Origin of the sequence: Amycolatopsis sp. NPDC004169 (genome assembly GCF_040610315.1) — a bacterium.
Taxonomy (GTDB): Bacteria; Actinomycetota; Actinomycetes; order Mycobacteriales; family Pseudonocardiaceae; genus Amycolatopsis.
Window position 1 is genome coordinate 1 of record NZ_JBEXMD010000034.1, and the last position, 108,504, is coordinate 108,504.

Genomic DNA, 108,504 nt, shown 5'->3' on the forward strand with positions numbered 1-108,504 from the left:
CGCTGCGCCCGGTCAACTCCCTGGTTTTTCTGTGGCCTTTTGTGCCGCCCGCGCTTACGTAGTATTACCAGCTTAACTCCCCCCGGGGGGCCCCCCCCCCCCCCGCGGGGGGCCCCCCCCGCCTCGTCCTCCCGGTGGTCAGCGCAGGGGTGCCTCCAGGACGTACCGCTTCGCGAGCCCCGCGCCGCAGTCGACTTCGACGGTCCGCCGGACCACCGGGGCGCCGTCGTCGCCGCGCAGCGCGTAGCCGACCGCCGTCGAGTCCGGGATGGTGCGGACCTCGGCGGGCACGCGGCCGCCGGCGGTGAGCCGGCGCAGCAGCCGCTGCAGCGGCGCGTCCAGCGCCTCCTCCACAGTGGACGGATCGCGGGTGGCCTCCGCGGCCGGCGGCGGCGCGGCGGGCGCGCCTTCGCCCAGCCGCTCGACCTCGCGGGTGGCGTCGACGATCGTCGTCACCGTGCCGCTGCCGTCGATGCCGACGCGCACCTCGCCGAGGCCGGGCGTGACGACGGGGTGACCGTCGACCAGCTGCGTGAACACCACGTGGGTCTCGCGCACCCGCGGGTCGGCGACGTCGCCCGCGGTGCCGCCCGCGTGGTACTGGTGGCGCACCTTGTCGGCCACCAGGTCGACCCGGTCGGCCAGGCCGAAGGTCTCGACGGCGTCCTGGGCGATCCGGACGGCCTCGTCCGCGCTCGGGGCGTCCCGGCCGCTGCCGTCGGCATCGGCGAAGGTGATCTCGCGGACGCCGCGGTGATCGACGCTCAGCCGCGGCCCGCCCTGGTCGGCGCCCAGCACGACGCCGTGCGGGCCCATCGCGCCGTCCGGGACCCCGCCGCCGAGCCGGACCCCGTAGTGCCCGGCCAGCTCGGCCAGCCGGGCCGCGGACAGCCGCGTCGGCGCGAACCGGGCGGTCTGCGCCGATCCGGGCAGCTCCAGCCGCGCCGCCCGGATGCTCCGGGCGGCGTCGTACCAGGTCCACCACCACCAGTTCTTCGACGCGGCGGCGGTCTGGAAGGAGCCTTCGTTCCACAGCCGGTCCTGCGCCTCGGCCTGCGTCGCCCCGCACGCGACGACCGAGGGCGCCTGGTGGTGGTCGATGTCCCACGACGCGTCCAGCCACGCCTTGCTGAACTTGTGGCCGTTGCCGTTCCACTTGCCGAAGAAGGAGGAGCCGTAGTCCGGGCTGTCGACGCTGGTCGTCTCGAAGCCGAAGATCATCCGCAGGCCGAGGTTGGCCGCGTCCCAGGTGCGGATCGGGCTGTTGCCGTCGCCGATGCGCAGCGAGAGGCAGGTGGAGAAGAACAGGTAGCGCGCGACCTCGTTGCCCAGCCGCATGTCGGCCGAGCTGGCCCAGGCCGAGCCGCCCCAGGTGCCGCCCATGGGCATCCAGAAGACCCCGTTGCCGTCCATGGTCCCGTGTCCGGAGTGGTACTCGGCGACGCAGGCGTCGAAGCCGTAGGTGTCCTGCCAGTCGTCGTACTGCTCGCCGTAGATCCACGACAGCACGCCGCCGTCGCGGTACCAGAAGTTCGGCGCGGTGAACTGCTTGACGTAATTGTAGAAACCAGCGGCGTCGTCATGGGTGTATGAAAGGTCGTTCATGCCGGGCGGGAAGTCCTCGATGGAGCAGACACCGTACCGGTTGGCGCCCCGATCGGCGGCCACCCCGCTCCCGGACCCGAACGGATCGGCCGAGGTCAGCCCCCGCGCGGCCGCGGGTGCTCCCGGTGGAGCGGTGACCACGCCGTTCTTGAGCAAAGCCATGATTCCTCCCCGTGGGTGGCAGAATGCAGCGAACGGACGGTAGCCGCCGAAGCGGTGAAAACATTCGAATACATCTTTTTGCCACACCTTCAGCGGAATTTTTTCAGCGCTGCACCGATTCCGTGGAACGTTTTTGCGTGCGGCACGGAGCCGGCCAGCCGGCACCGGCCACTGTGGACAGCTCGGCGGGAGGCGCACACGTCGGTCCGGGCGCGCGACACTGACGGGATGAAACTGGGGCAGCTGGCCGCGACGGCACGGGAGTTGTTCTCCGCCCGGCTCGTCTACGGCGAACCGGTCGAGCGCGACGGTGCCACCGTCATCCCGGCCGCCGCGGTGTCCGGGGGCGGGGGAGGAGGCGGCGGCGACGCCCTCCCCGTGCGGGACGGCGCCGGGTTCGGGGTGTTCGCCCGGCCCGTCGGGGCCTTCGTCGTCCGGGACGGCCGGGTCACCTGGGTGCCCGCCGTCGACGTCACGCGGCTCGGGCTGGCCGCCGCCGTCACCCTTGTCACGCTCGGCAGGATCCTGGCCAAGCGCCGCTGAAGCTGCCGAAAGTTCACCGCCGGTTCGCGCGCGCGTTCGCGAGGAGCGCCTAGCGTCCGATGCGGAGGTGCGCATGAACGACTTCAGCCGGCGGACACTGCTGCGGGCCGGTGGGGTGGCCGCGGCGGCCGGGATGCTGCCCGGCGTGGCGTTCGCCGGTCAGCCGGGCGGTACCAGCCGGACGCAGACCGTCACCGGCACGCTGGCACCCGACGTGCCCGACTGGTACTACCTGCCCGTCGACGTCCCGCGCGGCGTGCGGCAGATCGACGTCGTCTACTCCTACGACAAGCCCGCGGTGCCGTCCGGCACCCGCGGGAACGCCTGCGACATCGGCATCTTCGGCCCCGAGGGCCACGAAGCCGGCAACGCCCGCGGCTTCGCGGCTGGTCCGGCGGCTTCCGCGACCGCTTCTCGATCAGCGCGTCCGAAGCCACTCCCGGCTACCTCGCCGGCCCGATCCGCCCGGGGCGGTGGCACGTCATCCTCGGCCCGTACACCGTGGCGCCGCAGGGGCTGAACTACCGCGTGGACATCACGCTCACCTTCGGCCCGGACGGCCCGGCCTTCGTCCCGCACCCGGCACCGCAGACCGCGCCGGCCCGCGAGCGCGGCCGCGCCTGGTACCGCGGCGACAGCCACCTGCACACCGTCCACTCCGACGGCCGTCGCACGCCTGAGCAGCTCGTCGCCGACGCGCGGGCCGCGGGCCTCGACTTCATCGTCTCCACCGACCACAACACCTCCAGCTCGCAGCTGATCTGGGGCGACCACGCCGTCGACGACCTGCTGATCCTCAACGGCGAGGAGGTGACGACCCGGTCCGGGCACTGGCCCGCGATCGGCCTGCCCGCCGGCACCTGGATCGACTGGCGCTACCGCGCGGCCGACCCGCGGGACTTCCGGCGCTTCACCGACCAGGTGCACCGCGCCGGCGGGCTGGTCACCGCGGCCCACCCGTTCGCCAACTGCTTCGGCTGCACCTACGAATTCGCCTACGAGCTCGCCGACCTGGTCGAGGTGTGGAACGGCCCGTGGACCCAGGACGACGAGGCGAGCGTCATCCACTGGGACGGCCTGCTGCGCGGCGGCCGGTTCATCCCGGCGATCGGCGACTCCGACGCGCACAACCCCGACCAGCGCGTGGCCCTGCCGCACACGGTCGTGCTGGCCGACCGGCTGCGCCGCCAGGAGCTGCTCGCCGGGCTGAAGGCGGGACGTTCGTGGCTGGCGGAATCGGCGTCGGTCCAGCTGGACTTCACCGCCTCCGGCGGCGGCGCGAGCGCGGGCATCGGCGAGCGGCTCGCTGCGGGGACCGGGACACCGGTGACGGTCAAGGCCGTGGTGGCCGGCGTGCCGGGGACGACGGTGACGTTCCTCGACCAGCTCGGCCCGGAACACACCGAGCCGATCGGGGACTCCGGCGCGGCCACGGTCACCTGGACGACCTACCCGCGGTACAGCCGGTGGGTGCGCGTCGAGGTCCGCCGCCCGTCCGGTGGCCCGAACACCACGGTGCCCAACGCGATGGTGGCGATGTCCAACCCGATCTTCCTCGGCGCCGGTGACTGAACCCGCACCCGGGGCTCCGCGTCCTCCGTTTGGCAGACTGGTGCGAACGGGTGATGGGGAGGCAGGGTGCGCGGTTGTGGCCTGAAGGTGGCCATGGTCCTGGGGGCGGTCATCGTGCTGGCCGCGGGGATCGTCGTGGTGGTGGCGCTGACGCGCGGCTCGGTGAAGACGCCGGGGTGCACGGTCGCGCTGCCGGGGGACAACGCGACCGCCTACACGTTCACCCCGGAGCAGATGAACAACGCGGCGACGATCTCGGCGGTCGGCGCCAAGATGGGCCTGCCACCGCACGCGGCGACGGTCGCGCTCGCCACGGCGTTGCAGGAGTCGAAGCTGCGCAACCTCGAGGGCGGTGACCGCGACTCGGTCGGGCTCTTCCAGCAGCGGCCCAGCCAGGGCTGGGGCACGATCGCCCAGCTGCGCGACCCGGTCTACGCGGCGACGGAGTTCTACGAGAAGCTCGGGAAGCTGCCGAACTGGGAGACGCTGCCGATCACCGAGGCCGCCCAGGCGGTCCAGCGCTCGGGCGTCCCGGACGCGTACGCGCAGTGGGAGCCGCAGTCCCGCGCGATGGCGGCCGCGTTCAACGGCCAGTTCCCGGCCGCGCTGACCTGCCGCAACCTGACCCTGGCGGCCCCGGCCGACCTCGCCGCGGCGGCGACGGAGGAACTGGGCACGTCCCGGCTGAGCGGCGCCCACCCGGCGGCACAGGGCTGGACGTACGCGAGCTGGCTGGTCGGCCGCGCGGAGGCGCTGGGCGTGGACAAGGTGAGCTTCGCCGGCCGCACCTGGACGGCGGAATCCGGCGCGTGGACCGACGATTCCGCCGCGGGCCAGGACCTCTCCCTGCACCAGACGGCGGCGGCGCAGGTCAGCGAGTAGCCGGCCGGGTGGCCGCGGCCCAGCGGACCGCCGGCCCCATCGCCCAGCCCGCAACCAGGAACACCGCTCCGAGCAGCAGCCAGCCCGCGAGGCCCCCGCCGATGACCACCGTGCCCAGCAGGACCGGGCCGACGGCGCGGGCGACCGACGTCCCGCTGCCGAAGAAGCCCTGGTACTCGCCCTGCTTGTCCGCCGGGGCCAGCTCGAAGCCGATCTCCCACGAGCCCGCCGACTGCAGCAGCTCGCCGAGCACCTGCACCAGCGCCCCGGCCACGAGCACGGCGAACGCCACCGCCGGCGACGTCCCCAGCGCCGAAAGCGCGAACGCGACACACGAAACCAGCAGCAGCACACCCGACCGGCGCACCATCCGCGCCGCCGAGCCGAGCGACGTCAGCCTCCCGGCGACGCGGACCTGGAGGCCCACCACCAGGACCGTGTTCAGCACGAACAACGCCGACACCGTCCAGCCCGGCGCCGCGGTGCGCTCGACGATCCACAGCGGAATCCCGACGCTCAGCAGCGGCATGCGCAGCAGCAGGACCGCGTTGAGCAGCGTCACCAGCGCGTACGGCCGGTCGCGCAGCACCGCGGACTTCCGCGCACCCGGGTGCCCCGAAGTCCGCGGGACGGCCGGGAGCGCGTGCAGCAGCGCCGCCGTCACCACGAACGCCGCCGCGTCGAGGACGAACACCGTCAGGTACGCCGGCGCGGTGTCGGCCGAAAGCGCGAGGCCGCCCAGCCCGGCGCCGACGGCGAGCCCCGCGTTGCCCGCGGACTGCAGCTGCGCCCGCAGGCGCGTCCGCCGCTCCGGTTCGGCGAGGGCGGCCAGCAGCGCCTGGCGGACCGCGGCCAGCCCGGTCTGGCAGCTGCCGTAGAGGCACGCGGCCAGCACGAACGCCACCGGCGAGCGGACGACCAGGAACGCGAGGATCGAGGTGGCCGTCGCCAGGGCCAGCAGCACCGCCGAACCGCGGGCCCCGTGCCGGTCGGCCAGCCGCCCGAGCGGCACGCCCGCGACCGAACCCACCGCCCAGCCCAGCGTGAGGCCGAGCCCGACCTGCGCCGGGCTCAGCTCGGCGATCCGTGTGAAGAACAGCACCGAGCAGGTCAGGAACGCGCCGTCGCCGAGCGAGCCCGCCAGCTGGGCGGCGGCGAGCAGGCGGCCGGCCGGGCGGGTCTTCGGACGTTCGAGGCGCTGTTCGGGGAGCACGGTCATGGGAAGAACGTTAGGGCCGGACTTGGCCTGATCCCAGATCCAATTCCGACTATTCGCGTTGGGCCAATATAGGCTCGCCGGATGGACTTCCACGTCAGCCTGGCCGGCCGTGGCGACCTCAGCGTCCGCATCTACCGCCAGCTGCGCGACGCGGTGCTGGACGGCCGGTTGCGCGCGGGGGAGCGGCTGCCGCCGACGCGGGAGCTGGCCCGGCGCCTGGCCGTCTCGCGCAACACCGTCGCGGTCGCCTACGACCGCCTCACCGCCGACGGCTTCCTGACCGGCCGCGTCGGCGCGGGCACGTACGTCTGCGCGGAACTCCCCGCGCCGAAGCCGCGCAAGGCCCCTTCGGCGCGGGGGCCGCAGCCGACGGCCGTGTGGCGATCGCTCCCGTCGTCGGCCACCGCGGTGCCCGCCGCCCCGGCGTTCGACTTCCGCGTCGGCATCCCCGACGCCACCCTGTTCCCCCTCGACACCTGGCGGCGGCTGCTCGCGCGGGAACTCCGGGACACCGCCGGGTTCGCGCACTACGCCGGGCCCGCCGGCCACCCGGGGCTGCGGGCGGCGATCGCCCGGCACGTCGGCGTCTCCCGCTCGGTGCGGGCCGACGCCGACGACGTGCTGGTCACCCAGGGCGCCCAGCAGGCGCTGGACCTGCTGTGCCGGGTGCTGCTCGAACCGGGCGACCGGGTCGCCGTCGAAGAACCGGGCTACCGGATGGCGACGCTGCTCTTCGCCTCGCACGGCGCCGAAGTCGTCGGAGTGCCGGTGGACGGCGAAGGTCTCGACGTCGCCGCGCTGCCTTCGCGCACGAAGCTGGTGTACGTGACGCCGTCGCACCAGTTCCCGCTCGGCACGCCGATGTCCCTGGCCCGGCGCACGGCGTTGCTGGCGTGGGCGAACCGCGTCGGCGCGGTCGTCGTCGAAGACGACTACGACAGCGAATTCCGGTTCTCCGACCGGCCGCTGGAACCCCTGCAGAGCCTCGACCGCGACGGCCGGGTGGCCTACGTCGGATCGTTCTCGAAGACGTTGCTTCCCATGCTGCGCTTGGGTTTCCTGATCGCCCCGCCATCCCTGCGCGACGCTCTGCACCACGCCCGGCAGCTGTCGGGCTGGCACGGCGACGTGCCCGCGCAGGCCGCACTGGCGGGGTTCATCGACGAAGGCCTGTTCGCCCGCCACCTCCGCCGCGCGACGAAGGTCTACGCGGACCGCCACGAGCGCCTCACGACAGGGCTGGACCGCATCTTCGCCGGCCGCTTGCACCCGGTCCCGTCGGCGGCGGGCCTGCACCTGTGCGCCCTGGCCGAGGACGGGACGGACCTGGAACCGATCGCGGCCCGCGCGGCCGCAGCCGGAGCGGCGATCCAGACCCTGTCCGACCTCTGCGGCGGCCGCCCGCACCAGGGCGTGGTGCTGGGCTACGGCTCGATCCCTTCGGCGAGCATCGACGCCGGCCTCGCGGTGCTGGACGCGGCCTGGGGCTCGGCGTAGTGGTCCGTCCGCCGCCGCAGGGTGATCAGGGTTCCGCCGGCGCACGTCAGTGCCGCCGTCGCCAGGATCACCAGCCAGCCGTGCCGGAAATCCTCCAGGTCCGGGGTGCCCGCGAAGACCGCGACCAGCACCGCCGTCCCCAGCACCGTGCCCACCTGCCGCGCCGTGTTCACCATCGACGAGCCCGCGCCCCAGCGGGCCGACGGCAGCACCGTGCCCACCACCCCCGACAGGCTCGGCAGGATCAGCCCGACGCCCAGTCCGGTCAGCAGCTGGCCCGGCAGCATCGACGCCACGTAGTCGGGCTCCGATCCCATGCGCAGCACCCAGATCAGCACACCCGCGCCGAACGAGACGCCGCCGAGGGTGACCACCGGGCCCGGGCCGAAGCGGTGGACGAACCGGCTGCCGAGGATCGAGACCGGGACCACCACCAGCGGGCCCGGTGCCAGTGACAGCCCGGCCACCAGGATCGAGTCGTGCCAGACCGAGGTCAGGAACAGCACGTTGCCGAACAGCATCGCCGCGAAGCCGGCCGCGAACACCGCCGTGGTCAGGCAGGCCAGCCACAACGTCGGGACGCGCAGCGCCGGCAGGTCCAGCACCGGGACCGGGTGCCGGGCCGAGCGCAGCGGGACCCAGGCCAGCGCGACGGCCGCCACCGCGAACGCCAGCAGCACCGGCCGCGCGCCCCAGCCCTGGTCGGACGCCTCCACCAGCGCGTAGGCCAGCGCGCCCACGCCCACCAGCAGCCCGGCCGCGCCCAGGACGTCCGGGACGCCGGTCGAGGTGTCCCGCGACTCGCGCAGCACCCGCGGCCCGGCCAGCAGCGTCAGTGCGCACACCGGCAGGTTCACCAGGAACACCCAGCGCCAGGACGCTTCGACGAGCAGACCGCCGACCGGCGGGCCCAGAGCCGCGGCGGCGGCGCCCACCGACGCCCAGACCCCGACCGCGACCGGACGCCGGTGCGGCGGGAACGCCGTCAGCAGCAGCGCCAGCGACGTCGGCATCACGAGCGCGGCGCCGATGGCCTGCACCGCGCGGAAGGCGATCAGCACGCCGATCGACGGCGCGGCCGCGCACGCCGCCGAAGCGAGGGTGAACACCGCGACACCGATGAGGAACAGCCGGCGGCGGCCGTAGCGGTCGGCCAGCCGCCCGGCCGGGGCGAGGCAGGCCGCGAACAGCACCGTGTAGCCGTTGAGCACCCACGACAACGTCGCCAGGTCGCCGGGGAACGCGGCCCGGATGCCGGGGAAGGCGATCGTGACGATGAACGTGTCCAGGCTCGCCAGGAACGCGGCCGTCGAGACGACGAGCAGCACGAGGCCGGGCTTCGGCGGGGCGTGGGTCATGGTCCTCCTAGGTTCAATAAGACAACCTAGCTGGACCCAGTGAGTTTCAACAAGAGACTCAGGCGGCAGCTCGCTCCTCGGCCCGCGTCTTCAGCGCGGCCAGGGTGTGTTCGATCGACCGGACGTTGTACCCGGGGCGGTCGGCGCGGCCGGTGACCCGCGGCCCCATGAACTTCCGCACCACCCAGCTGCCGATCCGGTACCAGTTCTCGGTGACGACGCAGCCGCCGGTGGCCGGCGCCAGCACGTACTCCCAGCGCGAGACCCGCGAGCCGAACGGCGTGCGCACGTCGAAGGCGAACCGGCGGCCCGGCTCGAACGCGACCACCCGCACCCGCGTCCACCACTGCAGCTCGCCGTTGCGGTTGCGGCCGCGGAACCGCGCGCCGAGGGCGGGCCCGGTGCCGTCGAGCCAGCGGCCGCCGACGTTCTCCGGGCTCAGCTCGCCCATCCGCGGCAGGTCGGTGACCCAGGACCACACCGTGCCGGGGTCGGCGGAGACGGTCACACTGCGCGAAATCGTCGGTTCCACGCTCCGACGGTGACAGCGGCCGCCGCGGCCGGGCAAGGCGCCGGAGCGGAGTCCGCACCCGAGAAGAGCCGCTCCGGGAAAACCGGGCCGCCGGATCGGGGTTGCGAAACCCCGGTAGTGGGTATTACGCGCGCGGAGCAGTCCCACGACACGGAGGGTGCGGTGGTCAGCGTGATCCCGATCGAAGTGGTGGGGATGGCCGTTCCGGTACCCGGTGAGGCGCCCCTGATGCTGCTGCGCGAGCCGGAAGGTGCGCGCCGGTGGCTGGCGATCATGATCGGGTACGGCGAAGCCGAAGCTCTCGTGCGCGCGCGGGAACAGATCGCGCAGCCGCGTCCCGGCACCATCGAACTGCTCGGAGACGTGCTCGCCGCGTTCGGCCAGGGGCTCGCCGCGGTCGAGCTGACCGAGGTCCGCGACGGCATCTTCTACGCCGACCTGGTGCTCGCCTCCGGCACCCGCGTCTCGGCCCGCCCGAGCGACGCGGTCGCACTGGGCCTGCGCCAGGGCGCGCCCATCCGCGTCGCCGAAGAGGTGCTGGACGTCGCGTCCGTGCAGCTGGAGGTCGAGCAGGAGACCGAAGGACCGGCCGCCGACGTGCTGGACACCGAGGCCGAGGTCGAGCGGTTCCGCGCCGAGCTCGACGGCCTGCGGCCGGAGGACTTCGACGACCTGTAGCAAGATTTTCTCCCGACGGCGATGAATTCCGGCGACGGCGCCGGTACACCCACCGCGGCCGCCGGCGACGGGAGAACGATGCAGGATTTCGCGACGCGCACCGAACCGCACCGGCGCGAGCTGCTGGCGCACTGCTACCGCATGCTCGGCTCGGTCCACGAGGCCGAGGACTTGGTGCAGGAGACGCTGGTCCGCGCGTGGAAGGCGTGGGACGGCTACGACCCCGCCCGCGCTTCGGTGCGCACCTGGCTCTACCGGATCGCCACCAACGCCTGCCTCACCGCGCTCGAAGGCCGCGCCCGGCGGCCGCTGCCGTCCGGGCTCGGCGGCCCGGGCGACGACCCGGGTGCCCCGCTGACACCGTCGTTCGACGTCCCCTGGCTGCAGCCGTTCCCGGACGCCCGCCTCGACGACCCCGGCCGCCGCCTCGCCCGCCGCGGCACGCTCCGGCTGGCCCTGCTGGCGGCGATGCAGACCCTGCCGCCCAAGCAGCGCGCGGTGCTGATCCTGCGGGACGTCCTGGAGTTCAGCGCGGCCGAGGTGGCCGGCTTCCTCGACACGACCCCGGCCGCGGTGAACAGCGCTCTGCAACGCGCCCGGGCGGGCCTCGGCGGCCTGTCGGCCGAAGCGGTGCCCGAGCCCGACGACGCCGCGGTCGAAGCGGTGCTGGACCGCTACGTGCGCGCGTTCGAGCGCGCCGACGTCGCCGGGCTGGTCGAGCTGCTCACCGACGACGTCGTCATGGAGATGCCGCCGGTGCCGCTGTGGTTCCGCGGCCGCGAGGACTACGGCCGGTTCATGGAGCGCCTGTTCGGCATGCGCGGCCCGGAGTGGTGCCTGACGCGCACGGCGGCCAACGGGCTGCCGGCGCTCGTGGCCTACTGCCGCGACGACACCGGCGTGTTCCGGCTGCACACCCTGCAGGTGTTCACCGTGCGGGGCGGACGGGTCGCGCACAACGTCGTGTTCGCCGATCCGGCCGTCCTGGCGCTGTTCGACCTGCCCGCGGCTCAGCCGGCGGCGCGCGCTTCCGACGGACGGCCGTAGGCGCCGCCGTCGTTGCTGCGCTGCAGCAGGCCTTCGTCGACGAGGTAGCGGCGCAGCGTCGCGTGGTCGTCGTGGACCATCGAGAGCTTCTCGCGGACGTCCTGCTCCGTGTAGAGCCGGCCCGGCTCGAAGCGCTCGGCCAGGTGCGCCAGCAGCAGCTGCCGCCGACGGCCCGAGTGCGGGATCGAGACGAGCCTGCCGTGGCGGAAGAGCGCGTCGAGCGGATCGACCGGGGCCTTGGCGAGCGCGTCGCGGAACACCGACGGCACGGCCCGGTAGCGGCCACCGGCTTCGGTGACGAGCCCGGCGTCGACGAGCCGCTTGGCGGGCTTGGCCGGGGCGGCGGCCGCCTCGAGCCCGTCGGGGGCGGTGCAGATGCGGGCGAAGAGCTGCAGCCGGTCTTCGTCCGCCAGGGCGGAGACCAGCGCTTCCGGTACGGCCATGGTCTGCGACCGTACCCGCGCTCGCCCCGGGGGTGAACCGGGTTTCCGGGGGCCGGTAGGTTGCCCGGCGTGCCCCGTCCGACCGCGCCGGTGACCGTGCCCGAGGCCGTGCTGCGCACCTCGATCGTCGAGCACCTGTTCGCCAGGGCCGGCGACGACCGGCCGCTGTTCACCCACCAGGACCACACCCGCGGCGCGGAACACACGCTGACGTGGGCGGAGTTCGCGGCCCGGGTCCGGGTGGTGGCGGGCGAGCTGCGCCGGGTGGCCGCGCCGGGGGAGCGCGTCGCGATCCTCGCGGGCCAGGAACTCGCCTACCCGCTGGCGTTCTTCGGCGCGCTGGCCGCCGGCCTGATCGCCGTCCCGCTGATGGTGCCCGGGAACCCGGCGCAGGCGGACCGGCTCGCCGGCGTGCTGGCCGACGCGGACGCGCGCGTGTGGCTGACGTCGGCGGCCGAGGTGGCGCGGCTGCCCGCGCACGAGCACGTCGTGGTGGTCGACGAGCTCACCGGCCCGGGCGCCGATCCGGTGCCGGTCACCCCGGACAGCCCGGCCTACCTGCAGTACACGTCCGGGTCGACGCGCGAGCCGGCGGGCGCGGTGATCCCGCACCGCGCGATCGTCGCCGCCTGCTGGCAGGGCAGCCTCGCCTACGACGTCGACGCCGGCACCACCTGCGCCGGCTGGATCCCCTTCTTCCACGACATGGGCCTGATCCAGCTGCTGTGCCTGCCGGTCTTCGCCGGCGGCCGGGCGGTGTTCATGGCCCCGGCCGAGTTCGTGCACCGGCCGCTGCGGTGGCTGCGGCAGCTGGCGGACCACCCGGCGGTCTTCACCGCCGCGCCGAACTTCGCCTACGACCTCGCCGCCGACAGCTACGCGGGCGAAGACCTCGACCTGTCCGGCGTCCGGGTCGCGCTCAACGGCAGCGAACCGGTCCGGCCGGGCACGATCGAGCGCTTCCACGAGGTGTTCGGGCCCCGCGGCTTCCCACGCGCGGCGCACCGGCCGTCCTACGGGCTCGCCGAAGCGACCGTGTACGTCGCGAGCGCGGGCGAGGAAGGGCCGCGCGGCGCGGTGTTCGACCGCGAAGCCCTCGCGCAGGGCCGGGCCGTGGAAACCGACGGCGGGCAGGAGCTCGTGTCGGTCGGCCGTCCGGTCGGGCAGCTGGTCCGGATCGTCCACGAGGGCCGGGAACAGCCCGAAGGCCTGGTCGGCGAGGTCTGGGTGCACGGCCCGAACGTCGCGGACGGCTACTGGGGCCGCGGCGACGCCACCGCGTTCGGGGCCACCCTCGACGGCCTCGGCGGCTGGCTGCGCACCGGCGACCTCGGCGTCGTGCACCGCGGCGACCTCTACATCACGGGACGGCTCAAGGACCTCATCGTCATCGACGGCCGCAACTTCCACCCGCAGGACATCGAAGCCTCGGCCGGGGAGGCCCACCCGGCGATCCGCCGCGACCGCGTCGCGGCGTTCGGCGTCACCGACTCCGGCGGCGAAGGCGCCGTGGTGGTGGCCGAGCGGGTCCGGGGCGCCGCGGCGGACGACCGCGAGGTGACCCGGGCGGTGCTGCGCGCGGTGTCGCGCGAACACGGGCTCACCCTCCGGGCGGTACGTCTGGTCCCTTCCGGTGGACTTCCGCGCACATCCAGCGGCAAGGTCGCCCGGTCGGCCGCGAAAGCACGTTATGGTGGCGACCGTGGGTGATCACCGCGCCGAGGTCACGAAGGTCGTCTGCGACACCTTCCGGCTCGACCCGGCTCTCGTCGAGCCCGACGCGCCCCTGGAGGAGCTGGGCATCGACTCGAAGGGCCGGATCAAGCTGCTGGCGGCGCTGGAGATCTATTACGGCGTGACGATCGACCTGGACCGGCTCGACCGGTTCACCGACGTGGGGTCCGTGGCCGAAGTGCTCGCGGACGCACTGAGAGGCAAGGGGCGCTGACATGAGCGGCGGGGGGTACACCGCGACGACCGAGGCGTTGTCGGCGGCGTCCAAGACCATCGGGGACCTGGCGGAACACCTGCTGGACGACAACCCGGACCTGCAGACACCGCAGGTGACGGCGGAGAAGTTCGGCCGCGCGCACGGCGCGCACGCCACCAAGTACACCGCCGGCGCGCAGGCACTGTGGGCCGCGGTCTCCGGCTACAGCAGCACCCTCGGCTCCTTCGGCACGAACCTCGGCACCGCCGGGTCGAGCTACAGCGCCAACGAGGACAACCAGTCCGGTGCGATCACCAACGCCGGGGGCTCGCTCTGATGGCCGAAAAGAAGAAGTGGTCCGACGTCAAGGCGATCCTGGACGACCCGAGCGTGCCGCCGCAGCAGAAGAGCGCGCTGATCAGCAGCTGGCTGCGGGAAAACCCGCCACCGCCGCCGTTCCTGGCCGACCAGGAGCCGGACGAGATCAAGCAGAAGCGGCAGGAAGCCGAGAAGTACGCGAACGCGTACAACGCCAACCCGCTGTTCGCCGGCCAGTCGGTCGACGAGGCCTACGATAAGGCGAAGCAGAGCGGCGACCAGAACAGCTACAACGAAGACCAGGAGAAGAAGGCCGTCGACGACGGCAAGAAGAAGCTCGACGAGACGAAGCCGCCCGCGGCCGACAGCAGCGGTGAAGGCGGCAGCGGGACGAAGACGTCGGACGAGATCTTCGACGCCGCCGCGCCCGCGCTCAAGCTGTTCGAGACCTTCGGCTCGCTCCTGGCGAAGATCCCGGCCGACTGCCGCGGCAACACCCGCGCGCTCGACCTCGACAAGGACATCCGCACGCCGTTCGACGAGCAGCGCGGGATCAGCTTCGCCGACTTCGTCGCCGACGCCGGGCACTTCAAGCGCGGTTCGGAGACCGTGGACCGGACGCTGGAGGACACCGGCTCCCAGCTGGGCACCCTGTACCAGAGCTGGAGCGGCGCGGGTGCGGACGCCGCGTCGGACGCCTACAACGACAAGATCCAGCCGAAGGCCGCGAAGCTGTCCCAGACGCTCGGCAACGCGAGCGAGGCGACGCTGAACACGGCGACGACGGTGTTCCAGCTCTGCAAGGGCAAGGCCGACGCGGTCATCGGGATGTACACCGACCTGGTCGGCAAGGCCGACTACACGATGGCGCAGAAGGTCGTCGCGGTCGCCAGCGGCGAGCACGGCAACGAGCAGGACCTGGCCCAGATCGCGGGCTGGATGGACCTCAACTTCGGCACCAACCTGGTCAAGACGCTCAACGACCAGGGCTGCTGCGACGGCGACGAGATCAAGAAGCACGGCCAGGACCTGGCCAAGCAGTGGATCCAGAACCAGTTCAACCCCGACATGTGGGACCGGCTGTACCAGGGCTTCGTGAAGACCTGCAAGGACACGAAGGACCTCGTCGACCAGGCCTACGACGCGCTCGACAAGGTGATGGGCGGGATCCGGAACGAGTTCGAGGGCGTTTCGCTGCCCGGCGGGCCGGGGTCGACCGGTGGTACCGGCGGCGGGACCGGCTCGGGCGGTTCGGGCTCGGGTACGGGTGGCTCGGGGACGGCCGGTGGCTCGGGCGGCGGTCCCGGTGGCTCGGGGACGGGTGGTTCCGGTTCGGGTGGTTCCGGCGGTGGGTCCGGCTCGGTGCCGCCGATCCCGGAGACGAGCGGGGGTTCCGGTGCCGGCGTGTCCGGTGGCGGCTCGGGGGCCGGTGGCGGCTCCGGAACGGACCTGCCCAGCGACGCCGGTGGCGGCAGCGGTTCCGGCTCGGGCAGCGGTTCGGGTGGCGGTGGCGGTTCGGTGCCGCCGATCCCGGAAACCTCGGGGGCGTCCGGTGGCGGCTCCGTGGGCGGCGGGTCCGGTGGCGGCTCCGGCGGGGGCTCCGACGCCCCGGGCGGCCAGGACGACGGCGCGGCCGCGGCCGAAGCGGCCAAGCAGCAGGCGGCGCAGGAAGCCGAGGCGGCCAAGCAGAAGGCCGCGGACGCGCTGAAGGAGTTCAGCGGGCCGGGCATCCAGACGGACTCCGGCGCCGGGCTCGGCTCGGGTGGCGGCTCCGGTTCCGGCGGCGGCTCGGGTACGGGCGGCCTTCCGGAGTCCGACGGCACGACACCGTCTTCGGTGCCGCCGCCGTCCGACAGCGGCCAGGACGCCGCGGCCGCGGCGGCCGAGGCGGCGAAGAAGAAGGCCGCGGACGCGTTGAAGGAGTTCAGCGGCCCGGGCATCCAGACCGACTCCGGCGACGGCGCGGGCAGCCTCGGCGGGGGATCCGGCGGCGGCTCGGGCCCGGGTGACGGCGAAGACGGCAAGGCCGACGCCGAACAGGCCGCGGAGGACGCGAAGAAGAAGGCCGCGGACGCGCTCAAGGAGTTCGGCGGCCCGGGCATCGAGACCGATCCCGGCGGCAAGCCCGACGGCCTGCTCGGCGAAGACGGCCAGGGCGCGGACGGCAAGGGTGACGACGACCCGGACGTCCTGAAGGTCAAGCAGGGCGACAAGACCTTCGAGATGACCGAGCCGGACCGCGACGGCAAGATGGACATCAAGGTCGGCGACGGAACGGGCGAGCCGAAGGACTTCAAGCTCGACTGGTCGGGCGACAAGCCCGCCGACGGTCCACAAGGGACGGACGCCGGCACCTACTGCCCCGGCCCGGACGGCAAGATCCACATCCGCGACGGCGAACTGCAGATCACCGCCGAGCGGCCCGACGGCCCGGACGGCCCCACGGTGGTCACGGTCGACGACGGCAAGGGCACCCCGACGACGTACACGCTGGGCGAGGACGACAAGCCGGGCAGCAGCGCCCTCGGCGACACGCCCGAGAAGCGGCTCGACGACCTGCCGACGCACCGGGGAACGCTCGCGGACCTGACGGCCCCCGACGGCGCCGACCCGACTTCGCCCGGCGGCGCCCACGACGGCTCGCACCACGGCGGCTCGAACGACCCCGGCGGCGCCCACTCCGGCGGTGCGGACGGTGCTTCGGGCGCGCACCACAGCGGCCTCAACGACCCGACTTCACCCGGCGGCGCCCACGGCGGCTCGCACTCCGGCGGCGCGGACGGTGCCCCCGGCGGCGGGGCCCACGGCGGCGGCGGTGGCGCCCACCCGGCCGGCATCGGCGGCGGCTCACACGGCGCTCCCGGCTTCTCCGGCGGCGGCTTCGAACCGTCCGGCGCCGGGCTCGGCGACTCACCCGTCTCCGGCGGGGCCCACACCGGGGCCGGCGCCATGCCGAGCCAGCCCGCTCCCGCCTTCGCCGCGGCGAGCGGCGCGCCCGGTGCCCCCGGCTCGTCGATGTCCGGGATGCCCGGCATGGGGGCCATGGGTGGTGCCCACGGCGGCGGCGGTGGCGGCGACACCGAGCGCCGCTCGTCCGCCTACCGGATCGACGGCGCCGTCTTCGACAACCTCGGTGAGCCGGGGCGGCGGATCATCGGCTCGCTCGACGACGAAGAACCGCCGTCCAAGCGGACCTGGTAGGAGGACCCGTGACCGACATCGCCGGGATGAAGGCCGAACTCGACGGCCTCGTCCGCGAACAGGCCGATCGCCGGGCCCTGCGCGAGCAGCAGGGCGAGGAGATCAAGGCCCGTTCCCAGGAGTACATGACCAAGCAGGTCCAGGCGGCCGAGCGGTACGTCCAGCACGTCCGCGAAATGGCGCAGCGCAAGACGAAGTCCGGCTGGAGCACCGACCGGTCGCACGCCGAACCGGCGTCGGCCTTCGACGCGGAGACCTACCCCGGGCCCGGCGGCTTCGAGCCGGCGCCGCCGCCGTCGTCGCCGCGGCCGGTGCGGGACGAGCCGCGGGCCGCCCGCCGTCCGCGGGCCGCCGTCGAAGACGACGAGGACTTCAACAACCCCTGGTGAACCACAGGTCGACGGCGATGTCGGGCAGCGGCACGGTGAACGTCTCCGCCGGCGCCAGCCGCCGCCGCAGTGCCGCCTCGAACTCCGCCCGCCGCTCGCCGAACAGGTGCGGTGCCGAGCTCGACAGCGAAAACACCCCGGCGACGACGTCGTCGACCGTCCGGGTCACCACCCGCCCCGGTACTTCGAACCGCCGCGGGCCGTGGAAGCCCGCCGCGCGGTAGACGTCCGCCTCGCCGCCTGCCGTCCCCTCCGGCAGCGCACCGCGTCCCGCCCGCCGCACCGGGCCGAGGTACTCGCGCACCAGCTCCGGGATCGCCGGGTGCACGATCTCGTGCGTCGACGCGTGCACGTGGGCGCAGACCCCGCCCGGCGCCAGCATGCCGCGCGCCGCGGCGGCGACGCGGGGCCGGTCGAACCAGTGGAACGACTGGGCGAAGGTGATCAGCCGGAACCGGCCCAGCCCGGCGGGCAGCTCCTCCGCGCGCCGTTGCACCCACCGGCAGTTCCCGAGGCCCGCCTCGGCCGCGCGCCGGCCCGCCTCGGTGAGCATGTCGCCGTCGGCGTCGACCCCGACCGCCTCCTCGAACGCGCCGGCCAGCAGCAGTGTCAGGGATCCCGGCCCGCAGCCGACGTCGAGCAGCCGTCCCGATCCGTCCAGCTCGAGCTCGGCGGCGAAGGCCGTGGCGAGCTCGGCGGGGTACGCCGCGCGTCCCCGGGCGTAGTACCGGGCGCTGCCCGAATAGAGGGACGGGTCCCATTCCCACGCGTCGGTCACCTCCCCAGCGTAGGGACCGGAAGCCCCGCCGAAGAGGGCTCGGCGGGAGTTGCCGGGGCACCACCCGGACGGGTTCGGTGGGGGTGTGAAACCCGGTGCGGCGGGGTACCCGGTCGCGTTGTTCCGCCGCCGACCGAGCCGGAGGTCCTCCGATGACCGTGCGCACCGCCACCCCGCCCGCCCATGACGTCGTCGGCCTGGCCCTGCAAGTCCTTGCCGCGCAAGGGCTCAGCCGGCCGGCCGCGCAGGCCGCCCTCGTCGCCATGGCCAAGGAACGAGGTCTGACCGTGGCGCGGTGCGCCGCGCTCGTCGTGGCCGCCGTCGACGGGCGGGTGGGCTGATGGCCTTCGCCGCCCGGGCCGGGGATCAGGACACCGCCTCCGTCGGCGGGAGCGTGCTGCTCGCCGTCGGGCTCGTCGTCGCCTTCTTCGGGTGGTGGTCCTGGTGGGCCGTCGCCGGGCTGGCCGTGGCCGCCGTGGGCGCGCTGTGGCTCACAGTCGCGCGCCGCGAGGAGTAACCCGCCCGCGACGGGGAACGCCGCTTCCGACCGAGCAACGAGCACGGAGGAGGCCGTTCCATGACGGAGCACGACGAGGACGTCATCGAGTTGCTGCAGCGCCAGCACCGGGAGATCCGCGAGTTGTTCGCCGCGCTGGACACCGCCGACGGTGACCGGCGGCAGGAGCTGTTCCACGACCTCGTGCGGCTGCTGGCCGTGCACGAGACGGCGGAGGAACTGGTCGTCCACCCGGAGATCCGCGATCTGGAGCCCGCGGCGCAGCCCGTCGTCGACGCCCGGCTGGGCGAGGAGCACCGCGCCAAGGAACTGCTGACCACCCTGCAGAAGATGGGCACGGAGGCCGACGGCTTCGACACCCTGCTCGTCCAGCTGCGGGAAGACGTGCTCGCGCACGCCGAGCACGAGGAGCGCGAGGAGTTCCCGCTGCTGCGGCAGCACCGCCCGCCGGAGCGGCTGCGGGCGATGGCCGCGACCGCGAAGGTGGCCGAAGCGGTCGGGCCGACCCGGCCGCACCCCGGCGTGGAGAGCGCGAAGGCGAACCTCCTGCTGGGCGCGCCGGCGGCGATCATGGACCGGGCGCGCGACCTGATCCGCGGCGCGCTGGGGAGCTGAGCATGACCGAGCCCGAAGTGACCGACCCGGAGGAGTTCGCGGAGGAGGCGGGCCTCGACCCGACCCCACAGGAAGTCGCCGAGTACGAAGAACTGGCGAAGCAGAATCCGCCCTGGTCGTCGCCGGACTGAGTGGGTACTCCCCGGGCATGGCAGCCGACCCGGCCCGCAGACTGCGGCGTTACCAGGAGATGCGCGACTTCGGGCGCACCGCGGAGCCGTCCGGGGGAACCGCCGCCGCGGCCGGCGGGCACCGGTTCGTCGTGCAGCGGCACCGGGCCCGCCGGCTGCACTACGACTTCCGCCTGGAGCTCGACGGCGTGCTGGTCAGCTGGGCGGTGCCGAAGGGACCCACGCTGGACCCCAAGGCCCGCCGGCTGGCCGTGCACGTCGAAGATCACCCGATCGAGTACGCCGGGTTCGAGGGCGTGATCCCGCGCGGCGAATACGGCGGCGGGGACGTCATCGTCTGGGACCGCGGCGTCTGGCGGCCGGTCGAAGCCGATCCGGCGCGCGCGATCGAGGCCGGCACCCTGCACTTCGACCTCGACGGGGAGAAGCTGGCCGGGCGGTTCGTCCTGGTCCGCTCCGGCCGCGGCGAGAAGGACCAGTGGTTCCTCCTGCACAAGCAGGACGAACACGCCCAGCCCGGCTGGGACGCCGAAGACCACCCGCGTTCGGTGAAGACCGGCCGCACCAACGAAGAAGTCGCCGCCGCGCCCGGCGCCCGGTGGCACGGGGACCGCCCGGCCGCCGAGGCCGAGGAGCCCGTCGGCGGCTGGGCCACTCCCACCGATGACGAGCTGGCCGCTCTCGACGCGCTGGGAGCGAAGGGCCGCTGGTCGGTCGCGGGGCGCGAGCTGGCCCTGACCAACCTGGACAAGGTGCTCTTCCCCGCGGCCGGCGACGACCGGGCCGTCACCAAGCGGGACCTCATCCGGTACTACGCCACCGTCGGGCCGGTCATGCTGCCGTACCTGGCCGGCCGCCCGCTCAACACCCACCGGTTCCCGCAGGGCGTCACCGAGCCGGGCTTCTGGCAGAAGGAGCTGCCACGGCACGCGCCGGACTGGCTGACCACCTGGCGCAACGAACGCGCCGAGCCGGGGGAGGCCCGGCGGTACGTCGTCGCGGACAGCGTCGCGACGCTGGCGTGGCTGGCGAACTACGGCGCGCTGGAGCTGCACGCCTGGACGTCCCGGGCCGCCGACGTCGACCACCCGACGTGGGTGTTGTTCGACATCGACCCCGGGCCGGAGACGACGTTCGAGGAGGTCCTGGAGCTCGCGCGGCTGCACCGCACCGCGCTCGAGCACCTCGGCCTCACCGGCCGGCCCAAGGTGACCGGGCAGCGCGGCGTCCAGGTGTGGGTGCCGATCGCCCCGCACTGCACCTTCGAGCAGACCCGCGCCTGGGCGGAGACGGTGTCCCGGACGATCGGGCGCGTGCTGCCCGACCTGGTCAGCTGGGCCTGGACGAAGGACAAGCGCCGCGGCCGCGCCCGGCTGGACTACACGCAGAACGTGCTCAACAAGACCCTCGTCGCGCCCTACAGCGTGCGGCCGCGGCCCGGGGCCCCGGTTTCGGTGCCGCTGGAGTGGGCCGAGCTGGACGACCCGCGGCTCACGCCCGACCGGTGGACCATCCGGGACGTCCCGGCTCGCCTGGCCGACCGCGGCGACCCGTTCGCGGTGCTGCTGGGGCTGGAGCAGAAGCTGCCGGGCCTGTAGCCCTCAGGCCCGGACGGTCTCCAGCTCGCGCGGCCGCAGCCGGTCGAGTTCCGCGCGGGACAGGTGCGGGCGCCCGCCCGCGTGCCCGGTCGTGGCCGCCGCGGCCGCGACGGCCATGCTCGCCGCCGCCTCCAGCGGGCGGCGGCGGGTCAGCGCCGCGGTCAGGGTGGCGACGAGCGCGTCACCGGCGCCGGTGGGGTCGACCACCTCCGTCTCGACGTCCGGCACGAACCAGGTGCCCTCCGGCCCGGCGAACAGGTTGCCCTGCCCGGACACCTCCAGCACGACCAGGGCCGGCCCGCGCCGCCGCAGCTCCGCGGCGGCGCGCGCGGCAGCGGCGACGTCGGTCACCGGCCGCCCGGTGAGGAGCTCGGCTTCCTGGCCGTCGGCGCGCACGACGTCGGCGAGGGCGAGCAGGTCGTCGGTCAGCGTGTCGGACTCCGGTGCCCCGTCGAGCACCACCCGGGTGCCCGCCGTGTGCGCCAGCCGGGCCGCGAGCAGGGCCACCGGCGCGGGTTGCTGCAGCTGCACGATGAGGGACGCGGCGGCCGAGATCGGCGCGGACGCGGCGAAGACGTCGTTCTCGGTGAGCAGTGTGCCCTCCGGGACGTGCTCGAGGTAGCGGCGGCGGCCGTGGTCGTCGACCACGTCGACCAGCAGCGCGGTCTCGGTGCCCGCCCGGCGGACCACGTGCGTGGTGCCGATGCGGTCGGCCCTGGCCTGGGCGAGCAGCGAGTCTCCGGTGCGGTCGGCGCCGACGACGCCGACCAGCGACACCGGCATCCCGAGCTGGCTCAGCGCCACGGCCTGGTTGGCGCCCTTCCCGCCGAGCAGCTCCTGCCGGTGCCGCACGGGCGCCGACGAGTCCGCGCCGGGCGCGTCCGGGACCTCGATCACCAGGTCGCGGGCGATCTGCCCGGCGACGACGACTTCGCTGAACATCATCGGGACCACCCGTGGGTCATGGCGCCTCCTCGGCTCACCGACCGGCTACCCGCGTTGCGCGGCAAGGTAAACCGCTCGTTCGGGTCAGTGGTCGCCCGCCGCGTCCCGGCCGCCAGGTAGTGAGACGAAGGTGGCCGAGCCGCGCCGGCCGGCCGCGGACCGTTTCGGCTGCGGTTCCTGACCCGGTCCGCGCCGCCGGAGGCCGAGCTGCGGGCGGTCGTGGAAGTGCTGCGCGTCAAAGCGGCGGTGCCGCGGCCGTCCGCGCGGCGGACCCGCACCCTCGGTCTGCTCGAGCGCCGTCCTCGGCCCGGCGCTCGCGGTGCCGGTGGTGTGGGAGCAGGACCTCCTGGAGCGCCGCCTGAGTGCGGCCGGGTGAGCACGTTGCCCCGGATGGACCTGTCACCTCGTCCGTCCGCGTGGCCGGTCCCACATCCACGCCGCCGCCGGGAAGCGGCGCACCGCGGCCTGCGGTAAATCAAAAGGACCACAACCGGTGGGAGGGTTCGGTGACCGAAACACTGATGAACGCGGCGGATCGCTGGAGACCGCTGGCCGAGCTGCTGCAGGCACTGCTCGAACGCATCGCGGGCGAGCTGCCCGGGTCGCTCGGCGCGGGCCTGACCGTCACGCGCGCCGGCCGGCCGCTGCGGGTGCTGGCCACGGCGGGCGTCGGCGCGAAACTGCTCCCCGCCCAGCTGGCGCACGGCGGCCCGGTCCCGGTCGCGGAGGCCACCGGCGAGCCGGTGACCACGGACCGCCTCTTCGGCGACGAGCGCTGGCCGGAGCTGACCCGCGAGACGGTGTTCGACGGCGGCCCGGAGGTCGAGGCGATCCGCGGGGCGGCCGCGCTGCCCGGGTTCTGGGACGAGGACGGCGCGTTCGTGCTGTCGGTCACCCTCGACCGGGTGCCGGACACCGGAACCCTGGCCGTGCTGGGGCGCTACGCCAAGCTCACCGAGATGACGCTGGTGGTCGCCGAGACCGCCACCGCGGGCGACCCCGCCCAGATGCTCGACCTGCTGGCCTCCCGGGCCGCGATCGAGCAGGCCAAGGGCGCGCTGGTGGCGGTCCGGCGGTGCCCGCCGGAGGAGGCCTGGCAGACCCTGCGCCGCGCCAGCCAGGAGTTCAACGTCAAGGTCCGCGAGCTGGCCGTCGCCCTCGTCGAGCACCTCGGCGGCCGCGCGGAGGCCCAGCCGGAGGGCACGACGCAGATCCGGCCCGAGGCTCCGGCCCGGCACGCCGCGGAACGGCTCTGGTCGGCCTTCACGAGCGTCTCACCGTGACGGAGAGCGTTTCCGGATCAGGCGTTTGGGTACTTGAACCCCGTCCTTGATCACCTCGTCGTGTCGCCGGCCCCTCACCGGCGCGGAAGGCCAACCGAACCCGTGTCCCCTGTCTTTCCGGTCCCCACCCGGTCCGCGCCGCTGGTCGCGCGCCGGACGGAGTACCGCCCCGGCTTCCTGGTGCTCACCCTCGCCGGCGAAATCGACGCGCTGACCCTGCCGATCCTCGAACGCGAGCTGGGTGCGGCGCCACCGGGGACGACCGTGGTGGACCTCAGCCAGGTGGCCTTCGTCGGCCTGGCCGGAGCCAGGGCGCTGGCCAGGGCGGCGGAGCGGGCCGGTGCGGCCGGCCGGAAGTTCGGCGTGGTGGCCAGCGGACGCACCCTGGCGCGGCTGTTCCGGATCACCGGCCTGGCGGCGGTGGTCCCGATGTTCGCGTCGCTGTCCGACGCCCTGCGCGAGCTGCTGGCGGCCGAGGTACAAGACGCGGTCTGCTGACGGGTATTGCCCTCGGCGCGGGATCGGCACGCCCGCGTCCTGCTGGAAGCCGCCGCCGGGGGACGTGCACTTCCCGGGAGCGTTGCGCGGGCGGCCGAAGTGCACGACCCGGCGTGCTGAGCGGCCCTGCCCTCAGCGCGGCACCCAGCGCGCGATCAGCACGCCCGCGTCCTGCCGGAACTCGCCGCCGCCGTGGGTGAGCACGGCCCGGGTGAGCCGGCGGGCGATCTCCGGCGACAGCTCACCCGCGTCGCGGCCGAGCTGCTCGGCGATCCGAGCCCGGCCGAACGGCGACCCGGCGCCGTCCGCGGTCTCGGCAACCCCCGGGGAGCACAGCGCGAGCAGGTCGCCCGGTTCGAGCCGGACCTCTGTGACCGGCGGCGGCCCGCCGTCCGGGGTGAACCGCGGGAGCGCGCCTCCGGTGGCCGGAAGCACCTCGCAGCCGCGGAAGACCAGCGGCTGCCCGGCGCCGACCAGGCGCAGGAGGCCCGTGGCCAGGTCCAGTTCGGCGAGCACGCCGCCGACGGCCGGGGTGTCCGGCCGTCCGGCGAGCTCGGCGGCGACCGCGGTGAACTGCCCGGTCAGGGAAGCGCCGTCGTGGCGGGCGGCCCGGTAGGCGGCGAGGGCCGTCACGACGGCGGTGGTCGCGCCGCGGCCGCGCACACCGGCGTCGAACATCGCCAGCTGCGCCCGGTGCTCGGAGAGGGCGTAGTCGAACGCGGTGCTGCAGAGCTCGTACGCCGGCTGGACGCTCACGCCCACGACCACGCTTTCGGTGGCCGCCGTCATCGGGGGCAGGTTCTGCCACAGCAGCTCGGCCGGGGAGCCGCGGTGCCGCTGCCGTCGACGGCAGTCGAGGCCGTCGCCGTACTGGGTCGTGATGGTGACCAGGTGCCCGAGCAGCGTGGCCAGCCAGCGGCACTGCTCCCGCAGCGCCGGGTCGTCCGGGTCGGCGTCGCCCGCCGGGACGATTTCCAGCACGCCCAGCCGTTCGACGCCGTCGAGGAGCACTGTCCACAGTGTCCCGTCGCGGGTCAGCGTGGTTCCGGCGCGGCGGAACACGTCCCCGGCGACCGTGCTGTCGATGTCGAGTTCCGCGGCGCCCGGTCGCAGCGGCACGAGCGTGCACTGGTCGTAGTCGGCGAGGTAGACGCCGATCGTCAGGTCGAGCGCGTGGCCCGCCTCGGCGACGACGGCCGGGAGCCGCTCGGGTGGCGCGCGGTGGGCGCCTTCGAGGAGGTCGACGAGGGCTTTCAGCGGGCCGTGCAGGGGTTTCGCGTCGGCGGTGGAGTGGCTGTAGGGCGCGCGGGCGGGGCCGGACACCTCGTCGAGCCGCTCGTTGACGGCGTGGGCGAGCATGTCCCGGTCGACGCGGGGGAGCGGGACCAGCCCGTTGAGGTAGGCGTCCAGGTCGAGCAGGCTCATGCTGCCGCCGAGCGCGAAGTACCGCATCCACAGCTCTTCCAGCGTCAGGTCGCTCCGGGCGAAGGTGGCGGCGATCAGCCGCCGCTGTTCTTCCTCGGGCAGGAAACGCACGTGCTCATCCCTCCCGTGCCGGTGTGCCGACGAGCCGGGCCGCGGCTTCGGCGGGGCTCGTGCCGTCGGCGCGGGCGAACGAGAGCAGGCGGTCGAACGCGGCGTCTTCGCCGAGCCCGTCCCGGCCCATGAGGAAGCCCTTCGCCAGCGCGATCAGGTCCCGGTCGCGGAGGGTCTCCTTGAACCGCTCGCTGAACCGGCCGGCCCGTTCGTGGGCCCGGGCGCTGGCGACCAGCGCCGCGGCGCGATCGGCGAAGGACAGCACCGCCCGCTCGTCGACGGGGCCGAAGGCGCCCGGCGTCGTCGCGTAGAGCTTGATGGCGCCGTGGCAGCCGTCGCCGGTGATCATCGGGGCGGAGAGGACCGAGCGCAGCCCGAAGCCGGCGACCGCGGCACACCACCGGGACCAGCGCCGTTCGGTGGCGACGTCGTCGATCCGCTCCGGCGCGCACCCGGCCAGCGCGGCCAGGCACGGGCCCTCGCCGAGCTCGTACTGCAGGGCGTCGGCCTCGCGCACCAGCGGGTCCGACGCGCTGGTCGTGACGAAGCCGCCGTCGGCGTCGACCAGGGTGACCCCCACGCCCGCCGCCGCGGTGATCGTGGTGTCCGCGAGCGAAACGATCAGTTCCAGCACCGAATCCACGGTTTCGCGGGACATCAGCAGCCCGGACATCCGGGCGGCGACCACGGCCAGCTCACCGTCCAGCGGCAGCTCGCCCGGTGAGGACAGTTCCGGCGACATGACCGGTGAGTACCAATCCGGGACGCCGGTAAACGCGTCAGCGGCGTTGCGGACATGGATCGGCGGCGAAACGGGTACCCGGGCTCCCTCGTGCCCACCGGGAGGAGCAGACATGGACCGGCCGGACCCGATGGCCCCGGTGTCACCGCTGTTCGACGACGTCACCGCGGCACTGGCGGCGCTCACCGAGGTGCTGCGAGAGGAGGACGACTTCCGGATCCTGCTGCGGCACGTGTGCCTGCAGGTGCGCCACGCCATCCCCGGCGTCGACGAGGCGTCGGTCACCCTGGTGACCGGGGAAACGCCGCACACGGCGACGGCCACGAGCGACTCCGTGGCCGAACTCGACGGCGAGCAGTACCGGATCGGCCGCGGCCCGTGCCTGGACGCGATGCGCGGCGGCAAGGTCGTCCGCACCTCGGTGTCCGACGCCCTCGAGCGCTGGCCCGACTTCGCCGACGGAGCCCGGAAAGCGGGCTTCGGCAGCTTCCTCGCCGCGCCGCTGGTGGCCGACGAGCGGTTCTCCGGCGCGATCAACTGCTACGGACGGCAGGACGACGGCTTCGCCGAAGTCGAAGCGCAGCTGCTGGAGCTCTACACGACCGCGGTGGAGGCGATCCTGCGCGTGTACCACCGTTACCTGCAAGCCCGCGAGACCGCCGAGAACCTCCGGACGGCGCTGGGCTCCCGCGCGGTCATCGACCAGGCCAAGGGCATGCTGATGGCGATCCGCCAGGTCGACGCCGACGACGCCTTCGCGCTCCTGGTGGACCAGTCGCAGCGGGAGAACGTCAAGCTGCGCGAAGTGGCGGAGCGGTTCGTCGCGCGGGTGGTCTCCGGGATGGTCCCGCCGCGGTAGGGTTGGCCCGTGGCGGGGAGCCGGATCACGGTACAGGTCGGCGGGCGGCAGCTGACGCTGTCCAACCTGGAGAAGGTGCTCTACCCGCGCAACGGCTTCACCAAGGGTGAGGTGCTCGACTACTACACGCGGATCGCGCCGGTGCTGCTGCCGCACGTGCGGGACCGGGCGATGACGTTCGTGCGCTTCCCCGAAGGCGTCACCGGCACCTCGTTCTTCGAGAAGGACGTCTCCCGGCACGCCCCGGACTGGGTCCGCACCGCGCGGCTGACCGTCGGCGGCCGCGGCAAGGATCCCGAGATCGTCGCGTACCCGCTGATCAACGACCTGCCCGAGCTGGTGTGGGCGGCCAACCTGGCCGCGCTGGAGCTGCACGTCCACCAGTGGACCGTCGAGGGCGGCGACGAGCGCAGCACGCCGGACCGGCTGGTCTTCGACCTCGACCCGGGCCCGGGCGCGACGGTCGTCGACTGCTGCCGGGTCGCCGAGCGCCTCTACGACGTCCTCGTCGGCGACGGGTTCACTCCGGTGGCGAAGACCAGCGGCTCCAAGGGCATGCAGCTCTACGCGGGGATCGTGACGACCGATGGCGGCGAGCCGTCGCGGTACGCGAAGGCGCTGGCCGAGCGGCTCGCCGCCGAGACGCCCGACCTCGTCGTGGCGCGGATGACGAAGACACTGCGCCCGGGCAAGGTCCTCATCGACTGGAGCCAGAACAACCCGTTCAAGACCACCGTGGCGCCGTACTCGCTGCGCGGGCGCGACGAGCCGACCGTCTCGGCCCCGGTCACCTGGGACGAGGTCCGCGCCTGCCGGCACGTCACGCACCTGCGGTTCACCGCGGGCGAAGTCCTGGAGCGCGTCGAAGACCTCGGAGATCTGTTCGCCGATCTGGAACGCACCCGGGTGCCGATTCCTGCGTTCGGCTGAACTTTCCGCGACCACTATTCCGCTCAGTGTGCCGGTGAGGTTTTTCCGGAATTGCGGAAAACGTCTTCACCTGCGGATTTGATCGTCCACAGTGGAAGCGTGCACGTGCAGACGGGCGTGTTGCTGCACGGATCGCGAACGCGGATGTCCGGCGGTGGGCCGAAGTCCGCGAAGTCGGTACGGTTTACGCACGAAGCGCGACAGCCGTCGCGGTGGCGAAAGACAATGATCTGGCGGGCGTTGCCGGTCTTGTCGAACGTGGCGAAAGGAAACGGGTGTCCGGCCTGATCGACACCGATCTCGAATTCTGGTTCCAGCGCGGGCTGCGCGCGTATCTGGGCGAGGTGGCCCGTGCGCTCGGCTTCGGCCTGGAATCCTGCACCGTGGACGTCGACGTCCCGGTGTCGGCGTACGTGGCGGTGGACTGGCGGCTGCGCCGGTTCCCCGAGCGCGACGTCGCGCTGCTCTGGGACGAGGTGCACGGCTGGGCGGTCGCGGTCGAGGCGGCGTGCGGCGAGGAGATGATCGTGCTGTCCTACCTCGGCGGCGCGGACATCCTCCCACCGCCGGGCGAAGTGGTGCGCTTCCTGACGGCGCTGCGGGCGGGCGCCCGGGAGCCGGCGGGCCCGGGCTCGCCGGTGCTCCGCCGGGCCGGCCGCCACCAGGAGCTCCTGCCACTGCTACGAGCCCGCTGAGTGTCCATAGTGGACGCCGGTCGTGGGTGTCGCCGCCCACGACCGGCGTTCTGGTCAGCCCGGCTTGGCGAAGGTCGGCAGGCTGGCTTCGGAGACGGTCAGGATGAACACGGCCCGCCCTGGGTCGGGAATCTCCAGCCAGGCGCGGTCCAGCGCCGAGGTGAACGCCGAGCCCGGATGCCGCGATTCCTCGGCGCGGTTGCGCAGCGTCCACAGGCGGGTGGCCGCCACGCCGTCGAGGGTCGTGCCGTCGATCGGTTCCTCCGTCATGCCGGGTCCGCGGCGAACGCAGTTCGGAGGAAGCCGGTGATCTCCGCCGCCGCGGGCTCGGCCTGGGGGACCAGCCCCGGCAGGCTGAGGAACGCGTGCCCGGCCCCGGCGTACTCGGACAGCCGGACCGGCGTGCCCGCCGCGGCCAGGCGTTCGGTGTAGCGGCGGCCGTGGTCGGCCAGCGGGTCGTGCGTCGGGACCACCACCAGCGCCGGGGCCAAGCCGCTCACCGACGAAGCGTGCAACGGGGACAACGCGCGGGCGTCGGTGCCGGGCGGGACGGCGAGCCGCTGGAACAGGCGCAGCACCGGCACGGTCAGCGTGGGCGTCTCGGCGTGCTCGGTGACCGAGGGGTGGCCGAACATCGCGTCGGTCGCGTCGGTCGCGGGGTTGACGAGCACCTGCGCGCGCAAGGGCAGCCCGGCCTCCCGGGCCCGGATCGCGGCCAGTGCGCTGATCAGCCCGCCGCAGCTTTCGCCGAACACGGCCACGCGGGCCGGGTCGATGCCCCACGCCCCGGCGTCGCGCACCAGGTGCCGGAGCGTGTCCCAGCCGTCGTCGACGGCGTCGGAGAGCGGGTGGTCCGGCGCGACGAGCCGGTGCTCGACCGAGACGACGACCGCGGGCAGCAGTGCGGCGAGCCGGCTGGTCACCCAGTCGCTCTGCACCGCCGTGCCGACGAACCCACCGCCGTGCACGTGGACCACGAGGGGGAGGGCCCCTTCGGGCGCGGCCGGCCGGTGGACCCGGACCGGCAGGTCACGGCCGGGCAGGGCCAGCTCCCGCCACTCGATCACGACGTCCGGGTGCGGTTCCCCGGTGACGGCCCGCGCGGCGGCGGACGCGCGGAAGCGGTTCTCGGCTTCGCGGTAGGCGAGCAGTTCCTCGGTGGTCATCGCGAGCCAGTCCGGCTCCGGCGGACGCTGCACGATCGGTTCGGCGGTCACGGTCACTCCCTAGTTTCGACACCTCAGGTATCGAAACCTACGGTAGCGAAAAACGATAGGCTCCCGCCATGGCTTCGTCCCCCTCCGCCCGGCCGCCGGGCCGGCCCCGCGCCGGCCTGCACGACGTGGTGTTCGCCGCGACGCTGAACACGGTCGCCGAACTCGGCTACGCCAAGGCCACCGTCGAACGCATCGCGGCGGCGGCCGGGGTCGCGAAGACGACGATCTACCGGCGCTGGCCGTCCAAGGGCGAGCTGATCGTGGACTGCCTGCTGGACGCGTTCGGCCCGGCGCCGCTGGCCGTCGGCGGCCGGGCGGAGCTGCTGGCCGGGGTCGTCCGCTGGGCGGCGGCGAAGATCGGTGAGCCGGGGGTCGGCGACGCGTTCGCCGGCGTGTTCAGCGACGCCGTCAGCGATCCGGCGCTGCGCGTGGTGCTGTCCTCGCGGTTGCAGGACCCGTACCGGCTGGCCCTGCAGGACGCGCTCGGCGAACCGGAGCAGCGGGTGCTGTTCTTCGTCGACGTCGTGGTCGGCGCGCTGCTGCACCGGATGGGCATGACCGGCGAGCCGATGGTCGAGACCGACGTCGCCGCGCTGGCCGAGATGGTCGTGGCGCACTTCGGGAAGTGACCGCCGTCACGCGCCGGGCTGTCACACCGGCCGGGACAGCGGAGTCGAGGGGGTGACGGACCCCGAGCCCCGGGGCCGCGAACCCGAGGAGTCCTGATGCACACCGCGCACCTGATCGTCACCATCGCCGCCGCCGCATGGGTCGGCTTCTCGGCCGTCTCGATGTTCGCCCGCGCGAAGTGGGTCGTCGAGCCGATCACCGAGTACGGCGTACCGCAGTCGTGGTGGAACCTGCTCGGCACGGCCAAGGCGGCCGGCGCGGCGGGCCTGCTCGCCGGGCTCTACTGGCCGCCGATCGGCATCGCGGCGGCGATCGGCCTGGTGCTGTACTTCGGCGGCGCGCTCATCACGGTGGCCCGCGCGCGGTCGTACGCGCACCTGGTGTTCCCGCTGCTCTACCTGGCGCCGGTGGTCGTTTCGGTGGCCCTGCTGCCTTGATCGGCGAGCCAGGTGAGCGCGGTGGCGGCGTGCTGCAGCACGGACAGGTGGCCGGCACCGGGCACGGGCCGGTACTCGGCGTGCGGGCACCGCCCGGCGAGCCACGCGCTGTGCGTGGCGGGGATCATCCGGTCCAGCTCGCCGTGCAGGAGGAGGACGGGCGCGGTGATCGACGCCGGATCGCCGCCCCACGGCCGGACGTAGGCGAGGTCGTCGTCGATCAGCCCGCCGGGCCCGCCGGCGAGGGCCGCGCGGACGACCTCGCCCAGCCACGACCACGACCCCTGCAGTACGGCCATGTCCTCGTCGGTGAAGACGTCGGGATCGAACTCGGCGGCGGCTTCGTGCTTTTCCTTGGCGTCCCGGCCCTCGCAGGCGGCCCGCAGCGAAGCCGCGCTCGCGGCGGCCATGCCCCCGAACCAGTCGAGCCCCTCGGCGTCGAACGGCGCAACGGCGGCCAAGCTCGCGACGGCTTCGACCCGCTCCGGCAGCAGGGCGGCGCACGCGAGGGCGTGGGAGCTGCCGCCGGAGTGCCCCATGAGGGCGAAGGTGGTGATCCCGAGCGCGTCGGCGACGGCTTCGACGCACTCGGCGGCGTTCCCGACCGTGCGCTCCGGAACCGGCGTCGAGCTGCCGTAGCCGGGCCGGTCGTAGGACACGAACCGCACGCCGAGCTCCGCGGCGAGCGGCAGCAACGGCCCGGGCGGGGCACCGGTGTTGGGGGTGCCGTGGTGCCAGAAGACGGTCAGCCGCGCGGGGCCACCGGTGTCGTGGACGTGGAGGGTGCGCCCGCCGGGCAGCGCCAGTTCGGTCTCGGTGACCATGGGCCCGAGCCTAGCGAAGGCTGTAACGAAACCCGCGTGACGGCCGTCGAGGACGACGACACCCTCGCCGGGGTTCCGCGTGCGCTTCAACGCCAATCCCGCTTCGGCCGACTACCACCCGGCGAACTTCAACCGCCTCGGGCGGTACCTGCGGCAGCAGGGCAAGACCGCCCCGGCCGAGGCGCCGGTGCACCCGCGGCACCTGGCCCAGCGCGACCAGGTCGCCGCCGAGCTGGCCGAGGGCAGCTGAGGCGGCGTCAGCGGGCCAGCCGTTCCGCCAGCCAGGCCAGCGAAAGCGGGTACCGGTAGTCGATCCCGCCGTGGCCGGCGTCGAACAGCTCGAAGTGGACGCGGTCGTCCGGGAGGCCCGCCGTGGCCAGCTCGGCGCGGAACGCCTCCGCGCCGATGTCCAGGAAGTACTCGTCGCTCGTTCCCGCGTCGATCCACACCGCGCGCAGGGAACGGACCGCCTCCTCGTGGCGGGCCACCATCCGGACCGGGTCCCAGTCCAGCCAGCGCTGCCACTGCTCCGGCCGCAGCGCCCCGGTCAGCGGGTCGAACGGCAGCTCCGGCGTCCCGTCCTCGCGCGCCGAGAAGCACGCCGAAACACCGAGCACCGTCAGCAGGGTCGCGTCCTCCGGCCTGGTGAACGCCGGACGGCTGCGGAAGTCCGCCCACCACGCCTGGATGTCCTGGCCGTACTCGCGCAGCGCGCGGACCGCCCGGCCGAAGTCCGGCACGTAACACAGCTCGTACCGCGTGTCGCCCGCGTGGGTCGCCAGTGCGCCGAACAGGTCCGGGCGCAGCATCGGCGTGATCATCGCGCCGAACCCGCCCGACGACTTGCCCGCGATCGCGCGGGACGCGCGGTCGGGGAGCGTGCGGTAGTGCTCGTCGACCCACGGGACGATCTCGTCGCACAGGTACGAGTGGTACCGGCCGGTGCCCGGCGAATCGACGAACTGCGAGCCGCCGTAAGCGGTCCACGCGTCGACGTACACGACGATGCAGCCCGGTGCGCCGTCGGCGAAGACCGCGTCGGCCGTCTCCACGAACGGCTGCCGGAACGGTGTCCGGTTGGCCCACATCGTCAGGTGCCCGGTGTAGCCCTGGATGACGTAGACCGCCGGGTAGCGCTCGTCGCCGTCGTCGTACCCGGGCGGGACGTACACCCACAGCGGGCGTTCGTGCGGGTCGCCGAGCGGATTGCCGCGCAGCAGCGCGGAAGTCACGGTGTGCCGGTCGAGCCGTCCGGCGAGTTCGCCGTCCCAGGGCAGCATGCGGCCAGTCAACCATGAACCACCCGGTTGCACGGGCTAAGCATTACCTCTTTTCCGCGCGTAGCGTTGAGCCGTTCCGGCCCGAGGTCCGTGTTGCTGAGAATCGGGGAAGACCGTGGAACGTCCGGGGCCGTTGTTCACGCTGCTCGCCGGGGTGCTGCTCGCCGGCGGGATCGCCGTCGCCGACCTGGCCACCGGGACCGGTGTGCCCTCGGTCGCCGCCGGCGTCGCGACCACCGCGCCGCCCACGACGTCACCGCCCGCCACGACACCGCCCGCCACGACACCGGAGCCACCGAGACCCGCCGCGCCCGCCCGCGCGGACTACGCCGGGCGGGTGACCGGCGGTGGTGTGTCGATCGCGGTGTCCACGCGCGACGGCCACGCCATCGCCTACGTCTGCGACGGCAAGAAGCTCGAAGCGTGGCTCCAGGGCGTGACCGTCGACGGCAAACTGGACTTGAAGGGCGCTCCGGACGGGACTCTGACGGGCCGCTTCGACCCCGCGTCGGCCACCGGGACCGTGACCGCGGCCGGCAAGACCTACCGGTTCACCGTGCCGGTCGTGAAGAAACCCGCGGGCCTCTACCGGGCGACGCCGAAGGTGAAGGGCCGGGCGGCGAAGGCCGGCTGGATCGTGCAGCCCGACGGCAGCCAGGTCGGCCTCCTCACCACCGACGCGGGCTCGACCGCCGCCCCGGCGCTCGACCCGGTGGCCGCCACCGCGGTCGTCGACGGCGCTCCGGTGACCGCCGAGCCGATCAGCGGCCTGACCGGGACCGGTGACTTCTGATGGCCGCCCCGGCGACGGGCCGCCGCGCCGCGGCGGCGCTCGTGGTGCCGCTGGTGGCCGGCGCCGCCGTCTCGGTCGCGCTCGGCGTCTACGGCGGCCTGCACACGCCGACCGGGGTCGCGGTGAACCTGGCGGGCTTCTCGAGCACGCAGTCGGTGAAGGCGTGGCTCGCCACGGTCGTCGTGCTGCTCGCCCTCGTCCAGCTCGGCTCGGCACTGGCGCTGTACGGCAAGCTCGGCGGCGCCGCACCCGCGTGGGTCGCCCCGGTGCACCGGTGGTCGGGACGGCTGGCCTTCCTCGTGTCGATCCCGGTCGCGATGCACTGCCTCTACGCACTCGGGTTCCAGGCGTTCGACGTGCGCGTCCTGCTGCACTCCCTGCTCGGGTGTTTCTTCTACGGTGTGTTCGTGGCGAAGATGCTGCTGCTGCGCAAGGACGGCGCGCCCGGCTGGTCGCTCCCGGTGCTCGGCGGCCTGGTCTTCACGGCGCTGGTCGGGCTCTGGCTGAGCGCGTCGTTGTGGTTCTTGACGCAGTCCGGCCTGACCTTCTAGCCCGCGGAGGACGAAAGTGCGGAACGACGACGTGGACCCGGTGCTGGCGCGCCGCACCGCCCTCGCGGTCTTCGGGGCCGGCCTGGTGGCCGGCTGCAGCACCTACGGCGGCAGCACGAACGGCACGTCGGCCGCCCCGGCAGCCGCGGGCACCGAACTCGGTGCGGCCGCCGACGTGCCGGTCGGCGGCGGCAAGGTGTTCGCGGACCGGAAAGTGGTGGTGACGCAACCGGCCGCCGGCACCTTCGCGGCCTTCTCGGCGATCTGCACCCACCAGGGCTGCACGGTCGACGCCGTCGCCGACGGCACCGTCCACTGCCCGTGCCACGGCAGCCGGTTCCGGATCGCCGACGGCTCGGTCGCGACCGGCCCGGCGGCCGAGCCGCTGGAGAAGAAGGCGATCACGGTCGCGGGCGGCCGGATCACGCTGGCTCAGGCGTAGGCCTTCGTGATGGTACGGGCCTCGATCGTCCACATCGGACCGGAGGTGTCCGGCTCGCCGTGCAGCACGGTCCGCCCGTCCGAACAGGCGTACTGGATTTCCGGTGCCGCGACGGCGGCGCACTGCACGCCGTCCGCCAGCACGAGCAGGAAGGGCGCGGCCGTCCCGCCGGTCTGCGGTGGCGACGGCAGCGGGCCCGAGTGGGTCAGCACGACGGCCTTGGCCGCCGGCGCCGGGCACCAGACCTGCGGCTGCGGTCCCGGCCCGGCGAAACACGGGTCGTAGGTGGTGCCGCCGGCCGTGCAGCGGTAGGCGTCGTGGCGCCCGGACACCGCGGACACCGTCGCGCAGGTGCCGTTCACCCGGGCCGTCACGGTGCCGGTCCGCGGGCGGTACTCGACGGTCTGCGTGAACCGCGGTGCGCGGCTGGTGGTCACCGGGACCTCGAACGCGGGGGCGGGGCCGGTGACGCCGCTCGTCACCGGGCCGATCCCGGCGGCGAGGAGCGCGCGGACGACCGCGCCGCCGTCCGGGTGGCAGGGTTCGAGCGCCGTCCACACGTCGGCGGCGACCTGTGCCGGCGGCTTGTCCGGGGTGTACCGCGCGGCGCCGGCGTCCGCGGCGCAGGTCAGCACGCCGGGTGCCGGCCCGGTGTCGCCGGCCAGGCCGAACAGCACGGCCGCGCGGTGGGCCGCCGCGGCGAGCGCCGTCCCGAGGGCCGGGCCCGGATCGGCCTGGCCGCGGATGGTGGACGGCAGCAGGCCGAACGGGACGTCGTAGGTGACGCCGCCGCCGGGCCAGAGCAGGTCGCGCTGCCGCGGCCCGCCGAGCAGCTGCCCGGGCGCCGCGGTCCGGGTGCCGGGTTCCGGCCAGCCCGGCGCCGGGAGGAGCCGGTAGGGCACCCGCGCGTTCGAGGTCAGCGTGACGCTCGCGCGGCCGTTCCCGGCCGTCACGCACACCCACACCGGCGCCTGCGGATCCGGCTTGCCGGCGTCGACGGTCACCCCGCCGGCACTCGAGGTGCGCCCGGCGCAGTCCGGCCGCGGGCCCGGCTCGGGAGCGCGGCCCAGTGCGGCGAGGTCGAGCAGCCCGCCCCAGACCCCGCCCGGGCGGGCGACCTGCGCGACGAGGCTCCGGGTGGCGCCGTCGTAGGCGGCGGGCAGGAGCCGGAGCCCGTTGTCCGTGACGACGACGGGAGCGAACCCCGCCGGCGGCGCGGCGGGCACCGGGATCCGCACCCGTGGCGGCGGGCCGCCGTCGAAGCCCACGTCGGCGCCGCCGCCGATCCGGCGGGTCAGCGGCGGGGTGACGGCCGGCTCCGGTGCCGGCCGCACCGAGACGCGGGTGCCGGCCGGGGCGACGACGTCGATCCCGGCGACGCCGGGAGCCGCGGCCGGCGGCACGGAGAAGTGGTGCCGCACCAGGACTCCGGAGGCACCCAGCAGGAGCGCGACCACGGCTGCCGTCAGCGCGAGCCGGGCCGGTCGGTCGTTCGTGGTCATCGGCACCTCCGCGGAACACCTGCTCTTCGCGAGTCACCGGACCCGCCGCGCTCGTTAACCGCCGTGGCCCAACCGTGACTCCGGGCCGGAAACGGATCGCCCGGCACCGGTTCGTCTGGCACGATCGGGCGGGTGCGCCCGGTCGAGATCGCCTGCGACGAGTCGGGTTCGGAGGGCGAGAACCTGCTCGGCGGCGAGACCGACGTCTTCGCCCACGCCGGCGTCCGGATGTCCTGGCCGGAGGCGACCGCGTGCGTGGCGGAGATCCGCGCTCGCATCGGCTCGCCCGCCGAGGAGTACAAGGCCAACCACCTGCTGCGCGCCAAGCACCGCGCGGTGCTCGAGTGGCTGCTCGCCGCGGACGGCCCGCTCGCCGGCCGCGGGCACGTGCACCTGACCGACAAGACGTTCTTCGCCGTGCGCGCCGCGGTCTCGCTGCTGGCCGGGACGGACACCGGCGCGCTCGCGCGCACTCTCCACCGCGCGGGGCCGGCCGCCTTCGGCGCCGCCCGCTGGCAGTTCTTCCTGACCGCCTTCACCAGCGTGGTGCGGCTGAAGCCCCGCCGCGGCGTGACGACGTCGCCGCCGGAGTTCTTCGCCTTGGTCGACGAGCTGGCCGGCGTGCCGGGCGAAGCGGGCGAAATCGTCGCCCGGTTCCGCGGCGGCGCCGAGCGCGTCGCCGCCTACCGCGCGCGGCTGGCGGGTGATCCGGGACTGGTGCCGGTCCTCGACCCGCTGGTGCCCGCGGTGAGCCACACGGTCCGCCACTGGAGTGCCGGCGGCACCCCGGTCGCCCTGGTGCACGACGAGCAGCTGGCCCTGACGGCCGAGCGGGTGCTGCAGCTCAAGGCCACCCTCGGCCCCCGGCTGGCGGACGTGCGGTTCGTCGACTCCCGCACCGACGCCCGGGTGCAGATCGCCGACTTCCTGGCCGGGGTGGCCCGCCGCATCGCCTCCGACGAGCTGAACGGCCGCGGCGATGCCGGGCTGACCACGCTGCTGAGGGCGTTCGTGGACGCCGAATCGGTGTGGCCGGACCGCATTCTCTGACTATAGTCAGAGAATGCACCGGGAACTGGTCGACGGTGTCCGGCGGTTCAACCGGACGGTGACGCAGCGGATCGGCGCCCTGGACGACGCCTTCCTGTCCCGCACGCGTCCGCTGGGCCAGGCCCGGGTGCTGTGGGAGATCGGCGAGACCGGGCGGGACGTCCGTGACCTGCGGCAACGGCTCGACCTGGACTCCGGCTACCTCAGCCGCCTGCTGCGAAGCCTGGAGCGCGACGGGCTGGTGCGCGTCGGGCCCAGCCCGGACGACGCACGCGTCCGGACCGCGTCGCTCACCGAGGCGGGGCTGGCCGAACGCGCCACGCTCGACCGGCTCTCCGACGACGCGGCCGCGACCCTGCTGGCTCCGCTGTCCGGCGGCCAGCGCACCCGGCTCGTCGCCGCGATGGCGGAGGTGGAACGACTGCTGACGGCGTCGGCGGTCGAGGTCGCCCCCTGCCCGCCGGGGCACCCCGACGCCCGGTTCTGCCTGCGTGCCTACTTCGCCGAGCTGGCCGAGCGGTTCGAGGACGGCTTCGACCCGGCACTCAGCACCTCCGCGGCCGACGCCGAGATGACGCCACCGGCCGGGGTGCTGCTGGTCGCCACCCTGCACGGCGAACCCGTCGGGTGCGGTGCACTGAAGCTGCCCGGCGCGGCGGTCGCCGAGGTCAAGCGGATGTGGGTCGCGCCGTCCGCGCGCGGCCTCGGGCTGGGGCGGCGGCTGCTGAGCGAGCTGGAGGCCTCCGCGTCCGACGCCGGCGTCCGCACGCTGCGGCTGGAGACGAACCGCGCGCTCGCCGAAGCGATCGGCCTGTACCGCGCCGCCGGGTTCCGGGAAGTCGCGCCGTTCAACGACGAGCACTACGCCGATCACTGGTTCGAGAAGATCCTTCCCGGCCCACGTACCCTGGCCTAGTGCGGACCCGCCCGACCCTCTCCTGGACATCACCGGACGCGCCGCTGCCGCGGACGTCCAGCCTCGACGAGCTGACGGACGTCGTCGCGCGCGGGCGCGTGGTCGTGCTCAGCGGGGCCGGGCTGTCCACCGAATCCGGCATCCCCGACTACCGCGGCGAGACCGGCAGCCTGCGCCGGCACACGCCGATGACCTACGACGAGTTCGTCGGCAGCGCCGAGGGGCGGCAGCGGTACTGGGCGCGCAGCCACCTCGGCTGGCGCACGATCGCCCGTGCCGATCCCAACGACGGCCACCGCGCGGTGACCACCCTGCGCGAGCGCGGGTACGTCGGGGGCGTCATCACGCAGAACGTCGACGGCCTGCACCAGGCGGCAGGCACCGCCGACGCGGTCGAGCTGCACGGCAGCCTGGACCGCGTGATCTGCCTGGACTGCCGCCGCACCAGCCCGCGCGCGGAGCTCGACCGCCGGCTGCGCGCGGCCAACCCCGGCTTCACCGGCGCGGCCACCCGGATCAACCCGGACGGCGACGTCGAGCTGCCCGCCGACGTCGTCCGCGGGTTCCGGCCGGTCCCGTGCGAGGCGTGCGAAGGCGTCCTCAAGCCGGACGTGGTGTTCTTCGGCGAGAACGTGCCGCGGCCGCGGGTCGAGCAGTGCTACCGGCTCGTCGACGACGCCGCGGCGCTGCTGGTCCTCGGCTCGTCCCTGACAGTGATGTCCGGGCTCCGGTTCGTCCGTCACGCGGCCAAGGCGGGCAAGCCGGTGGTGATCGTCAACCGCGGCGAAACCCGCGGGGATCGCTACGCGGCGGTGCGGGTCGACCGGCCGCTCGGGCCCGCGCTCACCGAACTGGTCGCCCGACTGGGTGCGGAGCGCGGCCGAACCGCGTGAGCAGCCGGTCCTGCCGGGACGCCCCGGGCGCGGCGGGCGGCGGTTCGGCGAAGACCCGCGGGCCCACGGCGAGCCCCGCGAAGATGCGGTCGTGGTGCTCGTCGATCCACGCGACCAGGCCGGGGTCGAGGGTCTCGTCCGCGCCGAGCGCGCGGGCGAGGTCCCAGGTGTGGATGGTGCTGTCCGTGGTGCGCACGGCCAGCACCCGCCGGCCGGTGAGCTCGCCGAGCGGGTAGTCGACGACGCGGTCCAGTGCGCCCTCCTCGGTGAAGGCGGCCGCGCAGGCCCGGACCGAGCTGGTGAACGCGGCGAGGGGATCGTCTCCGAGGGCGTCTTCGTCTCGGCGGGCCAAGAACTCTTCCCCGGATGCGCCGCGCAGCAGGGCGACGTAGCTGAGGTTGCCGCGGGCCATGTGGTTGACCAGCGCACGCACGTCCCACTCGGAGCACGGCGTCGGGGCGTGCCAGCCGTCCGGTGGCACCGCGCGCAAGTGGTGTTCGAAACCCCGGGAAGCGAGGAGGAACCGGTCGAGGAGCATGGTGGCCAGTCTGGCCCGGCGCGTGACCGGGCACTCGCGGATATCGGACGCGGTGGACGAGCCGGTCCGGGCGGGTGGGGGGAACCCGGCCCCGGACCGGCTCTGGCGACGGACCTCCACAGCCGGTCGTCGCCTGCAAGACGCGGGGGCCGCCCCGGTCGTTACACCGGCTGCAACCCGTTCCACGACCAGCGGGGCACCAGCAGGCCGGCGGGCACCCCGGCGGGCGGGCCCGGGTAGGTGAGCACCTCGGCCACCGCCCACTCCATGTAGGACTTCAGGGCGGCGCGGAACTCCGGGTCGGCCGGCAGGCCGGCGTCGTCCGCGGCCTGCGCGAAGCAGCGCACGAACCGGCGGCCGAGGTCGGTCATGTCACCGTTGCCCGCGTGCATCCGCAGCATCGCCGAGTGGTCGCTGCACTCGGCCGAGAACCGCGGCGGCCCGCCCATGACCTCGGCCCAGTACCAGGCGAGCCGCTCGACGTGCTGCGGGTGCTGGTCCTGCTTCGAGAACGGGTGGTTCAGCTCCGGGTCGGCCAGGCAGCGCTCGTGGTGGGCGGCGGCCAGCGCGCGGAACGCGGGGTCGCCGCCGGCGAATTCGTACAGCGTCGGACGCATTCGCCGAGCCTGGCACGCCGGGGCGCCGCAGGCTAGCGCGCTCCGGCGGCCGCGCGTTCCGCGGCGGGGGAGAAGCCGCCGAGCGCGCCGACCGCCCGTGCGACGTCCTCGGTGACGAGGTCGTGGTTGAGCGCCCCGGCGGCGGCCGCGCCCTGGGCGGCGGCGATGATCACCGTCGCCCGCGCGTCGACGACGTTCCCCGCGGCCCACACCCCGGGCACACCGGTCTTCCCGGACGCGTCGACGTTGCCCTCGACGTGGCCGAGGTCGCGCAGCAGCTGGTCGTGCGGGACGGTCCGGGTGCGGAGGAACAGCGCCGTGCGCGGCACGAACCGGGCCCCGAGCTCGACGCCGGTGAGATGGCCGCCTTCGCGCCGGACGGCCGTCACCACGCCCTCGGCGACGCGGATGCCCCGCGCGTCCAGCCGCTCGCGGTCCTCTTCGGACAGTGCCTCGGTGTGCGGGAAGTAGACGACGTCCGGCGACCACTGGCGGACCAGCAGCGCGTGCTCGACGCTCGCGGGCTCGGTGCCGAGGACGCCGAGTGGCTGGTCGCGGACCTCGTAGCCGTGGCAGTAGGGGCAGGTCACCGCGTCGGTGCCCCAGCTTTCCCGCAGGCCGGGCAGGTCCGGCAGGTCGTCGTGGACGCCGGTGGCGACCAGCACGCGCCGGGCGGTCAGCGCCCGCCCGCTCGCCAGCCGGGCGGTGAAGCCGTGGTCGAGCCGGGTGACGCGGTCTTCGAGGAGTTCCACGCCGTAGCCGCGGAGCTCTTCGCGGCCGATGCCCAGCAGTTCCGACGGCGGCAGGCCGTCGCGGGAGAGGAAGCCGTGCATGTGCGACGCCGGCGCGTTGCGCGGGGCACCGGCGTCGACGACCGCGACGCGCCGCCGCGCCCGGCCGAGCATCAGGGCGGCGCTGAGGCCCGCGGCGCCGCCACCCACCACCAGGACGTCGAAGCTGTTGTTTTCGGTCATGCCGCCACCATGACCCCGGCTTCGCGAATCCGACAACTTATGTTGCCGTTTCCGGGACAAGCGGGTTTCCTGGAGGCATGACGGACGCGATCACCCAGGCCCTCGCCGAGGTCGGCCCCCGGCTCAAGCGGGTCCGCACGCAGCGGCGGGTCACGCTGGCCGACCTGTCCGAGGCGACGGGCATCTCGAAGAGCACGCTGTCCCGCCTCGAATCCGGCCAGCGGAAGCCGAGCCTGGAGCTGCTGCTGCCGATCGCCCAGGCCCACCAGGTGCCGCTCGACGAGCTGGTGGGCGCGCCGGAGGTCGGGGACCCCCGGGTCCGGCTCACCGCCCGCCGCATCCCGCGCCACAACGGCGCGGCGATGACGGTGCTGCCGCTGACCCGCCAGCCGGGCGCGCCCCAGGCGTTCAAGATGATCCTGGAACCGGAGACGGGTGAACCGGATCCGCAGGTCCACGAGGGGTACGAGTGGCTCTACGTGCTCTCGGGCCGGCTGCGCCTGATCCTGGCCGACCGGGACCTGACGCTGGGCCCGGGTGAGGCGGCGGAGTTCGACACGCGCCTCCCGCACTGGTTCGGCGCGGTCGACGGCAGGCCCGCGGAGATCCTCAGCCTGTTCGGCAAGCAGGGGGAGCGGCTGCACCTGCGGGCGAAGTCGCGTTAGCCCAGCTCGCGCTGCATGAGCAGGGTGTCGAGCCAGCGGTCGTGCTTGAAGCCGACCCGGCGCAGCACGCCCGCGTCGGTGAACCCGGCCGCGGCGTGCAGCCGCCGTGACGCCGGGTTGCCGGAGTCGACGATGACCGCGATCGCCTGCCGGGCCCCGGCTTCCCCGCACCGCTTCAGCAGCGCGTCGAGCAGCCGCCGGCCGTGACCCCGGCCGGCGGCCCGGTGCGCTAGGTAGATCGTCGTCTCCACGGAGAACCGGTACGCCGGCTTCGGCCGCCACGGCGTCGCCAGCGCGTAGCCGAGGATTTCGCCTTCATCGGCGAGCACGAGGAACGGCCACGTGGTCTCGCGGATCTTGGTGCGCCACTGCTCCGGGGTCGGCGGTGTGGTCTCGAACGTGAAGACGGAGTCGGTGACGTACGGCGCGAACACGGCGGCGATGCCTTCGGCGTCGGCCTCGGTCGCTTCCGCTATAGTGGACATGGCCGCTATTATAGAGGAATGATCGATCCGGTGGCGCTCGGCCGCCACCTCCACGAGCTGCGCACCGGCCGCGGCCTCGCCCTGACGGCGCTGGCCCGGCAGGCCGACGTGAGCGTCAGCATGCTTTCGGCCATCGAGCGCGGCGAGAAGACGCCGACGGTCGTGGTGCTGTCCCGGATCGCCGACGGCCTCGGGCTGCCGGTCTCCCGGTTGCTGGCCGGCCTGGAGACCGACCGGGTGATCGTCCGCCGCGCGGCGGAGCAGGACCACATCGCCGAACCGGGCGGCTGGCACCGCACGGTGCTGACGCCGGTCGTCCCCGGCGTCAACTTCGAGTGGGTCCGCACGACCCTGCCACCCGGGTGTGACGCGGGTGCTTTTCCGGCGTACGCCCCGGGTTCCCACGAATTCGTCGCCGTCGAGTCGGGTGAGCTGTGCCTGGGTGTCGGCGAGGCGGAGTACGTGCTGGCGGCGGGGGATTCGGTCTACTTTCCCGCCGACGTCACGCATTCCTACGCGAACCGCGCGGGAAACCCTTGCGTGTACTCGGTTGCCGCGTTGATCATGCGGCCCCGGAAAACCGGGTGACACCGCGCCGCAGCACGTGACACCCTCCTGGGCATGTTCCCCGTGTCCGACAGCGCGACGCTCGCAGGCTTGTCCCTGCCGAGCGCCCTGTCGGCACGGCTGACCGGCGCTCGAAGCTGACCCTTCCCCGATTTCCCCCGCCCTGGGCGCGAAACCGCCGGGGGAGGGTCGATGCGCTCCGCCGGTTTCGCGCACATCCGTTCCAGCGCAGGGAAAACCCATGACCAAGCAACAGTACGTGCGGACCAAGCCGCACCTGAACATCGGCACGATGGGGCACGTCGACCACGGCAAGACCACCCTCACCGCCGCCATCACCAAGGTGCTCGCCGAGCGGGGCGGTGCCGACTTCGTCGCCTTCGACCGCATCGACCGCGCGCCGGAGGAGGTCGAGCGCGGCATCACCATCAACATCGCGCACGTCGAGTACGAGACGCCGACCCGGCACTACGCCCACGTCGACATGCCCGGCCACGCCGACTACGTCAAGAACATGATCACCGGCGCGGCCCAGCTGGACGGCGCCGTGCTCGTGGTCTCGGCGCAGGACGGCGCGATGCCGCAGACCCGCGAGCACGTCGTCCTGGCGCGCCGGATCGGGGTCGGGCACCTCGTGGTCGCGCTCAACAAGGCCGACCTCGCCGACGACGAGGAGCTGCTCGACCTGCTCGAACTCGAGGTGCGTGAGCTGCTGACCCGCTACGGGTTCGACGGCGACGCCGTGCCCGTGGTCCGGGTCTCCGGGCTGCGCGCGCTGGATGGCGACCCGAAGTGGACGCAGCGGATCCTCGACCTGCTCGCCGCCGTCGACGAGCACGTGCCGATCCCACCGCGGCGGCTGGACCTGCCGTTCCTGATGCCGATCGAGAACGTCCTGACCATCACCGGCCGCGGCACCGTCGTGACCGGCGCGGTGGAGCAGGGCACCCTCGCGGTCGGCGACGCCGTCGAGGTGATCGGCCTCGGCCCGGCGGTGACCAGCGTGGCCACCGGGCTCGAGACGTTCGGCAAGCCGATGGACCGCGCCGAGGCGGGCGACAACGCCGCGGTGCTGCTGCGCGGGGTGAAGCGCGGCGAGGTCCGGCGCGGCCAGGTGGTCTGCCTGCCCGGCAGCGTCCGGCCGCACCGGCGGTTCCGCGCGGACGTCCACGTGCTCTCGGCCGCCGAGGGCGGCAGGCGGACGCCGTTCGCGGCGAACTACCGCCCGCAGTTCCACTTCCGCACCAGTGACGTCGTCGGCGTGGTCGCCCTCGCCGAGGGCGTCCCGCTCGTCCGGCCGGGCGACACCGCGGAGCTGACGGTGGAGCTGGGCCAGCCGGTCGCGATGAGCCCGGGCCTCGGGTTCGCCATGCGCGAAGGCCGGCTGACGGTCGCCGCCGGCACGGTCCGCGAAGTGCTGGACTGAAGATCGGGCTCGTCCCCGCTCGCGGGCGGGGACGAGCTTGACTCATCCGATCTTTTGCTCTTAGCTGAAGAAGCATTCCCGATCCGCCGTCGGAAGCACCGTTCTGGGCTTCTGCCGTGGCGAGAAAGGGAGCTGGAGTGGGAAGAGCGTTGAGCCGCCGCCGTGTCGTCGCTTGGGGAGCCGCCGGTGCGGCCGGGGCCGCCCTGCCATTGGTCGGATCTCCGGCGGCCGAAGCCGAGGATTTCGGGAGCTCGCCGGGCCGTTTCTTCGACGTCACGAAGTTCGGCGCGAAGGGCGACGGCCGCACGATCGACACCGCCGCGATCAACCGCGCGATCGACGCGGCCGCCACCCGCGGTGGCACGGTGTACTTCCCGGCCGGGACGTACGCGAGCTACTCGATCCACCTCAAGAGCAACATCGCGCTGTACCTCGGCGCCAACGCGACGATCCTGGCCGCCGCGCCGGCCGGCGGCCAGGGCTACGACCCCGCCGAACCGGGCGCGGGCAACCCGTACCAGGACTTCGGGCACAGCCACTGGCACAACAGCCTGATCTGGGGCGAGAACCTCGAGAACGTCACCATCGAAGGGCCCGGCAAGATCGACGGCAAGGGCCTGGTCGCCGGCGGCAGCGCGGAATCTGCACCGCTCAACGGGAACAAGGCGATCGCGCTCAAGCTGTGCCGCAACGTCGCGATCCGCGACATCACCATCGTCAACGGCGGGCACTTCGGCATCCTGCCCACCGGCGTCGACAACTTCCGCATCGACGGCCTGGTGATCGACACCAACCGCGACGGCATCAACATCGACTGCTGCAAGAACGTGCGGATCGCCAACACCACGGTGAACTCGCCGAACGACGACGCCATCGTGCTCAAGAGTACGTACGCGCTGAACCAGGTGCGCGACACGGAAAACGTCACGATCGACAACTGCTTCGTCAGCGGCTACGACCTCGGCACGCTGGTCGCCGGCACGTTCAAGACCTCGTCGTCGTACGGGCGCACCGGCCGGGTCAAGTTCGGGACCGAGTCCAACGGCGGCTTCCGCAACATCGCGATCTCCAACGTGGTCTTCGAGCACTGCCGCGGCCTGGCGCTGGAGACGGTCGACGGCGGCCGGCTCGAGGACGTCACGATCAGCAACCTGACGATGCGCAACGTCCAGATGCCGCTGTTCCTGCGGCTCGGGGCCCGGCTGCGCGGGCCGTCCGGAATCCCGGCCGGGTTCCTGCGCCGGGTGAGCATCAGCGACGTCACCACGATCGACGCGGACCCGCGTTACCCGTCGTGCTTCGCCGGGATCCCAGGGCATCCGATCGAAGACGTCAAGCTGAGCAACATCCGTCACCACTTGGCCGGTGGCCTGACGCCGGGTGACGCGGTGCAGAACCCGCCGGAGCTGGAGACCGCGTACCCGGAACCGTCGATGTTCGGCACGCTCCCGGCCTACGGCTTCTTCGTGCGCCACGCGCGGGGAATCAGCTGGGACAACGTGGACGTGCGGTTCGGCAGGCCCGACACCCGCCCGGCGTTCGTCCTGCGGGACGTCGCCGACGCCGACGTGCACCACAGCCGTGCGGACCAGGTGGCGGGCACGCCGACGTTCGTCCTCGACGGGGTCGACGACTTCCGGGTGAGCGCAGGCCGTCCGGTGCCGGAGGCCCGGGTCGAGCACGCGGATCACCAGGAGCTGTGAGGGATTCCGGTCGGGTCCCGCCGCCGCAGCGGGACCCGGCCGGTCAGCGGCCGCGCAGTTTCGGGCGGACCAGGCCGACCACGGACATGCCGATCAGGGCCACCGCGGCCACCGCCGCGATCACCGTCAGGACGGGCGCCCGGCTGTCCGTGCCGGTCAGGCTGAGAATGCTCGACACGAGCAAAACCGCCCCCACGCCCAGGAAGATCCAGCACAGCGCAGCGGTTTCCGGGATGAAGTGCCAACGCCGTTCGGCCATCGAAACCTCCTCGATCGGGTGCTCTTGTCGCCAACTGCCCCGATCGCGAGTCGATCAAACCGGCGGGGAATCGGCCATGACTGGCACCTGGCGACCAAGGCGTCGCAAACCTGCCGGGTTCGTCGCCGCGGCGGTGGTGGTTCAGGGTGCGCGCCGCACCGGCGGTCCAGCCCGCAGGGCCCGCGGGATCTCGGCGACGTCGTCGACCACCGCGAGCAGCCGGTCGAGCTCTTCGGCGGTGGCCGCCGAGTCCAGCTCGACCGAGTAGGTGATGCCGGTCGACGCCCACGTCGTCGTGTCGAACCCGCCGGTGGCCGTCACCCGCACGCCGGCCAGCTCGATGCCGAGCCGGTCGGCCTCGCGGTACAGGTCGTTGAGGACGCACCCGGCCGCGGCGAGGTGCAGCAGGTGGCCGCCGGTGAACTCGGTGTCGACGCTGACCCCGGCGGAGGTCCAGCGGTGGGGGAACCGGACGCCGGTGCCGCTCAGCAGCGACCCGGCCCCGGCCACGACGTCGAAGGCCATGGGCCCAGTTTCGACGTTCCGCTGGTCGGAACACAAGCCTGGGCCGGGTGACGGGCGTGGTGCGACGGTCGGGGCATGGCTCCCGTGATGGCGGCGATCGTCGGCCCCGGCAACATCGGCACCGATTTGCTGGCGAAGCTGCGACGCAGTGAAGTGATCGAAGTCGGCTATGTCGTCGGCGTGGTCGAGTCGGACGGCCTCGAGCGGGCCCGCGCGCAGGGCATCGCGGCCTCGGCCGAGGGCGTCGACTGGCTGCTGCGCCAGGACCCGTTGCCGCAGCTGGTCTTCGAAGCGACGTCGGCGAAGGCGCACGCCGCCAACGCCCCGCGCTACGAAGAGGCCGGCATCCAGGCGATCGACCTGACTCCGGCGCACCTCGGCCCGATGGTGTGCCCGCCGGTGAACCTCGGCGCGCACCTCGAAGCCCCGAACGTCTCGATGATCACCTGCGGCGGCCAGGCCACGATCCCGATGGTGCACGCCGTTTCCCGGGTCACGACGGTGCCGTACGCCGAGATCGTCGCGTCGGTCGCTTCGCGGGGCGCGGGCCCGGGAACGCGGGCGAACATCGACGAGTTCACCCGCACGACGTCGCAGGCGGTGGCCGAGATCGGCGGCGCCGGGCGCGGCAAGGCGATCATCATCCTCAACCCGGTCGAGCCGCCGATGATCATGCGGGACACGGTGTTCTGCGCGATCCCGCTCGACGCCGACCGGGAGGCAATCACCGCGTCGATCCACGAGATGGTCGAGGAGGTCCGCAAGTACGTGCCGGGCTACACGCTGCGGGCGGACCCGCAGTTCGACGACGCCCGCGAGGACTGGGACGGCAACGCGCGCGTCGGCATCTTCCTGGAGGTCCGCGGCAACGGCGACTACCTGCCCGAGTACGCCGGGAACCTCGACATCATGACCGCCGCGGCCGCCCGGGTGGGCGAGCTGATGGCGCACGCTAAGCAGGAGGTGCCCGCGTGACCCGGCCCGGCTTGCGCCACGACGTCCGGATCGTCGACACGACGCTGCGCGACGGCAGCCACGCGATGGCCCACCGCTTCACCGAGCAGCAGGTCCGGGACACCGTCCGCGCGCTCGATCGCGCGGGCGTCGAGGTGATCGAGGTGACCCACGGCGACGGCCTCGGCGGCTCGTCGTTCACCTACGGCTTCTCCGCCGTCGACGAGCTGAAACTGATCGCGGCAGCGCGCGAAGAGGCGAAGCAGGCGAAGATCGCCGTGCTGCTCGTGCCGGGCATCGGCACGGCGGAGGACCTGCAGCGCGCGTTCGACGCGGGCGCGGAGATGGTCCGGGTCGCGACGCACTGCACCGAGGCCGACGTCTCGCCGCAGCACTTCGGGCTGGCGCGCGAACTCGGGATGGAAACGGCCGGGTTCCTGATGATGGCGCACCGGACGCCGCCGGAGGACCTGGCGAAGCAGGCCCGGATCATGGTGGACGCGGGCTGCCAGGCGGCGTACGTGACGGACTCGGCGGGCGCGCTGCTGATGCACGAGGCCCGCGCCCGGTTCGAAGCGCTGGTCGCCGAGGTCGGCGACACGGCGTGGGTCGGCTACCACGGGCACCAGAACCTCTCGCTGGGCGTGGCGAACTCGGTGCTGGCCTACGAAGCGGGCGTCCGGTACATCGACGGGTCCCTGTGCGCCCTCGGCGCGGGCGCGGGCAACTCGCCGACGGAGGTCCTGGCTGCGGTGTTCGACCGCCTGGACATCGACACGGGCCTCGACGTCGGCGGCCTGCTCGACGCGGCGGAGGAGGTGGTCCGCCCGTACCTGCACCGCTGGCCGAAGATGGACCGCAACGCGATCGTCCAGGGCTGGGCCGGGGTCTACTCGAGCTTCCTGCTGCACGCCGAGCGCGCGGCGGAGCGCTACGGCGTCCCGGCACAGGCGATCCTGCGCCGCTGCGGCGAACTCGCGCTGGTGGGCGGGCAGGAGGACATGATCATCGACGTGGCGGTGCAGCTGGCGGCGGAGAAGTAGCCGTGCTCCCTTAGCGGGCGAACCGGTCGAGCGGCCGTGGATGAGCACCCGGGGATGCTCGCCAAGCGTCCGGCGCCGCGGATCACCGCGCCTTCCTCGAACCAGCCGGCGTGGTGAGCCGGACGAACGCCAGCAGCGCGCGTCGTCCGGCGGTCCACTATGGACTTCCAGGGGTACCCGGTAAGTCGCGGAAGCGTTGCCGCGCCTCGGGAAAAAATGCCCGGCGCCGCGGTCGGTCGTGTTGTGCCGCAACGACGTCGCCGGATGGGCGGGTGGAGTTCGATCACCCGCCCATCCTGTCAGGCGGGCGCGCCGAACCACCGGTGCAGCGACGCCTCGATGCCGGTCGTCGTACCGTCCTCGCGGGCCCAGGCGATGTGGCCGTCCGGCCGGACCAGCACGCCGGTCAGGGCCGGCTCGCTGTCGCACTTCGCCGTCAGCACGTTCACGCGCTCGGACCAGCGACCCGCCGTCTCGCGCAGGCCGGGGTTGTCGGCCAGGTCGAGCAGCAGCGCCTTGCCGTCGTGGAGGCGCTCGCCGAGCCGGGTGCCGTCGGCGAAGGCGAAGTCGGGCGCCGCGCGGCCGGTGAGGTCGTGCTCGCCGTCGATCGGGTAGCGGTGCAGCACGCCGGAGAGCTTCTTGGCCAGGTAGGTCGCGCCGTCGCCGGTGGCCAGCAGATCGGTGACGACCTGCCGCAGCGCCTTGGTCCGCACGTCGCTGCGCATCAGCGCGACCTGCGCCCGGGTCCACTCGAGGACCCACTCGCCGATCGGGTGCCGCTCGGTCGTGTAGGTGTCGAGCAGGCCGTCGGGCGCCCAGCCGTGGACCGTCGCGGCGAGCTTCCAGCCGAGGTTGACCGCGTCGCCGATGCCGAGGTTGAGGCCTTGGCCGCCGAAGGGGGAGTGGACGTGCGCGGCGTCGCCGGCCAGCAGCACGCGGCCCTGGCGGTAAGTGGCCGCCTGGCGGGCGTTGTCGGTGAAGCGGGTGGCGCTGTGCACCTTCGTCACCCGGACGTCGGCCCCGGACACCCGCCGGAAGCTGTCCTCGAGTTCCTGTGCGGTGATCGGCGCGTCCCGGTCCTCGGGCGGCCCGTCGAACTCGACGGTGAGGAACCGGCCGGGCGTCGGGCCGTGGACGTAGAGCCCGCCGGTGCCGTGCTGCCACCCGGCGGGCAGCGCGTCCGCGCCGGTCAGCTCGGCCATCGCCTGCCGCCCGGTGATGGCCGGATCGGTCCCGGGGAAGTCGAACCCGGCCAGCTTCCGCACCCGGCTGCGGCCGCCGTCGCACCCGACGAGCCACCCGGCCCGCACGGATCCGGTGCCGGAGAGGTGCACGGTGACGCCGTCGGCGTCGGCGTCGAACCCGGTGAGCTCGACCCCGCGCCGGACCTCGACCCCCAGTTCGGCGGCGCGCTCGGCGAGGATCGCCTCGACGGCCTGCTGCTGGATGACGACCACCCGGGCCGCGGGCCCGACGTCCCGGAAGGCGGGATCGTCGAAGTCGACCCCGTTCGACGTCACCATGATCCCGGCGAAGTGCCCGACCGGAACGGCCTTCGGGCCCCCGCCGCCCCGGGATTCGAGGAACTTCTGGATCTGCGCGAAGTTCTGCTGCACGACGGCGTCCATGGCGGGCAGCAGCCCCCGCCGGTAGAAGGCTTCGGCGGTGGTCAGGTTGACCGACCCCGCCTTGATCGTCTGGTCCGGCTCGGGCAGCCGTTCGACGACGAGCACGTCCACGCCCGCCAGCTTCAGTTCACAGGCCAGCATCAAGCCGACCGGTCCGCCCCCGGAGATCACCACATCCCTGTTCATGGCCCCGATGATGCACGGAAACTTTTACCGAGTCAAACTTTGGGCTCGGTCTATACTCTTTGCTCATGGCTGACCCCGGACTGCGCGAGCGGAAGAAGCAGGCCACGCGCCTGCTGATCTCGAACGTGGCCACTGGCTTGTTCATCGAGAGGGGCTTCGAGGAGGTGACGGTGGCGGAGATAGCCGAAGCGGCGGGCGTGTCGAAGATGACGGTGTTCAACTACTTCCCGCGCAAGGAGGACCTGTTCCTCGACCGCCACGCGGACCGCCTGGCGGAGCTGACCGAGGTGGTCCGCTCCCGGCCGGCCGGAGTGTCGCCGTGCGAAGCGTTGCGCCGTCACCAGCACTCGCTGTTGGCTTCGGGGCACCCGTTGTCGGGCGCCATCGCGGGCGGCCCGGGGTTCTGGTGGGTGCTGACGTCGAGCCCGGCGTTGATGGCCCGGTGGTACGAGCAGGAGAGGGAGATCGCGGATGCGTTCGCGGCGTTGTTGCTGGAGGAGACGGGCGAGGTGTTCCGGTCTCGGATGGTGGCGAACCTGCTGACGACGGCGATCACGACGGTGTTCGCCCACGCGATGGGCCGCATCGTGGCGGGAGATGACGCGGAGGTGGTCCGGCGGGAGCAGGTCGCGGTGATCGACCAGGCCTTCGACCTGGTGGAACACGGCGTGGACGACTACCCCGCGGCGACGACGTAAGCCTGCGGTTGGCGTCCACGGACCTCGATCTACGCACCATCACGATCGCTAATGTTGCGTAAGAATCTTTAGCTGGAGTAACGCTCTGCCCGCTCATACGGTGGCGGGGTGCTGCCTCTCCTCCTGGCCGGGTTCGGGACCGGCCTCTCGCTCATCGTGGCGATCGGCTCCCAGAACGCCTTTCTCCTTCAGCAAGGCCTGCGCGGTGGCGCCGTGGCTCCGCTGGTTGTCATCTGTGCTGTCTCCGATCTGGTGCTGATCGGGCTGGGGGTCAGCGGGGTTGGCGCTGTTCTGGAGCGGTGGCCGACCGCCATCGGGGTTGTTGCCGTCGGGGGTGGGCTCTTCCTGCTCGCTTACGGGGCGATGGCCGCGCGGCGGGCGTTGCGGCCTTCGGTCATGACCCTGGGGGAGGAGCGGACCTCCTTGCGGAAGGCCGTTCTTGCTTGTGTCGGCTTCACCTGGCTCAATCCGCACGTCTACCTCGACACCGTTCTGCTGCTCGGCTCGGTTGCCGTCGCTCATGGGGATGGGCGGTGGGTTTTCGGGGTGGGGGCCGGGGTGGCCAGTGCCGTCTGGTTCAGTGCTCTCGGGTTCGGGGCCAAACGGCTGGCCGGTGTGTTCGCCAAGCCGGTGGCGTGGCGGGTGCTGGATGTCGTGATCGCCGTGACCATGACCGGGCTCGGCCTCGGCATGCTGCTCAGCCGGGTTTGATCACCACAGTGCCGAGGCCGGTGGGCGCTCCAGGTCCAGGAGGAACTGCTTGCGCGGGATGCCGCCCGCGTAGCCCGTCAGCTTTCCGCCCTTGCCGACGACGCGGTGGCACGCCACCAGGATGCTCAGCGGGTTGCGGCCCACCGCCGCGCCGACCTCGTGGGGCAGTGCCTTCACCGTGCGCGCGAGGTCGCCATACGTTTTCGTGGTTCCGTAGGGGATCGACGCGATCTCCGTCCACACCGCACGGTCGAAATCGGGACCGGACGCCTGCAGCGGGACGTCGAACGTCGTGCGCTGGCCTGCGAAGTACTCCTTCAGTTGGCGGGCCGCCTCGGGGAACGCCGAGTCGTCGCGGTCGCCGAATGTCGTGCGGTCCGGGCGGGGCCAGTGGTTCGGGAAGTACAGGCCGGTCACGGCTGCTCGGTCGCCGACCACGGTCAGGGGGCCGATCGGGGAATCCAGTACTGCGTGCTTCATCGGGTCTCCCAGGTTGTGCCGTCCGCGTGCGCACCACGCAGGCCGGGAAGGGGGTAGCCGGCCAGGGCGGCCGTCGCGAACGTCCGGTGCGGGCTCCAGGCCGTCGACAGGAGCAGGCGCCGCGCCATGCCTGCCCAGCCTGCCGGGGTGGCGCTGACCACCCACGCCTCCGGCTCCGGCGTTGCGAAGCGGCGGGCCTGGCGCAGCCACGACGCCGCCGTCTCGGGCCAAGTCACGGTCGCCAGCACCGGGCCGCCCCACGCCTCGGCGATCCGGGCGGCGTCCGGCCGTGACGAGGAATCCGTGCCGATCACGATGTGCCGGGCGTGGCCGAGCAGGCCCAGCAGCGCTTCGAGTTCGAGCGAGGTCATGCCGCGTCGTGGAACACGAGGCCGAGCGTGTGTCGGCGGCCCGACCGGACCAGCGACACGCCGTGGCGTACCGGAGCTGCCGACCAGCCGCGGGCCGAGCGGACCGGCCTGTCGCGGGTGGTGAACACCAGGCCGTGCCCCTGCGGGACGAGCGTGGCGGTGGCGCGGGACTGCGCGCGCGGCCGCTGCTCCACCAGCAGGAACTCGCCGCCCGTGTGGTCGGTGCCCGGGTCGTTGAGGTTGATCACCACCTGGAGCGGGAACACCTTGTCGCCGTAGAGATCCCGGTGCAGCGCGTTCCAGCCGCCGGTCTCGTAGCGCAGCAGGATCGGTGTCGGCCGCCGCTGGCCCGCGGCGTGGCAGACCGCCAGCCACTCGTCCAAAGTGGACGGCCACTCGGCCTCGCGGCCGAGACGCGCGGCCCAGTCCTGCGCGATCGGCAGCAGCCGCGGGTAGAGCGCCTGGCGGAGTCGCTGCACCGGCTCGGGGAAGGGCGAAGCGAAGTAGTGGTAGTCACCGTTGTCCCCGAACCGGTGACGGCGCAGGTTGACGGTCGCCCGGAAGCGCGACGGCTCGTCCCATAGCGCGACCAGCCGCGCGCACTCGGCGGGGGTCAGCAATTGCGGCAGGAGCGCGCAGCCGTAGTCATCGACCTCGGCGGCCACCGCGGCCCAATCGGCCCCGGCGACGCGCTCTTCGAAGGTAGTCACGCTGCTTCCTCGGTCGGTGCGGTCGGCTTCAGGTGGGTGCACTGGCCGCCGAGCGTGGCGATGCGGTGCCCAGGGAGCGCCGTCGGCGGTGGTGGTGTGGTGATCACGCTGCCTCCATGGTCAGGAGGATCCGCTTGGCTTCCTCACCGCCCGCGTACTGGCCGTACGAGCCGTCCGAGCGGACGACGCGGTGGCATGGCAGGACCACCGGTACCGGGTTGAGTGCGCATGCCGTGCCCACCGCGCGGACCGCCTTGGGGCTTCCCGCCGCCGCTGCTACCTGGGCGTAGCTTTCCGTTCGGCCGTACTCGATGTCGGTCAGGTGCTCCAGCACGGCCCGGCGGAAGCCGCGGGCCAGGCGGAGGTCCAGTGGGACGTCGAAAGCCTGCCGCTCGCCGGCGAAGTACTCGTCGAGCTGGCGGGCCAGCGGGTCGAAGCGGGACGGGGCCCGGAGGATCCGGGGGCTGATGACCGCCGCCAGTTCGGCCAGCGCGGCGTCGTGGCCCTGGCGGTCGAAAGCCACCTTCACCAGGCCCTGCTCGGTTGCCGCCAGCAGCAGGGGCCCGACCGGGGAGTCGACCGTGTGGTAGGCGACGTCCAGCAGGCCCTCACGCGCGGCGTCGGTGACGAGCCGCTCGTGCAGCACCCGCGAGTCGAGCAGGACCTCGTCCCCGAAGAACTGGAACATGTCGATCATGAGTGCGCTCCTTCCAGGGGGTAGCTCGCCCGCAGTGTCCTGACGCCGTCGGCGGCCGCGCGGCGGGCCGCTTCGGTGGTGCCGCCGGTGATCTCCGCGATTTCGCGGTACGGCAGCCCGGCCACGTAGTGGTAGGCGACGGCGAGGCGCTGCTTCTCCGGCAACCTCGCCAGCGCGTCCCACAGATCGCCGTTCCACCCCTCCGCGCGGCCCGGCCGGTCCGGGACCTCCTCGACCGGGACGGGGCCGCGGGCCTGCGCGCGGGTGACGTCGATGGCCTTGCGGTGCGCGATCGTGACCAGCCACGCCTGGACGTTCGCGTCCGCGGGCAGCTCGGGGTACGCCTTCAACGCGGCCAGGAAGGTCTCCGACCAGGCGTCTTCGGCGTCGGCCTTCCCGAGCACGGCCCGGCAGACCCGGAGGACCATCGGCCCGTGCTCGGTCACGACTTGCTCGAACGGTTTCGCGATCACACCAGGTAGACGTCCGGGAGGGCCGGAACGTGAGGTCACGATTTCGCGGTACCGGTCACGACGGTCGCGCCCAGGTCGTCGCAGGAGTGCACCCGTGGTGACAACCCCGCGGCAGCAAGGATTTCCGCGAGCACCGGAGCCTGCCGCTCGCTCGATTCGATCAGCAGCGTCCCACCCGGCGCGAGCCACTCCGGCGCGCCCGCGGCGACGCGCCGGGCGAGGTCCAGGCCGTCCGCCCCGCCGTCGAGCGCCACCAGCGGCTCGTGCAGGCGCGCTTCCGGCGGCATCGTCGCCACGGCGTCCGAAGGCACGTACGGCACGTTCGCCAAGAGCACGGAGACCCGGCCGCGCAGGGACGACGGCAGTGCGTCGTAAAGATCGCCTTGGTGGACCCGGGCAAGGGGGAGGTTCAGCCGCGCGCACGAAACCGCGGCGGGCTCGACGTCGGCGGCGTGCAGCTCACTCGGCCGGCGAGCGGCGGCGAAGGCGGCACCCAGCGCCCCGGAACCGCAGCACAGGTCGAGCACCACGGGATCCGGCGGAGCGAGCGAGACGGCGACGTCGACCAGGAACCCGGTGCGGTGCCGCGGCACGAACACCCCCGGCCGCACGGTGATGCGCAGGCCGTGGAACTCGGCCCAGCCCAGCAGGTGTTCCAGCGGCAGCCCGGCGACCCGCCGTTCGACGAGCGCGCCGAGTTCCGCGGGGGTCGTGGCGGCGGCGACGAGGAGGTCGGCCTCGTCCTCGGCGAACACGCAGCCCGCGGCGCGCAGCCGGGAAACGACGGTGTCGGTGTCCAACGGGGAAGGAGCCTACAAGACCTGCACCGCGTCCCCGACGTTCAGCCCGTCGAAGAAGGCCGCCGAATCCGCGTCGGACAGGTGGACGCAGCCGTGCGAAGGCGCGTCCAGCGGCCCGGCGTGGAAGGCGATGCCGCCGGCGGCGAAGAACACCGAATTGGGCATGTCGGTGCCGTACTCGCTGCTGCGGTGCTCGCGGTCCTTCCACACGACGTGGAACGAGCCCGCGGGCGTCGCCTGGTCGGGTGGCCCGAACCCGGCCGGGACCGGGCCGCGGACCACCCGGCCGTCGCGCAGCAGCCAGGCCAGCCGCTGCGCCAGGCTCACGCACGCGCCGGTCGTGACGGCGCACGGCGGCGTGGGCGGCGGCGTGGTCGTGGTGGTCGTCGGGGTGGCCGGCGTCGTGGTCAGCGGCGCCGGCTCGGCGATCGGGCTCGGCGTCGTGCCGCGCGGCGCCGAACAGGCCGCCGTGACCAGCACCGCGCCGAGCAGGAGCACCATGCGCATCCGTCGTCCCCTCGCCGAAGAACCTGCCGGGGGTCAATACGGGTGACCGGCCCCGAAGGTTGAGCGCGGGAGGATTACCCCGATCGAGTGGTGGCTATTCCTGCGGCACCGTGACGACCCACCGCCCGGGCCGCCGGCGCAGGTAGCCCCACCAGTACAGCGCCGACACCACCAGCACCCCGGCGGTGATGCCGAGGTCGAGTGCGCTCTGCTCGACCAGGACGTAGGCCAGCGCCGCGACGGCCAGCGAGGGCACGAGCGGCCACAACGGCATCCGCCACACGTGCGGCTTCCGGTGCGCGGCCCGGCGCGCACCGAGCGTGGCGGCCGCGACGCTCAGGTAGAGCGCGACGACGGCGACCCCGGTGACGCCGCTCAGCGTCTCCACCGGCACGAAGCAGAGGACGGCCTCGGACAGCCCGGTCACCAGCGTCGCGACCCACGGCGCGCCGAACCGCCCGCTCACCACGCTCATCGCGCGGTTGACCGGCGTCGGCCAGGCCTGGTCGCGGGCGGAGGCGTAGAGCACGCGCGAGTTCTGGATGACCATGACGATCACCGCGTTGACGATCGCCGCCGCGATGCACAGGCTGATCGCCACGCCGACGGCGCTGCCGCTCCAGCCGGTGACCAGCGCGGTCAGGTCGACGCCGGCCAGCGCGGCGGTGTCCGGCACGGCCAGCGTGATCGCCACCACCGGCACCAGGATGACGACGGCGCTGATGCCGAGCGTCCAGAACACCGTCCGCGCGACGGTCCGCCGCGGCTCCCGCATCTCCTCGGCCAGGTAGACGGCGGTGCTGAAGCCCTGCGTCACGAACAACGCGACGGCGAGCCCGGTGACGACGGCGATCAGCCCGATCCCGCTCGTGCCGAGGCTGGGCTCGACCAGCACCGCCGGGCTCTGCGTGGTGTGGGTGAAGCCGAGCAGGGACACGACGAAGATCGCGGCGATCTCGATGACCAGGAAGATCCCGGTGATCCAGGCGTTGGAGCGGAGGTTGAGCAGGCCCATCACGGTGCCGGCGAGCATGACGACCGCGCCGGCGACCGCCGGGCTGACGTCGACCACGGCGGCGAGGTAGTCGGCGACGCCGATCGCGATGATCGGCGGCACCACGAGGATGACGACGAACGACAGCATGAACGTCAGCCAGCCGGCGAACCGGTTCGCCACCGTCGTCACCATGGCGTACTCGCCACCGGCGCTCGGCACCAGCGTCCCGAGCTCTGAGTAGCAGAAGGCGATCCCGATGCAGAGCAGGACCGCCAGTGCGATGGCGAGCGCGGTGCCAGTGCCGAGGTCGGCGAACAGGCCGGGCACGAGGACGAACAGGGACGATGCCGGTGTCACGCAGCTGAGCGTCAGCAGCGTGCCGCCGCCGACGCCGATGGACCGGGTGAGCGTGCGGGGTGTCTTGGCGTCGGCGGCTCCGGCGACGTCGGGCGGGGCGGGAGTGCGGGGCATGGGCGTTCCCTCCGGCCGGGGTGCAGGGTGCGACGGATGGAACAGCACCGATTCGGTGTTGTCAACGGCCGGATGACGACCGATTTAGTTGTCTGACGGCGGTGGGGCATTCGGATTCAGTCACTCATCGTCACAGGCGTGGCGGGTTTGCCTGGCATCACCCGCGTCGGGGATGATCCGGGGCGTGAGCAGCCAGGACACCGCCGGCCGGCCCGCCCCGCCGGTGCTCGACGACATCTCGCGGCAGATCATCGCGCAGCTGCAGGAGGACGGGCGGCGCGCGTACGCGACGATCGGCAAGGCCGTCGGCCTGTCCGAGGCGGCGGTCCGGCAGCGGGTGCAGCGCCTGTCGGACTCCGGCGTCATCCAGATCGTCGCGGTCTCGGATCCCTTGCAGGTCGGGCTGTTCCGGCAGGCGATGATCGCGATCACCGTCGACGGCCCGCTGGAACCGGTCGGCGACGCACTGGCCGAAATGGACGAGATCGCCTACGTGATCCTCTGCGCCGGGCGCTACGACCTGCTCTGCGAGGCCGTCTGCGCCGACGACGAGGCACTGCTCCAGCTGATCTCGACGCGGATCCGCGCGCTGCCCGGCGTCCGGCACGCGGAGGCGATGGTCTACCTCAAGCTGCGGAAACAGACCTACCAGTGGGGTACTCGCTGACCGTGACGACGAAATCCGAAGCCCGCGGCGAGTTCGAGATCATGAATTAGTCGACTAAATTCGGCTGGACGACTGAATCGCTTGCGCTGCGGGGTGGACGCATGCGATAACCGGGGCATGACCACTTCCGCCGGCCTCGCCCAAGCCGCCCGCAGCAACCTCTGGATGCACTTCACCCGGCACTCCGCCTACGACGAGAGCGACGTCCCGGTGATCGTGCGCGGCGAAGGCCCGTACATCTGGGACGCCCGGGGCAAGCGCTACCTCGACGGGCTCGCCGGGCTGTTCGCGGTGCAGGTCGGCCACGGCCGCGAGGAACTCGCCGAGGCCGCGGCCCGGCAGACGAAGGAGCTCGCGTACTTCCCGCTGTGGGGCCACGCGCACCCGACGGCGATCGAGCTGGCTTCGCGGCTGGCGGCCGCGTCGCCGGGCGACCTGAACCGCGTGTTCTTCACCGTGAGCGGCGGCGAGTCGGTCGAGACGGCGTGGAAGCTGGCGAAGCAGTACTTCAAGCTCGTCGGGAAACCGGGCAAGCACAAGGTGATCAGCCGCGCCCTGGCCTACCACGGGACGTCGCAGGGCGCGCTGTCGATCACCGGCATCCCGGGCGCGAAGGCGGACTTCGAGCCGCTGGTGCCGAGCACCCTGCGCGTGCCGAACACGAACTTCTACCGCGCACCGGAGCACGCCGGCGACTACGAGGCCTACGGCCGCTGGGCCGCCGACCAGATCGAGCAGGCTATCGAATTCGAAGGGGCGGACACCGTCGCCGCGGTGTTCCTCGAGCCGGTGCAGAACACCGGCGGGTGTTTCGTGCCACCGCCCGGCTACTTCGCGCGGGTCCGCGAGATCTGCGACCGGCACGACGTCCTGCTGGTGTCGGACGAGGTGATCTGCGCGTTCGGCCGCGTGGGGTACGACTTCGCGGCCAAGCGGTACGGCTACCAGCCGGACATGATCACCACCGCGAAGGGGTTGACGTCGGGGTACGCGCCGCTGGGTGCGGTGCTGGCTTCGGAGCGGCTGATGGAGCCGTTCACGCACGGGGCGACGACGTTCATGCACGGGTCGACCTACGGCGGGCACCCGGTTTCGTGCGCGGTGGCACTGGCGAACCTCGACCTGATGGAGCGGGAGGACCTCTACGGCCACGTGCTGCGGCGGGAGGACGCCTTCCGGTCCACTTTGGACCGGCTGCTGGACCTGCCGATCGTCGGGGACGTGCGCGGGGCGGGGTTCTTCTACGGCATCGAGCTGGTGAAGGACAAGGCGACCAAGGAGACGTTCTCGGCGGAGGAGTCGGAGCGGGTGCTGCGGGGGTTCCTGTCCGAGGCGCTGTTCGAGGGCGGGTTGTACTGCCGGGCCGATGACCGTGCGGAGCCGGTGGTGCAGCTGTCGCCGCCGTTGGTCTGCGACCAGGCGGAGTTCGACGAGATGGAGCAGATCCTGCGGGAGGCGCTGACGCAGGCGTGGAAGCTGCTGTAGGAGTTCGGGGACGGCGCGGGGCTCGGCCTCCGGCCCCCGCTGTCCACGATACCGGCGAGCACCGACAGTTCCGGTCCTCCGGGCCGCATCGCTGGCCCGATCGGGCGGCGAACCCGCATCCGGGGCTCGACCACCCCGTTCCTGAGTACCGTGGAACGCGGGGGGACCGGGGAGCGGCCGGTGACCGGCCCGCCCGTGCCGCGCCGTTCGGCCGCGCACTCGGGAGGAGACACCCATGACCGCCACCACGGAAACTCCGCACCTGCCGTTCGAACGGCCCAACGTCCTGGACATCGCTCCGCTCTTCGAGGTGCTGCGCCGGCAGGGGCCGGTGGTCGCCGTGACCACGCCCGCCGGGGATCCGGCGTGGCTGGTCACCGGGTTCGAGCAGGTGCGGGCCGCCTTCACCGATCCGCGGTTCGGGCGGTCGCACCCCGCTCCCGAAGAGGCGTCGGCGCTTTCGGAGGCCGCCATCCTCAGCCGGCCGCAAGGTGACCACGAGACCGAACACGCCGAGCACGCGCGGATGCGGCGGATGCTCGTGCCCGCCTTCTCCGCCAACCGGATCCGGCGGCTCGCCGGGCACGTGCAGGAACTCGCTGACGGCTGCTTCGACGCCATGGAGGAGGCTCGTGACGGCGAGGGTCCCGTCGACCTGCACGAACACCTGTCGTTCCCGCTGCCCGTGCTGGTCATCTGCGAGCTGCTCGGCGTCCCCTCCGAAGACCGGGAGACCTTCCGGGTGCTCTCGGACCGGATGGGGCGGATGGACATCGGGGGCGGCGCGGACGCCGCGTTCGAGGAGTTCACCGCCTACATGAGCCGGCTCGCCGCCGTCAAACGGCGCGATCCCGGGCAGGACGTCGTCTCGGACATGGTGCGCGCGCAGGCCGACGATCCCTCCTTCGGCGACGACGACGTCGCCCGGCTCGCCGCGGGCCTGTTGTTCGCCGGGCACGAGACGACCTCGAACCGGATCGACCTCGGCGTGCTCTACCTGCTCACCGACCTCGCCCGGCGGGACGCGCTGGCCGCCGACCCCGAGGGGCGGGTGCACGGCGTCGTCGAAGAGATCCTGCGGCTGGCCGCGCCGAGCGGGCTCGGCGTCCTGCGGTACGCCCACGACGACGTCGAGCTCGGCGGCGTGACGATCGCCCGCGGTGACGCCGTCGTGCTGGCGCTCGGGGCCGCGAACCGGGACCCGGCGGTGTTCCCCGCCGCCGGGACGTTCGACGCCGAGCGGAAGCCGAATTCGCACGTCTCCTTCGCCTACGGCGGCTGGTTCTGCATCGGTGCCAGCCTCGCCCGCACGGAACTGCGGGTCGTGTTCGGGTCCCTGTTCCGGCGGTTCCCGGGGTTGCGCCTGGCCGTCGGCGTCGATGAACTCCGGATCCGGGCGAACCGTGTCACCGGGGGAGTGGACCGCGTGCCGGTCCTCTGGTAGACCAACGGCGGTCGGGAGCGGAGGAACAAGACGTGACGTTGTGGGACAAGCTCGGGATGGACGACAAGCTCATCAAGGTGCTGAAGGAGATCCCGCCGGGTCCCGACGCCGAGGAGTTCGGCCGGGCGTACGTCACGATCCACCAGCTGGCCGTCGAGCTGGACCAGCGCTTCCCCGAGGTCCGCAAGCAGCTGGACGTGCCGCTGGGCGGCGGCGCGACCCGGCACGCCGGGCTCGTCGAGCTGCTGGGCAAGGAACTGGTGGAGAAGATCAAGCGCTACGGCGACGTCTACCCGATCGAAGCCGCGCAGCTGTCGTCGGTGCGGTTCCGCGAGGTGCGGCTGCGCGGCCCGGGCGGCCGTGACCTGGTCGGGGCGTCGAAGACCGACCTGCCGCTGATCCGCCTGCGGCCGAAGGACTGAGGGGGTGCTCGCCCCGTCGCCGGTCCGGGTCCTGGTGGCCGAGCGCGACCCGGCGGTGCGGGCCCGCCTGAGCACCGTCCTCGACGAAGCGGACGGCATCGAGCTGGTCGGCGCGGTCCCCGACGCGGCGGCGGCCCGGGTCACGCTGCGCCGGCGGCTGCCGGACGTGCTGCTGCTGGACCTGCGGCTGAGCCGGCCGGAGGAGTTCCCCCACCGGCCGGCGGTGGTGGCACTGGCCACGTTCGATTCGGACGCCGGCATCCTGCGCGCCCTCCGCGACGGCGCATCGGGATTCCTGCTGCGGTCGGCCCCGCGCCGGGACGTCGTCAAGGTGGTCCGCCTGGCGGCGGATGGCCACGTCGTGCTCTCCCCGGACGCCTCCCGCCGGTGGGTCTCGGCGGCGACCCGGCTGTCCGGCCCCCGCGACGAGCGGCTGGCGGCGGTCGACCGGCTGTCGGCCAAGGAAACGGAGGTGCTCGCGGCGGTGGGCGCGGCGCTGACGAACACCGAGATCGCCGAGCGGCTGGAACTGCCGGAGCCGGTCGTGCGGGAGCACGTGGCCAGAGTGGTGCGGAAACTGGGGTGCGCGCACCGGACGGGCGCGGGGTTGCTGGCGTACGAGCGCGGGTTGTGCCGTCCGGGGCGCGAACCGGCCTGAACGGCTCTTTCCGGACGTCCGGCGCCGGGAAAGAGCCGCTCGGATCCGGTGATCAGAAGCCGGCCAGGCCGTTCGGCACGCCGACGCCCGTCGGGGCGTCATAGCCGGGGCCCGCGACGCACAGGTAGTCGCCGCCGCACTTCTTGCCGCCGCCGGCCGGGTCGTTGTTTCCCGAGGTCACGTCCGTGTACGCGCCCGCGTTCGCGTACAGGCCGGCGGGCTGGACCGCTCCCGCGTGCCCCGACCGGCCGATCAGGCCCGCGACGAACGGCGCCGACGCGCTCGTGCCGCTGACCGGCAGCCAGCCGCCTGCGTCCGCGTAGTGGACCGCGAGGTCCTCGGCCGCCGCCGCCACGTCCGCGACCGTGCGCTTGCCGCAGTGGGTGTCCCGCTGCCACTTCGGCTTGGCGATGTAGGCCGAACAGCCGCTGCCGCCGTACGTCCAGGCCTGCTCCGCCCAGCCGCGCGGGGCGTCCGGGTCGCGGGCCAGCGACGTCCCGCCGACCGCGACCGTCGAGGCCAGGACGGCGGGGTAGCTCGCCGCCGTGAAGCCGCTGTCGCCGGAGGAGGCCACCACCGTCACCCCCGGGTGCTGGTAGTGGCTCGCGTACGCCAGCGCCGCACCGCCTTCCCGGGCGCCGTAGCTGTTCGAGACGACCTTCGCGCCGAGCCGCACCGCGGTGTCCTCCGTCTCGGCCAGGTCCGCGAACCCGGGCGTGTTGCCCTCCACGACCAGGATCCGGCACGACGGGCAGGCCGCCGACACCATCGAGACGTCCAATGTGGACTCCAGCGCCCAGCCGAGGCTGACCTCCGGCAGCGGCGCCGCCGCACCCTGCTGGTTCACCTTCCGGAAGCAGCCGTTCGCCGTCGTGCACGGTGGCAGGCCGTACTGCGCCCGGTAGGCGGCCAGGTCGGCCTCCAGGTTCGGCGCGTCGAAGGCGATCGAGATGCCGACGACGGTGTCCGGTCCCGGCGCCGCGGGCAGGCCGTAGGCCGCCGCCAGGTCGTCGGCGCCCCAGCCGGCCGCCATTGCCCGGGTCGTGCCGGGCGTGAAGGTGGTCAGGCAGTGCAGGACGCCCGCCTGCTCGGGGCACGCCGCGCGGGGTGCCGGCGCGGCACTCGCGGCCGGCGTCACCGCACCGGCGAACGTCACCGCGGCGGCCAGCGCGACCAGCCATCTTCCGTTCACTGTGGACAGTCCCCTCATGACAGGTACACGTGGTAGGCGTCGGTGATGGTCTCGGTGATCGTCGCCCCGGCGGCGTCGGCCGCCGTGACGCGCAGGGAGACGTCGAGGCCGCGGAACGCTTCCGTGGCCGCGGCGAAGTCCGCGTGGAAGACGCCGCCGCCGCGGGCGGTGACGGCCGCGTCCTGCCAGGTCGTGCCGTCGGTCGAGTACTGCACGGTCGCGGCGGTCACCGGGGCGGCGGCGCTCGCCTGCAGGTGCCCGACCGTGAGGTCCAGGCTCTGCGGACCCGCAACCGTGGACCCGTCCGGCCGCAGCCCGCCGACCGCGTACCCCAGCGTGAGCAGCGGTTCGACCGCGCAGGTGCGGTCCGGCCCGTTTTCGCCGCGCGCGCAGTACAGCGCGGGCGGCAGCGTCGCGCCCTCGACGTGCTGCGACTTCCACGTCCACTCGGTGTGGCTCGCGGTGCTCTGGTGGTACATCGGTCCGGTGCGCCCGGCGTCGATCGTGAGCCCCAGCGTCGCCGGGCCCGCGCCGGCCTCCTGCTCGAAGGCGGCTTCGAAGCCACCGGACGGTGAGCCCTCGGCGAGGGTGGTGCCGTCCTGGGTGAGCCGGTAGTGCCCGGTGATGGTGTCCCGTGCCTCGCCGTAGTACCCGAAACCGGTGTGGCCCGGCTCGTTGTCGCTGAACGGCGTGAACGAGAACCGCAGCAGGTCACCGGCCCGGGTCGCGGCCGGCAGCGTGGAGACGGTGGGCTCGCTCAGCAGCGCCACCGCACCCGTGGGGTGCAGCGGGAAGCGGTTCCAGCCCTCGGTGACCGACGTGCCGCCCCGGTAGGAGCGGAACGCTTCGTACTGGCCGCCGGCCCAGCCGGGGAAAGGGCCGGGCAGCACGTACTTCGACATCCCGCCGAACCACTCGAGGTCCGGTCCCGCCGAGACGTACTCGGTCTGCTTCCGGGGCAGCTGGATCGGGTGCGACGGCCGGCCGCCGCCGTCCTCGAAGGTGAACATGCCGCTGCGCTGGCGCAGGCCGAGCGAGGAGTACTCGCTGAAGTAGGTGGCGTCCACCGCGGCGACGTCCTTCGCGGTGATCACGTACCGCTGCTGCGGAATCACGCCGATCGTCGCCTTCTGCAGCACGTATTCGTACGGCGTGCCCGGCCCGGGCGGGGACACCAGCCTGCTGTACGGGTAGGTCTGCAACGCCCCGGTGCGCACCGGGACGCTCGTCGGCGACACCGCGATCGGCACCCCGGGCCCGGCGTCGAAGTCGACGAGCAGCGCCGGTCCGGTCCTGGCGGCCCGGCGGAACAGGAAGCCGGTGTCGTCCGGCAGCGCCGGCCGCGGCGTCACCCAGGTCAGCTTGCTGGACGCCCGTTTGGCGTCGACGCGGACGGCTGCATCCGCCGTCACCGCGAACTCCGGCTGCGCGCTGAACCGCAGCTCGGTCGGGTTGCCGTCGGCGTCGGTCGTCCAGAACACGCCGAGGGCGCTGTAGTGGCCGTCCGGCACGCTGAACTTGGCCGTCCCTCCGGAGAAGTAGTTGAAGTTCTCGTCCGGGGCGAGGGTGTTGCCGTCGTCGGTGTTGTAGAGGAACGCGATGCCGGTGTCGGCGGGCTTGCCCGCGATGTCGGTGGCGTCGACCGACACCGTCCGCATCACCGAACGCGGCTGCGCGGCCTGCCGCTTCGGCGCCCCGGCGAGGGCGAACCGGGCCCCGTTCGCGAACAGCCCCTGGCCGCCGAACCGGCCGCGGGCGCTGTCCTCCTTGAACTGCCGGGCCAGCGCGGCGCCGAAGGTCGCAGTGTCCACCGGGACCTTCGCACCCGCCAGCAGCGCCTTGACGTCGAACAGGCTCAGGTCCAGCCCGCGCCCGAGGTAGGGCAGGGCGGTGCCGGGCACCTCGTAGTCCCGGCCGCCGAGCCGCAGGTGCACCAGCGCCCGCGCCATCCCCTTTTCGGCGGCGGGCCGGACTTCGAAGGTGTCCCGGCCGTCCGGGGCGGTCCGGACGGTCACCCGGTCGCCGGTGGGCAGGGTGACGGTCGAGGGCGGCTCGGCGGCCACCGCCGCCGGCGGGGCGAGCCCGGTGAGCCCCGCCGAACCGGCGAGCAGGACCGCGAGCACCGAAAGACTTCTTCGCACTGGCACCTCCGTGTGGTGGTTGATCACCACTACCGACGAGCCAGCGGTCCCCGCCGTTGAGCCGGGTTCTCGATCTTCCGCGAATTACCCTGACCGGCCCAACGACGGACAGTGGCGTTGATCAGGACGACTCCGGCGACGCTGAGCGCGCCGCCCGCGAGGTCCACCCAGGTCGGCCTCTCGCCGAGCCAGGCGAAGGCCACCGCGAGCGCCACCGCGGGAACGAGGTAGAGGGCGGCCGTCGCGACCGTGAGCGAGTGCCGGGCCACCGCGTACCCCCAGGCGACGAACCCGGCCGCCGACGGGAACGCACCGAGGAACACCACGGCCAGTGTCGCTTCCGGCGGCGCCGTCACGAAGGCGTGTACGGCATCGGGCGCGAGCGGCGCGAGGAACAGCGTCCCGGCCCACATCGCGTAACAGGCGACCTCGAGCCCGGTGTAGCGCCGCAGCAACGGCTTGCTGCCGAGGTGGTAGACCGCCTGGACCGCGGCCGCGGCCAGCACGGCCCACGCCGCACCCGAGTAGCCCAGCCCGCCGCCGGTGGCGATGAGCGCGCTGCCGCCGAGCGCGACCGCGCTGCCCAGCAGCTTCGCCGCGGTGAGCCGCTCGCCCAGGAACGCGGCCGCGAGCAGCGCGCTGAACACCGGCGCCACCGAGACCAGCAGGCTCGCCGTGCCCGCGGGCACGTGCACCTCACCCCAGTTGAGCAGCAGCTGGTACGCGCTCATCCCGGCCAGCCCGCAGCCCGCGATCGCCGGCAGGTCCGCGCGGCGCGGGCGGCGCACGCCCAGCACGGGGGCGGCGAGCAGCAGCACGGCCGACGCCACCGCGAGCCGGGCGAACGACAACCCGGCGACGCCGTAGCCGTCCAGGCCCACCTTGATCGCGGGGAACGCCGACGCCCACAGGACGACGGTGATGGCCAGTGCTGCGGTCGCTTTGAGCTTCACCAGTCCATCGTCGGCGGTACGATGCCGAAGTACCAGTTACTCTTTCTTGCCCAATGGGAAAGCCGGACTTCATGTTGGAGCTGCGTCGCCTGCGGGTCCTGCACGGGCTCGCCCAGCACCGGACCGTGGCCGCGACGGCCGCGGCCCTGCACCTGACCGGCCCCGCCGTTTCGCAGCACCTGGCCGCGCTCGAACGCGAGGCCGGCGTCCCGCTGCTGGAGAAGCGGGGCCGCACGCTCGCCTTCACCCCCGCCGGACGGCTGCTGCTCTCGCACGCCGAGGTGATCCTCGACGACCTCGCCGCCGCGGAGTCGGCGCTGGCCGCGGCGGCCGGGAACGGCGGCACCGGCACGGTCCGCGTCGCGGCCTTCGCCTCCGCGGCCCGGCAGCTCCTGCCGCGCGCCTGGGCCGGACCGGTGTCCCTGCGCCTGGTCGAGCAGGAACCCGACGCCGCTCTCGAGTCACTGCGCCGTCAGGACGTCGACGTGGCGGTCGTGCACAGCTATTCGCTCCTGCCGCGGGAAACCCCGCCGCGGTTCGCCGAGCGGGCCCTGCTCGACGACCCGGTGCTGCTGGCGCGCGACCCGGCCTCGCCGGGGCCGGCCGACGGCGAACCGGTGGACCTGGCCGCGTTCGCGGGCCGGCCGTGGCTGGTGCCGACGGCCGACCTCTCCTGCCACGCGATGATCCAGCGGGCCTGCGGTGCGGCCGGCTTCGTGCCGGAGGTCGCCGCGGAGTCCGCGGACTTCGCCGTCCTGGTCGCGCTCGCGGCCGCCGGCGCGGGTGTCGCGCTGGTGCCCGCCATGGCGCTGCCCGCCGGAACGCCCGGCGTCAGCCTGCACCCGCTGCGGGAACCGTTGACCCGCAGGGTGTTCGCGGTGACGCGGGCGGGACTGGCGCGGCGGCCGGATGTCTTGGCGGTACTGGACCGGCTGGAGCGGGCCGCGCGCGAAGTCACTTCTTCCGGGCTTGCTCGACGGCTTCCAGGAACGCCTTGACGCGGGCCAGCTTGCCGTACCCGTAGCGGAAGGTGTTGCCCGGCAGCTTGTCGCACCCCATCGGCACGTTCGCCACGACCTCCGTGGGCGCGTCCGGGGTCACGAACACGACTTCGCCGGGTTTCCCGCGGGTCGCCTCGGTGTGCTTGACGTCGGTGAGCTTCGCGACCGGGAACCGGTGCGGCTTGTCGTCGGGGAGGAAGCCCAGCACCTTCGTGGCGACCTTGAGGGTGACGGTCCGGCCGTCGAAGTGGATGGAGCGGCGGCGGTCCCGGACGTGGTGGGACGTCACGGTGCCTCCCGTGGTCAGAGCGTCCGGCAGGTGAGCGCCGGACGGGCGTCGGCACTTCCGTTCTGCGTCAGGGCGATCAGGCCGAACGTCGTGGTCTTGTCCGCGTCGAGCTTCGCGTTCCAGGCGGCGTTTTCGACCGTCACGGTGGAACCATCGACCGAGAAGGTGCCGTTCCACAAGCCGCTGATGCGGTGACCGGCGGGCAGCTGCCACCGCACGCGCCAGCCGGACAGGCCTGCGGTGCGGTCGTTGCGCACCGTCACCTCCACCTGGTAGCCGCCCGGCCAGGAGTTCGTCACCTGGTAACGCGCGGCACAGCCCAGGTCGGCGGGTGTCGTCGGCGGCGGGCTCGAGCTCGCCGGTGCCGCGGGAGCGGAGGGGACGACCGGTGCGGCCACCGGTGTGCCGTCCGGGACGATCACCGTGCCGATCACCACGCCGAGTGCCAGCAGGACCGCCCCGGCGGCGCCCGCCAGAACGAGCCGGCGTCGCGGACGGCGGACGCGCAGCAGCCGGGTTCCCGCCCGGGGCCGGGGGCGCGGCGCAGGCAGCGGACGGCCGCCGGCGACCGCTTCGAACAGCTCCTGGACCTCCGCCATGGCCGGGCGCGCGTCCGGGTCCCGCTGCAGCATGCGGGTGAGCACCTCGGCGAGCGGCCCGCGGTGCCGCGGCGGGATGGTCTCCTCCTTGGCGATGCGCAGCAGGAGCGTGATCGCGTTGTCGTCGTTGCCGAACGGGGGAGTGCCCTCCAGCGCGCGGTAGAGCGTCGCCCCGAGGGAAAAGACGTCGGCCGGGTACCCGGCTTCGCCGCCTCCGGCGACTTCCGGGGCGAGGTAGGCGGGGGTGCCGGCGATGAACCCGCCCCCGGTCACGGTGCCTTCGCCGGTGGCCCGCGAGATGCCGAAGTCGGCGATCTTCGCGACGCCGGACTCGTCGAGCAGGACGTTGCCGGGGGTGACGTCGCGGTGCACGACCCCCTCGGCGTGCGCGGCCGCGAGCGCGGACGCGATCGGCGCGCCGATGCGCGCCACCTCCTCGGCGGGCAGGGTCTCGCGGTCGGCCAGGATGTCCGCCAGGCTGCGCGACGGCAGGTATTCCATCACCAGGTAGGGCCCGCCGGGCGCCTCGACGACGTCGTGCACCGTGATCGCGTGCGGGTGGCGCAGGCGCGCGGTCAGCCGCGCTTCGCGCAGGGCGCGCGCGCTCGCCTGGGCGCTCGCGGCCGGCCCGAGGGTGGCGTCGTAGTCCAGCTGCTTGACCGCGACGACCCGGTCGAGCCGCTCGTCGCGGGCGCGCCAGATGACACCCATCGAGCCCTGGCCGATCCGCTCGGCCAGCCGGTAGCGCCCGGCGATCAGCTCTCCTGCGTCGGTCACGCGACCTCCCCGGCTTTCCCCAGAGCACACGGATGCGGGCAGCGATCGGTTCGAGCCTAACGGCCTGCCCGCCGACGCGCGACGGACAGGCCGGGCTCAGGCGCCGGGCCGGTGCAGCTGGTCCCACGCCGGGACGTACGGCGTGAACCGCAGCTTCATCCCGGCCTCGCCCGGCAGCTTGTCCGCCTTGCGGGCGTTGCAGCTGCGGGCCGTGCCGCCGCACGCGGCGACCGTGTTGAGCCAGTCGGTCCGGGCGCCGCCGCGGCTCAGCGGCGTCACGTGGTCGATCGTGGTCGCGCGCTGCCCGCAGTAGGCGCAGCGGTACCCGTCACGGACCAGCACCCCGCGCCGGGACCAGCGCGGCGGCTGCGTATATCGCCACTTCATGACGACGTACCGCAGCAACCGCACGATCTTCGGGCGCGGGAACAGCCCGTACGCGAGGCCCTCCTCGGCCTCGTGGATCTCGGCGACGTGCCGGACGAGCATGCGGATCGCGTGCGGGACCGACACGGTCTGCAGCGGCTCGTAGCCGGCGTTCAGGACGAGCACCTTCACAGCGCACCTTTTCCTTCGTGAAATTCGGAAAACTTGTGCGCAACATCGTCGCCGAGTGGCTTGACCTGCGTCAATCGTGTTTCACCGCAGGGGATGGCTGCGGAAGAACCGCCAGATGACCGGGGTTGCGTCGATCACCGTCGGCGTCGCGGAGTCATTGTTGGGCCGGGTGCTCGGCCAGACGTGCCCGGCCCCTTCCACGCGGTAGTGCTCGAGGGCACCGCGCCGGTCGCAGCCGAGCCACTTCTCGGCGACCACCCCGGCGACCGGCGTCCACGACACCGGGTCCGGCCGGCAACCGTCCCTTGTGGACCAAGCGGCCAGCCAATCGGGGATCGACGGCAGGCCCTTCGCCGGGTTGCCGTCGTAGGGGATGGTCGTGTCGGCGGTGCCGTGGAAGTCGAGGATCGGCACCGATCGGCTCGGGTGGCAGGCGCCGCCCTGCGGGTAGAACGCGCCGGACACCGGCGCGAACGCGGCGATGCGGCCGGGCAGGCGGCAGGCGAGCACGCCGACGAACCCGCCGCCGTTGGACTTGCCCGCCGCGTAGATCCGCCGGTTGTCGACGCACAGGGTGCGCTGCAGCGCGGTCAGCAGGTCGCTGGTGAACAGCACGTCGTCCGCGGCGGCCGAGTAGGGCGCCCCGGTCCACGCGGACTCGCCGTCGGTGCCGATCAGGCCCTGCGGGTAGACCGCGATCGCGTCCAGCGCCGAGAAGCCGGACAGCTCCTCCTGGTACTGCGACGTGCGCTTGTGCCCGTGGAAGGACAGCACCAGCGGGTACGGCCGGTGGGGGTCGTAGCGGGCGGGCAGGTGGACGGTGTACTCGCGGTCCAGGCCGCCCGAGGTGACGTGCCGGGTGGTCGTCACCCCGGCCGGGAAGCCCGCGGGACGGCCGCAGCCGGTGGTGCGGACGGGGTGGTCGGCGACGCCGGCCGCGGCGGCGGGCGCGGCGAAGGCGGTGGTCAGGGCACAGGCCGCGGCGAACGTGGCCGCCCACCGGGTGAAGCGTCCGGGCACTCGATCCTCCTTGATCGACAGCAGGGCGTGGTCAGCATCACACCGGGAGCCGCCGGGCGCGCCATTGCGTTCATAAAGTGCGCGAGCGGATCTGTCGGAGCCGCTCGGTAGGATCGACCCAACCTCGGCCGTCGGACACGCGGAAGGAATGGAAGTGACTGCCCCGATCGAGACGCTGGAGTTCCAGTCGGAAGCGCGTCAGCTGCTCCAGCTGATGATCCATTCGATCTATTCGAACAAGGACACGTTCCTGCGGGAACTGGTGTCCAACGCCTCCGACGCCCTCGACAAGCTGCGGCTGGAGTCGTACCGCGACAAGGACCTCGAAGCGGACACCTCCGACCTGCACATCACGATCGAGACCGACCCGGAGGCGCGCACCCTCACCGTCCGCGACAACGGCATCGGCATGACCCGTGACGAGGTGGTCGCCCTGATCGGGACGATCGCCAAGTCGGGCACCGCGGACTTCCTGACCAAGCTGAAGGAGGCCAAGGACGCGGCGGCGTCGCAGGACCTGATCGGGCAGTTCGGCGTCGGGTTCTACGCGAGCTTCATGGTCGCGGACAAGGTCACCCTGGTGACGCGCCGCGCGGGCACCGACGAGGGTGTCCGCTGGGAGTCGAGCGGCGAAGGCACCTACACGATCCAGCCGGTCGAGGACGCGCCCCAGGGCACCGCGGTCACCCTGCACCTCAAGCCCGAGGACACCGAAGACCACCTCTACGACTACACGTCCGCGGCGAAGATCCGCGAGATCGTCAAGCGGTACTCCGACTTCATCACCTGGCCCATCCGCATGAAGGGCGAGGGTGAAGACGCCGAGGTCGAGACCGTCAACTCGATGAAGGCGCTGTGGGCGCGCTCGTCGAGCGAGGTCACCGAGGACGAGTACCACGAGTTCTACAAGCACGTCAGCCACGACTGGCAGGACCCGCTGGAGACCATCCGGCTGCAGGCCGAGGGCACGTTCGAGTACCAGGCGCTGCTGTTCCTGCCCTCGCACGCGCCGATGGACCTGTTCCTGCGCGAGCGCAAGCGCGGCGTGCAGCTCTACGTCAAGCGCGTCTTCATCATGGACGACTGCGAGTCGCTGGTGCCGGAGTACCTGCGGTTCGTCAAGGGCGTCGTCGACGCCCAGGACCTCTCGCTCAACGTCTCGCGGGAAATCCTGCAGCAGGACAGGCAGATCCAGCTGATCCGCCGTCGCCTGGTGAAGAAGGTCCTCTCGACGGTCAAGACGATGATGACCGCCGACGCCGAGAAGTACGCGACGTTCTGGCGCGAGTTCGGCCGCGCGGTCAAGGAGGGCCTGCTCGACGACTTCGAGAACCGCGAAGCCATCCTCGAGATCTCCTCGTTCGCCTCGACGCACGACAGCGAGAAGCCGACTTCCCTGCGCGACTACGTCTCGCGGATGAAGGACGGCCAGGAGCACATCTACTACATGACCGGCGAATCGCGGTCCGCGATCGAGAACTCGCCGCACATGGAAGCGTTCCGCGCCAAGGGCTACGAGGTGCTGGTGCTGACCGACCCGATCGACGAGATGTGGGTCGATGCGGTGCCGGGCTTCGACGGCAAGCAGTTCCAGTCGATCGCCAAGGGCCAGGTCGACCTCGAGTCGGAAGAGGACAAGAAGGCCACCGAGGTCGCCCGCGAACAGCAGAACAAGGACTTCGAGAGCCTGCTGACCTGGATGGGCACGGCGCTGGGCGAGACGGTCAAGGAGGTCCGCCTGTCGTCGCGGCTGACGACGTCGCCGGCCTGCATCGTCGGTGACACCCACGACCTGACCCCGACGCTGGAGAAGATGTACCGCGCGATGGGGCAGGAGCTGCCGCCGATCAAGCGCATCCTCGAGCTCAACCCGGAGCACGCGCTGGTCACCGGGCTGCGCGAGGCACACGCGGCCCGCCCGGAAGACGAAGGCCTGGCCGAGACGGCCGAGCTCCTCTACGGCATGGCCCTGCTCGCCGAAGGCGGCGAGCTGGCCGACCCGTCCCGGTTCATCAAGCTGCTCGCCGGCCGCCTGGAGAAGACCCTCTGACCCGTAACCCGCGTGATTGAACCCGTGACTCGCGTGATCGGGGCCGGAACTCGCCGGTTCCGGCTCCGATCACGCGAGATCCGGCTTTGGTCACGCGGGTTCGGGTTCTGATCACGCGGGTTCCGGGTTTCGTCAGGGGGCCGCGTTCATCAGGTCCAGGGCGCTTTGCTGGCGGGCCGCGTCGGTCTGGTCGAGCGGGCCGGCCCAGAGCAGGCCGTAGGCGTCGGCGCTGTTGCGGTCGTTCGCGTACGCCGAATTCGCCTGGCGCTGCAGGTAGGCCGTGTACGGGTGGTCCGACAGGGCCGCGTTGAGTACCGCCAGGTCCCGGGCGTACACGCCCTTGAACGTCGGGCCGTCCGCGCCGCCGCCCGCCGTCTCACCCGGGTCGCGGAGGATGCCGCCCGGGTTCAGGCTCGCGTTCGTCGTCGACGCGTTCGCCATCGTGCGGGCCTTCGTCAGCAGGCTCGTGTCGCCGGTGGCGCGGGAGAGCTCCACCAGCGCCGCCAGCGGCACGCCCTGGTTGTACGACCACACCGCCTGGCCGTTGTTGGCGCAGGCCGAGGTCAGACCGTCGTTGACCAGGTTGGAGCCGTTGATCATCCCGCTGCCGGCGAACCAGGACCAGCCCGCCCGGGCCCGCCCCAGGTACACCGTGTCGCCCGGGATGCGGTTGTGCAGAGCCGCGTTCAGCTGGATGTACAGCGAGTTCGGGATGGCGTTCTTGTAGGTGCGGCTCGTGCTCCACCACACCCCGCCGCCGCAGACGCCGTCCCAGTAGGCGAACATGTGGTCGGCGTCGGCGCGGGCGGTGTTCAGGTACTTGCCGTCGCCGGTCAGGTCGTAGGCGTCCACCCACGCCAGACCCCACCACCCGGTGTCGTCGAGGTAGTCGTTGCGGAACTGGCCACCCTGGGCGGCGAGGTTCTTCGTGTACGTCGTGTCGATCGCGTAGCGGTAGCTGCCCATGCCGCTGATCCGGATGTTGTCGATGACCGCGGTGAGCGCGTTCGCCGAGTTCCACCACCCCGTCGTGTCGAACAGGCCGGTGCCGAGGTTGTACCGCTCCATCAGTGCCGTCGCGGCCGCCGTCCGGCGGTCCCAGGCGTTCCACGTCGGACGCGCCCAGCCGGTGCAGGCGATCGTGCCGGACCCCGCGGGCTGCCCGCACGCCCGCAGCAGGCCGACGCCCTTGTTCGCCCAGTCGTCGGCGTTGTACATCAGGGTTCGCCAGCCCGTCGCGCCGGACGGCGTGGCGGTGTCGCCGAGCTTGCTGCCCGACGCCCAGGTGCGCCCGGCGTCGAAGGAGCGGTCCAGCCAGACGTGGTCGCCTGCCGCACCTCCGGTGATCGCCGCCCAGCCCATGGCGTCACCGTCGTCGAGGTGCAGGGCGATCCGGCGACCGCCGACACCGGTGGTGGGGCCTTCGCGGTCACCCGGCGACGACGCGGGATCCCGGGCGTCGCAGTACTTGTTGCAGATCGTCGCGGCGGCCGTGGCCGGTGTGGCGGTCGGCGTTGCGGCCAGAACGAGGGACAGCAGGGGAATGAGGAAGTGCATCAGTCACCTTCCGCGCTGAAGGGCGATGCTCCCCATTTTCCGGTGCCGATATTATTGGTCCAGTCCTTTGCGAGACAGGTTGCGGACAGGAATTCCCCGCCGCCGACGGCGCGCGGTGGCCGGGAAGGTGAGCCGCGCGGACGCTTGAGGCCGTGGCCGCGCGGGTATCCCCGGCCCATGACGAACCTCGACGACACGACGACCGCGAAACTCGACGAATTCGTGCTCGCCCGGCTCGCGGAGGACGAAGAGCGCGTCCGGGCCGGCGAACTGCCGCTGATCGACGAGGCCGAACGCCGCGGGCGGCTGCGGATCATGTACGCCGACGACGGCGACGGGCTGATCCTCGCCGGCGGGCCGGTCGAGGCGATGGAGGACCGGCACCCGGTGCCGTTCGCGGAGAAGGCCGAGTTCCTGCGCCGTGAGATCCGCGACGCCCACGACGACGCCTCGGTCAAGCTGATCGCGTCGGTGTACGAAGCCCACCCGGACTGGCACGACGAGTGGCGCCCGTGACCGATGCGGATCTTCGCCGACCGGGAGGACGGCGGCTGCCGGCTCGCGGATGAACTGCGGAGCCGGTCCTGGGCCGACCCGGTCGTGCTCGGGCCGGCCCGCGGCGGGGTGCCGGTGGCCGCCGTCGTCGCGCGGCGGCTGGGCGCCGGACCGAACGTGGCGGTCGCCCGCAAGATCGGCGCGCCAGGCCGCCGCGAGTACGGCGTCGGCGCGGTGACCCCGGACGACCCGGCGATCCACGACGAAGCCGGCTTGCGCGCGCTGAGGCTGACCGCCGCGCGGCTGGCCGAAGCACCGGCCGCTCTCACCGGCCGGGACGTCCTCCTGGTCGACGACGGGCTCGCGACCGGCGTCACTGCGACGGCGGCGCTGCGCGATCTCCGCGCGGCTCTTCCCCGGAAGCTCGTCTTCGCGGCGCCCGTCGCCGCAGCCGGCCCGGTGACGCGCTGCTCCACCCGGGGCGCCCCAGGTTGACCGGGTGGGTGACGGGGTATCACCCGATGGGGGCACCGACCGAAGAGGCGGGAGCGGGATGAGCGAACGGGACGGGCTCGGCGCGGCAGCGCGCGGGCTGCGGCAGTACCTGCTGGCCGTCGCGGCCAAGCTGGACGCGCCCGCGTGGTTCTGCGAGGTGGACGTCCCGGCCGGCGCGTACGTCGCACTCGAGCGACGGCTCGCCCGCTTCCCGCACCACGAAACGGCCCTGCTCTGGGACGAGCGCGACGGCTGGGCCGCGGCGGTCGAGTCGGCCACCGGCGACGAGGTCATCGTGCTCGCGTACCTGGGCGAGGACGTCCTGCCCGCACCCGAGGCCGTTGTGGACTTCGTGGCAGGTTTGTACGGGGAGAAGTACCCGGGCCGCCCGGACCCGCCGGACTTCCGCAGACCCGGCACCGCGGACGGCTTCGACGAACGCCTGGCCGCCTACGCGGGTGACCCCGTCGGCCGGCCCTGAGTCACCGCGCCGGCAGTACGCAGAACTCGTTGCCCTCCGGGTCCGCGAGCACGATCCACGGGTCGTCGGGCGGGTCGTCGAGGACCTTCGCGCCCAGCATCACCAACCGCTCGACTTCGGCCCGCTGGTCGCCCCGCACCGGAGCCAGGTCCAGGTGCAGCCGGTTCTTGACCGTCTTCTCCTCGGGCACCGGCTGGAACAACAGCGCCGACCCGTCGGGGAAGTCGACCTGGTGGTAGGTCAGCCCGTGCGAGTCGGTTCACGTGCGGGTCTTCGCGTTGCCCAGCGCCTGGGCCCAGAACTCGGCCAGCAGCTCCGGTTTGCGGCAGTCGACCGCCACGGCCAGCACGCGCGCCCGCGTCATGCGCCCGCCACGATCCGGTTCACGGCTTCGGCGACCAGCACCGGCTCGGACACCGTCACCGTCAGGCCCGGGTGGCGGATGCGGCCCCACGGGTCGATGCCCCGGACCGGCTCCCGGAACCGCAGGCACACGCCGCCCTGCGTCGTCGTCCCGAAGGTCAGGCCGCGATCGGCGAGGGACAGCCGGGGGCCCAGCACCCGCAGCGGGTGGTACGGGCCGGTGGCTTCGGCACCGGCCAGGTTGCTCAGCGGGGTCTCCACCAGCCACGGTCCGAACCGGACGCGCAGCCCCGCCGCGTCCAGGTCCAGCCCGGCCCGCGGGCCCAGGATCCGGTGCAGCCACGCGGGTCCGGCGAAATCCGCGTGCAGCCGGTAGTGCACGACGACGGCCTCGGTCGTGGTCATGCGCCGCCGCCAACGGGCGGGACGTCGAGTTCGTCGTCGGCCGGGAGTTCGGGGTCGCGCCAGTCCTCGGCGCGGGACGGGCCGTTGCCCTGCAGGGTCCCGCGCAGCTCGGCTTTCCGGGCGTCGTCCTCGCGCGGTGAATGCTGATCGCTCTCGCGGTGCATGGCAACCTCCTTGACGCGGTGTTCTTCCCCGGCTACCCGGTGTCCGGCCACCGAAACGGCCGTGCTCAGCGTGCGGCGACCCGGTTCCGGTTGACCGCCCGCGCCGCGACGATGCCCAGCACCAGCGCGGCGACCGCGGTCAGTCCGTGCAGCCAGTTGTCCGCCCAGTTCAGGTTGATCGGGTCCTCGGGGTTGACGAACGCGGTGGCGAGGATGCCGTAGGCGGTCATCCCGGTGAAGCCGACGAACAGTACCCAGCAGTAGATGATCGCCCCGGTGCGCCGGGTCGCCGCGAGCAGCCCGAGCACCCCCACCGCCGTGTGGACCAGGTTGAGCAGCGGGGTGACGCTGAAGATCCAGACGGCGCGGCTGGTCTCGTGGCCGACCGCGGCGGTTTCCGGGGTCAGGAACCCGGCGATCCCCAGCGCGAGGTACAGCAGCCCGATGACGGCGACGACCGGGCGGAGCCAGGACGCGGCGCGGGTGCGTGGTTCCGCGGAAGGCCGGAATTCGGCAGAAGACATGGGGTGCTCCTTCCCTCCCCGGCCGGATACCCCGGCACGCCTGCGGAAAACGGACAAGTGGAAGGGGCCGGACGGCGGGCTGGGAAGCCGCCGCCCGGCCCGCGGCCGGGGCCCGCGCCGGTCCCTGCAGCCAGGACGCGGGTCCCTGGTCTCAGGGGGAGCGCCAGTCGTGCCCGCGGTAGGCGGTCCCGTGCTGGGCCCCCATCAGCAGCAGGCCGCCGTCGACGACCAGCGACGTGCCGGTGATGTAGCCGGCCGCCGGGGTGGCCAGGAACGCGACCGCGGCCGCCACCTCGGCCGCGTGGCCGGGACGGCCGAGCGGGATGCCGGGCCGGTCCTGTTCGCGCGGATCGGCGTCGGTCTGGCCGGTCATCGGCGTGGAGATCTCGCCGGGTGCCACCGAGTTCACCGTGATGCCGTGCTCGGCCAGCTCCAGCGCGAGCACCTGGGTCAGCGCGCCCGCCCCGGCCTTCGCGGCGCAGTAGGGCGCGGCGCCGACCCGCGGGACGTGCTCGTGGACGCTGGTGATGGTGATGATCCGGCCGCCGCGCCCGGCGTCGATCATGTGCCGGGCCGCCCGCTGCGAAAGCAGGAAGACGCCGTCGAGGTCGACGTCGAGGACCTGACGCCACTTTTCGTAGTCGAGGTCCACCGCGAGCTCGCTGCTGCCCGTGCCGGAGCAGTTGACCAGGACGTCGATCCCGCCGAGGTCGTCGGCGAACGCATCGATGACGTCGGCCGCGGCGGGCAGGCCGGTCAGGTCGAGCTGCCGCACGTACGCACCAACCCCGCGCGACCGGGCCTCCTTGGCGGTCTCCTCGGCCCCCTCGGCGTCCGAGTGGTAGGTGATGCCGACGTCCAGGCCGCCGCCGGCGAGAGCGGCCGCCACGGCGCGGCCGATGCCGGAGTCGGCGCCGGTGACGACGGCGCGCCTCGGCGAAGGGGCTTCGGCGGGCAGCGGAGCCGGGAGCGACACGAGGATCTCCTTTCGTCCCCGGTCGGCTACCACCCCCTCCGGCGACTAAACGCGGTGGCCGCGGGGTATGCCGTCCGGATGAGACTGGCCGTGCTGGACATCGGGTCGAACTCCGCTCAGCTGCAGGTGGTGGACGTGTCGGCCGGGGCGCCACCGCTCCCGGCGCACGCGGTCAAGGCACCGACGCTGCTGGCCGAGGAACTGCTGCCCGACGGGACGCTGAGCGACACCGGGATCGAGCGGGTGACCGCCGCGGTCGGGCAGGCGGTGGACGCGGCGGTGCGGCTCGGCGTCGACCAGCTCTACCCGTTCGTCACCGCGGCGGTCCGCGACGCGGTCAACCGCGACGAGGTGATCGACCACATCCAGGCCGGGGCCGGGATCCGGCCGCAGTTCCTCTCCGGCGAGCAGGAGGCCCGGCTGACGTACTTCGCGGCCCGCCGCTGGTACGGCTGGTCGGCCGGGCGGCTGCTGCTGATCGACATCGGCGGCGGCTCGATGGAGCTGGTGCTCGGCCGGGACGTCGAGCCCGAGCTGGCCGTCTCGCTCCCGCTGGGCGCCGGCCGGCTCACCCGCGAGTTCCTCACCGCCGACCCGCCGACGCGGCGGCAGCTCAAGGCGCTGCGCCGGCACGTCCGCGACACCCTGTCGGAGGTGCTGGACCGGCTGCGCTGGGAAGGCCCGCCGCGCCGGGTCGTCGCGACGTCGAAGACGTTCAAGCAGCTGGCCCGCCTGACCGGTGCCTCGCCCCAGCGCAAGGGCCCGTTCGTCACCCGGGAGCTGGTGGTCGCGGACCTGCGTGGGTGGATCCCGCGACTGGCCCGCGTCCCGGCCGCGGAACGCGCGGGCCTGCGCGGCATTTCGAAGCCGCGGGCGCGGCAGGTGGTGGCCGGCGCGGTGGCCGCGGAGGTGGCGTTGTCGGCGCTGGACGTCCCGAGCGTCGAGGTCTGCCCCTGGGCGCTGCGCGAGGGAATCCTGCTGCGGCACCTGGAACAGCTCGGCGAGACGACGCCGTTGCCCCTGCAGCCGCTGACGCGCCACCCGGACGCCACGGTCCGCCCGCTTCACCCGGCAGGGGATCAGCCGGTGCCGTCCTGAACGTGTGTCGGCGGCCGGGCCGGGTAACCGCGCGGTTCCCCGAAACGGAAGGAGGGTTCCCGTGAGCAAGCCGAACCCGATCGAACTGCAGAAGTACCTGGCCGGCGTCGACTACCCGGCGAAGCGCGACGACCTGGTGCGGGCGGCCGAGAAGAACGGCGCCGACTCCGGCACCCTGGACGTCGTGCGCCGCCTGCCGGACCGGACGTACGAGGGGCCGAGCGGCGTGAGCAAGGAGATCGGCGGCTGACCCCGTGACTCGTTCCTGGCGCCCGGCGTCAGGAACGAGTCAGCTCCACGGGGTCCGGGCGCACGCCCGGGACGGCGAGGGCCGTCACCGCGCGGCAGACGTCGGCGGGGTCGATCGTCTCCAGGCACGGGTGACCGGGAACCGGGCACACCCGCGCGCGGGTGGCGCGGCAGGGCGCGTGCTGGTCGCCGAGCACCACCGTGGGCACGCCGTAGGGCGCCCACCGCTCGGGCGGCACCACCGGGGCGAACAGCGACACCACCGGGGTGCCCGCGGCCGCGGCGAGGTGGGCGGGTCCGGTGTTCGGCGCCACCACGACCCGCGCGCCGGACAGCACCGCCGCCAGCTCCGCCAGTGACGTCCGGCCGCCGAGGTCCACCGCCGCCGTCCCGGCCACTTCGCGGGTCAGCGCGCGTTCCGAGGGCGCACCCGTCACGAGCACCCGGTGCCCGTCGGCGGCCAGCGCCCGCACCGTCTCGCGGCTCCACGCCGCCGACGGCTGGCGGGCGGGCACCGAGGCCGCGGGGTGCAGCACGACGTAAGCGCCGCCGCCGGTCAGCCGGGCCATGTCCGGCAGCGGGCGCCGCAGCGCCAGGGCACCGTGGTCGTCCGGCGGCAGCGCGAACCCGGCCGCCTCGGCGAGCGACAGCATGCGGACCGGCTCCGGTGGGTCGCCGTCGACCCGGTGGCGCAGGTCGAGCAAGCTGCCGGGGTAGTCCTCGGAGATCGCGCCGATCCACCGCACCCCGGCCTGCCGCAGCAGCAGGGCCAAGGGCAGTGGCGACTGGTGAAAGGACGTCAGGACCAGCGCGCGGTCGAACGCCTTCGAGCGGACCAGCCCGACGAACGCGCCGGTGTCCTCGGCGGTCACCGGGGGTGGTTCGGGGTCGATCCAGGGCGCGGTCCAGGTGAGCACCTCCGCCACCCCCGGCAGGAGTTCGCCGGCGGCGCGGCCGTGCGGTCCGGTCAGCAGCGTCACCCGCGCGCCGGACGCGGCGACCGCGCGGACGCAGGGCCCGGCGAGCAGGACGTCACCGAGGTTGTCCTGGCGGGCGACGAGCACCCGGGTCATCCGGCGACCCCGGCGACACGCAGCGCCTCGGACAGGTCGCGGGCGACGGCGGCGTGCCGGCGGGCCTTCGCGATTTCGGGCTCGAGCGTGCGGTGCGTCGGCACCAGTACCGCGCGGGCCCCGGCCGCGAGGGCAGCGTCGACGTCGGCGCCGGTGTCGCCGATGACCACACAGGACGCGGGGTCGACGCCGAGCTCGCCAGCGGCCCGCAACACCATGCCGGGGGCCGGTTTGCGGCACGCGCAGCCGTCGCCGTCGTCGTGCACGCAGACCTGCCAGGTGCCGAACGGGCCGAAGAGCTCCTGGACCCTGGCGTTCACCGCGTCGAGCTGCTCCGGGGTGATCAGTCCTTTCGCGACACCGGACTGGTTGCTCACCACGCCGACCGGGATGCCGCGCTCGCGCAGGCCCTGCACCAGTTCGACCGCGCCGGGCACCGGGCGGACGCCGTCCGGGTCGTTCAGGTAGGGGACGTCGACGATGAGCGTGTCGTCCCGGTCGAACAGCACCGCCACCGGTGGCCGCGGCCGGCGGGCCGCGAGCTCCCCGCGCAGCCTGTGGTAGCACGCGGCCGGCGGGATCAGGGCGCTGGTCACGACCATCCGCGCCACCTCGCCCGGCGTGCGCGGGCCCGGCAGGATCCGCCGGGTGGCGAACTCCGCGGTCAGCCCGGCCCAGACGCCGGCCGCGAGCAGCGCCTTCCCGCGCTGCCGCAGCACCGGCAGGGCGAGCGCGGCCAGACCGGCCACTGTGGACAGTGTGTGCAGGCCGAGGCGGCCGGGACCGGCGCCGGTCCGCTGCCGCCAGAGCACGCCGTGCTTGGCCCGCATCAACGCGTTGTCGGCGTTGCCGCGCTGGGCCTTGAGGCTGTAGAAGAACCCGGCCCGCCGGGCCGGGTGCGTGGTCAGCCGTTCGCCCTGGTCGATCCGGTGCCCGGCTTCGGCGACGCGCAGCGCGAGGTCGGAATCCTCGCGGAAGGCACGGGGGAAGCGCTCGTCGAAGCCGCCCGCTTCGACGAGCGCGGCGCGCCGGTAGGCCATGTCCGCGGTGATCCACCGCGCGTGCTCGAGGCCCGCGGTGCCGCGTTCGTCGTCGGTGGGCCGCCGCTCCGCGGGCAGCGGGACGGTGATCCGGCCCTGGGAGGCGGCCACGTCCGGCGGCAGCGCGGCGAGGTCGCGTTCGAGCTGCCGCGCCCAGTCCGGGGCGAGCACGACGTCGTCGTCGACGAACGCGATCCACTCGCTCTGCGCCGTGCGCCAGCCGAGGTTGCGGGCCGCCGCCGGTCCGCGCCCGCCGGAGCGGACCACGCGGACACCGGCGGGGACGTCCAAACCGGACCCGCCGGGCCGGTCGTCGACGACGACGATTTCCGACGGCCGCGGATCCGGGCCGTCGAGCAGGGTTTCCAGAAGCGGCCGAAGCGTGTCCCGGCCTGTCGTGGGGATCACCACGGTGTAGTCGAGCGTCACCGCCACCGGATACCCCGGGTCGTGGGGGCCAAACGGCGTGTCGAAGGGCGCTGCCCCGGGTAACCGGCGGGCGACGAGAAGGAGGTGCGGATGACCGCGGGAACGATCGAAATCCGGAACCCGGCCGACGGCAGCGTGGTGGGCACGGTGCCGGCCGCGGGCGACGGCGAAATCGACGCGGCGCTCGCGCGGGCCCGCCGGACATCGTGGGCGAAGACCGCGGCCGCCGAGCGCGGCGCGCTGCTGCACACCGCGGCGGACCGGCTGCGGGCGCACGCCGACGAACTGGCGAAGACGAACGAAGCCGAGACGGGGAAACCGCGCGACGAAGCCCGCGAAGGCGTGCTCGCCGGCGCGGGGACACTGGACCAGTACGCGGAACTCGGCCCGGTCCACCGCGGCCGCAGCCTGCTCGGCGACGTCGGCGCGACGGACCTGATGGTGCCCGAGCCGTATGGGGTCGTCGTCGCGCTGACGCCGTGGAACGACCCGGTGGCGGTCGCCTGCGGGCTCCTGGGCGCGGCGCTGGCCACCGGGAACACGGTGGTGCACAAGCCGAGCGAACGCGCACCGCACACCGGGCAGCTGCTCGGCGAGGTGCTGGGCGGCGTGTTCCCGGAGGGCGTGCTGCAGACCTTGCAGGGCGACGGCGGGGTCGGCGCGCTGCTGGCCATGCGGTCCGACGTCGACCTCATCGCCCACGTCGGCAGCACGGCGACCGGCCGGTCGATCGCGGCGAGCGCGGCCGCGACGGGCGCGAAGACCCTGCTGGAGAACGGCGGCAACGACCCGCTGGTGATCGACGAGGACGTCGACCCGGTGTGGGCGGCAGGCCAGGCGGCGCTGGGGTCGTTCGCCAACTCGGGGCAGATCTGCGTCGCGGTGGAGCGGATCTACGTGTGTTCGGCGATCGCCGAGCCGTTCCTGGCGGCGCTGGTGAAGGAAGCCGAGGCACGCACCCTGGCCCCGCTGGTGGACCGGCGGCACCGAGACCACGTGCATTCCCACGTGGCGGACGCGGTGTCGCGCGGCGCGAAGGTGCTGACGGGCGGCTTCACCCCGGACGGTCCCGGCGCGCACTACCCGGCGACGGTGCTGACCGGCTGCGGGCCGGAGCTGCGGGTGATGACGGAGGAGACGTTCGGCCCGGTGGCCCCGGTGCAGGTGGTGGAGAGCTTCGACGACGGACTCACCGAGGCGGCAAAGGGTGAGTACGGCTTGGCGGCGACGGTGCTGACGGCATCGATGGCCCACTCCCAGCGCGCGTGGCGCGAACTGCCGGCGGGGACGGTGAAGGTGAACAACGTGTTCGGCGGCGCCCCGGGCGGGGCGGCGCACCCGCGCGGGCGGAGCGGGAGCGGGTACGGGTATGGGCCGGAACTGCTGGACGAGATGACGCAGACGAAGCTCGTGCACATCGCGCCGCCGGCATGACGGAGGAGCGGGGGAGAGGCGAGGATCGGCCGGGGGAGACGGGAAGCGGCGGCGGCACGGCGGCGGCGGATGGTGCCGGGCCGGCGCGGCCGGGCGGGAGCTCCCGTACCGACCGAGGCCGGCGTCGCCCGTCCGCGGCCGGCCGGTTCGTCGGCATGCTGCGGACCCGCGCCGCAGTCCTCGCCGCCCCCGAAGCCGACGAACACCACGACCGCACGCCGATCGGCTGGTTCGCCCGCGCCGTCCGCGTTCCCGGGCGGGAGCAGCGGATCCTCGTCCAGAGCGCCAAGGCCACCTTCGCCGCGACCGCCGCCTGGTTGCTCGCCACGCTCGTCCTGCGGCTTCCGCAGCCCTTCCTCGCCCCCTACGCCGCCGTCTTCCTCGTCGAAGCCACCGTCTACCGGTCGCTGCGGGGGTGGCTGCAGCAGGTCGGCTCCGTGGCCTCCGGTGTCCTGCTCGCCGCCGTCGCCGGGCAGCTCATCCCGTCGCAGGCCGTGGCGCTTGCCGTCGTCGTCTTCCTCGGGCTGCTCGCCGGCAGCTGGCGGCGGTTCGGCGATGCCGGCGTCTGGGTCGGTGTCACCGGCATGCTCGTCGTCTCCTACGGCACCGCGCGCGAGCCCGTCCTGCTCGGCGACCGCCTGCTCGAAACCGCGCTCGGTGCGGCCATCGGCGTCGCCGTCAACACGCTGATCCTGCCGCCCCTCTACGGCGAACGGCTCGCCGCGGCCGCCGGGCGGCTCGGGAAGGCCCTCGCGGGCCTGCTCGAAACGATGTCCGACCTGATCCGCCAGGACGAGCCGCCCGAAGACCTCGACGGCCTGACGTCCCGGGTGCGGGACGCCCGCAGCCAGGTGCTGGCCGCCGAAGAAGCCGTCGGGCTGACGCGGGAAGGGCGGCTGCTCAACCTGCGCCGCGGGCGGCCCTCCGCCGGGGCGCGCCACGAACGTCCGCTTCGGACGCTCATCGGGCTGTGGCCCGCGATGTCCCAGCTGGTCGCCGCCGTGCGGACGACCACCACCGGCCGCCGGGAGCACCCGTTCGAGTACCCCTGGCCCGACGCGCGGGATGCGCTGGCCGACCTGATGCACCACCTGGGCGGGGCCGTCCAGGCCGTCGCGACCGCCGGCGAACCCGTCGAGCTCGGCGAATGCCGCCGCCTGCTCGAGAAGCTGGAGAACCGGCTGGTGACGGCCGACGAAGACGGGGTCCCGGCCCGGCTGGGCCTCGGGACACTGACGCTGCCCGCACGCTTGCTGCTGGAGCAGCTCGAAAACCGCTGAGGACTACTGGATGGCGACGGCGTCGGCGTCGGAACGGTGCCGGCGGCAGGCCGTGCACACCATCGTCTGGCCCAGCAACGTGCCGTCGCCCGACACGAGCCGGGCGACGTGCAACGTGGGCAGTCCGCACTCTTCGCACGGGATGGGCTTGCTGTCACGGCTGATCATGACGCGGTTCGGCATGGCGGGGCCCCCTGACGAGGATCGAAGGTCCCGCCTGGTTACCCCGTGGCGTGCGCCACACTCTTCCGGCGCAGCGATGTCACTCGAACGGACTAGTCACTCGGCCGGATACTGCTGTTCGCGTAGCACGTTCGCCAGGTGGACGGCGTTGCGGACCAGGGTCGCGTTCGTCGAAGCCACGGCCTTCGGCGTCTCGTCGAGGTCCTGGTAGTCGCCACCCTGCATGGCCTCGCCGTTCCAGTAGGTCGCGCCCTGGGCCGGCACCGTGAAGCCGACGTCGTTCAGCGCCTGGAACAGGTCGGCGATGATCTTGTGCGCCCCGTCCTCGTTGCCCACCACCGCGGCCACCGCGACCTTGCCGAACATCGCCGGGCGGCCTTCGCCGTCCGTTTCGGACAGCTCGGCGTCGAGGCGTTCCAGAACCCGCTGCGCCACGCTCGACATGTGCCCGACCCACGTCGGGGTGGCGATCAGCAGGACGTCGGCGGCGGCGATCTTCCGCCGGATGTCCGGCCACGCGTCGCCGTCGCCCATGTCCGCCTCGACACCCGGGCGGACATCGTGGTCGACCACGCGGACCACCTCGCCCGTCGCGCCGCGTTCGGCGAACCCCTCGAGCAGCTGCCGCGCGATGAGGTCGCTGCTCGACTTCGCCGGTGACGGCTTGAGCGTGCAGGTCAGCGCGAGGACGCGCAGGGTCATGACTGCCTCCGGGGATGGGTGCCGACGCCGAGGTGGGCGAACCCCGCCTCGGCGAGGGCGGCGGGATCGAGCAGGTTGCGGGTGTCGACGACGACCGCGCGGTCGGCGGACGCGGCCAGCCGGGCCCAGTCGAGGTCCCGGAACTCGGGCCACTCGGTGAGCACGACCAGCGCCGCGGCGTCCTTGGCCACCAGGTACGGGTCGTCGACCACCTGGAGCGCGGCGGCGCCGGGCACGCACCCGACGGCCGGGTCGTGCGCGGTCAGCTCGGCACCCGCGCGGGCGAGGTCGTCGGCCACGGCCAGCGCGGGGGAGTCGCGCAGGTCGCCGGTGCCCGCCTTGAAGGCCAGGCCCAGCAACCCGATGCGGGCGCCGGCGAGTGACCCCGCCGGTGACCCGGTCACCGCCTGCCGCACGGCGCGGACCACCCGGGCGCGCTGCCGGGCGTTGACGCGGACCGCGTCCCGCAGGATGCCGAAGTCGACACCCGCCGACTCGGCCGCGTGCAGCAGGGCCGAGGTGTCCTTCGGCAGGCACGAACCGCCCCAGCCGGGGCCGGGGGCGAGGAAGCCGGGGCCGATCCGGGCGTCGAGGCCCATCGTCCGCGACACCTCGCGGATGTCCGCCCCGAACTGCTCGCACAGTTCGGCCAGGACGTTCACGTAGGACAGTTTCACCGCGAGAAACGCGTTGCTCGCGTACTTCGCGAGTTCCGCGCTGGCCGAGTCGGTCGCCACCACCGGGGCGCCGGTCGGCTCGTACAGCCGCGCGACCCGGTGCGCCGCCGGTGAAGCCGCCGGGTCGGTGCCGACCACCACCCGGTCCGGGTGCAGGAAGTCCTCGACGGCGTGGCCTTCCCGGAGGAACTCCGGGTTGGCCACCACGGGCAGGTCGTCGCGGCCCAGCAGGTGGGGCAGCCGCGCCGCGGTGCCGACCGGCACCGTCGACTTGGTGACCAGCACGCTGCCGGGCCGCAGCAGCCGGCCGAGCTGCGGCACGACCTGTTCGAGCACGCCGAGGTCGGGACGGCCGTCCGCGGCGGGCGGGGTGGGCAGGCACAGGAAGACGAGATCCGCGCCGTACAGCTCGGCCTGGGCGGTGGTGAAGCTCAGCGTCCGGTCGGCCAGCCCCTGGCCGACCAGCTCGGCGAGGCCGGGTTCGGCGATGGCCACCTCGCCCCGGCCCAGCTCGTGCACTTTGGACCCGTCGGCGTCCACGCAGGTGACGCGGTGCCCGAGCCGGGCGAAGCAGGCGGCACTGGTCAAGCCGACGTAGCCCGCGCCGACGATCCCGATGTGCTCACCCATGGGCCACCCGCATTTCCAGCGCCGAACGCGTCGCGGCCAGCACGCGCTCCTCGCCGAGCAGCAGCAGCCCGCCGTCCGGCTCCTCGCCGTGCGGGTCGCCGACGTTGCCCGCCCAGAGCACGACGTGCTGCCGCGCGGACGGCGGCGGTCCCCACAGGCGCGGTGGCGTGGGGCCGAACAGCAGCACCGACGGTGTGCCGAACGCCGTGGCGAGGTGCCCGACGCCGGTGTCGCCGCAGACGACCAGTGCCGCTCCGGCCACCAGCGCGGCCAGTTCCGCGAGGTCCGTGCGCCCGGCCAGCACGGCGTCGTCGCCGAGTCCGGCCGCTTCGGCGATCGAAATCGCCAGGTCGCGCTCGGCGGCGCTGCCGGTGAGCACCACGCGGTGCCCGTCCGCGGCCAGGTCACGGACGACGGTCGCGAACCGCTCCGGTGGCCAGCGCCGGGCCGGGAACGCCGCACCCGGGTGCACCACGACGGCGACCGGGGCCGGGCTCGGGCCCGGTGGCACGGGCAGGTGCAGGGCCGAGCGATCGGCTTCCAGGTGGGCGTACTCGACGAGCCGGCACCAGCGGTCGACCTCGTGCACGTCGTCGCGCCACTCGAGGCCGGGCACGTCGGGGAAGTCGGGGTGGCGGTGGGTCAGCAGCTCGGCGGGGTCGGCCTCCAGCAGGTCGTGGACGCTCTCCGGGCCGCTGCCGTGCAGGTTGACCGCCAGCCGCGGCGGCGGCCCGGGCCAGGCGAGCTCGCCGAGCCCGGGCGTCGGCAGCAGCTCGTCGACGGCGTCGATCAGCTCGACCAGGTCGCGCAGCTGCTCCGGCGCGGCCAGCACCAGCCGGTCGTCCGGGTACGCCGCCCGCAGGGCCCGCAGCGCGGGGACCGCGGTCAGCAGGTCCCCGACGCCGAGCGCGCGCAGCACGAGGACCGCGGAGCTCACGGCCACGACCCCTCCTCGGACGCGCACACGACCATCTCGCGGACTTCGGCGCCGGGCGGCTGCTGCAGTGCGAAGACGACGGTGTTCGCGACGTGCTCGGGCTGGTTGAGCTTCGCGTCCGGTGGCGGCTTGTACTGGTCGGTGCGGTCGTCGAAGAAGTGCGTCCACATCCCGCCGGGCACGAGCAGGGTGACGCCGACACGTCCGGCGAGCTCGGCGGCGAGCGCGCGGGTGAAGCCGACGACGCCGAACTTCGAGGCGCAGTAGGCGGTCGCGTCGCTCACCGCCTTGATGCCCAGCGTGGACGCCACGGTGACGACCGTGCCGTGCGAACGTTCCAGGTAGGGGAGCGCGGCGCGGATCACCGCGGCCGTGCCGAACAGGTTCACCTTGACGACCCGCTCCCAGTCCTCTGTGGACACTTCGCCGAGCGGCCCGCAGGCGTCGGTGCCGGCGGCGGTGAAGACGCCGTCCAGGCCACCCGCGCGCTCGGCGAGTTCCCGGACCGCCGCTTCGGTCGCGGCGGTGTCGGTGAGGTCGGCTTCGACGTACTCGGCCGGGTCGTCGGGGCGGACGCGGTCGAGGACGTAGGGGGTGCCGCCCGCCTTGCGGACGGCGTCGACGGTGGCGGCGCCGAGGCCGGACGCGCCACCGGTGATCAGGACGTTGCCGAGGGGTCGCATCGCACTCCTTCGAATGTCGGAGGGGGGTCAGGCACCGGCCGCCGCGGCGACCAGCCGCGACGTCGAGTAACCGGGCACGGTCGGGACGAGCACGACTTCGCCGCCGTGCCGTTCGACGACTTCGCGTTCGGGCAGGTCCGCCTCGGCGTAGTCACCGCCCTTGACCCACACGTCCGGACGCAGCTTCGCCAGGACGGCGGCGGGCGACGGTTCGTCGAAGACGGCGACCGCGTCCACGAAGGACAGCGCCGTGAGCAGCCGGGCCCGGTCGCGGTCACGGACCAGGGGGCGGCCGGGGCCCTTGAGGCCCCGCACCGAAGCGTCGGAATTGAGGCACACCACGAGCGCGTCGCCGAGGGCGCGGGCCTGCCGCAGCAGGCTGACGTGCCCGGGGTGCAGCAGGTCGAAGCAGCCGCCGGTGGCGATCAGCCTGCCACCGGTGGCGCGGATCCGTTCGGCGAGGCCGAAGGCGTCGGTCGCCGGCTGCGGGTCGGGCGCCGGGCCGTCGTCGGTGGACAGCGCGGTCGCGCCGCCGGCGGCGACGAACCGGGCGGCCGCCTCGACCGCCGTCACCACGGCTTCGGTCGTGTCCGCGCCGCCGAGCAGGGCCGCGGTGGCGGCGGCGGCGAACCGGTCGCCCGCCCCGCACGTGTCGGGCGCGGTGTGGCCAGGGGTCCGGGCCGCGGCCGGGACCGGGACGGTGGTTTCGCCGAGGCCGTCGGCGAGCACCGCCCCGGCGGACCCGACGGTCACGGCCACGGCGTCGGCGTGCCAGTGGCCGCGCAGCAGCTTGGCGAGCTCGGGCGGTTCCTCGTGCCCGGCCAGCACCGCGCGGGCCTCCGCCAGGTTCGGCGTGACCAGCCGCGTGCCCGGTACCGCCTGCGCGCCGCGCGGGTGCGGGTCCCAGACCACCGGGATCCGCTCGGCCAGCTCCCGCAGCAGCCGCCGGACGTCCGGGTTGCGCGTCAGGCCGCGGCCGTAGTCCGCGACGAGGATCGCGCCGGCGTCTTCCAGTACCTCCTGCACCCGGGTGGGCAGCGGGTCGGCGGTCGCCGTGCCGTCGCCGGAATCCAGGCGCAGCAACGACTGCCCGCCCGCGCGGACGCGGGTCTTGCACACCGTCGTGCCGCGCAACGGCAGCGGCAGCACGGTGACGTCCGGTTCCAGCAGCCCGCTGAGCGCGTGGCCGCCTTCGTCGTCGCCGAGCGGGGTGACCAGGACGACCTCGGCCGCGGACCGCGCGGCCAGCAGCGCGGCCAGACCGGCCCCGCCGGGGCGGCGGCGCCGGGCCGTCAGGTCGACCACCGGGACCGGCGCCTCCGGGCACAGCCGCTCGGCGGTGCCTTCGGCGTCGACGTCCAGCAGTGTGTCGCCCAGGACGACCAGCGGCTTCACGCGGTCACCCCGAGCGCGTCGTCGAGCGCCGCGCACAGGCCGTGCACCAGCGCCAGGTGCATCTCCTGGACGGTCGCGACGCTGGGCGCTTCGACCGTCACGGCGTCGTCGCACAGGGCGGCGAGCGGGTTCGGCGCGGGCCCGGTCAGCGCCCACGTCGTCACGCCGAGTTCGTGCGCCGCTTTCGCCGCGGCGACGACGTTCTGGCTGGTGCCGCTGGTGGACAGGCAGACCAGCACGTCACCCGGCCGCCCGTGCGCCCGCACCTGGCGGGCGAAGACCTCGTGGTCGCCGTAGTCGTTGACGATGGCCGTGGTCGCCGAGGTGTCGGCGTGCAGCGCGATGGCCGACAGCGGCCGCCGGTCGTCGCGGAACCGGCCGACGAGCTCGCCGGTCAGGTGCTGGGCTTCGGCCGCGCTGCCGCCGTTGCCGCAGGCGAGCAGCTTGCCGCCGGCCTCGAACACGCCGGCGAGGTGCCGGCCCCACGCAAGGATCTTGGGCGCGGATTCGCGGGCCCGGCCGGCGGCTTCGGCCAGCGCGGCGAGATGGTCTTCCATCACGGCACCTCCTTCTTCTCCGGCGACGCCGCGCCGGTTCGGGTGGGACGGGGCCGCCGGAGCACGAACGGCCCCAGCGCGAGCAGGTCGATCGGGGCCGAGCCGAAGCACTCGAGGGCGTCCCGCGGCGAGTCGACCATCGGGCGGCCCGCGGTGTTGAGGCTGGTGTTGATCACGACCGGCAGACCGGTCCGGCGCTCGAACGCGGCCAGCATCCGGGCCAGGACCGGGTCTTCGCGGTCCTCGACGGTCTGCACACGAGCCGTGCCGTCGACGTGCGTGACGGCGGGGATGCGGTCGCGCCAGTCTTCGGCGACGTCGTGCACGAACAGCATGTACGGGCTCGGCAGCGGGCCGCGCGTGAAGATTTCGCCCGCCCGCTCGGCCCGCACCATCGGCGCCACCGGGCGGAACTGCTCGCGGCCCTTCACGTCGTTGAGCCGCTCCAGGTTCGCCTTACGGCCCGGGTGGGCCAGCAGCGACCGGTGCCCCAGTGCCCGCGGGCCGAATTCGGCCCGGCCCTGGAACCAGGCGATCACTTCGTCGTTCGCCAGCGCTTCGGCCACTGTCTCGGCGAGGTCGTCCGGGCGTTCGTAGGGCAGCTTGGCCTTGATCAGGATTTCTTCGAGCTCGTCGTCGGTCCACCCGCGGCCGAGGCCGGCGTCGCCCATCGGCGCGCCGCGTTCCCCGGCGTCGGCGGCCAGCTGCAGCGCGGCGCCGAGCGCGGTGCCCGCGTCCCCGGCGGCGGGCTGCACCCAGATCCGGTCGAACGGGCCCTCGGCGTGCAGCCGCGTGTTGGCGACGCAGTTGAGCGCGATGCCGCCCGCCAGCGCCAGGTCGCGCTGGCCGGTCGACTCGTGCAGCCAGTCCGTCAGCTCCAGCAGGATGTCTTCGAGGACTTTCTGGACACTGGCGGCGAGATCCGCGTGCCGCCGGGTGAGTTCTTCGCCCGCTTCGCGGCGCGGAGCCAGATCGGCCAGGTTGACGCCGGCGGCGCGGAAGCCGCCGTCGCCGGTGACGTGGACGTGTTCGCAGAGCTCGTCGAGGAACTCCGGCGTGCCGTAGGAGGCGAGCGCCATCACCTTGTACTCGTCGCTCGACCGCGCGAACCCGCAGTGCTCGGTGAGGTCCTCGTAGAGCAGGCCGAGCGAGTGCGGCAGCTTCTGGGCCGCCAGCTCCTTGAACCGGCCGTCGCGGTACTCACCGGCCAGGTAGGACGTGCTCTCCCCGCGCCCGTCGGCGACGAGCACGGCGCAGTCGCCGAACGGCGCGGCGAGCGCGGCCGACGCGGCGTGCGCGACGTGGTGCCGGACGAACTTGACGATGCCGGGGTCGAGCCCGGGCAAGGCGGACTTCAGGAACAGGGGCGCGCGCCTGGCGAACTCCGTCCGCAGCTCCTCGCCGCTGGGGTCGTGGCCGGGCAGGCCCGGCTCGACCAGCGCGGGGTCGTAGGAGTACCCGACGGCGTCGAGGTCCTTCGCGGACAGTCCGGCTTGTTCCAGGCACCAAGCGGCGGCTTGGGCGGGCTGTTCCCACGTGGAGAACGGCACGGCCTGCTTGCCGTGCTTGCGGCGGCTGAACCGTTCCTCTTCCGCCGCGGCGACGATCTCCCCGTCCACCACCAGCGCTGCGGCGGGGTCGTGGAAGACGGCGTTGATCCCGAGTATGCGCATCGACCTGCCTCTGGCGTTTCGGTGCGGACTCGCAGGGCCCGCTCTCGCCTATAGCGCTACCCGGCGAAGTCGTTGATAAACGATGGCGCGCAAAAGGCCTGGGCGTCGCTACTCAGCGCGACGGCGCCCGGCGGAACCAAGCCGCAGTGCGACGGAGACCGTCGTCGGCGTCGACCTTCGGTTCCCAGCCGAGGGCGTCGCGGGCGAGGGTGATGTCGGGGCAGCGGCGCTGCGGGTCGTCGACGACGGCGTCGATGGGCTCGATCGGCGAGCTCGACCCGGTGATCTCCTTGATCCGCTCGGCCACCTGGCGGACGGTGAGCTCGTGCGGGTTGCCGATGTTGACCGGCCCGGGGTGGCCGGACCGGGCCAGCGCGAGGAGCCCGCGGACGGTGTCCTCGACGTAGCAGATGGACCGGGTCTGTTCCCCGGTGCCGGTGACGGTGATCGGCTCGTTCTTCAGCGCCTGGTCGAGGAAGGCGGGGATCATCCGGCCGTCGTGGGCGCGCATGCCGGGGCCGTAGGTGTTGAAGATCCGCGCGATGGCCGTGTCGACTTCGTATTCGCGGCGGTAGGCCGAGGTCAGCGCTTCGGCGTAGCGCTTGGCTTCGTCGTAGACGCTGCGTGGCCCGATCGGGTTGACGTTGCCCCAATACCCTTCCTGCTGCGGGTGTTCCAGCGGATCGCCGTAGACCTCGCTGGTCGAGGCGAGCACGAACCGGGCGCCGGTGCGGCGGGCCAGTTCGAGCGCGTTCTCGGTGCCGTGGGAGCCCGCGCGCAACGTCTCGATCGGCAGCGCGAGGTAGTCGCGGGGCGACGCGGCCGAGGCCAGGTGGAACACGACGTCGGTCTCGCAGTTCAGCGGCATCGGCTGGGTGACGTCGTGGCGCACGAACCGGAACCGCTCGTGGCGGCGCAGGTGGTCGAGGGTGTCCGCCGAAGACGTCACCAGGTTGTCCACGGCGATCACTTCGATGTCCTCTTCGAGCAGCAGCTCGCACAGGTGGGCGCCGACGAAGCCGGCACCCCCGGTCACCACCGCACGCCCGAACCGCCTGGTCACTCCCGGATCCGTCATGCCGAGGCGGCTACCCGGCGCCGGTGGCCGCAAAACCGTGTAAGGGGGTGGTGAGCGGGTAAGCGTCCCGACCATGCGAGTTCTGCTCACCGGTTGGGCCAGTTTTCTGCACGGCGAAGCGACGGCGGGTGACGTCCTGAGCCTGCGCGCGGCCGGTACGGCGCTGGCGGAGGCGGGGATCGACCACTCGGTCGCGTGGAGCCCCGGCTTCCGGCCCGGCACCCTGCACCTGCCCGACGCGCCCCCCGACGACTACACGCACCTCGTCTTCGTCTGCGGCCCGGTCCACGGGCCGCAGGTGCGTTCACTGCACGAGCGCTACGCGTCCTGCCGCCGGATCGCGGTCGGCGTGTCCGTCCCCGACGCCGAAGACCCGGCGGTGACGGGCTTCCACCGGGTGCTGCCGCGCGACGACGGCAGCACCGCCGAACTCGACCTGGCGCTGGGGGCGCCGGTGTCACCCGCTCCGGTGCTGGGGGTGATCCTGGCGCCGCACCAGCCGGAGTACCGCGACGCGGGACGGCACGACGACGTCCACGCGGCACTGACCGGCTGGCTCGCCGGGCTGGACTGCGCCCGGGTGCCGCTGGACACCCGTCTCGCGCACGAGGACTGGGAGCGGTGCGCGACCCCGGACCAGTTCGCCGCCCTGGTGTCCAAAATGGACGCCGTGGTGACGACCCGGCTGCACGGCCTGGTCTTCGGGCTCAAGGCCGGGGTGCCGGTGCTCGCCGTCGACCCGGTGGCCGGCGGCGGCAAGGTGACCGCGCAGGGCAAGGCACTGGACTGGCCGGTGGTGGCCGCCGAAGAAGTCGCCGACCCGGCGTTGCTCGACGCCCGGCTCAAGTGGTGCCTGTCGGCGCCGGTGCGCCCGCCCGCGCACCCGCCGTCGCTGGCCGCGTTGGTGGCCGAGCTGGTGGGATCGCGGTGAGCGCGCGCACGACCGTCGTCATCGCCACCCGCAACCGCGCCGGCGAGCTGGCCCGCACCCTGACCCAGCTGTCCTCTTTGGACCCGCCACCGCCGGTCGTCGTGCTGGACAACGCCTCCGGGGACGACACGGCCGAGGTCGCCCGGCGGCACGGATCCGTGCGGGTGATCAGCCTGCCGCAGAACCTCGGCGCGGCCGCGCGCACCCTCGGCGTCATCGCGGCCGAAACACCGTACGTCGCCTTCAGTGACGACGATTCGTGGTGGGCGCCCGACGCGCTGACCGAGGCGGAGCGGATCTTCGACGAGCACCCGCGGACCGGCCTGCTCGCCGCGCGCACCCTCGTCGGCCCGGAGTGCCGGGACGACCCGGTGACGCCGGAGATGGAGCGCAGCCCGCTCGGCCACCCCGACGGTGCTCCCGGGCCGCTGGTGCTCGGCTTCCTGGCCTGCTCCGCGATCGTGCGGCGCTCGGCGTACCTGCAGGTGGGCGGCTTCAGCCCGCTGCTGCACTTCGGCGCCGAGGAACAGCTGCTGGCCTACGACCTGGCCGCACGCGGCTGGGAGGTCTGCTACGTCGGGCACCTGCGCGCCCACCACCACCCGTCCCGGTCGCGGCCGCCGTCGGCGTGGCGCCGCCGGGCCGAGCTCCGCAACCGGCTGCTGATCGCCGTGCTGCGGCGGCCACCGCGCGTCTGCCGTCGCGAGGTGGCCCGGACACTCGTGCAGGCGCCCGGCGCCGTCCTGGGCGCGGTCCCGAGGCTGCCGCGTGCGCTGAGCTCCCGGCGTGTCCTGCCCGCCCACGTCGAACACCAGGCCCGGACTCTGGAAAGGACCGCCGAATGGCGCGAATCTCGGTCGTGATCATCACCTGCAACCGCCGCGAGCAGTTGCGCGAGACGCTGGCGCACATGACGTCCTTGCCGGACGCGGCGCCCCTGTTCGTCGCCGACAACGGTTCCGCGGACGGGACGGCCGACATGGTCGCCCGGGAGTTCCCCGAGGTCCGGTTGTTCCGGCTCGCGGAGAACCTGGGTGCGGTGGCCCGCAACGTCGCCGTCGAGGAGGTGACGACCCCGTACGTCGCTTTCTGCGACGACGACACGACGTGGCAGCCCGGTGCGTTGACCCGGGCCGCCGACCTGCTGGACGAGTTCCCCGGCCTCGGCTCGGTGACCGGGCGCTGCCTGGTCGAGCCCGGCCTGGCCGAGGACCCGATCACGCCGGAGCTGCGCGAGTCGCCCGTGCCGGGCCCGGACTGGCTGCCGGGGCCGGCGCTGCTCGGCATCATGGCGGGCCTGACGGCGGTGCGCGTCAGCGCGTTCCGCGAGGTCGGCGGCTTCTCGACCCGGATGTGGCTCGGGGGAGAGGAGGAGCTGTTCGCACTGGACCTCGCGGCGCGGGGCTGGTGGATGTGCTGGGCCGAGGACGTCGTGATCCACCACGCGCCGTCCAAGCTGCGCGACCCGCGGCACCGCCGCCGCCTTGGCATCCGCAACACGCTGTGGACACTGCTGCTGCGCCGCCCCTGGCCCGCGGTCTTCCGCCGCGGCCGTGACGTGCTGCGCACCGCGCCCCGGGACCGGGCCACGGCGGCAGCGCTGCTGGACGTGGCCCGCGGCCTGCCCTGGGTGGTCCGGGACCGCCGGGTGGTCCCGCCGCACGTCGAGCACGGCCTGCGCCTGCTGGAAGCACCCCAGCGGGAGTCGAAGGCCCGTCGTTACGTGGGCTGAACCGGAAGGGTCGGCCTGCGTACCCGGAGGGTCGGCCTGCGTGCCTGGAGGGTCGGCTCACGAACCGACTGTCCAGGTACGCGAGCCGACCCTTCCGGTACGCGGACCGACCCTCCGGGTCAGCGGGCCTCGGCCGTGATCGCGGTTTCCGGGACCAGCTTGTGGTACGCGCGGAGCGTGTCCGCGGCGACGCGGTCCCACGAGTACCGGGCCACCGCCCGGTCGTGGCCCGCGGTGCCGTAGGCGTGGCAGAGCGCCGGGTCGTCGATCAGCCGCCGGACGCGGGACGCCAGCTCCTTCGGCTGGTGCGGGCGGACCAACAGGCCGGTGACGCCGTCGACCACCGTGTCGGTCAGGCCGCCCACCGCGGCCGCCACCACCGGGACACCGCAGGCCATCGCCTCCAGCGGCACGATCCCGAACGGCTCGTACCACGGGGTGCACACGACCGCGTCGGCCGAGCGCAGCAGGGCAGGCATCTCGTCGCGTGAGACCTGGCCCGGCCAGCGGACACGGTCGCCGACGCCGAGCCGCTCGGCGAGCTGCCGCAGCCGACCCGCCTCGGGGTCTTGGGACAGCTTCCCGCGCTCCGGGCCACCGGCGATCACGAGCTCGGTGTCCGGCAGCTGGGCCAGCGCGGTGATCGCGATGTCGAACCCCTTGCGCGGGACCAGCCGTCCGACGGCGACCAGCCGGTGCGGGAGGCGGCGGCGGGCGACCGGCCCGTCGGGGGAGAAGCGATCGAGGTCGACGCCGCAGGGCACGATCGAGATCCGGGACCGCGGCACGCCGAGGCGGGACAGCTCGAAGACCTCGTCGGAGCAGGTGGCGATCACGCGCCCGGCCTGCCGCCCGATGATCCGCTCCAGCCGGATCCGGTCGGCCGGGCTGGTGTCCTGGTCGCCCTGGTAGCGCTTCTTGACCACGCCCAGCGCGTGGAAGGTCTGGGCCACCGGCGTCCCGGTCGCGCTCGCCGCCAGCGAGGTCGCCAGCCCGGACATCCAGAAGTGCGCGTGCGCCAGGTCGGGCTGCTCGATCGCCCACCGGTCCCGCAGGAAGCTGCCGAACTCGCCCATGTAGGGCAGGAGGTGGTCCTTCGGCTCCTTGCGGGCCGGGCCGGCGGGCACGTGCACGACGCGGTAGCCCTGCGGCGTCCGCACCTCCGGCGGCTCGTCGCGGCTCTCCCGGCGCGTGTAGACGGTGACCTCGTGACCCGCGCGCACCAGCGCGGCGGACAGCTCCGCGACGTGCACGTTCTGGCCGCCGGCGTCGGCTTCGCCCAGCGCGGCGAGGGGATTGGCGTGCTCGGACACCATCGCGATCTTCATCGGTGAGGCGTTCCCTTCACAGGTCAGCGGGCCGTCTCGGCGAGGAGGTGGTCCCAAGCGGTCAGGAATGCGTCGAGCCCGTAGTGCTTCAGGGCGTGTTCGCGGGCGTTCTTGCCGGCGAGCGCCGCGAAGTCGGGCTCGTTCAGCAGCTCGCGGAAGCCCCGCGCCAGCACGGAGACGTCGGTGGACAGCACGCCCGCGTCGGCAGGCACCGCCTCGACCGCCTCGGTGGCGGCGAAGACGACGACCGGCATCGCCAGGTGCATGGCCTCCAAAAGGGACAGTCCCAGCGACGTCCACCGGGCGGTGTGCAGGTAGACGCGGCGGCGGGCGATCTCGTCGTGCAGCCTCGGCGCCGGGACGTCGCCCAGGCCCCGCAGCGGCGCGCCGAGTTCCTCGGTGCCCATGCCGAACACGTCCACCGGGGTCTGCCCGGCGAGCGTGCCGAGCAGGTCGGCGCCGGTGACGCGCTCCCGGCGCACCGGCTCGTTGATCATCGACACCCCGGCTGCGAGCTCGCCGGTGTAGCGCGGCCCCGGATCGGGGATGCCGTGCGGCACGACGGTGACCGGCGCGCGGCCGCAGTCCCACATCGCCGCGTTGAAGTGGGTCACGTGCGCGACGGTGATGTCGGACCGGCCGGCGAGGGGGTGCTCGCTGGACGCGGCGTACGGCCGGGGCGCGTTGTGTTCCACGTAGACGGCCGGCACGCCAAGGCGGGCGGCGAATTCCAGCTCCTCGGGGCGTTGCAGCACGACGACGTCGGGCTCGGCCTCGGCCAGCCGGTCCAGCGGAACCTCGGTCGCGGAAGGCCAGTTCCGCCCGGCCTTGCCGAGGCCCCAGGGCGCACCGTCGGGGGAGACGGGCAGGAGGTAGTCGTGGCGGCCGCGGACGAAAGCGTCGGTCCACGAGCCGTGCACGTGCCAGAGCAGTACTCTCAGGCGCCGGGATCCGGGATCGGTCATGACTCCTGGTTTCCCGGAGATCGGCCGTTAAACGTACGGCCGGACGGGGTACCCGGCCCCGGACGGGCGTGCGCGACGAAGGGACATCCATGCGCTTCACCCCACGGGGCACCCGGTTTTTCGACCTCCTCGCCGAAGCGGCGAAGAACCTCGTCGCCGGGACCGCGTTGCTCAGGGAACTCGTGGCCGCCGACCCGGGCGACCGGGAACCGATCGCGAAACGCCTGCACGAAGTCGAACACCAGGGCGACGAGCTGACGCACACGATCATGGTGGAGCTCAACAGCTCGTTCGTGACGCCGTTCGACCGCGAGGACATCCAGGCCCTCGCCGCCAAGATCGACGACGTACTGGACTTCATGGACACCGCGGCCGACCTGGCCGTGCTGTACCGGATCGGGGCGTTCCCGCCCGGGACCGACGTCCTGCTCCGCGTGCTCTGCCGAGCCGCCGAGCTGACCGCGGCGGCGATGCCCGGACTGTCCAAGGTGGGCGAACTGGAGCCGTTCTGGATCGAGATCAACGAGCTGGAGAACGAGGCCGACCGCGTCTACCGGCGGATACTGGCCCACCTGTTCGAGCCGGGCGGGGACGCGCTCGAGGTGCTGAAGACCAAGGAGGTCGTCGAGCAGTTCGAGCTGGCCGCGGACGGGTTCGAGCACCTGGCCGACGTGGTGCAGACCATCGCGGTCAAGGAGTCCTGAGTGACGGGGACCGCCGCACTGGTCACCGTGATCGTGCTGACGCTCGTCTTCGACTACACCAACGGGTTCCACGACGCGGCCAACGCCATCGCCAGCGCGGTGTCGACCCGGGCGCTCACCCTGCGCGCGGCCCTCGTGCTGGCGGCGGTGATGAACCTGGCGGGCGCGCTGCTGTCCACCGGCATCGCCGCGACAGTGGCCAAGGGGATCATCGACGTCCCGGCCGGGCCGGACGCGCTCACCGTGGTCTTCGCCGCGCTGCTGGGGGCGATCACCTGGAACCTGATCACCTGGTACTTCGGGCTCCCGTCGTCGTCCTCGCACTCGCTGATCGGCGGGATGGTCGGCGCGGCGCTGGCCGCGGCGAGCACCGTGCACTGGGCGGGGATCGCCGAGAAGGTGCTGATCCCGATGGTGGCGTCGCCGCTGCTGGGGCTCGGGCTGGGCTACCTGGCGATGGTCGCCGCGCTGTGGCTGCTGCGGCGGGCGAACCCGCACCGCAGCGGCCGGGTGTTCCGCCGGTTCCAGATCGTCTCCGCCTCGGCGCTGGCGCTCGGCCACGGCCTGCAGGACGCGCAGAAGGGCATGGGCGTGATCGTGCTGGCCCTGGTGGCGGCCGGCGAGCAGTCGACGTTCTCGGTGCCGTTGTGGGTGACCCTGGCCTGCGCCGGGGCCCTGTCGCTGGGCACCTATTCGGGTGGCCTGCGGATCATGCGGACGCTCGGCAGGCGGGTCTTCCCGCTCGACCCGCCGCACGGGTTCGTCGCGGAGTCGGTGGCGTCGTCGGTGTTGTACGTGACGGCGTTCGCGGTGAAGGCCCCGATCTCGACGACGCACGTCATCACGGCCGCGATCATGGGCGTCGGCGCGACCCGCCGGCTGTCGGCGGTGCGCTGGGGGATCGCGCGCGACATCGTGCTCGGCTGGGTGCTGACCTTCCCGGCCGCCGCGGCCGTGGCCGCCGCCGTCTACCTGGTCGCCGACCTGATCACCTGAGTTTGGCTCCCGCCGCTCCCGGGAAGCCGGGACGGAGACCCCGTCCGCGGAAGAGGGAGAGCCATGAAGGCAGTGACCTGGCACGGCAAGCGCGACGTCCGCGTGGAGGAGGTGCCGGACCCGAAGATCGAGGAAGCCACGGACGCGGTCGTGCGGATCACCTCGACCGGGATCTGCGGCTCGGACCTGCACCTGTACGAGGTGCTGGGCGCGTTCATGACCGAGGGTGACATCCTCGGCCACGAGCCGATGGGCGTCGTCGAGGAGGTCGGGCCGGAGGTCACGCACATCAAGCCCGGTGACCGCGTGGTGATCCCGTTCAACATCTCCTGCGGTCACTGCTGGATGTGCGAGCGCGGCCTGCAGTCGCAGTGCGAGACCACCCAGGTCCGCGAGCAGGGCAAGGGCGCGGCGCTGCTGGGCTACACCAAGCTCTACGGCCAGGTCCCCGGCGGCCAGGCCGAGTACCTGCGGGTGCCGCAGGCCCACTACGGGCCGATCAAGGTCCCGGACGGGCCGCCGGACGAGCGGTTCGTCTACCTTTCCGACGTCGTCCCGACCGCGTGGCAGGCCGTCGAGTACGCGAACGTCCCCGACGGCGGCACGGTCGTGGTCTTCGGCCTCGGCCCGATCGGGCAGATGAGCTGCCGGATCGCCCGGCACCGCGGCGCCGGCCAGGTGATCGGCGTCGACCTGGTGCCCGAGCGGCTCGCCCGGGCCCGCGAGCACGGCGCCACCGCGCTCGACACGCGCGACCACAAGGAAATCGGCGAGGCCATCCGCCAGCTGACGCACGGGCGCGGCGCGGACTCGGTGATCGACGCGGTCGGCATGGAGGCGCACGGTGCCCCGGTCGGCAAGCTGGCGCACACCCTCGTCGGGCTGCTCCCGCAGCCGCTGGGGGAGAAGATCACCGAGAAGGCCGGGATCGACCGGCTCAGCGTGCTCTACGCGGCCATCGACAGCGTCCGCCGCGGCGGCACGATCTCGCTGTCGGGCGTCTACGGCGGGATGGTCGACCCGATCCCGATGATGGAGCTGTTCGACAAGCAGATCCAGCTGCGGATGGGCCAGGCCAACGTCCGGCGTTGGCTCGACGACCTCATGCCGGTGCTCACCGGCGACGGCGACCCGCTCGGCGTCGAGGGTTTCGCCACGCACAAGCTGCCGCTGACCGAGGCGCCCCGCGCGTACGACATCTTCCAGAAGAAGCTGGACGGCGCCCAGAAGATCCTGCTGCAGCCGTAACCCCCGGGGAGGGAACCGACTTTTGCGAGCCGTCACCTCGCTGCCCTGTGCCATCACCGAGGAGGACCACGTCCGGATCCCGGTGTCCGACGGGATCGTGCTGTCCGCGCGCATCCGGCGGCCGGTCTCGTCGGACACCGAGCCGGTGCCGGCGATCCTCGAGTACATCCCCTACCGCAAGCGCGACCTCACCGCGCCCCGCGACTCGATCCACCACCCCTACCTCGCCGGGCACGGGTACGCCTGCGTGCGCGTGGACATCCGCGGCACCGGCGAATCCGAGGGCGTCCTGGCCGACGAGTACCTCGAACGCGAGCAGCTCGACGCCGAGGAGGTCCTCGAGTGGATCGCCGGGCAGCCGTGGTGCACCGGCGACACCGGGATGATGGGGATCTCCTGGGGCGCGTTCGCCGCGTTGCAGGTCGCGGCGCGGAAGCCGCCGAGCCTGCGCGCGATCGTGATCTCGTCGTTCACCGACGACCGCTTCGCCGACGACATGCACTACATGGGCGGCTGCCTGCTCTCGGACAACGTCGCCGAGTCGGGGACGATGTTCGCCTACGCCACCCTGCCGCCCGACCCGGCCGTCGTCGGCGAGCGCTGGCGGGAGATGTGGCGGGAGCGGCTGGACGACTGCAGCCTGTGGATCGGCAACTGGCTCGGCCACCAGCGCCGCGACGGCTACTGGCGGCACGCGTCGGTGTCGGAGAACTACCATGACGTCCAGGTGCCGGTGCTGGCCTCCAGCGGCTGGGCCGACGGCTACTCCAACGCCGTGATCCGGCTGCTGGCCCACCTCGACGTGCCCCGCCGCGGGCTGATCGGGCCGTGGTCGCACAAGTACCCGCACCTGGGCGAGCCGGGCCCGGCCATCGGCTACCTCCAGGAGGTCGTCAAGTGGTGGGACCACTGGCTGCGCGGTGAGGAGAACGGCGTGATGGACGCGCCGATGCTGTGCACGTGGCTGCAGGAGAGCGTGCCGCCGTCGACGTCGTACGAGGACCGGCCCGGCCGCTGGGTCGGGGAGGCGACCTGGCCGTCACCGCACGTGGAGCCGCAGGTGCTGCCGCTGGCCCGGCACCGGCTCGCGCGGCCCGGCGAGACCGTCCCCGACGAGGCCCTCACCGTGTCGTCGCCGCTGTCGGTGGGGCAGTTCTCGGGGAAGTGGGCGTCCTACAGCGCCCCGCCGGACCTGCCCTACGACCAGCGCGAGGAGGACGGCGGGTCGCTGGTCTTCGACACCGACGTGCTCACCGAGCGCTGCGAGATCCTCGGCTCGCCGAAGGTGCGGCTGGAGGTCTCGGCCGACCAGCCGGTCGCGATGATCGCGGCGCGGATCTCGGACGTCGCGCCGGACGGGCGGGCGACCCGCGTCACCTACGGGCTGCTCAACCTGACCCACCGCGACGGGCACGACGAGCCGGCGCCGCTGGAGCCGGGGCAGCGGTACGACGTCGAGATCGAGCTGAACGCCGTGGCGCAGGCTTTCCCGGCCGGGCACCGGATCCGGCTGTCACTGTCCACTTCGTACTGGCCGCTGGCCTGGCCGCCGCCGTCGCCGGTGCTGCTGAGTGTCCACACCGGACACAGCGGGCTGGAGCTGCCGGTGCGCCCAGTCGCCGAGCCGGACGAGCTGCCGCCCCGGCCGTTCGGCGAACCCGAAGGCGCGCCGCCGATGGCGGTGACCGCGGTGACACCGGGGGAGCAGCGCTGGACCGTCTCGCGGGACCTCGTCGACTACCGCTCGGCGCTGGACATCGTGAAGAACGCCGGGACCGTCCGGTTCGACGACCTCGACCTGGAGGTCACCCGGGACGTCCGCGAGCGGTACAGCTGGGTGGCCGACGACTTCGGCTCGCCGGTGGCGGAAACCGCGTGGGACGTCACCTTCGCCCGCGGCGACTGGGTGGCGCGCAGCGTGACCCGCACCCGGGTGTCCTGCACTGACACCGAGTTCGTCGTCGACGCGCAGCTCGACGCCTACGAGGGCGCGCGGCGGATCGTGTCGCGGAACTGGCACGAGCGGATCCCGCGCGATCTCGTCTGAGTTTCACCGCCGCCACACGGGGTAAGCCTTCCGGGTGCGTATCGTGATCACCGGAGCCACCGGGAACGTCGGGACGGCGCTGCTGGCCGCGCTCGAGCCCGGCCACGACGTGGTCGGGCTCGCGCGGCGGCTGCCGGACACGACGGCCGAGCCGTACCGCCGCGCGGGCTGGCGGGCCGTCGACGTCGGCCTGCCCGGGGCGGAGGAGGAGCTGGCGGAGGTGTTCGCCGGCGCGGACGCCGTCGTGCACCTGGCGTGGGCGATCTCGCCGGAGCGGGGTGACCCGCCGATGTGGCGCACCAACGACCACGGCACCCGGCACGTGCTCGCCGCCGTCGCGGGCGCCGGTGTGCCGCACCTCGTCGTCGCCTCGTCCGTGGCCGCCTACGGGCCGGCGCCCCGCTGGGAAAAGGTGGCCGAGGACTGGCCGTGCGACGGTATCGCGGGCAGCGCCTACAGCCGTGGCAAGGCCGCGCTGGAGACGTTGCTGGACCGGTTCGGCGAGAAGTACCCGCAGGTCAAGCTGGCGCGGATCCGTCCGTGCGCGATCCTGCACCGGGCCGCGGCCGGCGAGTTCGCGCGCTGGCTGCTCGGCCCGGCCGTGCCCGCGCACCTCGTCGGCGGGCGGCGGCTGCCGGTTCCGCTGTGGACGGATCTGCGGGCGCAGATCGTGCACAGCACCGACGTCGCCGAAGCGATCCGGCTGATCCTCGACCAGGGGTTCGCCGGCGCGGTCAACCTCGCCGCGCCGGAGGTGCTCGACGCCGACGCGCTGGCCGGTGTCCTCGGGGGAACCCGCCTGCCGGTGCCGAAGCCCGCGGTGCAGCTCGCGACCCGGGCCGCCTGGCTGGGCGGCGTGGTCCCGCTGCACCCCGGCTGGCTCGAACTGGCCGATCGCGCCGCCCTCGCCGACACCACGCTGGCGGAGACCGCGCTGGGCTGGCAACCTCGGTATGACGCCGCGGCCGCGCTCGCCGACCTGGTCGCCGGGCTCCGGTCGGGCGCGGGGGCGGCGAGCCCGCCCCTGGCCCCGCCGCGCCGCGACGGGGTACTGGCCCGGCTCCGCTCGCTCACCCGGGTCGGGCCGAGCCACCAGTCGCAAGCCTGAGGCAGCCGGGAGGCCGGAGTGAGTACGGAAGCCGTCGACGCGGTGGTGATCGGCGCCGGGCACAACGGCCTGGTGGCGGCGAACCTCCTGGCCGACGCCGGGTGGTCGGTGCTGGTCCTGGAGGCGACCGAGTACGCCGGCGGCTCGGTCCGGACCGCCGAGGTGACCGAGCCGGGCTTCCGCAACGACCTGTTCAGCGCGTTCTACCCGCTCTCGGCGGTGTCACCGGTGATCCGGGGGCTGGGGCTGGAGGAGCACGGGCTGCGCTGGCGGCACGCGCCCGACGTGCTCGCGCACGTGCTGCCCGACGACCGCTGCGCGGTGCTTTCCCGCGACATCGACCGCACGGCCGCGTCGGCCGACGAGTTCGCCCCGGGCGACGGCGCCGCCTGGCGGCAGTTGTCCGCGCAATGGCAGGAGATCCGCGAGCCGTTGCTGGACGCGCTGTTCACGCCGTTCCCGCCGGTGCGTCCGGCACTGAAGCTGCTGCGCCGCACCGGAACCGGTGATGCCTTGCGGCTGGCGCGCATGCTGACGCTGCCCGCGCGCCGCTTCGGTGACGAGGTGTTCGCCGGCGAAGGCGCGAAGCTGCTCCTGGCCGGGAATTCCGCGCACAGCGACCTTTCCGTCGACAACGCCGGCAGTGCGGTGTTCGGCTGGCTGCTCGCGATGATCGGGCAGGACAAGGGTTTCCCGGTGCCCGAGGGTGGCGCCGGCGAGCTGGCCGCAGCGCTGGTGCGCCGGCTCGAGTCGCGGGGCGGTCGCGTCCACTGTGGACGCCCGGTGCAGTCGGTGCTCGTCGGTGGCGGGCGGGCGCTGGGCGTGCGGGACGCGGCCGGTGACCCGGTCCGGGCGCGCAGGGCGGTGCTGGCCGACGTGCCCGCGCCGGTGCTGTACCGCGAACTGGTGGGGGAGGAGTGGCTGCCGTCCCGGCTGGTCGAAGACCTGGACAAGTTCGAATGGGACAGCGCGACGGTGAAGGTGGACTGGGCGCTGTCCGGCCCGATCCCGTGGACGGCGGAGGCGGCCCGCGGAGCGGGCACGATCCACCTCGGAACGGACCTCGACGGGCTTTCGGCGTTCGGCGGCGAGCTCGCCCGTGGCCGCACCCCGCGCCGTCCGTTCCTGCTGCTCGGCCAGATGACGACGAGCGACCCGTCCCGCTCACCGGCGGGCACCGAGGCGGCGTGGGCGTACACGCACGTACCGCGCGGCTCGATGGAGGGCCGCGGGGCGCTGGAGCGGCGGGTCAAGCGGATCGAGGAGACGGTGGAGGCCAACGCACCGGGCTTCACGGCCCTGATCAAGGCCCGCTACGCGCAGGGGCCGGCCGAGCTGGGAGGGCACAACCCGGGCCTGGTGGGCGGCGCGATCAACGCGGGCACGACGGCGATCCACCAGCAGCTGTTCTTCCGCCCGGTGCCGGGGACGGGCCGCGCGGACACCCCGGTGGACCGGCTGTACCTGGCGGGAGCATCGGCCCACCCGGGCGGAGCGGTCCACGGAGGCCCGGGAGCGAACGCGGCCCGCGCGGCACTGGCCAGGGCGGGGGTCCTGGGCGGTGGGTACGCGGCGGTGATCCGGGCGGCACACCGCGCGATCTACGGCTGAGGTCGGGGGCCTGCGCGACCCGGCTTACGCGGTTCGATCGGGACGGTCGAGGCGTGGGCCTCAGGGGACCAGTTGACGACTGCTCCCGCGCGCAGCAGTGGCGGCTGATTGCTGCGGGCCGGGCTGGGAGCCGACCTGGTCAGGGGTTGGGGTGGCCGTGGCGGGCGCGGGCGTACTTGCCGGTCGCCAGGTCGGCGAGCCGGGCCAGGGACTCGGTGTTGCGGGGCTTGGCGATCAGCGCCTGCACCGCCTCCGGGAGCACCTTGCCGGGGCCGCGGACGATGTGCTCGTTCATCCGGACCAGCGTCTTCCCGTCGCCGTGGGGGACCAGCGTCAGGCCGACCGCGGCCGCGCCCAGTGGCCACCCGCGGGCCTCCAGGGACAGGGACAGGCCCGGCTCGACCGCGCGGACCACCGTCACGTCTTGGATGTGCACCGGCCAGGGGCCCACGCTGTGGTGGATCCGGGAGCCGACCGCCGGCCAGTCGTCGTCGACGTCGCGGATGTGGGAGCTGCCGACCACCCAGCCGGCGTAGAGCCAGCCGTCGGCGAGCACGTCGAACACGGCGTCGGGCGGTACGTCGATCACGCGGCTGACCTCGGGCATGGTTTCCTCCTGGTTCGGGTGACGAAGCAGGCATACCCACTCCCGGACGGGGGTATGCCCGCCGGGACGGAGCAGGAGGTGCGCTGATGGCCAGACACGGGAACGAGCCCGACGGACCGGAAGAGTTGTCGAAGCGGTCGTGGGGCGGGGCGCTCAAACGGACCTTCAAGCAGTTCAACCGGGACAATCTGACGGACTGGGCCGCGGCCCTCACCTACTACGGCGTGCTGTCGCTGTTCCCGGGCATCATCGTGCTCACCGCGATCCTCGGCCTGCTGGGCCCGGACAAGATCCAGACGGTGATCGACAACGTCAACCAGATCGTCCCCGGCCAGGGCCGGGACATCCTCGTCGGCGCGATCCGGGAGCTGGCGGGCTCGCGCAGCCTGGCCGGCCCGCTGGCGATCGTGGGCCTGCTGGGCGCACTGTGGTCGGCGTCGGGGTACATCGGCGCGTTCATGCGGGCGTCGAACGCGATCTACGGCATGCCGGAGGGACGTCCGGTGTGGAAGACGATCCCGCTGCGGGTCGCCTTGACGGTGGGGATCGTGGTGCTGCTGGCGGCGTGCGCGCTGGGCGTGGTGGCCACGGGGTCGGTGGCCCGCCGGATCGGCGACCTGATCGGCCTCGGCTCGACGGGCGTGCTGGTGTGGGAGATCGCGAAGTGGCCGGTGATCGCGGTGCTCGTGAGCCTGGCGTTCGCGCTGCTGTACTGGGTGGGCCCGAACGTGCGGTTGCCGGGCTTCAAGTGGCTGACACCGGGCGGGTTGCTGGCGGTGGTCCTGTGGGTGGCGGCGTCGGCCGGGTTCGCCTTGTACGTCGCGAATTTCGGCTCCTACAACAAGACCTACGGTTCGCTGGCCGGGGTGATCGCGTTCCTTGTATGGTTGTGGATCTCCAACCTCGCGATCCTGCTGGGGGCCGAGCTGGACGCGGAGCTGGCCCGCGGCCGCGCGATCGAGGCAGGCCACGCGGACGACCAGGAGGAGCCGTTCCTGCCGCCGCGGGACACGAAGGCCATGGACGACGACGAAGCCGCGGCGGTGGCGGAGTCGGAACGGAAGTGAGCGGATGGCCTGCCGGATCACCGAACTGGTGCTGGACTGCCACGACCCGGACCGCTTGGCGGAGTTCTGGTGCGCGGTCCTCGGGTACGAGGTGATCGGCCACGAGCCGGACGGCCTGGCCCTGGGCCCGCCGGGCGCGGCCTTCGGCGAAGGGCCGGTGACGTTGATCCTGGCCCAGACGGAGAACCCCCGCCGCGGAAAGCTCCCACTGCACCTGGACGTGAGCCCGGAGGGGGTCGACCAGGAGACGGAACTGGCGAGGTTGAAGGCATTGGGCGCCCGCCCGGCGGACGTGGGCCAGACGGGCGAGGAATCGTGGGTGGTCCTCCAGGACCCGGAGGGCAACGAGTTCTGCCTGCTGCGCAAGGACGTGGGCAAAGCCTGAGGCCGCGGGCGACAACGCGCGCCGGCTGCGGCGGCGAGGAAAGCTGCTACAGGCCGACTTGGCGGCTCGCGTATCTGGAGGATCGGCAACCGTACCCGGGGCCCGCTCGCGTACTTGAGGGGCCGACGGGCGTACTTGAAGGGTCGTCTCACGTACTTGAGGGGTCGGCCCGCGTACCTGGAGGGTCGGCCCGCGTACCTGGAGGGTCGGGCTGCGTACCTGGAGGGTCGTCTCACCTACTTGAGGGGTCGGCCCGCGTACCTGGAGGGTCGTCTCACGTACTTGAGGGGTCGGCCCGCGTACCTGAACTGCCCCTAACCCTCGACCCTCTCACCCCCGGCCCGCTCACCCCTCGGCCCCTCATCCCTCGGCCCCTCACCCTGGCCCGCCCCCCGGCCCCTACCGGGTGAACCTCACC

Annotated in this window: 118 protein-coding genes and 2 pseudogenes; 64 read left to right on the forward strand and 56 right to left on the reverse strand. The window is 73.3% G+C overall.

Going from position 1 to position 108,504, the window contains the following annotated elements; all coding sequences use genetic code 11:
* Positions 1-138 precede the first annotated feature (138 nt).
* The gene (locus ABZX11_RS34490; protein ID WP_354921080.1) at positions 139-1,767 is read right to left on the reverse strand and encodes a DUF6345 domain-containing protein; all 1,629 of its coding nucleotides are present in this window, start codon (positions 1,765-1,767) and stop codon (positions 139-141) included.
* 228 nt (positions 1,768-1,995) lie between these two features.
* Here ABZX11_RS34490 and ABZX11_RS34495 point away from each other — a divergent pair, with 228 nt between their 5' ends.
* The 4 genes from ABZX11_RS34495 to ABZX11_RS34510 all read left to right on the forward strand — a co-directional run bounded on the left by ABZX11_RS34495 (position 1,996) and on the right by ABZX11_RS34510 (position 4,764).
* Entirely contained in the window at positions 1,996-2,310 is a 315-nt protein-coding gene (locus ABZX11_RS34495; RefSeq protein ID WP_176170068.1) for a spore germination protein GerW family protein, read from the forward strand.
* Positions 2,311-2,383: 73 nt separating this feature from the next.
* Positions 2,384-2,830: a hypothetical protein gene (locus ABZX11_RS34500; protein WP_354921084.1), complete on the forward strand. Its 447-nt coding sequence runs from the start codon at positions 2,384-2,386 to the stop codon at positions 2,828-2,830.
* A complete protein-coding gene (locus ABZX11_RS34505) occupies positions 2,812-3,882 on the forward strand; it encodes a CehA/McbA family metallohydrolase (protein ID WP_354921087.1) in 1,071 nt (356 codons plus the stop codon). Before ABZX11_RS34500 ends, ABZX11_RS34505 begins: the two co-directional genes overlap by 19 nt.
* A gap of 93 nt (positions 3,883-3,975) precedes the next feature.
* Positions 3,976-4,764 (forward strand): hypothetical protein, encoded by a 789-nt coding sequence (locus ABZX11_RS34510; protein WP_354921090.1) that lies wholly within the window; start codon positions 3,976-3,978, stop codon positions 4,762-4,764.
* Here the strand turns inward: ABZX11_RS34510 and ABZX11_RS34515 are convergent.
* Positions 4,754-5,983: an MFS transporter gene (locus ABZX11_RS34515; protein ID WP_354921093.1), complete on the reverse strand. Its 1,230-nt coding sequence runs from the start codon at positions 5,981-5,983 to the stop codon at positions 4,754-4,756. The genes ABZX11_RS34510 and ABZX11_RS34515 overlap by 11 nt on opposite strands.
* Before the next feature lie 81 nt (positions 5,984-6,064).
* Here ABZX11_RS34515 and ABZX11_RS34520 point away from each other — a divergent pair, with 81 nt between their 5' ends.
* Positions 6,065-7,480, forward strand: a complete 1,416-nt coding sequence (locus tag ABZX11_RS34520) for a PLP-dependent aminotransferase family protein (protein WP_354921096.1) — start codon at positions 6,065-6,067, stop codon at positions 7,478-7,480.
* Here the strand turns inward: ABZX11_RS34520 and ABZX11_RS34525 are convergent.
* Together ABZX11_RS34525 and ABZX11_RS34530 are read right to left on the reverse strand one after the other, a co-directional pair.
* Positions 7,408-8,838 carry an MFS transporter gene (locus ABZX11_RS34525; RefSeq protein ID WP_354921099.1) on the reverse strand — a complete coding sequence of 477 codons (1,431 nt, stop codon included), beginning with the start codon at positions 8,836-8,838 and terminating at the stop codon, positions 7,408-7,410. The genes ABZX11_RS34520 and ABZX11_RS34525 overlap by 73 nt on opposite strands.
* Before the next feature lie 58 nt (positions 8,839-8,896).
* Positions 8,897-9,370 (reverse strand): SRPBCC family protein, encoded by a 474-nt coding sequence (locus ABZX11_RS34530; RefSeq protein ID WP_176170064.1) that lies wholly within the window; start codon positions 9,368-9,370, stop codon positions 8,897-8,899.
* A 162-nt stretch (positions 9,371-9,532) separates the two neighbouring features.
* Here ABZX11_RS34530 and ABZX11_RS34535 point away from each other — a divergent pair, with 162 nt between their 5' ends.
* Together ABZX11_RS34535 and ABZX11_RS34540 are read left to right on the forward strand one after the other, a co-directional pair.
* Positions 9,533-10,048 carry a bifunctional nuclease family protein gene (locus ABZX11_RS34535; protein WP_354921103.1) on the forward strand — a complete coding sequence of 172 codons (516 nt, stop codon included), beginning with the start codon at positions 9,533-9,535 and terminating at the stop codon, positions 10,046-10,048.
* A gap of 78 nt (positions 10,049-10,126) precedes the next feature.
* On the forward strand, positions 10,127-11,095 hold the full coding sequence (locus ABZX11_RS34540; protein WP_354921106.1) for a sigma-70 family RNA polymerase sigma factor: 969 nt from the start codon (positions 10,127-10,129) through the stop codon (positions 11,093-11,095).
* Here ABZX11_RS34540 and ABZX11_RS34545 read toward each other — a convergent pair.
* Positions 11,059-11,538 (reverse strand): DUF2087 domain-containing protein, encoded by a 480-nt coding sequence (locus ABZX11_RS34545; RefSeq protein WP_176170061.1) that lies wholly within the window; start codon positions 11,536-11,538, stop codon positions 11,059-11,061. The two genes, ABZX11_RS34540 and ABZX11_RS34545, sit on opposite strands and share 37 nt — an antisense overlap.
* Before the next feature lie 69 nt (positions 11,539-11,607).
* Between ABZX11_RS34545 and ABZX11_RS34550 the strand changes: the two genes are divergently transcribed.
* The 5 genes from ABZX11_RS34550 to ABZX11_RS34570 are packed head-to-tail and all read left to right on the forward strand — an operon-like array spanning position 11,608 to position 17,376.
* Positions 11,608-13,248 (forward strand): fatty acyl-AMP ligase, encoded by a 1,641-nt coding sequence (locus ABZX11_RS34550; protein ID WP_354921109.1) that lies wholly within the window; start codon positions 11,608-11,610, stop codon positions 13,246-13,248.
* Positions 13,241-13,486, forward strand: coding sequence for an acyl carrier protein (locus tag ABZX11_RS34555; protein ID WP_254896682.1), 246 nt, complete (start codon positions 13,241-13,243; stop codon positions 13,484-13,486). The genes ABZX11_RS34550 and ABZX11_RS34555 overlap by 8 nt, the downstream gene beginning before the upstream one ends.
* A 1-nt stretch (position 13,487) precedes the next feature.
* Positions 13,488-13,805, forward strand: coding sequence for a hypothetical protein (locus ABZX11_RS34560; RefSeq protein ID WP_176170058.1), 318 nt, complete (start codon positions 13,488-13,490; stop codon positions 13,803-13,805).
* Positions 13,805-16,987, forward strand: a complete 3,183-nt coding sequence (locus tag ABZX11_RS34565) for a WXG100 family type VII secretion target (RefSeq protein ID WP_354921114.1) — start codon at positions 13,805-13,807, stop codon at positions 16,985-16,987. The genes ABZX11_RS34560 and ABZX11_RS34565 overlap by 1 nt, the downstream gene beginning before the upstream one ends.
* A gap of 8 nt (positions 16,988-16,995) precedes the next feature.
* A complete protein-coding gene (locus ABZX11_RS34570; protein WP_354921117.1) occupies positions 16,996-17,376 on the forward strand; it encodes a hypothetical protein in 381 nt (126 codons plus the stop codon).
* On the opposite strand, the gene ABZX11_RS34575 is transcribed toward ABZX11_RS34570, so the two are convergent.
* On the reverse strand, positions 17,360-18,154 hold the full coding sequence (locus tag ABZX11_RS34575; RefSeq protein WP_354921120.1) for a class I SAM-dependent methyltransferase: 795 nt from the start codon (positions 18,152-18,154) through the stop codon (positions 17,360-17,362). The genes ABZX11_RS34570 and ABZX11_RS34575 overlap by 17 nt on opposite strands.
* A 152-nt stretch (positions 18,155-18,306) precedes the next feature.
* Between ABZX11_RS34575 and ABZX11_RS34580 the strand changes: the two genes are divergently transcribed.
* The 5 genes from ABZX11_RS34580 to ligD (ABZX11_RS34600) are packed head-to-tail and all read left to right on the forward strand — an operon-like array spanning position 18,307 to position 21,015.
* On the forward strand, positions 18,307-18,495 hold the full coding sequence (locus ABZX11_RS34580) for a hypothetical protein (protein WP_354921123.1): 189 nt from the start codon (positions 18,307-18,309) through the stop codon (positions 18,493-18,495).
* Positions 18,495-18,671: a hypothetical protein gene (locus tag ABZX11_RS34585; protein ID WP_354921126.1), complete on the forward strand. Its 177-nt coding sequence runs from the start codon at positions 18,495-18,497 to the stop codon at positions 18,669-18,671. Before ABZX11_RS34580 ends, ABZX11_RS34585 begins: the two co-directional genes overlap by 1 nt.
* A gap of 60 nt (positions 18,672-18,731) precedes the next feature.
* The gene (locus tag ABZX11_RS34590; RefSeq protein ID WP_354921129.1) at positions 18,732-19,286 is read left to right on the forward strand and encodes a hemerythrin domain-containing protein; all 555 of its coding nucleotides are present in this window, start codon (positions 18,732-18,734) and stop codon (positions 19,284-19,286) included.
* A gap of 2 nt (positions 19,287-19,288) precedes the next feature.
* Positions 19,289-19,417 (forward strand): hypothetical protein, encoded by a 129-nt coding sequence (locus ABZX11_RS34595; RefSeq protein ID WP_354921132.1) that lies wholly within the window; start codon positions 19,289-19,291, stop codon positions 19,415-19,417.
* 17 nt (positions 19,418-19,434) lie between these two features.
* The gene (gene ligD, locus ABZX11_RS34600) at positions 19,435-21,015 is read left to right on the forward strand and encodes a non-homologous end-joining DNA ligase (protein WP_354921135.1); all 1,581 of its coding nucleotides are present in this window, start codon (positions 19,435-19,437) and stop codon (positions 21,013-21,015) included.
* Between the two features lie 3 nt (positions 21,016-21,018).
* Here ligD (ABZX11_RS34600) and ABZX11_RS34605 read toward each other — a convergent pair whose 3' ends face one another.
* Complete coding sequence (locus ABZX11_RS34605) at positions 21,019-21,960, reverse strand: PfkB family carbohydrate kinase (RefSeq protein ID WP_354921138.1); 942 nt, start codon at positions 21,958-21,960, stop codon at positions 21,019-21,021.
* Positions 21,961-22,466: 506 nt separating this feature from the next.
* Here ABZX11_RS34605 and ABZX11_RS34610 point away from each other — a divergent pair.
* The gene (locus tag ABZX11_RS34610; RefSeq protein ID WP_354921141.1) at positions 22,467-23,243 is read left to right on the forward strand and encodes an ANTAR domain-containing protein; all 777 of its coding nucleotides are present in this window, start codon (positions 22,467-22,469) and stop codon (positions 23,241-23,243) included.
* Positions 23,244-23,345: 102 nt separating this feature from the next.
* Positions 23,346-23,741, forward strand: coding sequence for an STAS domain-containing protein (locus tag ABZX11_RS34615; protein WP_176170049.1), 396 nt, complete (start codon positions 23,346-23,348; stop codon positions 23,739-23,741).
* 132 nt (positions 23,742-23,873) lie between these two features.
* On the opposite strand, the gene ABZX11_RS34620 is transcribed toward ABZX11_RS34615, so the two are convergent.
* Both ABZX11_RS34620 and ABZX11_RS34625 read right to left on the reverse strand, forming a co-directional pair.
* The gene (locus ABZX11_RS34620; protein WP_354921145.1) at positions 23,874-25,277 is read right to left on the reverse strand and encodes a PP2C family protein-serine/threonine phosphatase; all 1,404 of its coding nucleotides are present in this window, start codon (positions 25,275-25,277) and stop codon (positions 23,874-23,876) included.
* 4 nt (positions 25,278-25,281) lie between these two features.
* Positions 25,282-26,019 (reverse strand): GAF and ANTAR domain-containing protein, encoded by a 738-nt coding sequence (locus tag ABZX11_RS34625; RefSeq protein ID WP_176170047.1) that lies wholly within the window; start codon positions 26,017-26,019, stop codon positions 25,282-25,284.
* Positions 26,020-26,131: 112 nt separating this feature from the next.
* Between ABZX11_RS34625 and ABZX11_RS34630 the strand changes: the two genes are divergently transcribed.
* From ABZX11_RS34630 to ABZX11_RS34640, 3 genes are all read left to right on the forward strand, one after another.
* On the forward strand, positions 26,132-26,878 hold the full coding sequence (locus ABZX11_RS34630) for a GAF and ANTAR domain-containing protein (RefSeq protein WP_354921148.1): 747 nt from the start codon (positions 26,132-26,134) through the stop codon (positions 26,876-26,878).
* Between the two features lie 9 nt (positions 26,879-26,887).
* Entirely contained in the window at positions 26,888-27,808 is a 921-nt protein-coding gene (ligD, locus tag ABZX11_RS34635) for a non-homologous end-joining DNA ligase (protein ID WP_354921151.1), read from the forward strand.
* A gap of 275 nt (positions 27,809-28,083) precedes the next feature.
* Positions 28,084-28,503 carry a DUF6292 family protein gene (locus ABZX11_RS34640; RefSeq protein ID WP_354921154.1) on the forward strand — a complete coding sequence of 140 codons (420 nt, stop codon included), beginning with the start codon at positions 28,084-28,086 and terminating at the stop codon, positions 28,501-28,503.
* Positions 28,504-28,557: 54 nt separating this feature from the next.
* On the opposite strand, the gene ABZX11_RS34645 is transcribed toward ABZX11_RS34640, so the two are convergent.
* Complete coding sequence (locus tag ABZX11_RS34645) at positions 28,558-28,773, reverse strand: hypothetical protein (RefSeq protein WP_354921157.1); 216 nt, start codon at positions 28,771-28,773, stop codon at positions 28,558-28,560.
* Complete coding sequence (locus ABZX11_RS34650; protein WP_354921160.1) at positions 28,770-29,720, reverse strand: alpha/beta hydrolase; 951 nt, start codon at positions 29,718-29,720, stop codon at positions 28,770-28,772. Before ABZX11_RS34650 ends, ABZX11_RS34645 begins: the two co-directional genes overlap by 4 nt.
* Positions 29,721-29,788: 68 nt before the next feature.
* On the opposite strand from ABZX11_RS34650, the gene ABZX11_RS34655 reads away from it, so the two are divergent.
* Positions 29,789-30,349, forward strand: coding sequence for a TetR/AcrR family transcriptional regulator (locus tag ABZX11_RS34655; RefSeq protein WP_354921163.1), 561 nt, complete (start codon positions 29,789-29,791; stop codon positions 30,347-30,349).
* Between the two features lie 96 nt (positions 30,350-30,445).
* Positions 30,446-30,787 (forward strand): DoxX family protein, encoded by a 342-nt coding sequence (locus ABZX11_RS34660; RefSeq protein WP_176170042.1) that lies wholly within the window; start codon positions 30,446-30,448, stop codon positions 30,785-30,787.
* On the opposite strand, the gene ABZX11_RS34665 is transcribed toward ABZX11_RS34660, so the two are convergent.
* On the reverse strand, positions 30,745-31,611 hold the full coding sequence (locus ABZX11_RS34665) for an alpha/beta fold hydrolase (protein ID WP_176170041.1): 867 nt from the start codon (positions 31,609-31,611) through the stop codon (positions 30,745-30,747). The two genes, ABZX11_RS34660 and ABZX11_RS34665, sit on opposite strands and share 43 nt — an antisense overlap.
* Before the next feature lie 79 nt (positions 31,612-31,690).
* Here ABZX11_RS34665 and ABZX11_RS34670 point away from each other — a divergent pair, with 79 nt between their 5' ends.
* Positions 31,691-31,861 carry a hypothetical protein gene (locus tag ABZX11_RS34670; RefSeq protein WP_354921166.1) on the forward strand — a complete coding sequence of 57 codons (171 nt, stop codon included), beginning with the start codon at positions 31,691-31,693 and terminating at the stop codon, positions 31,859-31,861.
* Between the two features lie 7 nt (positions 31,862-31,868).
* Here ABZX11_RS34670 and ABZX11_RS34675 read toward each other — a convergent pair whose 3' ends face one another.
* Positions 31,869-32,891 (reverse strand): alpha/beta hydrolase-fold protein, encoded by a 1,023-nt coding sequence (locus ABZX11_RS34675; protein WP_354921169.1) that lies wholly within the window; start codon positions 32,889-32,891, stop codon positions 31,869-31,871.
* 115 nt (positions 32,892-33,006) lie between these two features.
* On the opposite strand from ABZX11_RS34675, the gene ABZX11_RS34680 reads away from it, so the two are divergent.
* The 3 genes from ABZX11_RS34680 to ABZX11_RS34690 are packed head-to-tail and all read left to right on the forward strand — an operon-like array spanning position 33,007 to position 34,677.
* Positions 33,007-33,684 carry a hypothetical protein gene (locus ABZX11_RS34680; RefSeq protein WP_354921172.1) on the forward strand — a complete coding sequence of 226 codons (678 nt, stop codon included), beginning with the start codon at positions 33,007-33,009 and terminating at the stop codon, positions 33,682-33,684.
* Complete coding sequence (locus ABZX11_RS34685; protein ID WP_354921175.1) at positions 33,684-34,235, forward strand: DUF6529 family protein; 552 nt, start codon at positions 33,684-33,686, stop codon at positions 34,233-34,235. Before ABZX11_RS34680 ends, ABZX11_RS34685 begins: the two co-directional genes overlap by 1 nt.
* A gap of 16 nt (positions 34,236-34,251) precedes the next feature.
* Positions 34,252-34,677 (forward strand): Rieske (2Fe-2S) protein, encoded by a 426-nt coding sequence (locus ABZX11_RS34690; RefSeq protein ID WP_354921178.1) that lies wholly within the window; start codon positions 34,252-34,254, stop codon positions 34,675-34,677.
* On the opposite strand, the gene ABZX11_RS34695 is transcribed toward ABZX11_RS34690, so the two are convergent.
* Positions 34,668-36,179: a hypothetical protein gene (locus ABZX11_RS34695; RefSeq protein ID WP_354921181.1), complete on the reverse strand. Its 1,512-nt coding sequence runs from the start codon at positions 36,177-36,179 to the stop codon at positions 34,668-34,670. The genes ABZX11_RS34690 and ABZX11_RS34695 overlap by 10 nt on opposite strands.
* A gap of 132 nt (positions 36,180-36,311) precedes the next feature.
* On the opposite strand from ABZX11_RS34695, the gene ABZX11_RS34700 reads away from it, so the two are divergent.
* The 3 genes from ABZX11_RS34700 to ABZX11_RS34710 are packed head-to-tail and all read left to right on the forward strand — an operon-like array spanning position 36,312 to position 39,038.
* On the forward strand, positions 36,312-37,229 hold the full coding sequence (locus tag ABZX11_RS34700) for a DUF3800 domain-containing protein (protein WP_354921184.1): 918 nt from the start codon (positions 36,312-36,314) through the stop codon (positions 37,227-37,229).
* A gap of 13 nt (positions 37,230-37,242) precedes the next feature.
* Entirely contained in the window at positions 37,243-38,145 is a 903-nt protein-coding gene (locus ABZX11_RS34705) for a MarR family winged helix-turn-helix transcriptional regulator (protein ID WP_354921187.1), read from the forward strand.
* On the forward strand, positions 38,145-39,038 hold the full coding sequence (locus tag ABZX11_RS34710) for an NAD-dependent protein deacetylase (protein ID WP_354921190.1): 894 nt from the start codon (positions 38,145-38,147) through the stop codon (positions 39,036-39,038). The genes ABZX11_RS34705 and ABZX11_RS34710 overlap by 1 nt, the downstream gene beginning before the upstream one ends.
* Here ABZX11_RS34710 and ABZX11_RS34715 read toward each other — a convergent pair.
* The 3 genes from ABZX11_RS34715 to ABZX11_RS34725 all read right to left on the reverse strand — a co-directional run bounded on the left by ABZX11_RS34715 (position 38,989) and on the right by ABZX11_RS34725 (position 41,167).
* Positions 38,989-39,576: a TIGR03086 family metal-binding protein gene (locus tag ABZX11_RS34715; RefSeq protein WP_354921193.1), complete on the reverse strand. Its 588-nt coding sequence runs from the start codon at positions 39,574-39,576 to the stop codon at positions 38,989-38,991. The genes ABZX11_RS34710 and ABZX11_RS34715 overlap by 50 nt on opposite strands.
* 161 nt (positions 39,577-39,737) lie before the next feature.
* On the reverse strand, positions 39,738-40,193 hold the full coding sequence (locus ABZX11_RS34720; protein ID WP_354921196.1) for a group II truncated hemoglobin: 456 nt from the start codon (positions 40,191-40,193) through the stop codon (positions 39,738-39,740).
* A gap of 32 nt (positions 40,194-40,225) precedes the next feature.
* Positions 40,226-41,167 (reverse strand): NAD(P)/FAD-dependent oxidoreductase, encoded by a 942-nt coding sequence (locus tag ABZX11_RS34725; RefSeq protein WP_354921199.1) that lies wholly within the window; start codon positions 41,165-41,167, stop codon positions 40,226-40,228.
* A gap of 77 nt (positions 41,168-41,244) precedes the next feature.
* Between ABZX11_RS34725 and ABZX11_RS34730 the strand changes: the two genes are divergently transcribed.
* Complete coding sequence (locus ABZX11_RS34730) at positions 41,245-41,832, forward strand: XRE family transcriptional regulator (RefSeq protein WP_176170029.1); 588 nt, start codon at positions 41,245-41,247, stop codon at positions 41,830-41,832.
* On the opposite strand, the gene ABZX11_RS34735 is transcribed toward ABZX11_RS34730, so the two are convergent.
* Positions 41,829-42,317, reverse strand: a complete 489-nt coding sequence (locus tag ABZX11_RS34735; RefSeq protein WP_354921202.1) for an N-acetyltransferase family protein — start codon at positions 42,315-42,317, stop codon at positions 41,829-41,831. The two genes, ABZX11_RS34730 and ABZX11_RS34735, sit on opposite strands and share 4 nt — an antisense overlap.
* Positions 42,318-42,335: 18 nt before the next feature.
* Between ABZX11_RS34735 and ABZX11_RS34740 the strand changes: the two genes are divergently transcribed.
* From ABZX11_RS34740 to ABZX11_RS34750, 3 genes are all read left to right on the forward strand, one after another.
* A complete protein-coding gene (locus ABZX11_RS34740; protein ID WP_176170027.1) occupies positions 42,336-42,905 on the forward strand; it encodes an XRE family transcriptional regulator in 570 nt (189 codons plus the stop codon).
* Positions 42,906-43,125: 220 nt separating this feature from the next.
* Positions 43,126-44,310: an elongation factor Tu gene (gene tuf, locus ABZX11_RS34745; protein WP_354921205.1), complete on the forward strand. Its 1,185-nt coding sequence runs from the start codon at positions 43,126-43,128 to the stop codon at positions 44,308-44,310.
* Between the two features lie 209 nt (positions 44,311-44,519).
* The gene (locus tag ABZX11_RS34750; RefSeq protein WP_354921364.1) at positions 44,520-46,013 is read left to right on the forward strand and encodes a glycoside hydrolase family 28 protein; all 1,494 of its coding nucleotides are present in this window, start codon (positions 44,520-44,522) and stop codon (positions 46,011-46,013) included.
* A 43-nt stretch (positions 46,014-46,056) separates the two neighbouring features.
* Here the strand turns inward: ABZX11_RS34750 and ABZX11_RS34755 are convergent, their stop codons facing one another.
* Together ABZX11_RS34755 and ABZX11_RS34760 are read right to left on the reverse strand one after the other, a co-directional pair.
* The gene (locus ABZX11_RS34755) at positions 46,057-46,272 is read right to left on the reverse strand and encodes a hypothetical protein (protein ID WP_176170025.1); all 216 of its coding nucleotides are present in this window, start codon (positions 46,270-46,272) and stop codon (positions 46,057-46,059) included.
* Between the two features lie 141 nt (positions 46,273-46,413).
* On the reverse strand, positions 46,414-46,797 hold the full coding sequence (locus ABZX11_RS34760) for an OsmC family protein (protein ID WP_354921208.1): 384 nt from the start codon (positions 46,795-46,797) through the stop codon (positions 46,414-46,416).
* A gap of 75 nt (positions 46,798-46,872) precedes the next feature.
* Here ABZX11_RS34760 and ABZX11_RS34765 point away from each other — a divergent pair, with 75 nt between their 5' ends.
* A complete protein-coding gene (locus ABZX11_RS34765; RefSeq protein ID WP_354921211.1) occupies positions 46,873-47,772 on the forward strand; it encodes an acetaldehyde dehydrogenase (acetylating) in 900 nt (299 codons plus the stop codon).
* A complete protein-coding gene (gene dmpG, locus ABZX11_RS34770; RefSeq protein ID WP_354921213.1) occupies positions 47,769-48,794 on the forward strand; it encodes a 4-hydroxy-2-oxovalerate aldolase in 1,026 nt (341 codons plus the stop codon). Before ABZX11_RS34765 ends, dmpG begins: the two co-directional genes overlap by 4 nt.
* Positions 48,795-49,093: 299 nt before the next feature.
* On the opposite strand, the gene ABZX11_RS34775 is transcribed toward dmpG, so the two are convergent.
* Positions 49,094-50,608 (reverse strand): FAD-dependent monooxygenase, encoded by a 1,515-nt coding sequence (locus ABZX11_RS34775; RefSeq protein WP_354921216.1) that lies wholly within the window; start codon positions 50,606-50,608, stop codon positions 49,094-49,096.
* 65 nt (positions 50,609-50,673) lie between these two features.
* On the opposite strand from ABZX11_RS34775, the gene ABZX11_RS34780 reads away from it, so the two are divergent.
* Together ABZX11_RS34780 and ABZX11_RS34785 are read left to right on the forward strand one after the other, a co-directional pair.
* Positions 50,674-51,306 (forward strand): TetR/AcrR family transcriptional regulator, encoded by a 633-nt coding sequence (locus ABZX11_RS34780; protein WP_354921219.1) that lies wholly within the window; start codon positions 50,674-50,676, stop codon positions 51,304-51,306.
* 108 nt (positions 51,307-51,414) lie between these two features.
* Complete coding sequence (locus tag ABZX11_RS34785) at positions 51,415-52,017, forward strand: LysE/ArgO family amino acid transporter (protein WP_176170018.1); 603 nt, start codon at positions 51,415-51,417, stop codon at positions 52,015-52,017.
* On the opposite strand, the gene ABZX11_RS34790 is transcribed toward ABZX11_RS34785, so the two are convergent.
* The 8 genes from ABZX11_RS34790 to ABZX11_RS34825 all read right to left on the reverse strand — a co-directional run bounded on the left by ABZX11_RS34790 (position 52,018) and on the right by ABZX11_RS34825 (position 57,523).
* The gene (locus tag ABZX11_RS34790; RefSeq protein WP_354921223.1) at positions 52,018-52,497 is read right to left on the reverse strand and encodes a methylated-DNA--[protein]-cysteine S-methyltransferase; all 480 of its coding nucleotides are present in this window, start codon (positions 52,495-52,497) and stop codon (positions 52,018-52,020) included.
* The gene (locus ABZX11_RS34795) at positions 52,494-52,868 is read right to left on the reverse strand and encodes a hypothetical protein (RefSeq protein WP_354921226.1); all 375 of its coding nucleotides are present in this window, start codon (positions 52,866-52,868) and stop codon (positions 52,494-52,496) included. The genes ABZX11_RS34790 and ABZX11_RS34795 overlap by 4 nt, the downstream gene beginning before the upstream one ends.
* Positions 52,865-53,578 (reverse strand): 2OG-Fe(II) oxygenase, encoded by a 714-nt coding sequence (locus tag ABZX11_RS34800; RefSeq protein WP_354921229.1) that lies wholly within the window; start codon positions 53,576-53,578, stop codon positions 52,865-52,867. The genes ABZX11_RS34795 and ABZX11_RS34800 overlap by 4 nt, the downstream gene beginning before the upstream one ends.
* Before the next feature lie 103 nt (positions 53,579-53,681).
* Positions 53,682-54,275 (reverse strand): methylated-DNA--[protein]-cysteine S-methyltransferase, encoded by a 594-nt coding sequence (locus ABZX11_RS34805; protein ID WP_354921232.1) that lies wholly within the window; start codon positions 54,273-54,275, stop codon positions 53,682-53,684.
* The gene (locus ABZX11_RS34810; protein ID WP_176170014.1) at positions 54,272-54,748 is read right to left on the reverse strand and encodes a sigma-70 family RNA polymerase sigma factor; all 477 of its coding nucleotides are present in this window, start codon (positions 54,746-54,748) and stop codon (positions 54,272-54,274) included. The genes ABZX11_RS34805 and ABZX11_RS34810 overlap by 4 nt, the downstream gene beginning before the upstream one ends.
* A gap of 35 nt (positions 54,749-54,783) precedes the next feature.
* A complete protein-coding gene (locus ABZX11_RS34815) occupies positions 54,784-55,548 on the reverse strand; it encodes a putative protein N(5)-glutamine methyltransferase (protein WP_354921235.1) in 765 nt (254 codons plus the stop codon).
* Positions 55,549-55,560: 12 nt separating this feature from the next.
* A complete protein-coding gene (locus tag ABZX11_RS34820) occupies positions 55,561-56,055 on the reverse strand; it encodes a L,D-transpeptidase (protein WP_354921238.1) in 495 nt (164 codons plus the stop codon).
* A gap of 94 nt (positions 56,056-56,149) precedes the next feature.
* Positions 56,150-57,523, reverse strand: coding sequence for an APC family permease (locus ABZX11_RS34825; protein ID WP_354921241.1), 1,374 nt, complete (start codon positions 57,521-57,523; stop codon positions 56,150-56,152).
* Positions 57,524-57,695: 172 nt separating this feature from the next.
* Between ABZX11_RS34825 and ABZX11_RS34830 the strand changes: the two genes are divergently transcribed.
* The 5 genes from ABZX11_RS34830 (at position 57,696) to ABZX11_RS34850 (ending at position 62,199) form a co-directional block, all read left to right on the forward strand.
* A complete protein-coding gene (locus ABZX11_RS34830; protein WP_176170011.1) occupies positions 57,696-58,190 on the forward strand; it encodes an Lrp/AsnC family transcriptional regulator in 495 nt (164 codons plus the stop codon).
* A gap of 117 nt (positions 58,191-58,307) precedes the next feature.
* Positions 58,308-59,675, forward strand: coding sequence for an aspartate aminotransferase family protein (locus ABZX11_RS34835; RefSeq protein ID WP_354921244.1), 1,368 nt, complete (start codon positions 58,308-58,310; stop codon positions 59,673-59,675).
* Between the two features lie 235 nt (positions 59,676-59,910).
* Complete coding sequence (locus tag ABZX11_RS34840; RefSeq protein WP_354921247.1) at positions 59,911-61,119, forward strand: cytochrome P450; 1,209 nt, start codon at positions 59,911-59,913, stop codon at positions 61,117-61,119.
* A gap of 32 nt (positions 61,120-61,151) precedes the next feature.
* Positions 61,152-61,541: a hypothetical protein gene (locus ABZX11_RS34845; RefSeq protein WP_176170008.1), complete on the forward strand. Its 390-nt coding sequence runs from the start codon at positions 61,152-61,154 to the stop codon at positions 61,539-61,541.
* A gap of 4 nt (positions 61,542-61,545) precedes the next feature.
* Positions 61,546-62,199: a response regulator transcription factor gene (locus ABZX11_RS34850; RefSeq protein WP_354921251.1), complete on the forward strand. Its 654-nt coding sequence runs from the start codon at positions 61,546-61,548 to the stop codon at positions 62,197-62,199.
* Between the two features lie 52 nt (positions 62,200-62,251).
* Here ABZX11_RS34850 and ABZX11_RS34855 read toward each other — a convergent pair whose 3' ends face one another.
* Genes ABZX11_RS34855 through ABZX11_RS34865 form a run of 3 tightly spaced genes read right to left on the reverse strand, consistent with a single transcriptional unit; the run spans position 62,252 to position 66,485 of the window.
* Complete coding sequence (locus tag ABZX11_RS34855; protein ID WP_354921254.1) at positions 62,252-63,391, reverse strand: S8 family serine peptidase; 1,140 nt, start codon at positions 63,389-63,391, stop codon at positions 62,252-62,254.
* Between the two features lie 14 nt (positions 63,392-63,405).
* The gene (locus ABZX11_RS34860; protein WP_354921257.1) at positions 63,406-65,532 is read right to left on the reverse strand and encodes a hypothetical protein; all 2,127 of its coding nucleotides are present in this window, start codon (positions 65,530-65,532) and stop codon (positions 63,406-63,408) included.
* A 29-nt stretch (positions 65,533-65,561) separates the two neighbouring features.
* Positions 65,562-66,485 carry a DMT family transporter gene (locus tag ABZX11_RS34865; protein ID WP_354921260.1) on the reverse strand — a complete coding sequence of 308 codons (924 nt, stop codon included), beginning with the start codon at positions 66,483-66,485 and terminating at the stop codon, positions 65,562-65,564.
* A gap of 53 nt (positions 66,486-66,538) precedes the next feature.
* On the opposite strand from ABZX11_RS34865, the gene ABZX11_RS34870 reads away from it, so the two are divergent.
* Positions 66,539-67,483, forward strand: coding sequence for a LysR family transcriptional regulator (locus ABZX11_RS34870; protein WP_354921263.1), 945 nt, complete (start codon positions 66,539-66,541; stop codon positions 67,481-67,483).
* On the opposite strand, the gene ABZX11_RS34875 is transcribed toward ABZX11_RS34870, so the two are convergent.
* The 4 genes from ABZX11_RS34875 to ABZX11_RS34890 all read right to left on the reverse strand — a co-directional run bounded on the left by ABZX11_RS34875 (position 67,440) and on the right by ABZX11_RS34890 (position 70,729).
* The gene (locus ABZX11_RS34875) at positions 67,440-67,775 is read right to left on the reverse strand and encodes a hypothetical protein (RefSeq protein WP_176170004.1); all 336 of its coding nucleotides are present in this window, start codon (positions 67,773-67,775) and stop codon (positions 67,440-67,442) included. The two genes, ABZX11_RS34870 and ABZX11_RS34875, sit on opposite strands and share 44 nt — an antisense overlap.
* 14 nt (positions 67,776-67,789) lie before the next feature.
* Positions 67,790-69,151: a protein kinase gene (locus ABZX11_RS34880; protein WP_354921267.1), complete on the reverse strand. Its 1,362-nt coding sequence runs from the start codon at positions 69,149-69,151 to the stop codon at positions 67,790-67,792.
* Between the two features lie 96 nt (positions 69,152-69,247).
* Positions 69,248-69,709, reverse strand: coding sequence for an HNH endonuclease (locus ABZX11_RS34885; protein WP_176170002.1), 462 nt, complete (start codon positions 69,707-69,709; stop codon positions 69,248-69,250).
* Positions 69,710-69,790: 81 nt separating this feature from the next.
* The gene (locus ABZX11_RS34890) at positions 69,791-70,729 is read right to left on the reverse strand and encodes a ferulic acid esterase (RefSeq protein ID WP_176170001.1); all 939 of its coding nucleotides are present in this window, start codon (positions 70,727-70,729) and stop codon (positions 69,791-69,793) included.
* Positions 70,730-70,883: 154 nt separating this feature from the next.
* Here ABZX11_RS34890 and htpG point away from each other — a divergent pair, with 154 nt between their 5' ends.
* The gene (gene htpG, locus ABZX11_RS34895) at positions 70,884-72,779 is read left to right on the forward strand and encodes a molecular chaperone HtpG (RefSeq protein ID WP_176170000.1); all 1,896 of its coding nucleotides are present in this window, start codon (positions 70,884-70,886) and stop codon (positions 72,777-72,779) included.
* 132 nt (positions 72,780-72,911) lie between these two features.
* Here the strand turns inward: htpG and ABZX11_RS34900 are convergent, their stop codons facing one another.
* Positions 72,912-74,336 (reverse strand): glycoside hydrolase family 76 protein, encoded by a 1,425-nt coding sequence (locus ABZX11_RS34900; RefSeq protein ID WP_354921272.1) that lies wholly within the window; start codon positions 74,334-74,336, stop codon positions 72,912-72,914.
* Between the two features lie 177 nt (positions 74,337-74,513).
* On the opposite strand from ABZX11_RS34900, the gene ABZX11_RS34905 reads away from it, so the two are divergent.
* The 3 genes and pseudogenes from ABZX11_RS34905 (at position 74,514) to ABZX11_RS34915 (ending at position 75,807) form a co-directional block, all read left to right on the forward strand.
* Positions 74,514-74,852 carry a hypothetical protein gene (locus ABZX11_RS34905; RefSeq protein ID WP_176169998.1) on the forward strand — a complete coding sequence of 113 codons (339 nt, stop codon included), beginning with the start codon at positions 74,514-74,516 and terminating at the stop codon, positions 74,850-74,852.
* A gap of 3 nt (positions 74,853-74,855) precedes the next feature.
* Positions 74,856-75,287, forward strand: a pseudogene (locus ABZX11_RS34910) (phosphoribosyltransferase family protein); the annotation flags it as partial.
* A gap of 97 nt (positions 75,288-75,384) precedes the next feature.
* Positions 75,385-75,807, forward strand: coding sequence for a DUF6292 family protein (locus ABZX11_RS34915; RefSeq protein WP_354921276.1), 423 nt, complete (start codon positions 75,385-75,387; stop codon positions 75,805-75,807).
* 1 nt (position 75,808) lies between these two features.
* Here ABZX11_RS34915 and ABZX11_RS34920 read toward each other — a convergent pair.
* From ABZX11_RS34920 to ABZX11_RS34940, 5 genes and pseudogenes are all read right to left on the reverse strand, one after another.
* Positions 75,809-76,171, reverse strand: a pseudogene (locus tag ABZX11_RS34920) (VOC family protein).
* The gene (locus tag ABZX11_RS34925; RefSeq protein WP_176169995.1) at positions 76,168-76,575 is read right to left on the reverse strand and encodes a hypothetical protein; all 408 of its coding nucleotides are present in this window, start codon (positions 76,573-76,575) and stop codon (positions 76,168-76,170) included. The pseudogene ABZX11_RS34920 and the gene ABZX11_RS34925 overlap by 4 nt, the downstream one beginning before the upstream one ends.
* Positions 76,572-76,739, reverse strand: a complete 168-nt coding sequence (locus tag ABZX11_RS34930; RefSeq protein WP_354921279.1) for a hypothetical protein — start codon at positions 76,737-76,739, stop codon at positions 76,572-76,574. The genes ABZX11_RS34925 and ABZX11_RS34930 overlap by 4 nt, the downstream gene beginning before the upstream one ends.
* Before the next feature lie 65 nt (positions 76,740-76,804).
* A complete protein-coding gene (locus ABZX11_RS34935; protein WP_354921282.1) occupies positions 76,805-77,263 on the reverse strand; it encodes a DUF4383 domain-containing protein in 459 nt (152 codons plus the stop codon).
* 151 nt (positions 77,264-77,414) lie between these two features.
* Complete coding sequence (locus ABZX11_RS34940) at positions 77,415-78,239, reverse strand: SDR family oxidoreductase (protein WP_176169992.1); 825 nt, start codon at positions 78,237-78,239, stop codon at positions 77,415-77,417.
* Positions 78,240-78,317: 78 nt separating this feature from the next.
* Between ABZX11_RS34940 and ABZX11_RS34945 the strand changes: the two genes are divergently transcribed.
* Both ABZX11_RS34945 and ABZX11_RS34950 read left to right on the forward strand, forming a co-directional pair.
* On the forward strand, positions 78,318-79,337 hold the full coding sequence (locus ABZX11_RS34945) for a hypothetical protein (protein WP_354921285.1): 1,020 nt from the start codon (positions 78,318-78,320) through the stop codon (positions 79,335-79,337).
* Positions 79,338-79,398: 61 nt separating this feature from the next.
* Entirely contained in the window at positions 79,399-79,587 is a 189-nt protein-coding gene (locus ABZX11_RS34950; protein ID WP_176169990.1) for a DUF2795 domain-containing protein, read from the forward strand.
* Between the two features lie 28 nt (positions 79,588-79,615).
* On the opposite strand, the gene ABZX11_RS34955 is transcribed toward ABZX11_RS34950, so the two are convergent.
* Together ABZX11_RS34955 and ABZX11_RS34960 are read right to left on the reverse strand one after the other, a co-directional pair.
* Positions 79,616-80,659 (reverse strand): glycosyltransferase family 9 protein, encoded by a 1,044-nt coding sequence (locus tag ABZX11_RS34955; protein ID WP_354921288.1) that lies wholly within the window; start codon positions 80,657-80,659, stop codon positions 79,616-79,618.
* Positions 80,656-82,134 (reverse strand): HAD-IIIA family hydrolase, encoded by a 1,479-nt coding sequence (locus ABZX11_RS34960; RefSeq protein ID WP_354921291.1) that lies wholly within the window; start codon positions 82,132-82,134, stop codon positions 80,656-80,658. Before ABZX11_RS34960 ends, ABZX11_RS34955 begins: the two co-directional genes overlap by 4 nt.
* An 84-nt stretch (positions 82,135-82,218) precedes the next feature.
* Between ABZX11_RS34960 and ABZX11_RS34965 the strand changes: the two genes are divergently transcribed.
* Positions 82,219-83,562, forward strand: a complete 1,344-nt coding sequence (locus ABZX11_RS34965; protein ID WP_354921294.1) for an aldehyde dehydrogenase family protein — start codon at positions 82,219-82,221, stop codon at positions 83,560-83,562.
* Between the two features lie 155 nt (positions 83,563-83,717).
* Positions 83,718-84,842, forward strand: coding sequence for an FUSC family protein (locus ABZX11_RS34970; protein ID WP_354921297.1), 1,125 nt, complete (start codon positions 83,718-83,720; stop codon positions 84,840-84,842).
* 3 nt (positions 84,843-84,845) lie between these two features.
* Here the strand turns inward: ABZX11_RS34970 and ABZX11_RS34975 are convergent, their stop codons facing one another.
* From ABZX11_RS34975 to ABZX11_RS35015, 9 genes are all read right to left on the reverse strand, one after another.
* A complete protein-coding gene (locus ABZX11_RS34975; RefSeq protein ID WP_176169985.1) occupies positions 84,846-85,025 on the reverse strand; it encodes a hypothetical protein in 180 nt (59 codons plus the stop codon).
* Positions 85,026-85,121: 96 nt separating this feature from the next.
* Positions 85,122-85,727 (reverse strand): NAD(P)H-dependent oxidoreductase, encoded by a 606-nt coding sequence (locus ABZX11_RS34980; protein ID WP_354921300.1) that lies wholly within the window; start codon positions 85,725-85,727, stop codon positions 85,122-85,124.
* Complete coding sequence (locus ABZX11_RS34985; RefSeq protein WP_354921303.1) at positions 85,724-87,034, reverse strand: UDP-glucose/GDP-mannose dehydrogenase family protein; 1,311 nt, start codon at positions 87,032-87,034, stop codon at positions 85,724-85,726. Before ABZX11_RS34985 ends, ABZX11_RS34980 begins: the two co-directional genes overlap by 4 nt.
* Positions 87,027-87,977, reverse strand: a complete 951-nt coding sequence (locus ABZX11_RS34990; protein ID WP_354921306.1) for a glycosyltransferase family 9 protein — start codon at positions 87,975-87,977, stop codon at positions 87,027-87,029. The genes ABZX11_RS34985 and ABZX11_RS34990 overlap by 8 nt, the downstream gene beginning before the upstream one ends.
* Positions 87,968-88,654: an SDR family oxidoreductase gene (locus ABZX11_RS34995; RefSeq protein WP_354921309.1), complete on the reverse strand. Its 687-nt coding sequence runs from the start codon at positions 88,652-88,654 to the stop codon at positions 87,968-87,970. Before ABZX11_RS34995 ends, ABZX11_RS34990 begins: the two co-directional genes overlap by 10 nt.
* Before the next feature lie 27 nt (positions 88,655-88,681).
* Positions 88,682-90,049, reverse strand: a complete 1,368-nt coding sequence (locus ABZX11_RS35000; RefSeq protein WP_354921312.1) for a PfkB family carbohydrate kinase — start codon at positions 90,047-90,049, stop codon at positions 88,682-88,684.
* On the reverse strand, positions 90,046-90,606 hold the full coding sequence (locus ABZX11_RS35005) for an SIS domain-containing protein (protein WP_176177666.1): 561 nt from the start codon (positions 90,604-90,606) through the stop codon (positions 90,046-90,048). Before ABZX11_RS35005 ends, ABZX11_RS35000 begins: the two co-directional genes overlap by 4 nt.
* Entirely contained in the window at positions 90,606-92,279 is a 1,674-nt protein-coding gene (locus ABZX11_RS35010) for a carbamoyltransferase C-terminal domain-containing protein (RefSeq protein ID WP_354921315.1), read from the reverse strand. The genes ABZX11_RS35005 and ABZX11_RS35010 overlap by 1 nt, the downstream gene beginning before the upstream one ends.
* Before the next feature lie 112 nt (positions 92,280-92,391).
* Positions 92,392-93,357, reverse strand: coding sequence for a UDP-glucuronic acid decarboxylase family protein (locus ABZX11_RS35015; RefSeq protein ID WP_354921318.1), 966 nt, complete (start codon positions 93,355-93,357; stop codon positions 92,392-92,394).
* Positions 93,358-93,430: 73 nt separating this feature from the next.
* Between ABZX11_RS35015 and ABZX11_RS35020 the strand changes: the two genes are divergently transcribed.
* Genes ABZX11_RS35020 through ABZX11_RS35030 form a run of 3 tightly spaced genes read left to right on the forward strand, consistent with a single transcriptional unit; the run spans position 93,431 to position 96,020 of the window.
* Positions 93,431-94,288, forward strand: coding sequence for a polysaccharide pyruvyl transferase family protein (locus tag ABZX11_RS35020; RefSeq protein ID WP_354921321.1), 858 nt, complete (start codon positions 93,431-93,433; stop codon positions 94,286-94,288).
* Positions 94,285-95,151, forward strand: coding sequence for a glycosyltransferase (locus ABZX11_RS35025; protein WP_176169976.1), 867 nt, complete (start codon positions 94,285-94,287; stop codon positions 95,149-95,151). The genes ABZX11_RS35020 and ABZX11_RS35025 overlap by 4 nt, the downstream gene beginning before the upstream one ends.
* Positions 95,130-96,020 (forward strand): glycosyltransferase, encoded by an 891-nt coding sequence (locus ABZX11_RS35030; protein WP_354921324.1) that lies wholly within the window; start codon positions 95,130-95,132, stop codon positions 96,018-96,020. The genes ABZX11_RS35025 and ABZX11_RS35030 overlap by 22 nt, the downstream gene beginning before the upstream one ends.
* A 119-nt stretch (positions 96,021-96,139) precedes the next feature.
* Here the strand turns inward: ABZX11_RS35030 and ABZX11_RS35035 are convergent, their stop codons facing one another.
* Positions 96,140-97,348 carry a glycosyltransferase family 1 protein gene (locus ABZX11_RS35035; RefSeq protein ID WP_354921327.1) on the reverse strand — a complete coding sequence of 403 codons (1,209 nt, stop codon included), beginning with the start codon at positions 97,346-97,348 and terminating at the stop codon, positions 96,140-96,142.
* A gap of 23 nt (positions 97,349-97,371) precedes the next feature.
* Entirely contained in the window at positions 97,372-98,313 is a 942-nt protein-coding gene (locus ABZX11_RS35040; protein ID WP_354921330.1) for a glycosyltransferase, read from the reverse strand.
* Positions 98,314-98,402: 89 nt separating this feature from the next.
* Between ABZX11_RS35040 and ABZX11_RS35045 the strand changes: the two genes are divergently transcribed.
* From ABZX11_RS35045 to ABZX11_RS35070, 6 genes are all read left to right on the forward strand, one after another.
* The gene (locus tag ABZX11_RS35045; RefSeq protein WP_176169972.1) at positions 98,403-99,017 is read left to right on the forward strand and encodes a DUF47 family protein; all 615 of its coding nucleotides are present in this window, start codon (positions 98,403-98,405) and stop codon (positions 99,015-99,017) included.
* The gene (locus ABZX11_RS35050) at positions 99,018-100,013 is read left to right on the forward strand and encodes an inorganic phosphate transporter (protein ID WP_176169971.1); all 996 of its coding nucleotides are present in this window, start codon (positions 99,018-99,020) and stop codon (positions 100,011-100,013) included.
* A gap of 63 nt (positions 100,014-100,076) precedes the next feature.
* Complete coding sequence (locus tag ABZX11_RS35055; RefSeq protein WP_176169970.1) at positions 100,077-101,261, forward strand: zinc-dependent alcohol dehydrogenase; 1,185 nt, start codon at positions 100,077-100,079, stop codon at positions 101,259-101,261.
* A 22-nt stretch (positions 101,262-101,283) separates the two neighbouring features.
* The gene (locus ABZX11_RS35060) at positions 101,284-103,308 is read left to right on the forward strand and encodes a CocE/NonD family hydrolase (protein ID WP_354921335.1); all 2,025 of its coding nucleotides are present in this window, start codon (positions 101,284-101,286) and stop codon (positions 103,306-103,308) included.
* A 34-nt stretch (positions 103,309-103,342) separates the two neighbouring features.
* Positions 103,343-104,416: an NAD-dependent epimerase/dehydratase family protein gene (locus ABZX11_RS35065; protein WP_354921338.1), complete on the forward strand. Its 1,074-nt coding sequence runs from the start codon at positions 103,343-103,345 to the stop codon at positions 104,414-104,416.
* Positions 104,417-104,434: 18 nt separating this feature from the next.
* A complete protein-coding gene (locus tag ABZX11_RS35070) occupies positions 104,435-106,027 on the forward strand; it encodes an NAD(P)/FAD-dependent oxidoreductase (protein ID WP_354921341.1) in 1,593 nt (530 codons plus the stop codon).
* A gap of 139 nt (positions 106,028-106,166) precedes the next feature.
* Here ABZX11_RS35070 and ABZX11_RS35075 read toward each other — a convergent pair whose 3' ends face one another.
* Positions 106,167-106,634 (reverse strand): SRPBCC family protein, encoded by a 468-nt coding sequence (locus tag ABZX11_RS35075; RefSeq protein WP_354921344.1) that lies wholly within the window; start codon positions 106,632-106,634, stop codon positions 106,167-106,169.
* 86 nt (positions 106,635-106,720) lie between these two features.
* Here ABZX11_RS35075 and ABZX11_RS35080 point away from each other — a divergent pair, with 86 nt between their 5' ends.
* Together ABZX11_RS35080 and ABZX11_RS35085 are read left to right on the forward strand one after the other, a co-directional pair.
* Positions 106,721-107,701, forward strand: coding sequence for a YihY/virulence factor BrkB family protein (locus ABZX11_RS35080; protein WP_354921347.1), 981 nt, complete (start codon positions 106,721-106,723; stop codon positions 107,699-107,701).
* A 4-nt stretch (positions 107,702-107,705) separates the two neighbouring features.
* Positions 107,706-108,086: a VOC family protein gene (locus ABZX11_RS35085; protein WP_354921350.1), complete on the forward strand. Its 381-nt coding sequence runs from the start codon at positions 107,706-107,708 to the stop codon at positions 108,084-108,086.
* Positions 108,087-108,504: the final 418 nt, after the last annotated feature.

Bases quoted from the DNA above. Each gene is read 5' to 3' on its own strand.
- ABZX11_RS34490 (WP_354921080.1), bottom strand. From the start codon at position 1,767: ATGGCTTTGCTCAAGAACGGCGTGGTCACCGCTCCACCGGGAGCACCC.
- ABZX11_RS34495 (WP_176170068.1), top strand. From the start codon at position 1,996: ATGAAACTGGGGCAGCTGGCCGCGACGGCACGGGAGTTGTTCTCCGCC.
- ABZX11_RS34500 (WP_354921084.1), top strand. From the start codon at position 2,384: ATGAACGACTTCAGCCGGCGGACACTGCTGCGGGCCGGTGGGGTGGCC.
- ABZX11_RS34510 (WP_354921090.1), top strand. From the start codon at position 3,976: ATGGTCCTGGGGGCGGTCATCGTGCTGGCCGCGGGGATCGTCGTGGTG.
- ABZX11_RS34515 (WP_354921093.1), bottom strand. From the start codon at position 5,983: ATGACCGTGCTCCCCGAACAGCGCCTCGAACGTCCGAAGACCCGCCCG.
- ABZX11_RS34520 (WP_354921096.1), top strand. From the start codon at position 6,065: ATGGACTTCCACGTCAGCCTGGCCGGCCGTGGCGACCTCAGCGTCCGC.
- ABZX11_RS34525 (WP_354921099.1), bottom strand. From the start codon at position 8,838: ATGACCCACGCCCCGCCGAAGCCCGGCCTCGTGCTGCTCGTCGTCTCG.
- ABZX11_RS34540 (WP_354921106.1), top strand. From the start codon at position 10,127: ATGCAGGATTTCGCGACGCGCACCGAACCGCACCGGCGCGAGCTGCTG.
- ABZX11_RS34545 (WP_176170061.1), bottom strand. From the start codon at position 11,538: ATGGCCGTACCGGAAGCGCTGGTCTCCGCCCTGGCGGACGAAGACCGG.
- ABZX11_RS34560 (WP_176170058.1), top strand. From the start codon at position 13,488: ATGAGCGGCGGGGGGTACACCGCGACGACCGAGGCGTTGTCGGCGGCG.
- ABZX11_RS34565 (WP_354921114.1), top strand. From the start codon at position 13,805: ATGGCCGAAAAGAAGAAGTGGTCCGACGTCAAGGCGATCCTGGACGAC.
- ABZX11_RS34580 (WP_354921123.1), top strand. From the start codon at position 18,307: ATGACCGTGCGCACCGCCACCCCGCCCGCCCATGACGTCGTCGGCCTG.
- ABZX11_RS34585 (WP_354921126.1), top strand. From the start codon at position 18,495: ATGGCCTTCGCCGCCCGGGCCGGGGATCAGGACACCGCCTCCGTCGGC.
- ABZX11_RS34590 (WP_354921129.1), top strand. From the start codon at position 18,732: ATGACGGAGCACGACGAGGACGTCATCGAGTTGCTGCAGCGCCAGCAC.
- ABZX11_RS34595 (WP_354921132.1), top strand. From the start codon at position 19,289: ATGACCGAGCCCGAAGTGACCGACCCGGAGGAGTTCGCGGAGGAGGCG.
- ligD (WP_354921135.1), top strand. From the start codon at position 19,435: ATGGCAGCCGACCCGGCCCGCAGACTGCGGCGTTACCAGGAGATGCGC.
- ABZX11_RS34605 (WP_354921138.1), bottom strand. From the start codon at position 21,960: ATGATGTTCAGCGAAGTCGTCGTCGCCGGGCAGATCGCCCGCGACCTG.
- ABZX11_RS34625 (WP_176170047.1), bottom strand. From the start codon at position 26,019: ATGTCGCCGGAACTGTCCTCACCGGGCGAGCTGCCGCTGGACGGTGAG.
- ABZX11_RS34630 (WP_354921148.1), top strand. From the start codon at position 26,132: ATGGACCGGCCGGACCCGATGGCCCCGGTGTCACCGCTGTTCGACGAC.
- ABZX11_RS34645 (WP_354921157.1), bottom strand. From the start codon at position 28,773: ATGACGGAGGAACCGATCGACGGCACGACCCTCGACGGCGTGGCGGCC.
- ABZX11_RS34655 (WP_354921163.1), top strand. From the start codon at position 29,789: ATGGCTTCGTCCCCCTCCGCCCGGCCGCCGGGCCGGCCCCGCGCCGGC.
- ABZX11_RS34660 (WP_176170042.1), top strand. From the start codon at position 30,446: ATGCACACCGCGCACCTGATCGTCACCATCGCCGCCGCCGCATGGGTC.
- ABZX11_RS34665 (WP_176170041.1), bottom strand. From the start codon at position 31,611: ATGGTCACCGAGACCGAACTGGCGCTGCCCGGCGGGCGCACCCTCCAC.
- ABZX11_RS34675 (WP_354921169.1), bottom strand. From the start codon at position 32,891: ATGCTGCCCTGGGACGGCGAACTCGCCGGACGGCTCGACCGGCACACC.
- ABZX11_RS34685 (WP_354921175.1), top strand. From the start codon at position 33,684: ATGGCCGCCCCGGCGACGGGCCGCCGCGCCGCGGCGGCGCTCGTGGTG.
- ABZX11_RS34695 (WP_354921181.1), bottom strand. From the start codon at position 36,179: ATGACCACGAACGACCGACCGGCCCGGCTCGCGCTGACGGCAGCCGTG.
- ABZX11_RS34705 (WP_354921187.1), top strand. From the start codon at position 37,243: ATGCACCGGGAACTGGTCGACGGTGTCCGGCGGTTCAACCGGACGGTG.
- ABZX11_RS34715 (WP_354921193.1), bottom strand. From the start codon at position 39,576: ATGCTCCTCGACCGGTTCCTCCTCGCTTCCCGGGGTTTCGAACACCAC.
- ABZX11_RS34720 (WP_354921196.1), bottom strand. From the start codon at position 40,193: ATGCGTCCGACGCTGTACGAATTCGCCGGCGGCGACCCCGCGTTCCGC.
- ABZX11_RS34725 (WP_354921199.1), bottom strand. From the start codon at position 41,167: ATGACCGAAAACAACAGCTTCGACGTCCTGGTGGTGGGTGGCGGCGCC.
- ABZX11_RS34730 (WP_176170029.1), top strand. From the start codon at position 41,245: ATGACGGACGCGATCACCCAGGCCCTCGCCGAGGTCGGCCCCCGGCTC.
- ABZX11_RS34735 (WP_354921202.1), bottom strand. From the start codon at position 42,317: ATGTCCACTATAGCGGAAGCGACCGAGGCCGACGCCGAAGGCATCGCC.
- ABZX11_RS34740 (WP_176170027.1), top strand. From the start codon at position 42,336: ATGATCGATCCGGTGGCGCTCGGCCGCCACCTCCACGAGCTGCGCACC.
- tuf (WP_354921205.1), top strand. From the start codon at position 43,126: ATGACCAAGCAACAGTACGTGCGGACCAAGCCGCACCTGAACATCGGC.
- ABZX11_RS34755 (WP_176170025.1), bottom strand. From the start codon at position 46,272: ATGGCCGAACGGCGTTGGCACTTCATCCCGGAAACCGCTGCGCTGTGC.
- ABZX11_RS34760 (WP_354921208.1), bottom strand. From the start codon at position 46,797: ATGGCCTTCGACGTCGTGGCCGGGGCCGGGTCGCTGCTGAGCGGCACC.
- ABZX11_RS34765 (WP_354921211.1), top strand. From the start codon at position 46,873: ATGGCTCCCGTGATGGCGGCGATCGTCGGCCCCGGCAACATCGGCACC.
- ABZX11_RS34775 (WP_354921216.1), bottom strand. From the start codon at position 50,608: ATGAACAGGGATGTGGTGATCTCCGGGGGCGGACCGGTCGGCTTGATG.
- ABZX11_RS34780 (WP_354921219.1), top strand. From the start codon at position 50,674: ATGGCTGACCCCGGACTGCGCGAGCGGAAGAAGCAGGCCACGCGCCTG.
- ABZX11_RS34790 (WP_354921223.1), bottom strand. From the start codon at position 52,497: ATGAAGCACGCAGTACTGGATTCCCCGATCGGCCCCCTGACCGTGGTC.
- ABZX11_RS34795 (WP_354921226.1), bottom strand. From the start codon at position 52,868: ATGACCTCGCTCGAACTCGAAGCGCTGCTGGGCCTGCTCGGCCACGCC.
- ABZX11_RS34805 (WP_354921232.1), bottom strand. From the start codon at position 54,275: ATGATCGACATGTTCCAGTTCTTCGGGGACGAGGTCCTGCTCGACTCG.
- ABZX11_RS34820 (WP_354921238.1), bottom strand. From the start codon at position 56,055: ATGCGCATGGTGCTCCTGCTCGGCGCGGTGCTGGTCACGGCGGCCTGT.
- ABZX11_RS34825 (WP_354921241.1), bottom strand. From the start codon at position 57,523: ATGCCCCGCACTCCCGCCCCGCCCGACGTCGCCGGAGCCGCCGACGCC.
- ABZX11_RS34830 (WP_176170011.1), top strand. From the start codon at position 57,696: ATGATCCGGGGCGTGAGCAGCCAGGACACCGCCGGCCGGCCCGCCCCG.
- ABZX11_RS34835 (WP_354921244.1), top strand. From the start codon at position 58,308: ATGACCACTTCCGCCGGCCTCGCCCAAGCCGCCCGCAGCAACCTCTGG.
- ABZX11_RS34840 (WP_354921247.1), top strand. From the start codon at position 59,911: ATGACCGCCACCACGGAAACTCCGCACCTGCCGTTCGAACGGCCCAAC.
- ABZX11_RS34870 (WP_354921263.1), top strand. From the start codon at position 66,539: ATGGGAAAGCCGGACTTCATGTTGGAGCTGCGTCGCCTGCGGGTCCTG.
- ABZX11_RS34900 (WP_354921272.1), bottom strand. From the start codon at position 74,336: ATGCACTTCCTCATTCCCCTGCTGTCCCTCGTTCTGGCCGCAACGCCG.
- ABZX11_RS34905 (WP_176169998.1), top strand. From the start codon at position 74,514: ATGACGAACCTCGACGACACGACGACCGCGAAACTCGACGAATTCGTG.
- ABZX11_RS34915 (WP_354921276.1), top strand. From the start codon at position 75,385: ATGAGCGAACGGGACGGGCTCGGCGCGGCAGCGCGCGGGCTGCGGCAG.
- ABZX11_RS34925 (WP_176169995.1), bottom strand. From the start codon at position 76,575: ATGACCACGACCGAGGCCGTCGTCGTGCACTACCGGCTGCACGCGGAT.
- ABZX11_RS34930 (WP_354921279.1), bottom strand. From the start codon at position 76,739: ATGCACCGCGAGAGCGATCAGCATTCACCGCGCGAGGACGACGCCCGG.
- ABZX11_RS34935 (WP_354921282.1), bottom strand. From the start codon at position 77,263: ATGTCTTCTGCCGAATTCCGGCCTTCCGCGGAACCACGCACCCGCGCC.
- ABZX11_RS34945 (WP_354921285.1), top strand. From the start codon at position 78,318: ATGAGACTGGCCGTGCTGGACATCGGGTCGAACTCCGCTCAGCTGCAG.
- ABZX11_RS34955 (WP_354921288.1), bottom strand. From the start codon at position 80,659: ATGACCCGGGTGCTCGTCGCCCGCCAGGACAACCTCGGTGACGTCCTG.
- ABZX11_RS34965 (WP_354921294.1), top strand. From the start codon at position 82,219: ATGACCGCGGGAACGATCGAAATCCGGAACCCGGCCGACGGCAGCGTG.
- ABZX11_RS34970 (WP_354921297.1), top strand. From the start codon at position 83,718: ATGCTGCGGACCCGCGCCGCAGTCCTCGCCGCCCCCGAAGCCGACGAA.
- ABZX11_RS34975 (WP_176169985.1), bottom strand. From the start codon at position 85,025: ATGCCGAACCGCGTCATGATCAGCCGTGACAGCAAGCCCATCCCGTGC.
- ABZX11_RS34980 (WP_354921300.1), bottom strand. From the start codon at position 85,727: ATGACCCTGCGCGTCCTCGCGCTGACCTGCACGCTCAAGCCGTCACCG.
- ABZX11_RS34985 (WP_354921303.1), bottom strand. From the start codon at position 87,034: ATGGGTGAGCACATCGGGATCGTCGGCGCGGGCTACGTCGGCTTGACC.
- ABZX11_RS34995 (WP_354921309.1), bottom strand. From the start codon at position 88,654: ATGCGACCCCTCGGCAACGTCCTGATCACCGGTGGCGCGTCCGGCCTC.
- ABZX11_RS35005 (WP_176177666.1), bottom strand. From the start codon at position 90,606: ATGGAAGACCATCTCGCCGCGCTGGCCGAAGCCGCCGGCCGGGCCCGC.
- ABZX11_RS35010 (WP_354921315.1), bottom strand. From the start codon at position 92,279: ATGCGCATACTCGGGATCAACGCCGTCTTCCACGACCCCGCCGCAGCG.
- ABZX11_RS35015 (WP_354921318.1), bottom strand. From the start codon at position 93,357: ATGACGGATCCGGGAGTGACCAGGCGGTTCGGGCGTGCGGTGGTGACC.
- ABZX11_RS35020 (WP_354921321.1), top strand. From the start codon at position 93,431: ATGCGAGTTCTGCTCACCGGTTGGGCCAGTTTTCTGCACGGCGAAGCG.
- ABZX11_RS35030 (WP_354921324.1), top strand. From the start codon at position 95,130: ATGGCGCGAATCTCGGTCGTGATCATCACCTGCAACCGCCGCGAGCAG.
- ABZX11_RS35035 (WP_354921327.1), bottom strand. From the start codon at position 97,348: ATGAAGATCGCGATGGTGTCCGAGCACGCCAATCCCCTCGCCGCGCTG.
- ABZX11_RS35040 (WP_354921330.1), bottom strand. From the start codon at position 98,313: ATGACCGATCCCGGATCCCGGCGCCTGAGAGTACTGCTCTGGCACGTG.
- ABZX11_RS35045 (WP_176169972.1), top strand. From the start codon at position 98,403: ATGCGCTTCACCCCACGGGGCACCCGGTTTTTCGACCTCCTCGCCGAA.
- ABZX11_RS35055 (WP_176169970.1), top strand. From the start codon at position 100,077: ATGAAGGCAGTGACCTGGCACGGCAAGCGCGACGTCCGCGTGGAGGAG.
- ABZX11_RS35075 (WP_354921344.1), bottom strand. From the start codon at position 106,634: ATGCCCGAGGTCAGCCGCGTGATCGACGTACCGCCCGACGCCGTGTTC.
- ABZX11_RS35080 (WP_354921347.1), top strand. From the start codon at position 106,721: ATGGCCAGACACGGGAACGAGCCCGACGGACCGGAAGAGTTGTCGAAG.
- ABZX11_RS35085 (WP_354921350.1), top strand. From the start codon at position 107,706: ATGGCCTGCCGGATCACCGAACTGGTGCTGGACTGCCACGACCCGGAC.